General features: G+C 68.1%; 101 protein-coding genes and 1 tRNA gene (1 of these 102 running past the window's edge). 50 read left to right on the forward strand and 52 right to left on the reverse strand.

The features are described from left to right. Together ATO4_RS11425 and ATO4_RS11430 are read right to left on the reverse strand one after the other, a co-directional pair. Window positions 1–1,686, reverse strand: a 1,686-nt coding sequence (locus ATO4_RS11425; RefSeq protein WP_176222955.1) for a GumC family protein, incomplete at its 3' end; no start/stop codon positions are given. 166 nt (window positions 1,687–1,852) lie between these two features. After that, on the reverse strand, window positions 1,853–2,893 hold the full coding sequence (locus ATO4_RS11430) for an endo-1,4-beta-xylanase (RefSeq protein ID WP_245308701.1): 1,041 nt from the start codon (window positions 2,891–2,893) through the stop codon (window positions 1,853–1,855). A gap of 156 nt (window positions 2,894–3,049) precedes the next feature. Here ATO4_RS11430 and ATO4_RS11435 point away from each other — a divergent pair, with 156 nt between their 5' ends. After that, entirely contained in the window at window positions 3,050–4,360 is a 1,311-nt protein-coding gene (locus ATO4_RS11435) for a lipopolysaccharide biosynthesis protein (RefSeq protein ID WP_083591653.1), read from the forward strand. Here ATO4_RS11435 and ATO4_RS11440 read toward each other — a convergent pair. The 3 genes from ATO4_RS11440 to ATO4_RS11450 all read right to left on the reverse strand — a co-directional run bounded on the left by ATO4_RS11440 (window position 4,332) and on the right by ATO4_RS11450 (window position 7,332). Continuing rightward, complete coding sequence (locus ATO4_RS11440) at window positions 4,332–5,210, reverse strand: DUF6492 family protein (RefSeq protein ID WP_139802398.1); 879 nt, start codon at window positions 5,208–5,210, stop codon at window positions 4,332–4,334. The genes ATO4_RS11435 and ATO4_RS11440 overlap by 29 nt on opposite strands. Before the next feature lie 80 nt (window positions 5,211–5,290). Continuing rightward, window positions 5,291–6,094 (reverse strand): WecB/TagA/CpsF family glycosyltransferase, encoded by an 804-nt coding sequence (locus tag ATO4_RS11445; RefSeq protein WP_083591654.1) that lies wholly within the window; start codon window positions 6,092–6,094, stop codon window positions 5,291–5,293. Beyond that, complete coding sequence (locus ATO4_RS11450; RefSeq protein WP_083591655.1) at window positions 6,094–7,332, reverse strand: glycosyltransferase family 4 protein; 1,239 nt, start codon at window positions 7,330–7,332, stop codon at window positions 6,094–6,096. Before ATO4_RS11450 ends, ATO4_RS11445 begins: the two co-directional genes overlap by 1 nt. A gap of 228 nt (window positions 7,333–7,560) precedes the next feature. On the opposite strand from ATO4_RS11450, the gene ATO4_RS11455 reads away from it, so the two are divergent. Next, complete coding sequence (locus tag ATO4_RS11455) at window positions 7,561–8,541, forward strand: glycosyltransferase (protein WP_083591656.1); 981 nt, start codon at window positions 7,561–7,563, stop codon at window positions 8,539–8,541. Beyond that, entirely contained in the window at window positions 8,510–9,826 is a 1,317-nt protein-coding gene (locus ATO4_RS11460; RefSeq protein WP_083591657.1) for an O-antigen ligase, read from the forward strand. Before ATO4_RS11455 ends, ATO4_RS11460 begins: the two co-directional genes overlap by 32 nt. A 70-nt stretch (window positions 9,827–9,896) precedes the next feature. Here the strand turns inward: ATO4_RS11460 and ATO4_RS11465 are convergent, their stop codons facing one another. Continuing rightward, on the reverse strand, window positions 9,897–11,090 hold the full coding sequence (locus ATO4_RS11465) for an acyltransferase (RefSeq protein WP_083591658.1): 1,194 nt from the start codon (window positions 11,088–11,090) through the stop codon (window positions 9,897–9,899). A gap of 297 nt (window positions 11,091–11,387) precedes the next feature. Between ATO4_RS11465 and ATO4_RS11470 the strand changes: the two genes are divergently transcribed. The 5 genes from ATO4_RS11470 to ATO4_RS11490 all read left to right on the forward strand — a co-directional run bounded on the left by ATO4_RS11470 (window position 11,388) and on the right by ATO4_RS11490 (window position 15,789). Continuing rightward, window positions 11,388–11,840 (forward strand): DUF2948 family protein, encoded by a 453-nt coding sequence (locus ATO4_RS11470; protein WP_083591659.1) that lies wholly within the window; start codon window positions 11,388–11,390, stop codon window positions 11,838–11,840. Window positions 11,841–11,962: 122 nt separating this feature from the next. Then, window positions 11,963–13,255 carry a histidinol dehydrogenase gene (gene hisD, locus ATO4_RS11475; protein ID WP_083591660.1) on the forward strand — a complete coding sequence of 431 codons (1,293 nt, stop codon included), beginning with the start codon at window positions 11,963–11,965 and terminating at the stop codon, window positions 13,253–13,255. A gap of 32 nt (window positions 13,256–13,287) precedes the next feature. Next, window positions 13,288–13,761: a UPF0262 family protein gene (locus ATO4_RS11480; protein WP_083591755.1), complete on the forward strand. Its 474-nt coding sequence runs from the start codon at window positions 13,288–13,290 to the stop codon at window positions 13,759–13,761. Window positions 13,762–13,918: 157 nt separating this feature from the next. Further along, window positions 13,919–14,392: a low molecular weight phosphatase family protein gene (locus tag ATO4_RS11485; RefSeq protein WP_083591661.1), complete on the forward strand. Its 474-nt coding sequence runs from the start codon at window positions 13,919–13,921 to the stop codon at window positions 14,390–14,392. Between the two features lie 467 nt (window positions 14,393–14,859). Further along, window positions 14,860–15,789, forward strand: a complete 930-nt coding sequence (locus ATO4_RS11490; protein ID WP_083591662.1) for a Hint domain-containing protein — start codon at window positions 14,860–14,862, stop codon at window positions 15,787–15,789. 180 nt (window positions 15,790–15,969) lie between these two features. Here ATO4_RS11490 and ATO4_RS11495 read toward each other — a convergent pair whose 3' ends face one another. From ATO4_RS11495 to purM, 3 genes are all read right to left on the reverse strand, one after another. Then, entirely contained in the window at window positions 15,970–16,332 is a 363-nt protein-coding gene (locus tag ATO4_RS11495; protein WP_083591663.1) for an I78 family peptidase inhibitor, read from the reverse strand. 93 nt (window positions 16,333–16,425) lie between these two features. Then, on the reverse strand, window positions 16,426–17,136 hold the full coding sequence (gene purN / locus ATO4_RS11500) for a phosphoribosylglycinamide formyltransferase (RefSeq protein WP_083591664.1): 711 nt from the start codon (window positions 17,134–17,136) through the stop codon (window positions 16,426–16,428). Further along, window positions 17,133–18,200, reverse strand: coding sequence for a phosphoribosylformylglycinamidine cyclo-ligase (gene purM / locus ATO4_RS11505; protein WP_083591756.1), 1,068 nt, complete (start codon window positions 18,198–18,200; stop codon window positions 17,133–17,135). The genes purN and purM overlap by 4 nt, the downstream gene beginning before the upstream one ends. 183 nt (window positions 18,201–18,383) lie before the next feature. On the opposite strand from purM, the gene ATO4_RS11510 reads away from it, so the two are divergent. From ATO4_RS11510 to ATO4_RS11540, 7 genes are all read left to right on the forward strand, one after another. After that, entirely contained in the window at window positions 18,384–18,950 is a 567-nt protein-coding gene (locus ATO4_RS11510; RefSeq protein WP_083591757.1) for a CDP-alcohol phosphatidyltransferase family protein, read from the forward strand. Next, window positions 18,947–20,113 carry an AI-2E family transporter gene (locus ATO4_RS11515; protein ID WP_083591665.1) on the forward strand — a complete coding sequence of 389 codons (1,167 nt, stop codon included), beginning with the start codon at window positions 18,947–18,949 and terminating at the stop codon, window positions 20,111–20,113. Before ATO4_RS11510 ends, ATO4_RS11515 begins: the two co-directional genes overlap by 4 nt. A gap of 7 nt (window positions 20,114–20,120) precedes the next feature. Then, a complete protein-coding gene (locus ATO4_RS11520; RefSeq protein WP_083591666.1) occupies window positions 20,121–20,789 on the forward strand; it encodes a DnaA/Hda family protein in 669 nt (222 codons plus the stop codon). A gap of 64 nt (window positions 20,790–20,853) precedes the next feature. Next, window positions 20,854–23,346, forward strand: coding sequence for an RNA degradosome polyphosphate kinase (locus ATO4_RS11525; RefSeq protein WP_245308702.1), 2,493 nt, complete (start codon window positions 20,854–20,856; stop codon window positions 23,344–23,346). Beyond that, the gene (locus ATO4_RS11530) at window positions 23,339–24,856 is read left to right on the forward strand and encodes a Ppx/GppA phosphatase family protein (RefSeq protein ID WP_139802399.1); all 1,518 of its coding nucleotides are present in this window, start codon (window positions 23,339–23,341) and stop codon (window positions 24,854–24,856) included. Before ATO4_RS11525 ends, ATO4_RS11530 begins: the two co-directional genes overlap by 8 nt. 92 nt (window positions 24,857–24,948) lie before the next feature. Further along, window positions 24,949–25,467, forward strand: a complete 519-nt coding sequence (locus ATO4_RS11535; RefSeq protein ID WP_083591668.1) for a cupin domain-containing protein — start codon at window positions 24,949–24,951, stop codon at window positions 25,465–25,467. A gap of 363 nt (window positions 25,468–25,830) precedes the next feature. Further along, window positions 25,831–27,567: a chloride channel protein gene (locus tag ATO4_RS11540; protein WP_245308703.1), complete on the forward strand. Its 1,737-nt coding sequence runs from the start codon at window positions 25,831–25,833 to the stop codon at window positions 27,565–27,567. A gap of 96 nt (window positions 27,568–27,663) precedes the next feature. On the opposite strand, the gene ATO4_RS11545 is transcribed toward ATO4_RS11540, so the two are convergent. Together ATO4_RS11545 and ATO4_RS11550 are read right to left on the reverse strand one after the other, a co-directional pair. Next, window positions 27,664–29,571 (reverse strand): methyl-accepting chemotaxis protein, encoded by a 1,908-nt coding sequence (locus tag ATO4_RS11545; protein ID WP_083591670.1) that lies wholly within the window; start codon window positions 29,569–29,571, stop codon window positions 27,664–27,666. A gap of 549 nt (window positions 29,572–30,120) precedes the next feature. After that, window positions 30,121–30,195, reverse strand: a tRNA-Gly gene (locus tag ATO4_RS11550). 156 nt (window positions 30,196–30,351) lie between these two features. Between ATO4_RS11550 and ATO4_RS11555 the strand changes: the two genes are divergently transcribed. The 4 genes from ATO4_RS11555 to ATO4_RS11570 all read left to right on the forward strand — a co-directional run bounded on the left by ATO4_RS11555 (window position 30,352) and on the right by ATO4_RS11570 (window position 33,155). Beyond that, a complete protein-coding gene (locus ATO4_RS11555; RefSeq protein ID WP_083591671.1) occupies window positions 30,352–30,924 on the forward strand; it encodes a prolyl-tRNA synthetase associated domain-containing protein in 573 nt (190 codons plus the stop codon). Then, window positions 30,921–31,958 (forward strand): thioredoxin, encoded by a 1,038-nt coding sequence (trxA, locus tag ATO4_RS11560; protein ID WP_083591672.1) that lies wholly within the window; start codon window positions 30,921–30,923, stop codon window positions 31,956–31,958. The genes ATO4_RS11555 and trxA overlap by 4 nt, the downstream gene beginning before the upstream one ends. A gap of 259 nt (window positions 31,959–32,217) precedes the next feature. After that, window positions 32,218–32,895 (forward strand): LON peptidase substrate-binding domain-containing protein, encoded by a 678-nt coding sequence (locus ATO4_RS11565; protein WP_245308704.1) that lies wholly within the window; start codon window positions 32,218–32,220, stop codon window positions 32,893–32,895. 68 nt (window positions 32,896–32,963) lie between these two features. Beyond that, complete coding sequence (locus ATO4_RS11570) at window positions 32,964–33,155, forward strand: Trm112 family protein (protein ID WP_083591673.1); 192 nt, start codon at window positions 32,964–32,966, stop codon at window positions 33,153–33,155. A gap of 168 nt (window positions 33,156–33,323) precedes the next feature. On the opposite strand, the gene rpsA is transcribed toward ATO4_RS11570, so the two are convergent. The 4 genes from rpsA to aroA all read right to left on the reverse strand — a co-directional run bounded on the left by rpsA (window position 33,324) and on the right by aroA (window position 37,766). Beyond that, window positions 33,324–35,024: a 30S ribosomal protein S1 gene (rpsA, locus tag ATO4_RS11575; RefSeq protein WP_083591674.1), complete on the reverse strand. Its 1,701-nt coding sequence runs from the start codon at window positions 35,022–35,024 to the stop codon at window positions 33,324–33,326. Window positions 35,025–35,312: 288 nt separating this feature from the next. Then, window positions 35,313–35,966, reverse strand: a complete 654-nt coding sequence (gene cmk / locus ATO4_RS11580; RefSeq protein WP_083591675.1) for a (d)CMP kinase — start codon at window positions 35,964–35,966, stop codon at window positions 35,313–35,315. Further along, the gene (locus tag ATO4_RS11585) at window positions 35,963–36,385 is read right to left on the reverse strand and encodes a hypothetical protein (protein WP_083591676.1); all 423 of its coding nucleotides are present in this window, start codon (window positions 36,383–36,385) and stop codon (window positions 35,963–35,965) included. Before ATO4_RS11585 ends, cmk begins: the two co-directional genes overlap by 4 nt. 28 nt (window positions 36,386–36,413) lie before the next feature. After that, a complete protein-coding gene (aroA, locus tag ATO4_RS11590; RefSeq protein WP_083591677.1) occupies window positions 36,414–37,766 on the reverse strand; it encodes a 3-phosphoshikimate 1-carboxyvinyltransferase in 1,353 nt (450 codons plus the stop codon). Window positions 37,767–38,088: 322 nt separating this feature from the next. Between aroA and ATO4_RS11595 the strand changes: the two genes are divergently transcribed. Beyond that, the gene (locus tag ATO4_RS11595) at window positions 38,089–38,463 is read left to right on the forward strand and encodes a TIGR02300 family protein (protein WP_083591678.1); all 375 of its coding nucleotides are present in this window, start codon (window positions 38,089–38,091) and stop codon (window positions 38,461–38,463) included. 403 nt (window positions 38,464–38,866) lie between these two features. On the opposite strand, the gene ATO4_RS11600 is transcribed toward ATO4_RS11595, so the two are convergent. The 5 genes from ATO4_RS11600 to ATO4_RS11620 form a co-directional block, all read right to left on the reverse strand. After that, window positions 38,867–39,244: an HPr family phosphocarrier protein gene (locus ATO4_RS11600; protein WP_280940492.1), complete on the reverse strand. Its 378-nt coding sequence runs from the start codon at window positions 39,242–39,244 to the stop codon at window positions 38,867–38,869. A 20-nt stretch (window positions 39,245–39,264) separates the two neighbouring features. Next, window positions 39,265–39,666: a PTS sugar transporter subunit IIA gene (locus ATO4_RS11605; protein ID WP_083591679.1), complete on the reverse strand. Its 402-nt coding sequence runs from the start codon at window positions 39,664–39,666 to the stop codon at window positions 39,265–39,267. Window positions 39,667–39,916: 250 nt separating this feature from the next. After that, window positions 39,917–40,369: an HPr kinase/phosphatase C-terminal domain-containing protein gene (locus tag ATO4_RS11610; protein WP_176222956.1), complete on the reverse strand. Its 453-nt coding sequence runs from the start codon at window positions 40,367–40,369 to the stop codon at window positions 39,917–39,919. A 22-nt stretch (window positions 40,370–40,391) separates the two neighbouring features. After that, window positions 40,392–42,140, reverse strand: a complete 1,749-nt coding sequence (locus ATO4_RS11615) for a sensor histidine kinase (protein WP_210191066.1) — start codon at window positions 42,138–42,140, stop codon at window positions 40,392–40,394. A gap of 224 nt (window positions 42,141–42,364) precedes the next feature. Beyond that, the gene (locus tag ATO4_RS11620) at window positions 42,365–43,072 is read right to left on the reverse strand and encodes a response regulator transcription factor (RefSeq protein ID WP_083591682.1); all 708 of its coding nucleotides are present in this window, start codon (window positions 43,070–43,072) and stop codon (window positions 42,365–42,367) included. 660 nt (window positions 43,073–43,732) lie between these two features. Here ATO4_RS11620 and ATO4_RS11625 point away from each other — a divergent pair. From ATO4_RS11625 to ATO4_RS11650, 6 genes are all read left to right on the forward strand, one after another. Continuing rightward, window positions 43,733–45,343 carry a phosphoenolpyruvate carboxykinase gene (locus tag ATO4_RS11625; RefSeq protein ID WP_083591683.1) on the forward strand — a complete coding sequence of 537 codons (1,611 nt, stop codon included), beginning with the start codon at window positions 43,733–43,735 and terminating at the stop codon, window positions 45,341–45,343. Window positions 45,344–45,721: 378 nt separating this feature from the next. Further along, window positions 45,722–46,156: an alternative ribosome rescue aminoacyl-tRNA hydrolase ArfB gene (gene arfB / locus ATO4_RS11630; RefSeq protein ID WP_083591684.1), complete on the forward strand. Its 435-nt coding sequence runs from the start codon at window positions 45,722–45,724 to the stop codon at window positions 46,154–46,156. 476 nt (window positions 46,157–46,632) lie between these two features. Next, complete coding sequence (locus ATO4_RS11635) at window positions 46,633–47,223, forward strand: fasciclin domain-containing protein (RefSeq protein WP_083591685.1); 591 nt, start codon at window positions 46,633–46,635, stop codon at window positions 47,221–47,223. A 410-nt stretch (window positions 47,224–47,633) separates the two neighbouring features. Then, window positions 47,634–48,140 carry a peptide-methionine (R)-S-oxide reductase MsrB gene (msrB, locus tag ATO4_RS11640; protein ID WP_083591686.1) on the forward strand — a complete coding sequence of 169 codons (507 nt, stop codon included), beginning with the start codon at window positions 47,634–47,636 and terminating at the stop codon, window positions 48,138–48,140. 347 nt (window positions 48,141–48,487) lie between these two features. Then, window positions 48,488–48,931: an Hsp20 family protein gene (locus ATO4_RS11645; protein WP_083591761.1), complete on the forward strand. Its 444-nt coding sequence runs from the start codon at window positions 48,488–48,490 to the stop codon at window positions 48,929–48,931. A 36-nt stretch (window positions 48,932–48,967) separates the two neighbouring features. Then, on the forward strand, window positions 48,968–49,222 hold the full coding sequence (locus ATO4_RS11650) for a DUF1150 domain-containing protein (RefSeq protein ID WP_083591687.1): 255 nt from the start codon (window positions 48,968–48,970) through the stop codon (window positions 49,220–49,222). A gap of 329 nt (window positions 49,223–49,551) precedes the next feature. On the opposite strand, the gene ATO4_RS11655 is transcribed toward ATO4_RS11650, so the two are convergent. The 3 genes from ATO4_RS11655 to ATO4_RS11665 form a co-directional block, all read right to left on the reverse strand. Next, a complete protein-coding gene (locus tag ATO4_RS11655) occupies window positions 49,552–50,337 on the reverse strand; it encodes an ATP-binding cassette domain-containing protein (RefSeq protein WP_083591688.1) in 786 nt (261 codons plus the stop codon). Beyond that, window positions 50,334–51,419 (reverse strand): ABC transporter permease, encoded by a 1,086-nt coding sequence (locus tag ATO4_RS11660; RefSeq protein WP_083591689.1) that lies wholly within the window; start codon window positions 51,417–51,419, stop codon window positions 50,334–50,336. The genes ATO4_RS11655 and ATO4_RS11660 overlap by 4 nt, the downstream gene beginning before the upstream one ends. A gap of 87 nt (window positions 51,420–51,506) precedes the next feature. Further along, a complete protein-coding gene (locus ATO4_RS11665; RefSeq protein ID WP_083591762.1) occupies window positions 51,507–52,526 on the reverse strand; it encodes a sugar ABC transporter substrate-binding protein in 1,020 nt (339 codons plus the stop codon). Window positions 52,527–52,803: 277 nt separating this feature from the next. On the opposite strand from ATO4_RS11665, the gene ATO4_RS11670 reads away from it, so the two are divergent. The 3 genes from ATO4_RS11670 to ATO4_RS11680 all read left to right on the forward strand — a co-directional run bounded on the left by ATO4_RS11670 (window position 52,804) and on the right by ATO4_RS11680 (window position 56,389). Further along, the gene (locus ATO4_RS11670) at window positions 52,804–54,033 is read left to right on the forward strand and encodes an ROK family transcriptional regulator (protein WP_083591690.1); all 1,230 of its coding nucleotides are present in this window, start codon (window positions 52,804–52,806) and stop codon (window positions 54,031–54,033) included. A 237-nt stretch (window positions 54,034–54,270) separates the two neighbouring features. Beyond that, on the forward strand, window positions 54,271–54,702 hold the full coding sequence (locus ATO4_RS11675) for a universal stress protein (protein WP_083591691.1): 432 nt from the start codon (window positions 54,271–54,273) through the stop codon (window positions 54,700–54,702). A 70-nt stretch (window positions 54,703–54,772) separates the two neighbouring features. Continuing rightward, window positions 54,773–56,389, forward strand: a complete 1,617-nt coding sequence (locus tag ATO4_RS11680; protein ID WP_245308705.1) for an alanine/glycine:cation symporter family protein — start codon at window positions 54,773–54,775, stop codon at window positions 56,387–56,389. 25 nt (window positions 56,390–56,414) lie between these two features. Here ATO4_RS11680 and ATO4_RS11685 read toward each other — a convergent pair whose 3' ends face one another. Next, window positions 56,415–56,951, reverse strand: a complete 537-nt coding sequence (locus ATO4_RS11685) for a DUF2585 domain-containing protein (protein WP_245308713.1) — start codon at window positions 56,949–56,951, stop codon at window positions 56,415–56,417. A 206-nt stretch (window positions 56,952–57,157) separates the two neighbouring features. On the opposite strand from ATO4_RS11685, the gene betI reads away from it, so the two are divergent. Genes betI through nth form a run of 3 tightly spaced genes read left to right on the forward strand, consistent with a single transcriptional unit; the run spans window position 57,158 to window position 60,146 of the window. Further along, window positions 57,158–57,763, forward strand: coding sequence for a transcriptional regulator BetI (betI, locus tag ATO4_RS11690; RefSeq protein WP_245308706.1), 606 nt, complete (start codon window positions 57,158–57,160; stop codon window positions 57,761–57,763). Then, a complete protein-coding gene (betA, locus tag ATO4_RS11695) occupies window positions 57,760–59,448 on the forward strand; it encodes a choline dehydrogenase (protein WP_083591693.1) in 1,689 nt (562 codons plus the stop codon). Before betI ends, betA begins: the two co-directional genes overlap by 4 nt. After that, complete coding sequence (nth, locus tag ATO4_RS11700) at window positions 59,448–60,146, forward strand: endonuclease III (protein ID WP_083591694.1); 699 nt, start codon at window positions 59,448–59,450, stop codon at window positions 60,144–60,146. The genes betA and nth overlap by 1 nt, the downstream gene beginning before the upstream one ends. A 116-nt stretch (window positions 60,147–60,262) precedes the next feature. Here the strand turns inward: nth and ATO4_RS11705 are convergent, their stop codons facing one another. Continuing rightward, window positions 60,263–60,610, reverse strand: coding sequence for a response regulator (locus ATO4_RS11705; RefSeq protein WP_083591695.1), 348 nt, complete (start codon window positions 60,608–60,610; stop codon window positions 60,263–60,265). A 346-nt stretch (window positions 60,611–60,956) separates the two neighbouring features. Here ATO4_RS11705 and petA point away from each other — a divergent pair, with 346 nt between their 5' ends. The 5 genes from petA to ATO4_RS11730 all read left to right on the forward strand — a co-directional run bounded on the left by petA (window position 60,957) and on the right by ATO4_RS11730 (window position 64,953). After that, window positions 60,957–61,553: a ubiquinol-cytochrome c reductase iron-sulfur subunit gene (petA, locus tag ATO4_RS11710; RefSeq protein ID WP_083591765.1), complete on the forward strand. Its 597-nt coding sequence runs from the start codon at window positions 60,957–60,959 to the stop codon at window positions 61,551–61,553. A 20-nt stretch (window positions 61,554–61,573) separates the two neighbouring features. Beyond that, entirely contained in the window at window positions 61,574–62,875 is a 1,302-nt protein-coding gene (locus ATO4_RS11715; RefSeq protein WP_083591696.1) for a cytochrome b N-terminal domain-containing protein, read from the forward strand. Between the two features lie 26 nt (window positions 62,876–62,901). Next, window positions 62,902–63,837, forward strand: coding sequence for a cytochrome c1 (locus tag ATO4_RS11720; RefSeq protein ID WP_083591697.1), 936 nt, complete (start codon window positions 62,902–62,904; stop codon window positions 63,835–63,837). Window positions 63,838–64,067: 230 nt separating this feature from the next. Beyond that, window positions 64,068–64,388 (forward strand): antibiotic biosynthesis monooxygenase, encoded by a 321-nt coding sequence (locus ATO4_RS11725; protein WP_083591698.1) that lies wholly within the window; start codon window positions 64,068–64,070, stop codon window positions 64,386–64,388. Between the two features lie 7 nt (window positions 64,389–64,395). Continuing rightward, window positions 64,396–64,953 carry an adenine phosphoribosyltransferase gene (locus ATO4_RS11730; protein ID WP_083591699.1) on the forward strand — a complete coding sequence of 186 codons (558 nt, stop codon included), beginning with the start codon at window positions 64,396–64,398 and terminating at the stop codon, window positions 64,951–64,953. 213 nt (window positions 64,954–65,166) lie between these two features. On the opposite strand, the gene ATO4_RS27715 is transcribed toward ATO4_RS11730, so the two are convergent. The 4 genes from ATO4_RS27715 to minC all read right to left on the reverse strand — a co-directional run bounded on the left by ATO4_RS27715 (window position 65,167) and on the right by minC (window position 67,270). Beyond that, window positions 65,167–65,316, reverse strand: coding sequence for a hypothetical protein (locus ATO4_RS27715; protein WP_176222958.1), 150 nt, complete (start codon window positions 65,314–65,316; stop codon window positions 65,167–65,169). A gap of 73 nt (window positions 65,317–65,389) precedes the next feature. Beyond that, window positions 65,390–65,653: a cell division topological specificity factor MinE gene (minE, locus tag ATO4_RS11735; protein ID WP_083591700.1), complete on the reverse strand. Its 264-nt coding sequence runs from the start codon at window positions 65,651–65,653 to the stop codon at window positions 65,390–65,392. Then, window positions 65,650–66,465 (reverse strand): septum site-determining protein MinD, encoded by an 816-nt coding sequence (gene minD / locus ATO4_RS11740; protein ID WP_083591701.1) that lies wholly within the window; start codon window positions 66,463–66,465, stop codon window positions 65,650–65,652. Before minD ends, minE begins: the two co-directional genes overlap by 4 nt. Window positions 66,466–66,499: 34 nt before the next feature. Continuing rightward, complete coding sequence (minC, locus tag ATO4_RS11745) at window positions 66,500–67,270, reverse strand: septum site-determining protein MinC (protein ID WP_083591702.1); 771 nt, start codon at window positions 67,268–67,270, stop codon at window positions 66,500–66,502. Between the two features lie 282 nt (window positions 67,271–67,552). Here minC and ATO4_RS11750 point away from each other — a divergent pair, with 282 nt between their 5' ends. Together ATO4_RS11750 and ATO4_RS11755 are read left to right on the forward strand one after the other, a co-directional pair. After that, on the forward strand, window positions 67,553–68,470 hold the full coding sequence (locus ATO4_RS11750) for an aminotransferase class IV (RefSeq protein ID WP_083591703.1): 918 nt from the start codon (window positions 67,553–67,555) through the stop codon (window positions 68,468–68,470). 412 nt (window positions 68,471–68,882) lie between these two features. Next, window positions 68,883–72,197, forward strand: a complete 3,315-nt coding sequence (locus tag ATO4_RS11755) for an ELWxxDGT repeat protein (protein ID WP_176222959.1) — start codon at window positions 68,883–68,885, stop codon at window positions 72,195–72,197. Between the two features lie 177 nt (window positions 72,198–72,374). Here the strand turns inward: ATO4_RS11755 and ATO4_RS11760 are convergent, their stop codons facing one another. The 5 genes from ATO4_RS11760 to ATO4_RS11785 form a co-directional block, all read right to left on the reverse strand. Further along, on the reverse strand, window positions 72,375–72,551 hold the full coding sequence (locus ATO4_RS11760; RefSeq protein WP_245308707.1) for a hypothetical protein: 177 nt from the start codon (window positions 72,549–72,551) through the stop codon (window positions 72,375–72,377). A gap of 312 nt (window positions 72,552–72,863) precedes the next feature. Then, the gene (gene fae, locus ATO4_RS11765) at window positions 72,864–73,412 is read right to left on the reverse strand and encodes a formaldehyde-activating enzyme (protein WP_083591705.1); all 549 of its coding nucleotides are present in this window, start codon (window positions 73,410–73,412) and stop codon (window positions 72,864–72,866) included. 83 nt (window positions 73,413–73,495) lie between these two features. After that, window positions 73,496–74,116, reverse strand: coding sequence for a 2,3-bisphosphoglycerate-dependent phosphoglycerate mutase (locus tag ATO4_RS11770; RefSeq protein WP_083591706.1), 621 nt, complete (start codon window positions 74,114–74,116; stop codon window positions 73,496–73,498). A gap of 75 nt (window positions 74,117–74,191) precedes the next feature. Further along, a complete protein-coding gene (gene dapB / locus ATO4_RS11775; protein ID WP_083591707.1) occupies window positions 74,192–75,001 on the reverse strand; it encodes a 4-hydroxy-tetrahydrodipicolinate reductase in 810 nt (269 codons plus the stop codon). Window positions 75,002–75,302: 301 nt separating this feature from the next. Then, a complete protein-coding gene (locus ATO4_RS11785; RefSeq protein ID WP_139802401.1) occupies window positions 75,303–77,129 on the reverse strand; it encodes an ABC transporter ATP-binding protein in 1,827 nt (608 codons plus the stop codon). Window positions 77,130–77,435: 306 nt separating this feature from the next. Between ATO4_RS11785 and ATO4_RS11790 the strand changes: the two genes are divergently transcribed. Beyond that, window positions 77,436–78,014, forward strand: a complete 579-nt coding sequence (locus ATO4_RS11790; protein ID WP_245308708.1) for a GNAT family N-acetyltransferase — start codon at window positions 77,436–77,438, stop codon at window positions 78,012–78,014. A gap of 19 nt (window positions 78,015–78,033) precedes the next feature. Here the strand turns inward: ATO4_RS11790 and ATO4_RS11795 are convergent, their stop codons facing one another. Both ATO4_RS11795 and ATO4_RS11800 read right to left on the reverse strand, forming a co-directional pair. Then, window positions 78,034–79,203 (reverse strand): YihY/virulence factor BrkB family protein, encoded by a 1,170-nt coding sequence (locus ATO4_RS11795; protein WP_083591710.1) that lies wholly within the window; start codon window positions 79,201–79,203, stop codon window positions 78,034–78,036. Window positions 79,204–79,330: 127 nt separating this feature from the next. Further along, on the reverse strand, window positions 79,331–79,720 hold the full coding sequence (locus ATO4_RS11800; RefSeq protein ID WP_210191064.1) for a DUF2794 domain-containing protein: 390 nt from the start codon (window positions 79,718–79,720) through the stop codon (window positions 79,331–79,333). A 572-nt stretch (window positions 79,721–80,292) separates the two neighbouring features. On the opposite strand from ATO4_RS11800, the gene ATO4_RS11805 reads away from it, so the two are divergent. The 4 genes from ATO4_RS11805 (at window position 80,293) to ATO4_RS11825 (ending at window position 85,266) form a co-directional block, all read left to right on the forward strand. Next, a complete protein-coding gene (locus ATO4_RS11805) occupies window positions 80,293–81,501 on the forward strand; it encodes a prolyl oligopeptidase family serine peptidase (RefSeq protein WP_083591711.1) in 1,209 nt (402 codons plus the stop codon). An 840-nt stretch (window positions 81,502–82,341) separates the two neighbouring features. Beyond that, a complete protein-coding gene (locus ATO4_RS28365; RefSeq protein ID WP_245308709.1) occupies window positions 82,342–83,301 on the forward strand; it encodes a hypothetical protein in 960 nt (319 codons plus the stop codon). A gap of 79 nt (window positions 83,302–83,380) precedes the next feature. After that, window positions 83,381–84,607, forward strand: a complete 1,227-nt coding sequence (locus tag ATO4_RS11820) for a hypothetical protein (RefSeq protein WP_139802402.1) — start codon at window positions 83,381–83,383, stop codon at window positions 84,605–84,607. Between the two features lie 206 nt (window positions 84,608–84,813). Beyond that, on the forward strand, window positions 84,814–85,266 hold the full coding sequence (locus tag ATO4_RS11825; RefSeq protein ID WP_083591715.1) for a hypothetical protein: 453 nt from the start codon (window positions 84,814–84,816) through the stop codon (window positions 85,264–85,266). A gap of 177 nt (window positions 85,267–85,443) precedes the next feature. On the opposite strand, the gene guaA is transcribed toward ATO4_RS11825, so the two are convergent. Next, window positions 85,444–87,000, reverse strand: coding sequence for a glutamine-hydrolyzing GMP synthase (guaA, locus tag ATO4_RS11830; RefSeq protein WP_083591716.1), 1,557 nt, complete (start codon window positions 86,998–87,000; stop codon window positions 85,444–85,446). A gap of 171 nt (window positions 87,001–87,171) precedes the next feature. Between guaA and ATO4_RS11835 the strand changes: the two genes are divergently transcribed. Further along, complete coding sequence (locus ATO4_RS11835) at window positions 87,172–87,660, forward strand: ferritin-like domain-containing protein (protein WP_083591717.1); 489 nt, start codon at window positions 87,172–87,174, stop codon at window positions 87,658–87,660. A 99-nt stretch (window positions 87,661–87,759) separates the two neighbouring features. Here the strand turns inward: ATO4_RS11835 and ATO4_RS11840 are convergent, their stop codons facing one another. From ATO4_RS11840 to ATO4_RS11850, 3 genes are read right to left on the reverse strand one after another with little or no spacing between them, the layout of a single operon-like run. After that, complete coding sequence (locus ATO4_RS11840; protein WP_083591718.1) at window positions 87,760–88,431, reverse strand: 5'-methylthioadenosine/S-adenosylhomocysteine nucleosidase; 672 nt, start codon at window positions 88,429–88,431, stop codon at window positions 87,760–87,762. 29 nt (window positions 88,432–88,460) lie between these two features. Beyond that, on the reverse strand, window positions 88,461–88,910 hold the full coding sequence (locus ATO4_RS11845; protein ID WP_083591719.1) for a TspO/MBR family protein: 450 nt from the start codon (window positions 88,908–88,910) through the stop codon (window positions 88,461–88,463). Next, window positions 88,907–90,211 (reverse strand): RsmB/NOP family class I SAM-dependent RNA methyltransferase, encoded by a 1,305-nt coding sequence (locus ATO4_RS11850; protein WP_083591720.1) that lies wholly within the window; start codon window positions 90,209–90,211, stop codon window positions 88,907–88,909. Before ATO4_RS11850 ends, ATO4_RS11845 begins: the two co-directional genes overlap by 4 nt. Window positions 90,212–90,503: 292 nt before the next feature. Between ATO4_RS11850 and xth the strand changes: the two genes are divergently transcribed. Continuing rightward, entirely contained in the window at window positions 90,504–91,307 is an 804-nt protein-coding gene (gene xth, locus ATO4_RS11855) for an exodeoxyribonuclease III (protein WP_083591721.1), read from the forward strand. Between the two features lie 37 nt (window positions 91,308–91,344). On the opposite strand, the gene ATO4_RS11860 is transcribed toward xth, so the two are convergent. Together ATO4_RS11860 and ATO4_RS11865 are read right to left on the reverse strand one after the other, a co-directional pair. Beyond that, complete coding sequence (locus ATO4_RS11860; protein ID WP_083591722.1) at window positions 91,345–91,797, reverse strand: cyclic nucleotide-binding domain-containing protein; 453 nt, start codon at window positions 91,795–91,797, stop codon at window positions 91,345–91,347. A gap of 296 nt (window positions 91,798–92,093) precedes the next feature. After that, window positions 92,094–92,777 carry a response regulator transcription factor gene (locus ATO4_RS11865; RefSeq protein ID WP_083591723.1) on the reverse strand — a complete coding sequence of 228 codons (684 nt, stop codon included), beginning with the start codon at window positions 92,775–92,777 and terminating at the stop codon, window positions 92,094–92,096. 101 nt (window positions 92,778–92,878) lie between these two features. Here ATO4_RS11865 and ATO4_RS11870 point away from each other — a divergent pair, with 101 nt between their 5' ends. Then, window positions 92,879–93,451, forward strand: a complete 573-nt coding sequence (locus tag ATO4_RS11870) for a L,D-transpeptidase family protein (RefSeq protein ID WP_245308710.1) — start codon at window positions 92,879–92,881, stop codon at window positions 93,449–93,451. A 214-nt stretch (window positions 93,452–93,665) separates the two neighbouring features. Continuing rightward, window positions 93,666–95,981, forward strand: a complete 2,316-nt coding sequence (locus tag ATO4_RS11875) for an FdhF/YdeP family oxidoreductase (RefSeq protein WP_083591724.1) — start codon at window positions 93,666–93,668, stop codon at window positions 95,979–95,981. 102 nt (window positions 95,982–96,083) lie between these two features. Here ATO4_RS11875 and ATO4_RS11880 read toward each other — a convergent pair whose 3' ends face one another. Continuing rightward, window positions 96,084–96,353, reverse strand: coding sequence for a DUF6460 domain-containing protein (locus ATO4_RS11880; protein ID WP_083591725.1), 270 nt, complete (start codon window positions 96,351–96,353; stop codon window positions 96,084–96,086). 121 nt (window positions 96,354–96,474) lie between these two features. Next, window positions 96,475–97,134, reverse strand: coding sequence for an NAD(P)-binding domain-containing protein (locus ATO4_RS11885; protein WP_083591726.1), 660 nt, complete (start codon window positions 97,132–97,134; stop codon window positions 96,475–96,477). A 136-nt stretch (window positions 97,135–97,270) separates the two neighbouring features. On the opposite strand from ATO4_RS11885, the gene ATO4_RS11890 reads away from it, so the two are divergent. Next, window positions 97,271–98,167 carry a LysR family transcriptional regulator gene (locus ATO4_RS11890; RefSeq protein ID WP_348626461.1) on the forward strand — a complete coding sequence of 299 codons (897 nt, stop codon included), beginning with the start codon at window positions 97,271–97,273 and terminating at the stop codon, window positions 98,165–98,167. Between the two features lie 25 nt (window positions 98,168–98,192). On the opposite strand, the gene ATO4_RS11895 is transcribed toward ATO4_RS11890, so the two are convergent. From ATO4_RS11895 to ATO4_RS11930, 8 genes are all read right to left on the reverse strand, one after another. Continuing rightward, window positions 98,193–99,851 carry a cisplatin damage response ATP-dependent DNA ligase gene (locus ATO4_RS11895; protein ID WP_083591727.1) on the reverse strand — a complete coding sequence of 553 codons (1,659 nt, stop codon included), beginning with the start codon at window positions 99,849–99,851 and terminating at the stop codon, window positions 98,193–98,195. Window positions 99,852–99,991: 140 nt separating this feature from the next. Then, on the reverse strand, window positions 99,992–100,615 hold the full coding sequence (locus ATO4_RS11900; protein ID WP_083591728.1) for a TetR/AcrR family transcriptional regulator: 624 nt from the start codon (window positions 100,613–100,615) through the stop codon (window positions 99,992–99,994). Between the two features lie 130 nt (window positions 100,616–100,745). Continuing rightward, window positions 100,746–103,925 (reverse strand): multidrug efflux RND transporter permease subunit, encoded by a 3,180-nt coding sequence (locus ATO4_RS11905; protein ID WP_083591771.1) that lies wholly within the window; start codon window positions 103,923–103,925, stop codon window positions 100,746–100,748. A gap of 192 nt (window positions 103,926–104,117) precedes the next feature. Beyond that, window positions 104,118–105,317 carry an efflux RND transporter periplasmic adaptor subunit gene (locus ATO4_RS11910; RefSeq protein WP_083591729.1) on the reverse strand — a complete coding sequence of 400 codons (1,200 nt, stop codon included), beginning with the start codon at window positions 105,315–105,317 and terminating at the stop codon, window positions 104,118–104,120. A gap of 736 nt (window positions 105,318–106,053) precedes the next feature. Further along, window positions 106,054–108,138, reverse strand: a complete 2,085-nt coding sequence (locus tag ATO4_RS11915; RefSeq protein ID WP_083591730.1) for a hypothetical protein — start codon at window positions 108,136–108,138, stop codon at window positions 106,054–106,056. Beyond that, window positions 108,135–110,987, reverse strand: a complete 2,853-nt coding sequence (locus tag ATO4_RS11920; protein ID WP_176222961.1) for a DUF4159 domain-containing protein — start codon at window positions 110,985–110,987, stop codon at window positions 108,135–108,137. The genes ATO4_RS11915 and ATO4_RS11920 overlap by 4 nt, the downstream gene beginning before the upstream one ends. After that, entirely contained in the window at window positions 110,987–111,898 is a 912-nt protein-coding gene (locus ATO4_RS11925) for a DUF58 domain-containing protein (RefSeq protein ID WP_083591732.1), read from the reverse strand. Before ATO4_RS11925 ends, ATO4_RS11920 begins: the two co-directional genes overlap by 1 nt. Window positions 111,899–111,914: 16 nt before the next feature. Beyond that, entirely contained in the window at window positions 111,915–112,922 is a 1,008-nt protein-coding gene (locus tag ATO4_RS11930) for a MoxR family ATPase (RefSeq protein WP_083591733.1), read from the reverse strand. 211 nt (window positions 112,923–113,133) lie between these two features. Between ATO4_RS11930 and ATO4_RS11935 the strand changes: the two genes are divergently transcribed. Further along, on the forward strand, window positions 113,134–113,279 hold the beginning of the coding sequence (locus ATO4_RS11935) for a DUF1285 domain-containing protein (RefSeq protein WP_083591734.1). 424 nt of this gene lie beyond the right edge of the window; 146 of the gene's 570 nt are visible here — the first part of the coding sequence; the start codon lies at window positions 113,134–113,136; its stop codon lies beyond the right edge, outside the window.

Below are 113,279 nucleotides of genomic sequence, written 5' to 3' on the forward strand. Positions count from 1 at the left end.
GGGACGAGCCTGCGCCGCGACAGGCAGGCTCGCCGCCAGCACCGCCTCGGCGCGCGACACCCGGCCCGCCATCCGGTCCCGGGGCCTCGCGCCATCCATGTCACGCCTGCGCACCCGCTCGGGCGGCGTATGAACGGTGGGGCGGAAGGCCGCCGCAAGGTCGCCCTCGCCCGCCGCCCCCTGGGGCGGCCTTGACCGGTCCGGTGCGGGGACGTCGTCTTCACGATCATCCGTCCACAGATCGGCCTGGCGCGGCCGACGCGTGAAGTGCCTCAGCAGGCGCAGCAGCGCGATCGCGCCGGCAAGGCCGAGCCCGCCGACGAGCCCGACCAGCATGGAGGCGATGACGATCAGCTTGCGGCTGGTGCTGGAGGGGCTGAGCGGCGGTGTCGCGGCGGAAATCACGTGGACATTGGCCGTGCTCATCTGCTCCTGCTCGCCGGTTTCCCGGGCCCGCAGGAGAAACGCCTCGTAGACGGCTCTGGAGGCGTCGACCTCGCGTTCCAGCTCCCGCAGCCGCACGAAGGACGAGCTCGTCCGCAGCTGCTTGTCCTTGAGACTGTTCAGCTGTTCCGACAATTCGCGATCGGTGTCCTCGGCGCGGGCGAGTTCGGTCTGCGCCCCGGCGACGATGCGTGCCAGTTCCTGGCCGATCGCCTGGCGCACCGACGCCAGCGCGTCTTCGGCCGCGATCCGGCGGGGATGGCGCGGGCCGAGCGTGGCGGCGAGGGTGGCGGTCTGCTGGGAGAGTTCGGAATAGTTGTTGCGCAGCCGGGCGAGGGCGTCGGAGGTCAGCTCTTCGGGCAGCGTTCCGGTGACCACGTCGTCGACGTTCGCCGCCTTCATCTGGTCGGCCCGCACGCGCAGCGTCGTCATGTCGCCGCGTGCCTTGGCGAGCTGGTCGTTGATGCGCACGATGTAGTCGTCGTCGACCAGCCTGCCGCCGACGCCGACGAGGCGATTGTCGCTCTTGTACTTTTCGACCGCGCGCTCGGCATCGACGACGCTCTCGCGCAGCTCGGTCAGGCGCGAGGACAGCGCCTCGCTGGCCCGCTTGGCGGTGTCCGATTGCACCCGTGCGAGCTGGTCGATGAAGGAGTCGGCGACGAGATTGGCGAGCAGTGCCGACTTTTCCCCGTCGCGGGTGGTGACGGCGAGATTGATGACGAAGCTCTTGGCGTCGCGGCTGACGCTGAGGTCGTCGCGCAGGGCCGCGAGGGTCATCAGCTGCCGGCGCCGGGCGCTCTGGGCGTCTTCCTTGCCGGCGAAGAGGGCGAAGAGCGGGTCGAGCAGGCTCTTGGTCTTGCCGTTGAATTCGGGATCGTTGGCGAGATCGGCCTTGTCGATGACCCGCTGCAGGACGTCGTTGGAATAGATGACCGAGATCTGGCTCTGGATGAGCCCGAGCGTGGCGTCGCTCGGCAGGCCGTTGGGCGTCACCTCGTTCTGCACGAGCTTGATGTCGCGCGGGTCGACGAGGATCTCGGCGACGGCGGTGTAGCGATGCGGCGTGCTCAGCGCGAGGAACACGCCCGCGGCGATCCCGAGCAGCGTCAGGAGGACGACCAGCCACTTCAGCGACCAGATCTCGGCCAGGACCTGCAACGGATCGAACAGCGAGCCGCCCCGCTCCCCCGACGCGAAGGCGGGGCCGGCCAAAGCTTCACGCGCAGCGGGCTGCCTCACGTTCGTTTCGGACCCGGGTTTTGCAAACATGGACACCATCGCAGCAGGAAGGATCGCGGACGATCGACGACACTATCGAATTTTACGGTGAACGATCGGTTAATTCTTCACCCGCCTGCGGGAAATCTCCCCATGGGTCCTGGACGGACGGGCCGGGCAAGTCCGGTCAGGCCGCCGAGAGGCGCTTCTCGATGACCTCGAACCACGGCTTGGCGGCCAGCTGCCGGTCGAAGGGCAGCGGCCGGCTCGGCGCGCCGTCCGGCCGCGGCATGACGTCGTTGATCCAGCTGTAGCGATCGGTCAGGCCCCAGGCGATGACGAGTTCCGGCGGCTTGACGGCGAAGAGACTGTCCAGGAACCGCGACACCAGCGTCGCGGCCGTCTTGTCCTGCGACTGGGGGTCGGGCGGCGACTTCCAGTCGATGACGTCGAGCTCGGTGACGAGGAGCTTGATGCCGAGGGCGTCGAGGTCGCGGTGGAAGCGCTCCAGCGCGTCGACGTCGATCACCTTGTCGGCATAGAGATGCCCCTGCAGGCCGACGGCGTCGATCTTGACATTGGCATCCTGGAGCTGGCGGACGATCGACAGGATGATGGTCCGGCGCTCGTCGTAATGCGGCCCCTTGTATTCGAGGTCGTATTCGTTGATCGCGAGCTGCGCCTTCGGGTCGGCGTTGGCCGCCGCCTTGAAGGCGAGGGGGATGTGGCGGGGACCGAGCGTGCGCAGCCAGTAGGTGTCGCGCAGCGAGCGATTCTCGTAGAGCGGGTCGTTGGCGACGACCTCGTTGACCACGTCCCAGCCGAGCAGCTTGCCCTTGTAGCGGTCGCCCACCGTCTCGATGTGCTCGACCAGCACGCGTTCGGCCTCGGACGGGCTTTCGATCGCCTTCGCCCAGTCGGGCGTCGCGCCCCACCAGACATGGCAGGTGCCCCGGCTGGTCTTGCCGTTGGCGAGGGCGAAGTCGACGACCTTGTCGGCCGGCTCGAAGTTCCACACCTCGCGGGTCGGCCGCAGGAGGTTGAACTTCAGGGCGTTCATCGGCATGACGAGGTCGCAATGCTCGACGAAGAGCTGGCGATAGGCCGGGGCGCCGTCCATCAGGTTGAACTGGATCGCCGCGCCGAACGGCACCTTTCGCCTGGCCGCCCGGGCGGCGGAAGGCGCCAGCGCCGGAACGAGGGCGGCCGAGGCGGCACCGGCGAGCACGCAACGCCGCGTTAAGCCGGGCGTGCTACTGCGTGGGGATGCGGAAGGCGGGTCCATCGACGTCGGACCGGCCGTCTGCCGAAGCCGCGCGGCCCCGGCGTCGTCGAAATCGTCGGCTTTCGTCATCGATGGTCGTCTCTTCGCAGGAAATGGCGCATGCCGGCCCATTCATACCTCATCGGCCGACTGAAAGGTAACGTCGCCTTTCTGCGCGACTATGCGTCGCTTTTGTCGGGTTCGGCCGGCCGCCTGGTGCTGTCGCTCGCCTATTTCGTCGCGGTGGCGAACGGCCTGACCGTCGCCGACTTCGGCCTCTTCGCCACGGCTTCGGCAACCGGCATCGTCCTGTCGCGCATCGCCGGCTTCGGCTTCGTCTCGCCGCTCTATCGCACGGCGACCCGGCGACCCCGCCTGATCGGCGCCTACACCGCCGGCTTCCTCGCGGCCCTCATTGCCTCGCTGCCGCTGGTGGCGATCGCGGCGACCGGCTTCTTCCTGGTTTTCTTCGACGGCGAGATGAGCCCCGCAGCCTTCGTCGCCGTCGTCGTCGCCGAGGTCCTGTGCTGGCGCATGCTCGAAGTCGTCGTCATCGTCGCCAACGGCATGGGGCGCTTCTTCGTCGGCGCGGTGATCGTCATCGCAGGATCGGCGGTGCGGGCGCTCGCGGCTCTCCTCTTCGTCGGCCTCGCCGACGGCACGCTGTTCGCCTGGTCGCTGTTCTATCTCGGCGCCAACGCTCTTTCGATGCTGGGCGCCGTCGCCCTCTGCTATCCCCGCCGACGGCTCCGCTGGACGCCGCATCTCTACCTCGCGCGGCTTCGCGACAGCCTCTCGGTCGCCGGCGCCGAGATCGTCTTCTACCTGCAGTCCGAACTCGACAAGCTGCTCGTCCTCTCCATCGGCGGGCCGCAGACGGCCGGCATCTACGCGATCCTGATGCGGCTGGTCGATCTGACCGCCCTGCCGGTGCGCTCCTTCAACACGATGCTCGTCCAGAAGCTGATGCGAAGCCCGGACCTCTTGGCGACCTGGCGGATCCGCTGGGGCATCGAGGCGGGCATCGCGGCGGTCTCGGTCGCGGGTCTCGCCTTTCTCGGCGGGGTGCTGCACGTCTATCCCGGCGCCCTCGGCAAGAACGTCGCCGACGCGGCGCCGCTCGTCCTCCTCCCGCTCCTCGTCCCCGCCTTCCGCAACCTCGTCGAATACCAGAGCGAACTTCTCTATGCGCGCGGCAGGACCACCATCCGGGCCGCCATCATGGCGCTCGTCGGGCTGGTGAAGGCGGGGCTGCTGATCGCCCTTCTGCGGATCTATGCGGATGAGACGCAGTGGATCTTCGGGCTCAACGCCGTCTTCGCGCTGCTCTGGCTCGGCTCGGCGCTGGCGAGCTACACCGCCCTCGACTGGCGCGATCCGCGCCGATCGCCATCGGCAACCCTCAGAGCAGCCCCGCAGCCTGGCGAATGAGCCGCGGATCGGTGGCGGTGAAGGACTGGATGCCGGCGGCGACCTGGCCCTCCTCTAGGCTGTCGACGAAGCGGGCGAGAGTGTCCGCGTCCATCGGCGCGCCGGCCCAGTACATCCGGCAGAGGGATTCCGCCATCGGCACGTAGTCGCCGATCCGCCCTTCCACCTCGTCGACGAAGCGGCCGTAGATCGTGCATTCGGACAGGATGCGCGTTCCCGCCAGCGTCGCCTCCCAGCGGCGGCCGGACACCGCGGCGATGGTCTCGACCATCGCCCTCACGGCCTCGGTGCGCCAGGGGATGAGGGTCGCGACATAGCCGGTGTCGGTGGTCTCGGGTGCGGCGATGCCCAGCAGTCTTCCGGCCTTGCGCGACCATTCCAGATGCACGGCCTGCAGATCCGGCAGGACATGGGCGATGGCGTCCGGCCGGCGGAAGAACATCGTTCGCCCGTCCGGCGAAAAGCTCCCGACGTCGAAGTCCTTCAGGAAGACCACGTCGGAATCGATCGACACCATCACCTCTTCGTCGAGGCTGGCGGCGAGCGCGATCCGCCGCAGCTGCTGCACGTGCCAGCCGCGCAGCGGCAGGCCGAAGGGCGACAGCCAGATGCGGCGCCTGCCGAACGTCGTCGGATCGGGAAACGGCCGCAGCCAGAACGGCAGGAGGTCGCGCTCGTCGACGATCTCGCGCTTCGGCCCGGCGAGCTGCCGGAACAGCGGCACGTCGGCGGCCTCGACGAGGATCAGGTGGCGCGTGTGGCCGGTGACGCGGGCGTCCAGGCTCTCGCAGAGCAGGCGGCAGCGCTCGAAGTCGCCGCGATAGCTGGCAGTGGCGATGGCCGTGGGCACGTCGGATGCTCTTTCGCTGGTCTTGTGCCCCGCAGCATAACGCGGCTTTCCCGGCCCGTGTGTATCGAATTGTCGCGGCATCAGGACGCTCCGCCCCGGCCGCGCAGACGGTCCTGCAGGATGTCCTTCAGGAACAACGGATTGCCGACGACGTAGCGCCGGAACAGCCGTCGCGGCTCGAGCGCCAGGCGAAACGCCCATTCGAGCCGCAGCTTTCGGATGATGCGCGGCGCCCGCGCGACGTTGCCGGCGAGGAAGTCGAACAGCGCGCCGACGCCGAGGAACACCCGGCCGTGGCGCTCGTCGAGATGGCGGGCGATGAACATCTCCTGGGCAGGCACGCCCATGGCGACGAGGACGATGTCGGGGGACGCCGCCGCCAGCCGGGCGAGGACGTCCTCACGCTCGGTCTCCGGGAAATAGCCGTCGGCGAGGGCGAAGATCTCGTGCTGCGGCGCCTGCGCCGAAAGCGCCGCGGCGGCGCGCTCGGCGACGCCGGGTGCGGCGCCGAGGAGAGCGATCCGGCAGGGCCGCGACAGGCTCGTGGCGAGCCGGGGAATGAAGTCGGTGCCGTTGAGGTTTTCCGCAAAGCGCTTCCCGTGCAGGAGTTGCGCCCCGATGTCGACGCCGATCCCGTCGGGAAGCAGGAGAAACTCGGCGAGAGCCGTGCGATAGGCCGCGTCGTGCCGGGCGACGTTGACGCAGTGCGCGTTGACGAAGGCGAGCTTCAGCGCCGGCCCGCCGGACAGCGCCGCCTCGACGCGGGCGATCGCCTCGCTGCCGGACATGTCGGCGACCGCCAGTCCGCCGATCGCCATCCGCGTCGTCCCCGGCATCGCGTCCCGCCTTCCCGCCGAGCCGCTGCCGGCCGTTTCCACCAGCATCAGATACGCTCCGGCTCGTCGCGGGTTGCCTCCGAGGGGCTTCCATCTGTGGTTTTGGTTAACGCGGCCTCGCGTTGCTCCGCCTCGAACAGCGCCAGACCGCTGGCGATGCCCGCGTCGAGCGCCGCCTGCTGGCCCGCGGCGAAGCTTCGGCCGTCGAGGCGCAGCGACCGGCCGGCACGCTCGGCCACGACCCGTTCCACCAGCGCCGCGGCGAAGGCCTGCGGATCGTCGGCGACCCCGACATTATCGGGAAGGGCGCCGATGCCGCGCAGGGCGGCGGGCGTTGCCACCGCCGGCAGCCCTTCCTCGAAGGTCTCGATGGTCTTCAACTGCACGCCGGTGCCGCCCTTGGTCGCAAGGGCCACCACCCTCGAGCCGCGCACGAAGGCCTGGGCGTCCGGCACGCGGCCGAGGAAACGCACGGTCTGCGGCAGGCCCGGCGGCGGGCCGTCGATGCGCCCGGCGATCGCGATGGTGACGTCGCCCGGCAGCAGCGGCACGACCCTCTCGAGAAACCAGTCGAGGCCGACGCGGTTGGGCGCCCAGCTCCAGGTGCCGATGAGGCCGACGTCCTGCTGCCGCTCGCCGTCGTCGACGGCGGGTGTTCCCCGGCCGATCGACAGCGCCAGCGGGATGGCGCGCCGGTCGCCGGCAAGGCCGAGCCCGGTCCGGTCGTCCTCGCTCAGGGTGTGGATCACCGCGGCGCGCCGGCAGATCAGCTCCTCCCGGCGCTTCAGGATGCGCGCCTCGCGGGCATAGAGGAGGCGGCTCGCCCGGCTCCCGGCATTACGGGCGTTCTCCGCGGCCGAGTGATGCTCGACATTGTGGGCGATGAAGATCGACGGCTTGCCGAGGGCGAGAAACGGATAGGCGATCGGCATCTGCACCGAATTCAGCACATGGCCGTCGACCGGGCCTGCCTCGGCCAGCCGCTCCAGAAGGCCCCGGCGCGACAGGCGGGCGAGCTTCTCGGCGGCGATGGGACGGCCGGACAGCACCGCGCCGATCAGCCAGAGCGCCTTCTGGCGGGCCGATGCGGCGGCGTTCTCGATGACGATCGTGCCGAGGTCGATCTCGCCCGCCTCTGCCGGCCGGGCGCCCTCGCGGCGGAAGCCGGCGATCGTCAGCCGGACGCCCTGCCGCCGATAGGCCGCGGCGATCGCCGCATTGGCGATCTCGAAGCCGGTGGTGGCCACGCCGTCGGGGAGCAGCGATGAGAGGAACAAGAGGTGCATTCGCCACAGCCCGGTTGCCGGTCGATCGGGCCGATCCTAAGCCTGACAGGTTTCCGTCAAGCTAACTTCCGCTTGGGAAATCGCGGGCGCAGTTCTCCCGCCGCCGCGGCGCCGCGGCGTCTCCGGCACGCGACGCAGGCATGAGAATTCGCCAGGAGGCCAGACTTTCTTCACCAGGATCGGCTTATCGTCCGCCATGCCCCCGAACCTTGCGAGCGGAATGGACGCATGCGGCAGACGATCACCGTTGAATGCGTGTCCCCTGGACTGGACCCCGGGGCAATCGAGGCCGTCGTCACGTTGCCGACGTTCCGGCGGCCCGAGCATCTCCTCGCCACGCTCGCCAGCCTGACGGCCCAGCGCGGCGCGCCGAACTTCGCCGTCATCGTCATGGAGAACGACGCCGAGGGGCGAGCCGGCCTCGAGGCCGCGCGGCCGCTCTTTGCCGACGGGACGATCGCCGGCCTCCTCCTCGTCGCCCATGAGCGGGGCAACTGCTCGGCTTACAATGCCGGGTGGCAGACGGCGCTGGAGCGCTTTCCCGCAATGCGCCACCTCCTGGTCATCGACGACGACGAGATCGCCGGCGAGGACTGGATCGCCCGGATGGTCGAGACGGCAGCGAGGCTCGGGGTCGACATCGTCGGCGGCCCGCAGGTCCCCCGCTTCGAGCCGGGCGCCAGGATCTTCACCGAAAACCACCCGGTCTTCCGGCCGCACTATACCGCGAGCGGGGCCGTGCCGATCCTCTATTCCTCGGGCAACGTGCTTCTCGCCCGCCATGTCCTCGACACGATGGGCGCGCCCTTCCTCGACACGGCCTTCAACTTCATCGGCGGGGGCGATGCGGATTTCTACTCGCGCTGCCGCGAGCGCGGCTTTCGCTTCGGCTGGTGCGCCGAGGCGCCGGTCTTCGAGACGGTGCCGGCACGGCGCACCGAATTCTCCTGGCTGAACGCCCGGGCGTTGCGCAACGGCGCGATCTCCGCGATCATCGAGCGTCGGCGCCTCGGCGGCGCGCGCGGCGCGGCGCGGCGGATCGCCAAGAGCCTGGCGCTCCTCGCCGCCTCGCCCTGGCGATCGCTGCGGCTCGGCGTCGATACCGGTTCGGCCACGATCGGTCTCTATCACTGCCAGGTCGCCGTCGGGCGGCTGATGGCGGAGTTCGGACAAGTCAATGAGCAATACCGCCAGCCTGAGCGGAACTGACACCGGCCGTCTCGCCGCGGCCCCGGACTTCGTCGGCTTCGCCCGGTTCCTGATCGCGGCGGCGGTCTTCTCGACGCTCCTCGTCACCGTGACGCCCTTCGCCGTCACCTTCGAGGGGAGCATGGACAGCGGCGATCTCGCCAACCAGCTCGGCTACTCCTCCCTCGCCGCCATCGTCCTCGCCGGCCACCTGGTGTTTTCCGACCGCCACGTGCTGGCCGCGCTCATGCGCCCCGCCTGGATGCTCATGACGGTCTGGCTGCTGGCCAGCGCGATGTGGGCGGCCAGTGCGGAAAATGCCGTCCGCTCGGCGCTGTTCACGCTTCTCGCGATGACGGCGGTGACCGGCGTCTTCGCCTTTCCGCGGGATGCGCGGGCGTTTCGCTGGGTGGTGGTCGTCACCGCGCTGATGGTCCTCGGCCTGTCCTATTTCGGCGTCCTCTTCATGCCCCACCTGGCGATCAACGACGGGTCGGGATCCGAGCCCGACCATGCGGGCCTGTGGCGCGGCATCTTCTCGCACAAGAACGTCGCCGGCGCGGTGATCGGCTCGCTGTTCTTCCTCGGCGTCTATCTGATCCGCGCCCGCATGGTCTGGATCGGCCTGCTGATCGCCGGCCTGTCGGTCAACTTCGTGCTCCACACCGGCTCGAAGACCTCCACCGGCCTTCTGCCGCTGGTCATGCTGGTGGTGATCTTCGGCCGGCTGCTCGGCGGCCGCCGGCTGCTCGCCTTCGGCGTCTTCCTGGTCGTCGTCGCCATGGCGCTGCTGACGCTCGGCACGGTGCTGTCGCCGACGCTCGACGCCATCGTCCAGTGGATGGTGCCCGGCACCACCTATACCGGCCGCATGGACCTCTGGCGCTACGCGCTCGAGGTCTGGTACGGCCACGAATGGGCGGGCTTCGGGCTCAACGGCTTCTGGCAGTCCGAGGTGGTCGCGGGCACCGAGCGCAATTTCGAGCTCTCCTGGGATCCCCGCGGCAGCCCGAACGCCCACAACGGCTATCTCGACATCGCCATCTCCATGGGCATTCCGGGTCTCGTCCTGTCGGTGATCGTCCTCGTCATTCTGCCGCTGGTCGACTATGCGCGGATCGGGCGCGACCGCGAGAGCACCTGCCTCGGCGACACGCTGCTGATGATCCTGACCTATCTGCTGCTGAACTCGTTCCTCGAGAGCTATCTCTTCGAGCGGGCCAATCCGGTGTGGATGCTGGTGTGGTTCGCTGTCGTCGGGCTGCGGCTGTTGTCCCGTCACAGGGTCGAGCCCGGCGCGGGCTGACGCTGACCTGGAGGCGGCCGACCGTTTCCGTCGCAGGCCGACGCCTCCGGCGATCGCCGCGGCGAGGGCCTCAGGCGCCGGCGGGTTTGGGGGAGGCTGCCGCGGGAGCCTGGTCCCGCGCCTGCAGACGGCGTCCCAGCGCCATGCCCGGCTTTTCGACCAGCCGGTAGGTCACCGCGCTGACGAGGATCGTCGCGGCGAGGATGGCGGCGAGGGCGAGGCTGCCCTGCCAGCCTTGCGGGCCGATCAACTCGCGCCCGTCCGATCCTTCGACGAAGGGGTTCCAGCCGGTGACCTTGCCGAGGACGCTCGCGGCGTTGTGGACGCGGTCGATGACGAAGGCATGGGTCATGTAGATCGAGTAGGAAATGACGCCGAGAAAGGCGAGGGGGGGCGTCCTGAGGGCGCGGCTGAGAATGCCGCCCTCATGGGCGAAGACGTAGAGGGCGAGGCCGAAGACCAGGGGCGCTGCGACCGACAGGACGGTGCCGCCGAGCCGCGCGACGAAGACGGCGACGAGGATCACGGCAGCCGCTTCGGCAAGGCTCCAGCTCTTGGGGTGGCGCCTGGCCTCCACCTCGCTGCCCTCCCGCCACACCGCCCGGCGCAGGATGACGCCGAGGGCAAATCCGGCGAGGCAGCGCAGCCAGCCGAGCTGCGAGGAGGCATCCATGTTGCCGTTGACGATGGCGATCACCGGCAGGCCGACGACGATGGCGAGGGTGCAGAACGGCAGGATCAGCCGCGGCGCGAAGACGACGACGGCTGCAAAGGCCGCATAGGCGACGAGCTCGGCCGAGATCGACCAGCTCGGATAGTTCCAGCTCAGGCTGTCCATGAAGCCGAGCGACTGGACCATCAGGAGATTGTCGACGAGGCCCGCGATCGACGTGCCGCCCCGGAAGGCTTCGCCCGGTCCCTTGGCGAAGAGCATCGCGCATTCGAAGGCGACGTAGACCGCCAGCATGAAGAGATGCAGCGGATAGACCCGGAACAGTCGCGACAGGAAGAACCGGCCGTATTCCCGGCGCTCGCGCAGCGGCTCGAAGAAGGCGTGGGTGATGACGAAGCCGGAGAGCACGAAGAAGAAGTCGACGAACAGGAAGGCGTGGCGGATCACGCCGTTCGCCTCGCTGGCGCCGCTGACCGGCGCATGGAAGCAGACGACGAGAATGGCGCAGACGCCGCGCCAGCCGTCGAGCGCTGCAAACCTGGCGCCCTCGCCCTTGCCCTCCCGCTTGGTTGCCGCGCGGCCTTCGATCATCGACGGGAACCCTTCCTGCTTGGCTGTCCGTATCCGGCGCGCCGGTGCCGGCTCCCATCCTCGGCGAAAACGGGTAAGGAAGCGTTGAGAAACTGCCGCGAGGCTGCGAAATCCCGCGCGCTTGCCGTCGGCGATCTGCCGCCGGCCGGTCCGGCGACCGCAGTGGCGGGTGCCGTCTCCTGGCGGGGGCCTTCCTCCGATGCCGCCCGTGTCGCCTGTTTCCTTGCACCCCAGCGGCCGCAGCCTAAGTGACACGCCGCGAGAGAGATTTTCCCGGAACCGAGGTTACCAGTCAGTATGGACCAGTTGCGCCTGCTTGCCGTCGATGCGGAGGACCTTGCGATCGTCTCGGCGCATTGTCAGGACTCCGTGATCCGGGTGGAAGAGCTCCACTACGTTCCGGCCGAGCAGAAATTCGTCGTCGAGATGAACCGCTTCGTCTGGGAGAAGCTCGTCCCGCCGAAGCGCTTTTCCCTGTTTCGCCGGCCGGACTACGAGCGGCGTCGGGCGATCCTGCATTTCGACCGGGTGGTGAACGCCTCCCGCCTCGGCTTCGACAAGCTCGCGCCCGACGACGTCCTCGTGCTCCTCGCCATCCGGTTCGAGGAGGGCGACGCCCCCTCGGGCAGCGTCGAACTTGTCTTTGCCGGCGGCTCCGCGATAAGGCTGGACGTCGAGGTGATCGAGGCGCAGCTGGCCGATGTCGGCGGCGCCTGGGGAACCACGGCTCGGCCGAATCATCGCGCCTGACGGCGGCCGGCACCGCGTTCGGCGGCGGCTGGAAGCAGACGTCCGGCGCGCTGCCGGACGTGCGGGGAGCCGCCCGATGCGCATCGCGCTCCGACAGGGGCCAGACGAAGAGGACCTTCACATTGCCCTGCCGCCTCGTTTCGACGGATCCTGATTTCGAGACGCGCTTCGTGGCGCTCCTCGGTGCCAAGCGGGAACAGTCGGCCGACGTCGATGCGGCGGTGCGCGCCATCGTCGCCCGGGTCCGGGAGGAGGGCGACGCCGCCGTCATCGCGCTCACCCGGCAGTTCGACCAGCTCGAGCTGACCGCGGGCACCATGCGGGTGACCGAGGCCGAGATCGAGGCCGCCCATGCGGCGACCTCGCCGGATACGCTCGAAGCCCTCATGCTCGCCCATGACCGCATCGCGGCCCATCATCGCCGGCAGCTGCCGAAGGACGACCGCTACACCGATGCGATCGGCGTCGAGCTCGGCAGCCGCTGGACGGCCATCGAATCCGTCGGCCTCTATGTGCCGGGCGGCACGGCGAGCTATCCCTCCTCGGTCCTGATGAACGCGGTTCCGGCGAAGGTCGCCGGCGTCGAGCGGATCGCCATGGTGGTGCCGGCGATGCGCGGCGCCCTGAACCCGCTGGTGCTGGCCGCCGCCAGGATCGCCGGGGTGTCGGAGATCTACCGCATCGGCGGGGCGCAGGCCGTCGCCGCGCTCGCCTACGGCACCCGGACCATCGCCCCCGTCGCCAAGATCGTCGGGCCGGGCAATGCCTTCGTCGCCGCCGCCAAGCGGCAGGTCTTCGGCCATGTCGGCATCGACATGATCGCCGGCCCGTCGGAAATCCTGGTGATCGCCGACGGCGACAACGATCCCGACTGGATCGCCGCCGATCTCCTCAGCCAGGCCGAGCACGACACGGCGGCGCAGTCGATCCTGATCACCGACGATCAAGGCTTCGCCGACGCGGTGGAAGCGGCGGTGGAACGCCAGCTGGCGAGCCTGTCGCGGGCCGAGACGGCCGCCAAGAGCTGGGCCGAGCACGGGGCGATCATCGTCGTGCCGAGCCTCGACGACGCGGCACCCCTGTCCGATCGCATCGCGCCGGAGCATCTGGAACTCGCCGTCGAGGACCCCGAAGCGCTGTTTGCCAAATTGCGCAATGCAGGCGCGGTGTTCCTCGGCCGCCATACGCCGGAAGTCATCGGCGACTATGTCGGCGGCTCCAACCACGTCCTGCCGACGGCGCGCTCGGCGCGGTTCTCCTCCGGCCTCTCGGTGCTGGACTTCGTCAAGCGGACCTCGATCCTGAAGCTGTCGGCCGAACAGCTGCGCGAACTCGGCCCGGCCGCCATCGAGCTCGCCCGCGTCGAGGGTCTGGATGCCCATGGCCGCTCGGTCGCGGTCAGGCTCAATCTTTGAACGAAGGGGCCGGTGCCATGGGGGAGGAGGCGATGAGGGAAGGCGGCCGACTGATCGACGTCGAACTCGACGAGACGATCGGCCGCGCGGCGCCGGACGTCGAGCACGAGCGCAACGTCGCGATCTTCGATCTCGTCGAGGAGAACGTCTTCCATCCGGTCGGCGCGCCGGACGACGTGAAGTTCAAGCTGAAGCTGTCGCTCGTCGACAAGCGGCTGGTCTTCGACATCCGCGACGAGGCGGGGGCCACCCTCGTGACCCACATCCTCTCGCTGACGCCGTTTCGCCGGGTCATTCGCGACTACTACATGATCTGCGACAGCTATTACGAGGCGATCCGCTCGGCGACGCCGCAGCAGATCGAAGCGATCGACATGGGCCGGCGCGGCATCCACAATGACGGGTCGCAGACGCTGATGGAGCGCCTCAAGGGCAAGATCGAGGTCGATCTCGACACCGCCCGCCGCCTGTTCACGCTGATCTGCGTCCTCAACTGGCGGAGCTGATGGCGATGACCCGCCCCCGTTCTCCCGGTTCTCCCGACCGCCGGCCCCTCCGCGCGCCTGCAAAGACCAGGCTGTCGCAGGGGGCGCGGGCCCGGGGAGGGTGCATCGCCAGATCCGCCGGTGCCGGTGCGGGGGCCAGATCTTTCGGTGCCCGTGTATGAGCGCCGGGCGGGAGCGCGATCCGCATGAGACAGCGGGCTCGGACACCCGCCCCCCCGTATCGTCCGTCCTGTTCCTCTGCGGCATGAACGCCATCCGCTCGCCGATCGCCGAGATGCTGGCGCGCAAGATCCTGCCGCCGACGGTCTACGTCGCCTCCGCCGGGGTCCGTCAGGGCCAGCGCGATCCCTTCGTCGACGCGGTGCTCGCCGAGCGCGGCCTGTCGCTCGGCGAGCGCCAGCCCCAGCGCTACGAGGACATGGAGGACGGCTATTTCGACCTGATCGTCACCATGGCGCCCGAGGCCCACCACGCCGCCCTCGACGCGACCGGCACGGCGTCGGTGGAGGTCGAGTTCTGGCCGATGCCCGATCCCTCCGTCGTCACCGGCTCGCGCGAGCAGATCCTCGACGCCTATCGCGACGTGCTGCGAAGGATCGAGGAGCGGATCAAGGGCCGCTTCGGCGCGTGAGACGAGCGATGCTGCCGGCCGCAGACGATGCGATCGGGCCGGATGCATGATTGTCGGGCGTGCGCGACGGACGGGGCTCCCGATTTGTGCCGCCAGCGCGCTCGACACGCGCGCCTCTGCCGCCTGGTCCACCGCGCCGATTCGCCGGATCGTCGGCGCGACACCGGGAGCGGCGTCCGGCGGCGAACCAGGCTGGTCCGCCATCACCAGGTCGTTGACGCGGCGAAGTGATCCGTCAGGCACCCATATCATCTTGCCAATGATTGCAGATCGCGACGAAAGTGGCGGGCCTCGGGCGCCGCGCCCCGTCTCGTCACTATCCCAGGGCGAGGAGGGGATCGGCGTTCGCAGGGTGCTCGGATCCCGCTTCCCCACGTCTCGCGCAGCCCGGATGTGGCCGATGCGCCTGTCCGGTTCGTCAAACCCCGGCCGCCGGCCCGCGGCCTGAACCAGGAGGATGCACGCCGATGGCCACGACGGGGACACTCTTCGGTTACTCGGCCAGTGCCAATGGCGACGGGACCTATACCGTCGGCGGCTACTGGGGCACCTATACGCTGACGGACCTCTCGGATGAACCCGGCGACAATCCCGCGATCCTGGGCGATGTCGGGACCGATACCCTTCAGGTCGACCAGACCGGTTCGAGCGTGACCTATCAGGCGGCTCTCGCCAACGGCTTCATCGTCAACAATGGAGGCGGCCTGTATCTCTATTCGTACTCGACGTATGCGGACGGCGACATCGTGACCGGCGACCCGAACGCGACATTCACCATCCAGTGCTTCACCACCGGTGCCCGCATCGAGACACCCTGTGGGGCCGTTGCGATCGAGGCGCTCGCCGTCGGGGACACCGTGACGAGCGCGTCGGGCAGTGAGCGCGAGATCGTCTGGATCGGCCGGCGCACCGTGGATTGCTCCGGCAAGGACCAGCACATGGCTCCGGTCCGGGTCATGGCCAACGCCTTCGGCGCGGGCGTTCCGGAACGCGACATGTTCCTGTCGCCGGGCCATCCGGTGCTGGTCAGGCAGAACGACGTCGAGGTCCTCGTGCCGATCATGAACCTGATCAACGGCACGACGATCGAGCGGACTGCGATGCCGTCCGTCACCTACTGGCACATCGAACTCGACCAGCACGACATCCTGCTTGCCGACGGCCTGCCGGCCGAGAGCTTCTTCGACATGGGCTCGCGCGGCTGGTTCGACAACGACCTCGACGACGTCCTCGCCAATCCGGATCTCGTCCCCGCCGGCCGTCACGGCCGCTGCCGCGAGGTCGCGGTCGAGGGGCCGCTGGTCGAGGCCGAGCGCCGGCGCCTCGCCGAGCTGTTCTACGCCGACCTCTGCGCCCAGTGCGCCTGGCCGACGGCGGAGCAGTCCGCAGCGGTCTGAGACGGAAGCGTTTGCGGGCGTCGCGCCAGTTCGACGCCAGGCGCCGGGTATCCGGCCACCGCGCCGGGTGCCGTGATGCCCGGTGATGCGGGCGCCGTCACGGGCGCGTGCAGGCTCTGAAAATCCCGCAAGCGGGAGCCGGCGAAGTCGATGCTCCGCCGGCTCCCTCAGGGTCGTGCTTCAGCCGCAGCGCACGTTGGTGATGCGGTTGGCGTCGTCGGTCTCGAGGTTGAGCCGGCCCGCGACGAATTCCTGGGTGATCGGCTGGTTCGGGAAGAGGATGCGCACGCTCTCGGCTCCCGTCGCCTGCTGGGCCTGGTCGGCCGCGGCCGTCGTGCCGAGTTCGCCGACGAGGAAGCTGGCGGCGGCGGCGTTGCAGGTGCCGCCGGTGTTGCCAAGCGGCTGGCCGCCCGGCATGGCTCCCTGGGACGGCATGGGCGTCGTCGCGGCCGGCAGCGGTGTCGGCCGCTCCCGCGGGCTCGAGCAGGCGCCGGCCGCAAGGGCGAGCGCGATGGTGGCGGCGGTGGCAAGTCGTCTGGGCATCCTGTGCCTTTCCTGTCTCGTCGCTTCAAGTCGATGGCCGCGGGCGGCCGGTAATCTCTGTCTTGCGGCGCCGCTTTCGTCGAGGCTGCGGGCTCAGTGTCGCCTGGCGTCGGGGGAGACGAGGATCTGCGGCGGGCGCAACGCCTCGCTCTCCTCTCCGCCTTCGTCCTGCTGGAGCGGCGGGCGGCGGCGGAAGGCCGCCTGGCCGTTGACCATGCGGACCTCGCCGGACAGCACCAGGCGCAAGGCATGGGGGTAGAGCCGGTGCTCGGCCGCAAGCAGCCGGTCCGCCAGGATCTCGGCACTGTCCCCCGGCTCGATGGCGACCGCCGCCTGGGCGATGATCGGCCCCTCGTCCATGCGCTCGGTGACGTAGTGGACCGTACAGCCATGCACCCGCATGCCGGCGGCGATCGCCCGCGCATGGGTGTCGAGGCCGGGAAACAGCGGCAGCAGAGAGGGGTGGATGTTGATCATCCGGCCCTCGAAGCGGCGCACGAAGTCCGCCGTCAGGAGCCGCATGTAGCCGGCGAGGCAGAGGATCTCCGGCTGGGCCGCTTCGAGGGCGGCGAGGACGGCCGCCTCGTGCGCCTCGCGGCTCGCATAGGCCTTCTGGTCGATGGCATGGACTGCGATGCCGTGGCGCTGCGCCGTCTCCAGCCCCGCGGCGTCCGCGCGGTTGGAGATCACCGCCGCGACCTCGCCCGGAAAGGACGGGTCCATGCAGGCGGCGATGATGGCCCCCATGTTCGAGCCGCGCCCGGAGATGAGGATGGCGATGCGCTTTTTCGGCACGGCCTTCATCGGAACGACAACGCGCCGTCGAAGGTGACGGCAGCGCCGTCGCGGGGCGCCAGCCGGCCGAGCGGCATCACCGTCTCGCCGGCCTCGGCGAGGATGGCCGAGGCGATCGCCGCGTCGGCCTCGGCGACGACGACGATCATGCCGACGCCGCAGTTGAAGGTGCGCAGCATCTCGGCCTCCTCGATGCCCCCGACCGATTTCAGCCAGGAAAACACCGGCGGCACCGGGAAGGCGAGGTCGATCGCCGCGGCAAGATGGTCGGGCAGCACCCGGGGGATGTTCTCGGGGAAGCCGCCGCCGGTGATGTGGGCGAGCGCCTTGATGCCGGCGCCGCCACGGTGGGCGGCAAGCAGCGACTTCACGTAGATCCGGGTCGGCTCGAGCAGCGCCTCGCCGAGGCTGCGGCCGGGCTCGAAGGGGGCGGGGGCATCGTAGGTGAGGCCGGAGCGCTCGACGATGCGCCGCACCAGCGAATAGCCGTTCGAATGGACGCCGGAGGAGACGAGGCCGAGGATGACGTCGCCGGCGGCGAGGTCGTCGGTCCGGGGCAACAGACTGCCGCGCTCGGCGGCGCCGACGGCAAATCCGGCGAGATCGTAGTCGCCCTTGGCGTAGAGCCCCGGCATCTCCGCGGTCTCGCCGCCCAAGAGCGCGCAGCCGGCGATGCGGCAGCCGGCCGCAATGCCCTCGACGATGGCGGCGCCTTCCTCCGGCGCCAGGTGACCGGTGGCGTAGTAGTCGAGGAAGAGCAGCGGCTCGGCGCCCTGGACGATCAGGTCGTTGACGCACATGGCGACGAGATCGATGCCGATCGTATCGTGGCGGCCGGTCTCGATGGCGATCTTGACCTTGGTGCCGACGCCGTCGTTCGCCGCGACGAGAATCGGATCGGAAAAGCCCGCCGCCTTCAGGTCGAACAGGCCGCCGAAGCCGCCGATCTCGCCGTCGGCGCCCTTGCGTGCCGTCGAGCGAACGTGCGGCTTGATCCGCCGGACCATCTCGTTGCCCGCGTCGATGTCGACGCCGGCGTCACGGTAGGTCAATGAATCGCGCTTGTCTGCCATGTCGTCCCGCGCCCCGTTTCTGCCGGAGTTGACATGATCGGGGCCTGCGAGCAAGACCCGGAGCATGGTCGAGCGTTTCGCAAGCTGTTTCCTCAACGCTGCACGGGGCCCGCAACCGGCCGGTCGGGGCAGGACCGCCAGATCCGCACCGGCCAGCCGACCCCCTTGTTCGAGGAGGCGCGCGTGACGATCCCGAACCTCATCTCGATCGCCCGGCTCCTGGCCGTGCCGGTGATGATCTGGGCGCTGATCGGCGGCAACTGGCCGCTCGCCTTCGCGACCTTCGTCATCGCCGGGATCTCCGATGCCGTGGACGGCGCGATCGCCCGTCACTTCGACCAGCAGTCGACCCTCGGCCTCTATCTCGATCCGCTCGCCGACAAGGCCCTGCTCTCGACGGTGTTCATCGGCCTCGGCCTGCTCGGCCGGCTGCCGGACTGGCTGGTGATCGCCGTGGTCAGCCGCGACGTCCTGATCGTCGCCGCCTTCCTCCTCGCCTATGTGATGGGGCTGCCGATGACGGTACGCCCGCTTTTCGTCTCCAAGGCGACGACCGCGGCGCAGATCGTGCTTGCGGCGGTCGTCCTCGGCGAATCGGCGTTCGGCCTGTCGCTCGGCTACGGGACCGATCTCCTCGTCGGCGCGACGCTGATCTTGACCGTCGCCTCGGCCGCCGCCTATCTCACCGACTGGCTACGGCACATGGCCTCGCCCGATGAAGCCGAACCGAAAGACGACGGGACCCCATGACCGACCGCAGCGCGCTCATCCGGCGTCAGGTTCTCTTCTGGAGCGTCACCGCCCTGGTGGCGGTGCTCCTGCTGTGGCTGTTCTCCGGCATCCTCCTGCCCTTCGTCCTCGGCATGGTGATCGCCTATTTCCTCGATCCGGTGGCCGACTGGCTGGAGCGGCGCGGGCTGTCGCGCATGTGGGCGACGGTCCTGATCCTCGCCCTCTTCGTGGTGATCTTCACCGGTGTCATCGTCATTCTGGTGCCGGTCATCGCCAACCAGATCGGCGGCTTCGCCGCCCGCGTCCCCGAATATGTCGACCGGCTCCAGGTGATCCTCGAGAGCATCCGCACGAGCTCGATCGGCTGGCTGCTGCCGGAGGGCGAGGCGAACCTCAAGCAGGATCTCGGCAAGCTGGTCAGCGAGGGCTCGGGCATCATCTCGGCTTTCATCGCTTCGCTCTGGTCGTCGTCGCTGGCGGTGGTCAATTTCGTCTCGCTCTTCGTCGTCACGCCGGTCGTCGCCTTCTACATGCTGCTCGACTGGGACCGGATGGTCGACAAGATCGACGAATGGATTCCCCGCCAGCATGTCGACACGGTGCGCCGCCTCGCCCGCGACATCGACCGCTCGGTGGCCGGCTTCCTGCGCGGCCAGGGCAGCCTCTGCCTCATCCTCGGCACCTTTTACGGTGTCGGCCTGTCGCTGGTCGGGCTGAATTTCGGCCTCCTCATCGGGCTGTTCGCCGGGCTGGTCTCCTTCATCCCCTATGTCGGCTCGATCAGCGGGCTGGTGCTGTCGGTCGGCGTCGCCCTGGTGCAGTTCTGGCCGGAGTGGCCCTGGATCGTCGCCGTCGCCGCCGTGTTCTTCGTCGGCCAGTTCATCGAGGGCAACATCCTGCAGCCCAAGCTCGTCGGCGCCTCCGTCGGCCTGCATCCGGTGTGGCTGATGTTCGCGCTGCTCGCCTTCGGCGCGATGTTCGGCTTCGTCGGGCTGCTGATCGCCGTGCCCTCGGCGGCGGCCGTCGGCGTCCTCGTCCGCTTCGCTTTGACGCAATATCTCCAGAGCGAGATGTATTTCGGCCGCGAGCCGACGCGGCAGGAGGCCGGGATGATCGACAACGACAGGATGCCGCAGGCGCTTCCGGCGCGCTCGAGAGCCGGCATCGATCCGGCGGCGTGAGGCCCACGTGACCCGGCAGCTGCCGCTCGATCTGCCCCACCGGCCGTCGCTGGAGCGGGACGACCTCGTCGTCTCGGCCGCCAACCGGCTGGCCGTGGAGGCCGTCGACGCCTGGCCGGACTGGTCGCACCCGGTCCTCCTCGTCACCGGGCCGCCCGGCTCCGGCAAGAGCCATCTCGCCGAGGTCTGGAGCATGGAGGCCGGGGCGAGGGTCGCCGAGGCGAGCACCGTCGGCGACATTCTGAAGACGCCGGACTTCCGGGTGGTGGTGGACGACGTCGACCGCGGCGGCCTCGAGGAGGACGCGCTGTTCGCCCTCGTCAACGCGGCGAGGCTCGGCGGCGGCTGGCTGTTCCTGACCAGTCGCAGGCTGCCGGCGGCGATGGAGATCGCGACGCCCGACCTGCGCTCGCGGCTGTCCGCCGCAACCATCGTTCCCCTCGGCGCACCGGACGATGCCCTCCTGACCGGGGTTCTCGCCAAGCTCTTCGCCGACCGGCAGATCGAGGTCGAGGCGGGCGCGCTGCGCTATCTGGTCGAGCGGATGGAGCGCTCGCTCGACGCCGCCCGCCATGTCGTCGCGGCCGTGGATCGGGAAGCGCTGGCCGTCAAGGCGCGGGTCACGCGTCCGTTGCTGCGCCGCGTTCTGGAGGAGGGGGGCTGGCACACGGGCTGATCGCCGTGTCATGAAACCGTCTTGCCTGATGGTTAGGCGAAGCGCAGTTGAAGGGGATGAGACTATGAGCGACGAGGACGGCACCCGCACTCCGGAGACACCGGCAGAGACCCCGGCAGGTGGCGAGCCGGCGAGCCAATCCTCGCAGCCCGCGGCCCCCGCCAAGCGGGCCCCGCGGCGCCAGCGCTCGGCCCCCGCCGCCACCCGCACCCGGACGCGTGCCCGTAGCGCCGCCACGTCCCAGTCGAAGCAGGCCGAGCCCGACGCCGACAGGCGCTCCGCGGCCGTGGCCACGAACATCGAGCCGGCCATGCACGAGACGACGGATCCGAGCGCGGCGCTGGTCTCCGAAGCCGCGATGATCCTTGCCGACGTTCCCGCGGCGAATCAGCAGTCCGACAGGCCGGCCGGCGGCGACGCCGAGCTGCCGGCGGATCGCTACATCAACCGCGAACTGTCCTGGCTGCAGTTCAATCGCCGGGTTCTCGACGAATCCCAGAACGAATCCCATCCGCTGCTGGAGCGGGTGCGGTTCCTGTCGATCTCGGCGGACAATCTCGACGAGTTCTTCATGGTCCGCGTCGCCGGCCTCGCCGGGCAGGTGCGCGAGAAGGTGCCGGTGCGCTCGATCGACGGGCTGACGCCGCAGGAACAGCTCGACCGGATCCTCGAGGCGGTCAGCGAGCTGCAGGGCGAGCAGCAGGCCTCGCTCGCCGGGCTGATGAAGGCGCTGCGGGCCGAGAAGATCATGATCGTCGGCGCCGGCGACCTGAAGGGCGAGGACCGCGCCTGGCTCCAGCGCGTCTTCGAGGAGCGGATCTTCCCGATCCTGACGCCCCTGTCGATCGATCCGGCGCACCCGTTCCCGTTCATCCCCAATCTCGGCTTCTCCATCGCGCTCTCCTTGGTGCGCGAGCGTGATTCCAGCGGCATGAACGCGCTTCTGCGCCTGCCGGTGGCGCTGCAGCGTTTTGTCGAGATGCCGCTGACCGAGAGCGGCGCGGCGCGCTTCGTGCCGATCGAGAGCGTCGTCGCCCTGTTCATCGGCAAGCTCTTCCCGGGCTACCGGGTGAAGGGCTCCGGCACCTTCCGCATCATCCGTGACTCGGACATCGAGGTGGAGGAAGAGGCCGAGGATCTGGTCCGCCTGTTCGAGAGCGCGCTGAAGCGCCGCCGCCGGGGCTCGGTCATCCGCATCGAGTTCGATTCGGTGATGCCGGAGGCGTTGCGCAATTTCGTCGCCGCCGAGCTCGAAGTGCCGGATTCGCGGATCTCGGTCATGGACGGCATGCTCGCCCTCGATTCCATGTCGCAGCTGTGCAAGCTGCCGCGGGACGATCTGAAATTCCCGCCCTACATCCCGCGCTTTCCCGAGCGGATCCGCGAGCACAACGGCGATTGCTTCGCGGCGATCCGGGAGAAGGACATCATCGTCCATCACCCCTACGAATCCTTCGATGCCGTGGTCCAGTTCGTGCGCCAGGCGGCGCTCGATCCGAACGTCCTCGCCATCAAGCAGACGCTCTACCGGACCTCGAACGACTCGCCGATCGTGCGGGCGCTGATCGACGCCGCCGAGGCGGGCAAATCGGTGACGGCGCTGATCGAACTGAAGGCGCGCTTCGACGAGGAAGCGAACATCCGCTGGGCCCGCGACATGGAGCGGGCGGGCGTGCAGGTGGTCTTCGGCTTCATCGAGAAGAAGACCCACGCCAAGCTTTCGCTGGTGATCCGGCGCGAAGAGGGGCGGCTCGTCACCTTCTGCCACATCGGCACCGGCAACTATCACCCGATCACCGCCAAGATCTATACGGACCTCTCCTACTTCACGGCCGATCCCGACATCGCCCACGACGTCGGCCTCGTCTTCAACTACATCACCGGTTACGCCGAGCCCTCCGAGGTGAAGCTGCTTGCCGTCTCGCCGGTGACGATGCGATCGACGATCATCGGCCATATCGAGGCGGAGATCGCCCATGTGAAGGCCGGACGGCCGGGCCAGATCTGGATGAAGATGAACTCGCTCGTCGACGCGGCGGTGATCGACGCGCTCTACCGGGCGAGCCGGGCCGGGGTCGAGATCGATCTCGTGGTGCGCGGCATCTGCTGCCTGAAGCCGCGGGTGCCGAACCTGTCCGAGAACATCCGCGTCAAGTCCATCGTCGGCCGCTTCCTCGAGCACAGCCGGGTCTTCTGCTACGGCAACGGCCACGGCCTGCCATCGGACAAGGCGATCATCTACCTCGGCTCCGCCGACATGATGCCGCGCAACCTCGACAGACGGGTCGAGGTGCTGGTGCCGATCACCAATCCCACCGTCCACAGCCAGGTGCTGTCCCAGATCATGCTGGGCAACATTCTTGACAACCAGCAGAGCTGGTCGGTAGCTGCGGACGGGTCGTCACGGCGAATCGTCCCGTCGCCTGGGGAACAGCCCTTCAACGCCCAACGTTACTTCATGACCAACCCGAGCTTGTCGGGACGCGGCAAGGCGCTGAAGACGGATGCTCCAAGACTTATCGCAAGGCAGAAGGCCGAGCACGGCCGCTTTGACTGACGAACGCGCTCCAGGCCGCCTTCCCGGGCGCACGCCTATTGGCGTGATCGACATCGGCTCCAATTCGGTGCGCCTGGTCATCTACGAAGGCATGGCGCGCTCGCTGACGGTGCTGTTCAACGAGAAGGTGCTCAGCGGCCTCGGCAAGGGGCTCGCCCAGACCAACCGGCTCGACGGCCAGGCGGTGGAGAGCGCGCTGGCGGCGCTACGCCGCTTCGCGCTGCTGGCGCGGCAGGCCGGTGTCGTGGATCTCTATCCGATCGCCACCGCTGCGGCCCGCGAGGCGCAGAACGGACCGGACTTCATCGCCGCGGCCGAGGCCGTGCTCGGGCGCCAGATCATCATTCTCTCCGGCGCTGACGAGGCGCGGGGAGCCGCCCATGGCGTTCTGGCCGGCTTTTTTCGGCCGGACGGCATCGTCGGCGATCTCGGCGGCGGCAGCCTGGAACTCATCGACGTGACGCCGGATGGCGGGCTCGGCGAGGGGATCACCACGCCGCTCGGCGGGTTGCGGCTGCGCGACCTGTCCGGCGGCGACCTGGCCAAGGCCCAGGCGATCGCCGACAGCCACATCTCGGCATCGAGCCTTGCCGGGCTCGGCGAGGGCCGGGCCTTCTTCGCGGTCGGCGGCACCTGGCGCAACCTCGCCAAGCTCCACATGGAGCAGGCCAACTATCCGCTCCACGTCATGCATGCCTATGAGGTGCCGACCGCCGGGCTCGACGGCTTCCTCGACGCCGTCATCAGGTCCGATCCCGAGAAGCTGCCGGGCATCGCCGCCGTCTCGAAATCCCGGCGCTCGCTGCTCGCCTATGGGGCCGTGGCGCTGAAGAGCGTCCTGCGCTTCGTCAAGCCGCAGAAGATCGTGATGTCGGCCCTCGGCGTGCGCGAAGGCTATCTTTACGCCCGCCTGTCGCCGGAGATGCAGGCCAAGGACCCGCTGATCGACGCCGCCTGGGAGCTGGCGGTGCTGCGGTCGCGCTCGCCGGAGCATGCGCGCGAGCTCGTCGACTGGTCGCGGCGCAGCTTCGAGGCGCTGTCGATCGACGAGACCCCGGAGGAGGAGCGCCTGCGCGTCGCCGCCTGCCTTCTCGCCGACATTGGCTGGCGCGCCCATCCCGACTATCGCGGCAAGCAGGCGCTGTCGATCATCGCCCATGCCGCGATGCCGGCGGTGGATCACCGGGGCCGGGCGTTTCTCGGACTCACCAACTTCTACCGTCACGAGGGGAGCCTGGAACAGCAGCACATCCCCGAGCTCGAAAGCCTCGTCGACGAACGGCTCCTGAAGCGGGCGCAGATCCTGGCGTCCCTGTTCCGCGTGACCTATCTCCTGACCGCGTCGATGCCGGGAATCCTCGACCAGTTCAAATGGGCGCAGGACCCGCGCGGCGGCTTCACCCTCGTCATGCCGGCCCAGTTCGCCGACATCATCGGCGAGCGTCCGGACGGCCGGCTGCAGCAATTTGCCCGGATCGTCGAGAAGACCCTGCGCATGGAAGCGCGGTGAGGGCCTCGGCCTGATCCGCCCCGGTTGGAGCGGACAAGGCGAAGCGGCCCAGTCGAAGGCCCCGTGGCGACGGGCCCGACGCCGAGAGGCCGATGCCGAGAGGGAAGGATTTCACGATTGAGACGTTCCGGTTCGCCCCGACCGATGCCATACCCAACAGCCCGTTGCCGCTGATCGTTCTCGCCGGGGCGATCGAGGCCGCCGAAGGGCGGCCGGAACAGGTGATGGCACGCTTCGAGGCGAATGGCTGGCAGGGCAGCTGGGTCTACACCGTCTTCGACTACTGGCACTACCATGTGGAGGGCCACGAGGTGCTGGCCTGCGTGGCGGGCCGGGCGAGCGTCGGCTTCGGCGGCGATGGCGGGGCCGAGGTGGCGATGCAGCCCGGCGACGTCGTGATCATTCCGGCCGGCGTCGGCCACAAGCGTCTGTCGGGCGACAGCGGCTTTCAGGTCGTCGGCGCCTATCCGCCCGGACAGAACGGCGCGATCACCAAGGCGGGCGGCCTCGCGATCGACGAGGCCGAGCGAAGGATCGCCGCTTTGCCGCTGCCGGAGCGCGACCCCGTCACCGGCGAGGCGCCCGGGGCGATCGCCGCCTGGCGCGGCTGAAGGCCGGATCGGCGGCGCCTCGTGCCGCTCTGCCGGCACGTGTCGCGCGGCGAGGCGCCCTGCCGCATTCACACATCTTGTCCGGTGCTTCGTCGGCAGTCTCGTGCTGGCGGCGTGGATGCCCGAGGCAGGTCCTGACCCGATGGCGCCGAAGCGCCGTACCCACCCAATTGCGGAAAAAACATGTCGAGGCGGGGCAGATTTTGCCGCTTCACCCTTCCGCTCGGCCGTGAAGGATGAAATAGAGAAGGCCTCCTCCAAGCTTCCAGCCGCAAGTCAGTTCAGTCCATGTCCGTCGTCAATCCTCCCGTCCCTTCCGCTGCGACCGCCGCATCGGAGGCGGAGGCGCCGCCGGAACGGGAAGTGACGCTGAAGGTCATGCTGGTGCTGGCCCTCGTCGTCGGCATCGTCGCCGGCGTCGGCGCGATCTTCTTCAAGTATCTGATCGCCGTCATCTACAATCTTGCCTTCTACGGCGTCTTCACCCTGCATCTCGATCCGAACGCCTATGGCCCTCCGAGCCCCTGGGGCGCCGGGATCATCCTCGTGCCGGTGATCGGCGGCCTCGTCGTCGTCTGGCTGGTGCGCAGCTTCGCGCCGGAGGCCAAGGGACACGGGGTGCCGGAGGTGATGTTCGCGATCTACCACCAGAACGGCAATGTCCGCGGCGTCGTCGCCCTGGTGAAGTCGCTGGCCTCGGCGATATCCATCGGCACCGGTGCCTCGGTCGGCCGCGAGGGGCCGATCATCCAGATCGGCTCGTCCTTCGGCTCGACCTTCGCCCGGGCACTGAACCTCGTGCAGCACCAGAAGATCACGCTTCTGTCGGCCGGTGCCGGCGCCGGCATCGCGGCGACCTTCAACACCCCGCTCGGCGGCGTGCTCTTCGCCTCGGAGGTGCTGCTGCCGGAGGTTTCCACTCGCACCTTCCTGCCGGTGGTCGTTGCCACCGCGACCTCCACCTATGTCTACCGGGCGGTGATGGGGGTCGAATCGGCCTTTGTCGTGCCCTTCGACGGGCTGGCACAGGGCCATGTCGTCAACGGTGCCGAGCTGCTTCTCGCTGCCCTTCTCGGCGTCCTCATGGGGCTTGCGGCCTGGGCCTTCGTCAAGCTGCTCGCCAAGGCCGAGGACGTGTTCGAGGAATCGGGCATCAATCCCTATCTGCAGAACGTCATCGGCATGTTCGCGGTCGGACTTCTCGGCTACGGCTTCCTGCAGTTCACCGGCCACTACCACATCTACAGCGTCGGCTATTCGACCATCCAGGACGTCCTCAGCGGCGGCATGACCACCGCCTGGCTGCTCCTGCTGCTGTTCGTCGGCAAGCTCGTCGCGACCTGCCTGAGTCTGGGTTCGGGTGCCTCCGGCGGCATCTTCTCGCCGAGCCTGTTCATGGGCGCGACGCTCGGCGGCGCCGTCGGGGTGGTCGGCGAGGCGCTCCTGCCGGGAGCGGGCATCACGCCCATCACCTTCGCCATCATCGGCATGGGCGCCATGGTCGGCGGCGCCACCTCGGCGGCGATGACCGCGATCGTGATGATCTTCGAGATGACCCGCGACTACGAGATCATCCTGCCGCTGGTCCTGTCCGTCGCGCTGGCGATCGGGGTGAGGCGGTCGCTCACCACCGCCGACATCTACACGATCAAGCTGCGCAACCGCGGCAAGCCGATCCCGACCGACCGCACCACCAACATGTTCCTGGTGCGCTCGGCGAGCGAGGTGATGTACCGGGATTTCGTCGTCCTGCCGGGCTCGATGACCGTCGCCGAGGCGCTGAAGCAGGTGCAGGTCCACAAGACCCGGGTGGTCACCACGGACGGCACCCGCATCACCGGCTTCGTGCGCTTCGGAACGGTGCCCTACGAGGCCGACCGCTTCGCCAGGCAGACCCTCGGCGACATCGCCTCCTCGGAGTTCATCATCGCCTCGACCGGCAACAACCTCAATACTGTCGTCACCCGGATGAACCGGCGCAACCGGACCTATGCCATCGTCGTGCGCGACACCCGCGGCCTGCCGCGTCCGGAGGACATCGCCGGCATCATCGGCCGCGAGGAGATCGCCAACGCGCTGGTGCGCAACCACTACGGCTGACGGGGCTGCGGGATCTGCCGCGGACGGGGAAGGCCCCCGTCCGCGGCTGTCGTTTCGGCGATCCGGTGCCTTCTGGGGGCGCCGGTCGATCGGGGATCAGAACTCCTCCCAGTCCTTGGCGTCGTTGGCGGGCCGCGGCGCCGTCTGAGCCTGCGAGCCGGTGCGAAGCTGGGGAACCGCCCGGGGTTTCTGGGCCGGGGCCCTCGCAGCCGACGTGCGGCCCCCGGTCGCCACTTCGCGCATCTGGAACTTCGCGACGATCCCGGCGAGCCGCTCGGTGTCGCTGCCGAGGGCCTGGCAGGCGGCGGTCGCCTGCTCGACCATGGCGGCGTTCTGCTGAGTGACCTTGTCCATCTGGTCGGCCGCGGTCGAGACTTCCTTGAGGCTCGTCGCCTGTTCCTTGGCGCTGGAGGCGATCGCCGAAATGATCTCCGCCATGGAGGCGACCTCGGCGACGATCTCCTGAAGGCTCTTGCCGGAGGCCGTGACGAGCTCGACGCCGCGCTCGACCTGCTCCGACGAGGTCGTGATCAGGCCCTTGATCTCCTTGGCCGCTTCCGCCGAGCGCTGGGCCAGCGCCCGCACTTCCTGGGCGACCACCGCAAAGCCCTTGCCCGCTTCGCCGGCCCGCGCCGCCTCGACCCCGGCATTCAGCGCCAGGAGATTGGTCTGGAAGGCGATTTCGTCGATCACCGAGATGATCTGGGTGATCTTCTGGGACGAGCCCTCGATCGCGTTCATCGCGGTGACCGCCTCGGCGACCACCTCGCCGCCCCGCGTCGCCTTGCGGCGTGCCGCCTCGGCCGTGTTGCGGGCCTGGCCCGCCCCGTCCGCGGTCTGGTCGACCGCCGCGGTGACCTCGCCGATCGCGGCGACCGTCTCTTCGAGGCTCGCGGCCTGCTGCTCGGTGCGCTGGGCGATGTCGTTGGTCGCGACGATCATCTCGGAGATGCCGGTGCGGTTGGACGAGATCAGCGACATGACCTCGCCGAAAGCCCGTTCGAGGGTGGCGACGCTGTCGTTGAAGAGCGAGCGGACGCCCTCGTAGTCGGCGGAGAACGGCTGGTCGAGGCGCACCGTCAGGTCGCCGCCGGCCAGCTTTCCGAAGCCGCCCTCGACCTCGGCCATGAAGAACTGGTGGGCCCGGACGTATCCCTCGCCGATCTCGTCGTTGCGGAGGCGCTCGACCTCCGCCTGCGCGGCCGCCTCGATCTGCTCCTGCTTGAGAGCTTGCTGCTCGATGACGGCGTGGCGCAGGCTCTCCACCGAGCGGGCCATCTGGCCGATCTCGTCGCGCCGGTCGAGCCCGTCCACGGTCCCGTCGGTGCGGCCCTCGGCGACCTTGCCGATCGTCAAGGCCAGGCCCTGAAGCGGGCGGAACATGCGCTGGGAGACCAGCAGCGCCAGCGCGCCGATCGTCGCGGCGACGACGAGCGCGATCAGGCCGAACCGGACCTGCAGGGCTTCCACGGACGACAGGAACTCGGCCTTGGGCACGCCGACATAAAGGATGCCGACGGTCTGGCCGCTCTTGTCCTTGATCGGATCGTAGGCCGTGAAGAAGGACGTGCCCAGGATGTCGGCTTCGCCGCGATAGGACTTTCCTTCCTTCAGGACGGCGTCGTAGACGGGGCCGGCCGCCAGCGTGGTGCCGATGGCACGGCTGCCGTCCGGCTTCTTCACGTTGGTCGCGACGCGGGTGTCGCCCATGAAGATGGTCGCGGTCCCCCCGACCAGTTCCTTGATCCGGTCGACGGGCGTGTTGAAGTCGTTGAGCGGCTGGAAACCGGCATAGAGCGTATCGCCGTCACGCTTGAACCACTCGCCATAGCGTCCGATGACGTCCCAGGCGACGCGCATGTTGGCTTCCTGGCGCTCGCGCGCGCGGGCCATGCTGTCGCTGCGAACCTCGATCAGCGCGACGACGGAGAGAAGGACGGCAACGATCGCGATCGCGCCGAGAACCATGGCGGAGACTTTCGCCGAAAGGCTGGATTTGAACATCACGCGACCTGCCAACCAATGTTGTCGTATGAATTTGTGGGATTTGCCGACGGCTGGAGCCATCTCGGCCTCCCGCAGGAATTCCTCCCAATTATCCATGCAAGACTAAACAATTCGTTGCCGGAAGGTCGCTGGTCATTACAGCCAATGCTATGCGGGAAGGTATCTTTCCCAACTATCATTGAGGGGAACTGCTCCGAAGCTGGCGAGGCTTTCTTTGCTTGACCCGAGCGCAATGGCGGCCGGCCGGTCTCGCGGTGCGAACAGACGCGCGCAGACGGCGAGATATACGCGCGCAAGTGCTACCGCCTGCGAGCGGTTCCGGCCCGCAGGCGGGCGGGCAGAGCGCCTCATGAAGCGTTCGACCGGCTCCGGACGATCGCGAGGCGCTGAGGGACCATGGGCGGGCTGAAAAGCCGATCCCGCTCGGGGCGCAGCGCGGGCACCATGCATGACGCACAAGGTGTGCCAGGCACATCACCGAACGCCCCGTGTCCGGGCGAACCGCCTGCTTGTGACGTCGGAAGAGAATTGTCTGGAAAGAAGAATTGGAGCGGGCGAAGGGATTCGAACCCTCGACCCCAACCTTGGCAAGGTTGTGCTCTACCCCTGAGCTACACCCGCCCGCTCCTCGGCGGCGATCCGTTTCCGGTGCCGCGGACGGGCGCTATATCGCTCAAAGAATCGGACAATGCAACAGCGAAATCGCGCTCGTCGCAAAATCGTCTTCGGCGAGGGGGCGGATCGCTGCCAGCCTTCACCCCGGGCGCCCCATGGGCTATGGCTGAGGCCGTTCAATTGCAGGCAAGAGCGACGGGGCAGGCGGTGCCGGCGACACGTGACGAACTGATGACATATTTGGCCGAGCGCTCGATCGAAGCGACGACCATCGAACACCCGGCCCTCTTCACGGTGGCCGAATCGCAGGGCCTGCGGGGCGAGATCGCCGGCGGCCATACGAAGAATCTCTTCGTGAAGGACAAAAAGGGCCGCCACTTCCTCGTCGTGGCCGAGGAGAGTCGCGCGGTGGACCTGAAGTCGCTGCACCGGCTGATCGGCGCGCAGGGCCGGCTGTCGTTTGCCAGCGCCGAGGCAATGATGGCGCTGCTCGGCGTCGAGCCGGGATCGGTGACCGCCTTCGGCGTCCTCAACGATCGCGCGGGTCAGGTCACGGTGGTGCTTGATGAAGGTTTGCTTGCGCACGATATGGTGAACTGCCATCCGCTGACGAACACGGCGACCACCACGGTCGCAACAGACGGATTGATGACATTCTTCAGGTCGACCGGACACGAGCCTCTCGTGGTCCGGCTCGACGGCGAAACGGATCAGGGCAACGGGCGGGACGGATGAGCGACAATCCCTACGGCAATCCCTATGGCGGCTCCCAAGGGGGCTTCGGCCAGCAGACGGTGGGCCTCGGCGAGGCCGGCGGACCCGGCGCGCGGCCGCAGCAGCCGGCCGCGCCGGCGAACCCCGGCCTGTCGGGCTTCGGCCAGCCGGCCGCCGCGCCGCAAGGGCTGATCAAGGACACGACGACGGCGACGTTTGCGGCCGACGTCATCCAGGAATCGCGCCGCCAGCCGGTGATCGTCGACTTCTGGGCCCCCTGGTGCGGGCCCTGCAAGCAATTGACGCCGATCCTTGAAAAGGCCGTCCAGGCCGCCGGTGGCAAGGTCAAGCTGGTCAAGATGAATATCGACCAGCATCCCTCCATCGCCGGCCAGCTGGGCGTGCAGTCGATCCCCGCGGTCTTCGCCTTCGCCAACGGCCAGCCGGTGGATGGCTTCATGGGCGCGCTGCCGGAAAGCGAGGTCAAGGCCTTCATCGCGCGGCTGACGGCCGGCCAGCCGGGGGGCGATCCGATCGCCGAGGCGCTGGAAGAGGCGAACACGCTGCTTGCCGGCGGCGACGCCGCCAGCGCCGCCCAGCTCTTCGGGGCGATCCTCCAGCACGAGCCCGGCCATGCCGGCGCAACGGCTGGGCTTGCCGAGTGCTATCTGGCATCCGGCGACACCGAGCGCGCCAAGACGATGATCGAACAGCTTCCCGCCGACAAGGCCGAGGATCCGGCCGTGGCGGCGGTTCGGGCCAAGGTGAAGCTGAAGGAAGAGATCGCCAGGCTCGGCGACCCGGTCCAGCTGCAGGCGCGGATCGAGGGGGACGCCGACGATCACCAGGCGCGCTTCGACCTCGCTCTCATCGCCAATGCCACGGGCGACCGGCAGACGGCGGCCGGCCATCTCCTCGAACTGATGCGGCGCGATCGCAGCTTCGGCGACGACGCGGCGCGGCTGAAGCTCCTGGAGTTCTTCGCCGCCTGGGGGCCGACCGACCCCGCCACCAAGGAGGCGCGGCGCCGGCTCTCCTCGCTGCTGTTCTCCTAGGGGCCGCAGACGAGCCGCAGCCCCAGGGGCGGTGTTCCGGCCGGAGCGCATCGGCCCGGCGCGGGACGGGGCGCGTGGCGGCCGGCTCCGGCCCGTCACGGCGCGGCTGATGGGAGGCCCGGGCCCGTGCCGACGCGGGGTGTGGCAAATTGCGCCTTGCGCCCCGCTCGGCGCCAGGCAGGCTGTGGAGGCGTGGCGACGGGCCTTGAGATCGGCGGTCGTCGTTCCACCTTTGCGAGAAGGGCGACGGAGGCAATTCTTGGTTCAGGCGGGAAATACCACATACACGGACGAATCTGATCTCCCGGCGACGGTGCCGGTGTTTCCGCTGACGGGGGCGCTGCTGCTCCCGGGCGGCCAGCTGCCGCTCAACATCTTCGAGCCGCGCTACATCCAGATGATCGATGACGCCCTGGCCGGCTCGCGGATCATCGGCATGATCCAGCCGAGCCTCGACGGCGATCACAACGACGCCGGCGAGCCGGAGCTCTGCGAGGTCGGCTGCATGGGCCGGATCGCCTCCTATGCCGAATCCGGCGACGGCCGCTACGTCATCAGCCTGCAGGGCATCGCCCGCTTCCGCATCGTCGAGGAGTTATCCAGGCGCGCGCCCTACCGGACCTGCCGGATCACCGCCTTCCTCGCCGATCTCGAGACCGGCCGGGGCGACGAGACGGTCGACCGGGACGGCCTTTTGCGGGCGTTCCGAAAGTTCTTTGAGGCCAACCAGATGGAAGCCGACTGGGATTCGATCGCCCGGGCCTCCAACGAGACCCTGGTCAACGCCCTGTCGATGATGTCGCCCTATGGTGCGGCGGAAAAACAGGCGCTGCTCGAGGCGAGCGATCTGAAGATGCGGGCCGAGACGCTGATCGCCATCACCGAGATCGCGCTCGCCCGCGATGGCGGCGAGGACGGCTCGACCACCCTGCAGTGACACCGCGCGCCGGCGCTCGCATTCACGCGATCCGCAGCGTACAGGCCCCGATCCGGACGAAAGAACCCATGAGCGAACGCAACCGGGACGGCCAGCCGGACCCGAAACTCCTCGAATTGCTGGTCTGCCCGCTGACCAAATCGCAGCTGGTCTACGACCGCGAGAACAACGAGCTGATCTCCAAGGCGGCCAAGCTCGCCTTCCCGATTCGCGAGGGCATCCCGATCATGCTGCCCTCGGAGGCCCGCGAGATCGACTGACGTCAAGCCCGAAGGGATCTCTTGATTCCTCCGCGCCGCGCCGCGCCCGTCCGCATGGCGTTGCTCCATCCCCGCGAACGACAAGAGCCCGCGGCGATCGCTCGCCGCGGGCTCTTGTCGTTCTGCCGGAGCTGCCGGCGACGCGAGCGCCGCCGGCATGGTCCCGGATCAGTCTTCGTCGCGGTTCTTCAGGGCCGCGCCGAGGATGTCGCCGAGCGAGGCGCCCGAGTCTTGCGACCCGTACTGCGCCACGGCTTCCTTCTCCTCGGCGATCTGCAGCGCCTTGATCGACACGCCGACCTTGCGGGCCTTCTTGTCGAACTGGGTGATGCGGGCATCGACCTTCTGACCGACCTGGTAGCGCTCGGGGCGCTGCTCGTCGCGGTCACGGGCAAGGTCGGAGCGGCGGATGAAGGAGGTCAGATCGGTATCGACGATCTTCACCTCGAGGCCGCCTTCCTTGACCTCGGTCACTTCGCAGGTGACCACCGAGCCACGGCGGATTTCGCCGGCCTCGGCCGCGTCGACGAACGGATCGCCGGCGACCTGCTTCATGCCGAGGGAGATGCGCTCCTTGTCGACATCGACGTCGAGGACCTGGGCCTTGACCATGTCGCCCTTGTTGAACTCCTCGATGACCTGCTCGCCGGGACGGTTCCAGTCGAGGTCGGAGAGATGGACCATGCCGTCCACGTCGCCTTCGAGGCCGATGAACAGGCCGAACTCGGTCTTGTTCTTGACCTCGCCCTCGACCTGGGTGCCGACCGGGAACTTGTCGCGGAAGGCTTCCCACGGGTTCTGCAGGGTCTGCTTGAGGCCGAGCGAGATGCGGCGCTTGTTCGGGTCGACCTCGAGAACGACGACTTCCACTTCCTGGGAGGTGGAGAGGATCTTGCCCGGATGGACGTTCTTCTTCGTCCAGGACATCTCGGAGACGTGGATGAGGCCCTCGATGCCGGGCTCGAGCTCCACGAACGCACCGTAGTCGGTGATGTTGGTGACGCGGCCGGTGACCTTGACGCCCATCGGGTACTTGACGCCGATGCCGTCCCAGGGATCCGCCTCGAGCTGCTTCATGCCCAGCGAGATGCGGTGGGTTTCCTGGTTGATCCGGATGATCTGGACCTTGACGGTCTGGCCGATCTGCAGGATCTCGGTCGGATGGTTGACGCGGCGCCAGGCCATGTCGGTGACGTGCAGCAGGCCGTCGATGCCACCGAGGTCGACGAAGGCGCCGTAGTCGGTGATGTTCTTGACGATGCCGTCGACGGTCTGACCCTCTTCGAGGTTCTGGACGATCTCCGAACGCTGCTCGGCCCGCGACTCCTCGAGGACGGTCCGGCGCGAAACGACGATGTTGCCGCGGCGCTTGTCCATCTTGAGGATCTGGAAGGGCTGAGGCGTGTTCATCAGCGGTGTGACGTCGCGGATCGGACGGATGTCGACCTGCGAACGCGGCAGGAAGGCGACGGCGCCGTCGAGGTCGACGGTGAAGCCGCCCTTGACCTGGTTGAAGATCTGGCCTTCGACCTTCTCGTTGGCGTTGAACTTCTCTTCGAGGCGAACCCAGCTCTCCTCGCGGCGAGCCTTGTCACGCGACAGCACGGCTTCGCCGAGGGCGTTCTCGATGCGCTCGACATAGATCTCGACGGTGTCGCCGATCTTCAGCTCGCCGTCCTTGCCCTTGGCGCCGAACTCCTTGAGCGGCACCCGGCCTTCGACCTTCAGGCCGGCGTCGATGACGGCCATGTCCTTTTCGATCGCGACGACGGTGCCCTTGACCACCATGCCTTCGGCGACGTCCTGCTCGTGAAAGGAAGCTTCGAGCAGCGAAGCGAAGTCTTCGCGCGAGGGGTTGAGGTTAGACATTCTTTCTCCTTGGGAACCCTTCCCACCAATCGTTCGAAAGGAAGGGCATGCGCCTCGGGGTGTCCGCCCCGCGCGGGTTGAGCGTTGTCGGATCGTCCGTTCCCGGCTCTTGGGTCCCGCGATCGATCGGCGGAAACCTCCAGGGCGCCCGGCAACGCGTGCGGCGGGCGAAATTGGTCGGCGCTCGAAAAGCCTGGACCGGACGCGATTGGCGGCACGGCAGGGCGAGGCGAAAGGACGCCGCCGCTCATAGCCGAAAAGGGCTCGCCTCCCTTCGGATGCGGCCCCTCAATGCCTGTCCGGTTCCGCCAGAGCGCGATCGACGACCTCGCAGGCGGCCCGGAATGCCGCATCTATATCCAATTCGCTGGTATCCAGCAAGTGCGCGTCGTCGGCCGGCCGGAGCGGCGCCACGGCCCGGCCGGAGTCGCGCTCGTCGCGTGCCTTCACCTCGGCGAGGATGCGGGCGTAGTCGACGTCGTCGCGGCCGTGGGAGAGCAGCTCGTCGGTGCGCCGCCGGGCCCGGACCTCCGCCGAGGCGGTGACGTAGATCTTCACCCGCGCCTGCGGACAGATCACCGTGCCGATGTCGCGGCCGTCGAGGACGGCTCCTTCGGCGCGCGCGGCGAAGCCGCGCTGGAAGGCGACGAGCGCTTCGCGGACGGCGGCATGGACGGCCACCCGCGAGGCCAGTTCGCCGGCTTCGTGACCTCTGAGGGTCGGATCGTCCAGATGCGCGAGATCGAGGGCGCGGGCGTAGTCGGCCGCCTGGTCCGGATCGTCGGGATCGGCACCGGCCGCCGCGATCTGGCGCCCCACGGCGCGGTAGAGCAGGCCGGTGTCGAGATAGGGGAGGCGGTAGTGGTCGGCGACGCGCTTGGCGAGCGTCCCCTTGCCCGCGGCCGCCGGTCCGTCGATGGCGATGGTCAGCGGGGATGTCATGATGCGGGCTCTTCGGGTTCGGCAGCGAGCGGTCGAAGGGTAATCTCGCCGCAGGAATGGAGAATCAGAAGCGCTGCGGCGATCAGGCTTCCGATGACATAGGGTATGGCGAGGAAGAACAGGATGAGGGAGAATTCCCCGATCCAGCCGGCCATGGTCACCAACAGGCCGACGATCCCGTCCTGGGCGCTCAGGGTCGCCGCGGCGCCGCCGGTCGGCGACGCGAACGGCGCGCCGGCCTGTTCGCGTCGCACCAGCAGCGCGACGGTCAGCGAGACGAGGACCACCATCGGGACCGTCAGCAGGCGCAAGAGCTGCCGTCCCACTCCGGCCGACGTTTCCACGAGGGCGCGGGCCCTGCGGCGGCCATGGATCGCCGCCAGTGGCGCGAAGAACAGGAGGAGGAGGATACCCGCCATCAGCCTTCCGTCTCGACCGTGTCCCGTCTCAGCGCGCCGGCTCCAGCATCGCTCCGAGGCCCGTCATCATCGTCTCGAACTCCGGAAAGCTCGTGGCGATCATCCGCGCGTCGTCGACGGTCACCGGCTTTTCGCTCGCCATGCCGAGCACCAGGAAACTCATGGCGATCCTGTGGTCGAGATGGGTCTCGACCTGCCCGCCGCCAAGGCCCCTGCCGTCAGGCCGTCCCGTCACGGTGAGGCTGTCCTCGCCTTCGACATGGGAAATCCCGTTGACTTCCAGTCCCTTGGCGACGGCCGAGAGGCGATCGCTCTCTTTTACGCGAAGCTCGTCCAGCCCCTGCATCACCGTCGTTCCCTCAGCGAAGGCGGCGGCGATGGCAAGGACGGGATATTCGTCGATCATCGAGGGCGCCCGCTCCGGCGGCACGGTGACGCCGGTGAGGCGGGAGTGCCGCACATGCAGGTCGGCGACGTCCTCGCCGCCCTCCTGGCGCCGGTTGGCAACGTCGATCGAGGCACCCATCTCGAGCAGCGTCTCGATGAGGCCCGTGCGGGTCGGGTTCATCAGGACGTTCTCGATGACCACGTCGGATCCCGGCACGATCAGCGCCGCGACCAGCGGGAAGGCGGCCGAGGAGGGGTCGCCGGGAACGGTCAGCTCCTCGACGGCCCGCAAGGGACCCTGGCCCTCCAGCGCGATGTGACGGGCGCCCTCGGCATCGATCGTCACCTCCAGCGAGGCTCCGAAACCCTGGAGCATCTTCTCGGTGTGATCGCGCGTCGCCACCGGTTCGATCACCGTCGTCGTGCCCGGCGCGTTGAGGCCGGCGAGCAGCACCGCCGACTTCACCTGCGCCGAGGCCATCGGCACCCGGTAGACGATCGGGGCGGCGACCCGGGGCCCGCGGATCGACAGCGGCAGCCGGTCTCCGGTCCGCGCCACCACCTGGACACCCATCAGCCGCAGCGGATCGAGCACCCGGCCCATCGGGCGCCGGGAGAGCGAGGCGTCGCCGACGAAGGTCGCGCCGAAGTCGTAGGGGCCGACGAGGCCCATGGTCAGCCGGGCGCCGGTGCCGGCATTGCCGAAGTCGAGGACGCCGGGCGGCTCGAGCAGCGCGCCGTTGCCGACGCCGCCGACGATCCAGACGTCGCCGTCCTTCCTCATGCGGGCGCCCATCGCCGCCATGGCCCGGCCCGTCGCCAGCACGTCCTCGCCCTCGAGCAGCCCGCGGATGCGCGTCGTTCCGGCGGCGAGGCCGCCGAACAGGAAGGCGCGATGCGAGATCGACTTGTCGCCCGGCACGCGCGCCCGGCCCGCCAGCGCGCCTTCGCGCCTCGCGGCGAGAGGCCGCGGCGCGTGGTCGTTTGACTGCATGGTTCTCACCCTTCGTCTGGGCCGCGCATCCAAGGCGTGCCGGCCGAGGCGGAAAGGTGCGAAAAACCGCTTGATCGCACCCCCGACCATGTGCCCTTTCTGTCGTCCCATAAGGGCTTTGACAAGGGCTGGACGAGGCCGTATGGACCAGCCGATTTTGCCGGACCATGGGTCGGCCGCAATGTTCGCGCCGCTCCCGCGTGAGGGATGGCGCCTCTCGGGGGGGAAAGCCTCGGCGATCGTCGCTTCGCATGGACGAATGTGACGCCCGCCGGCTCGGCCCGCGACGTTGGAAATTCAGACAGGAAGTGATGAGGCAGGAATGGCGAAGCCAGAACTCGGAACCAAGCGCGTCGATCCCGAAACCGGACGCAAGTTCTACGATCTGAACAAGGATCCGATCGTGTCGCCCTTCACGGGCAAGTCCTATCCCCGGTCCTACTTCGAAGGCGACAGCATCAAGGAAGAGGAAGAGGTCGAGGAAGTCGAGACCGTCGAGGTCGAGAGCGCGCCCGACACCGTTTCGCTGGAGGAAGCCGCCGAGGAGGAAAGCGATTCCGACGTCGGCAACCTGCCCGATGTCGACGATGATTCCGACGACGACAGCGACGACGACGACACCTTCCTTGAGGACGAGGAAGACGACGACGACGTGTCCGACATCATCGGCGGCGGGCGCGAAGACGACGACGACTGACGGGACGGCGACCGACAGGGGCTCGGGAGTTCGACCGATCCCGTAAAAGTCGCCGGACGCCGGCGCCGGAAGGGATGGATCCCGGCGCCTGCCGGCCGGTTTCCCCGGCATCCCCTGAGCCGGTTTGGTGCAGCGTGCCCCGGCAGGCGAGCCATTCGCCGCAGTGTCCGCCCGAAGTGGGGGCCGGCCACGGCATCAAGTCGGCAAGCCGGTGCGGCGGAAGCTGCGCCGGCTTCTCGCGTTTCGAGGGGGGCGGGATACTCCGCCCGTCCGGCGACCGGCAGGCGAGCGGGCGTTCCTGCTTTCAGACGAACGATCCGCGGCGGAGAGCCGCACCGGCAGCGCGGCAGGCTCGCGGGGCGGTGGAGGCGCTTGGCGAGGCGGTTCTGCGACCGCGCCTCCCTCAGCCGTCCTCACCGAAGCGGTTGGCGATAAGTTCCTGCAGCGCGTCGAGCACCGCTTCCGCCTCTGGCCCGGTGGCGCTGACGGCGATCGTCGTGCCCTGGCTCGCGGCGAGCATCAGGAGCCCCATGATCGACAGCCCGCCGACGGTCATGCCGTCGCGGGTGATCGTCACATCGGCGTCGAAGTTCTCGACGGTTTCCACGAAGCGGGCGGAGGCCCGGGCATGCAGGCCGCGCTTGTTGACGATCGCGAAGTGCCGGTGGAGCGGACCGCGATCCTGCGCCGTTTCCGCCTTGCCGGCAGCCGGATCGTCGGAGGCGTCCGCTTCGATCGGCTGTGCCGCGGAAGGTCCGTTGCAGCGCCCTTTGTGTTCCAAGCTTGGCACGATACCTGTCTCTAGTTGCCGCTGAGGACGCGGCTTGCAACATTGATGTATTTCCGGCCCGCCTCCTGGGCGGCCAGCAGCGCCTCGGCCATCGGCTTTTCCTCGCGCACGCTGGCGAGCTTGATCAGCATCGGCAGGTTGACGCCGGCGAGCACGTCGACGCGGCTGCCCTCCATGACCGAGATGGCGAGGTTCGACGGCGTGCCCCCGAACATGTCGGTGAGGATGATGACGCCGGATCCGCGGTCGGCCCTGGCGACCGCCTCGACGATGTCGATGCGCCGCTGCTCCATGTCGTCCTCGGGGCCGATCGAGATGGTCTCGAAGGCGTCCTGCGGTCCGACGACATGCTCGACGGCGTTGAGAAACTCGTCGGCGAGCCGGCCGTGAGTGACGAGAACCAGCCCGATCATGCCGAAAGCGCCCCGTGAACCCGTTCGATGGTGCAGCTTTCCATGCCCGCTCTCTCCGTCACCCTGTACCCCGCTCGGCTGTCGACGTTCGTCACCTCCGGAAGGAGGCGCCCGCGGGCTGACCCTGACCGGCGAGCGGCATCTTGGCAGCCCTTTCCGAATCCGCAAGTCAAATGATCGCAGGATGGGCTTGCGTGATGCTTTTCAATGCAGGCCTTCCGATCCGCCGGCCCTCGGCGAGCCTCGGGGCTCATTCGGGCAGGCGGCCGGACAAAGCGAGGGTGAAGAGGATGTCGGCCGACAATGCGGCCTCGCGTTGCGGCAGCCTCACCAGTGGGACCGTCAGCCCTGCGATCTCGGCACTCAATGCACCCGGATGCCTCAGGATGGTCGCCGGCGGGACGAGGTCGGCGACGAGCCAGAGATCGACGCTCTGCCGCGCCGTCTCCGCGACGATGCCGACGCCGGAGATCTCGATCAGGCCGGCCAGGCTCGCCGGCGCCGACAGCCGCAGGGTTTCGCCGTGCCGCTCGGCGATCACCCGGTCGTCGGCGACGAATTGCGCGGCAACACCCAGCGAGGGGCCGCGCCGCAGGAGGGCGAGGACGAGGGTCGACTTGCCGCTGCGGGCCGCGCCGCGGATCAGGATGCCCCGCCCATCGAGGGCGACGGCGGAGGCGTGGAGATTTTCGGCCCCCATCATGCTTCCGTCGCCATCGCCGCCGTCATGCCGCAGGCAGCGAGACGACGAAGCGGGCGCCGCCGATGCCGTTCGGCGCCTCGTCGTCCTCGATGTTCTCGGCCCGGATCGAGCCGTCATGGGCCTCGACGATCTGCCGCGAGATCGACAGGCCGAGACCGGAATTCTGGCCGAAGGCCTCGCCGGCCGGCCGGTCGGTGTAGAAGCGCTCGAAGATCCGGTCGATGATCTCGGCCTGGATGCCCGGGCCGTTGTCCTCGATGGTGACGATCACCCGCTGGCCTCGCCGCCGGATGAAGACGTCGATGCGCCCGTCTTCCGCCGGCACGAAGGAGCGAGCGTTCTCGATCAGGTTGGTGAAGACCTGGCTGAGGCGAAGGTCGTGGCCGGAGACGACGTAGCCGAGCCGCTGGGTGGCGGGCAGCTTCTGCGCCTCGAAGTTGATCGCCAGCCGGCGCCCGGCCTGGGTGTGGCTGCGCGCGCCGTCGACGACCGAGCGCAGCAGGGCGGCGAGATCGACCTTCGCCGCGATGTGGCGGGCGAGCTCGGCGTCGAGCCGGGAGGCATCGGAAATGTCGGTGATCAGCCGGTCGAGGCGCCGGACGTCATGCTGGATGATCTCCATCAGCCGGCTCTTCGAGGTCTCGTTCTTGGCCAGCGGCAGCGTCTCGACGGCGCTGCGCAGCGAGGTCAGGGGGTTCTTGAGTTCGTGGCTGACATCGGCCGCGAAGGATTCGATCGCGTCGATGCGCGCATAGAGCGACCGGGTCATGTCGCTGATGGCGCGGGCGAGATTGCCGATCTCGTCGGTCCGGTCGCCGAAGTCGGGAATCAGGGCCCGGTCCTTGGCGCCGCGGCGCACCCGGATGGCGGCGGCCGACAGCCGCCGCAACGGCGTCGCGATGGTCGAGGCAAGCAGCGTCGACAGGACGATGACCACCAGCGCCGCGACGCCGAAGACGCGCACGATCGCCATCCGCTCGGCCTGGACGATCTTGTCGATGTCGCCGCCCTGGGTGGACAGCAAAAGGACGCCGAGCACGGCCCGGAACCGCTGGATCGGCACGGCGACGGAGACGATCAATTCGCCGTTCTCGGTCGCCCGCACGACCGTCGCCGGGCCGCCGGTGAGGGCGTTCATCACTTCGGGATAGGCCGTGCCGGAGCCGCCCGGCGCCTCCCGATAGATCGGCAGGTCGCTGCCGGTGAGAATGCCGCGCAGCGTATCGAGGATCCGGTTCATCAGGTTCGGCGTGTCGGGCGAGACCGGCGGCAGGTCGTAGCGCAGGATCTGGCCACGCGAATAGAGATGGCGCGAATCGAGGATCAGGTTGGCGTCGCGGTCATAGAGGCGGGCCCGGGTGCGGGTCGGCGAGATCAGCCGTCTGAGCAGCGGCGCGACGCGCTCGGGATTGATCGGAAAGTCGAGGCTGTCGGTCGCCTCCGCCGTCGGCGCCAGCGTGTCGCCGGCCTGCAGCTCGAGCAGCCGTTCCGGATCCAGCGTGATCGAATTGGTCTCGACCGTTGCCGAGGAGGCGATCGCCGCCGCGATGATCTCGCCCTGCGTGAGGAGGCTTTCCACCCGCGCGTCGATCAACCCCGCCCGGAACTGGTTGAGATAGAGGATGCCGGAGACCAGCACGATCAGGGCAACGAGGTTCAGAAAGACGATGCGCCGCGTCAGCGACGAGAAGATCGAGTGGCCGAGCAGCCAGCGCAGCCGGTAGAGCACGCGGCGCACGAAGGGCACGCGGCGCAGCCGCCGACGCACCATGGCATCGCGGCGCCGACGGCGGTCTGCCGCGGCATCGTCCTGGTGCTGCCTGTCGTCGCTGGAGGAAACCGAAACCATGGACCTTCTAGTCTGGGCAAACGTCCCGGCGAACGGGACTGCGCTTCACCGGGCAGCTCGCGGCGGCCAACCCTGCGGCGCCGGCCGCGCCGCGAGGCCGCGCCTGGCGGGAGCGGCGAGGGCGGCGGGAGGGCGGTGGCCGTCCTCTACGCCTCGCGGAAGCGATAGCCCACCCCGTAGAGGGTTTCGATCATGTCGAAATCGTCGTCGATCGCCTTGAACTTCTTGCGCAGTCGCTTGATGTGGCTGTCGATGGTGCGGTCGTCGACATAGACCTGCTCGTCATAGGCCGCATCCATCAGCGCATCGCGGCTCTTCACCACGCCGGGCCGCATCGCCAGAGCGTGCAGGATGAGGAACTCGGTGACCGTCAGCGTCACCGGCTTGGTCTTCCAGGTGCAGGTATGGCGTTCCTGGTCCATGACCAGGAGGCCCCGCTCGAGCGAGGATTCCGGCGAGGCGGCGACACCCGGCTTGGCGCCGGCCTCGCGCGGCGCGCCCCGCCTGAGGATCGCCCGCACCCGCTCCACCAGCAGCCGCTGGGAGAAGGGTTTGCGGATATAGTCGTCGGCGCCCATCTTCAGGCCGAAGAGCTCGTCGATCTCCTCGTCCTTGGAGGTCAGGAAGATCACCGGCAGGTCGGATTTCTGGCGCAGCCGTCGCAACAGCTCCATGCCGTCCATGCGCGGCATCTTGATGTCGAAGATTGCCAGATGCGGGGGGCTCGACTGGAGCCCTTCGAGGGCCGAGGCTCCATCGGTATAGGTTTCGACCCGGTAACCCTCGTTCTCCAGTGCAATCGAGACGGACGTCAGAATGTTTCGGTCGTCATCCACGAGGGCGATTGTCGGCATGTCATGTCTCTCCAGTCTTCGATCCGGCCGCGGGCCGCTGCGCGTGTCGAGCGGTGTCGGCCGCCGGATCAGGCGTGACGCGGATGCGGCGGGTTCGGGAGGCGGGTGCCTCTTGGTCCGATCTCGCCGAGCCGTGCCATCGCATGGAAGGGCCCCTTCGCTGTCATCAATCCGCGTAAAATGTGGCGGAATGCAAATCTTGCAACGTCGCAGGCCCCGTCCTGGCGCCTCAGACGATGAAAGCCGAGAGCCGTCGTCCCGGCTCGTGTCTCGTATCCGCGGCGCCGCCACCCGCCCCGAGCCACCGGGAGCGGCGGCCCGCAGGGAGGATCTGCGGGCGAGTATAGCAGAAGATCGCCGGAATACAGCCCGTTCCCCGCATCGCCGCCGGCACCCCGGCCCCGGCGCCCGCCGGGCCGCCACAATGTCGAGACGGCCCGGCTTCCCGCTGGTGATGCCGCCGCCCGGTGTCCGGCGCATGCAAGCAGCGGGCGGAATCCAAGCATCGAAACGATTAGATCATGCCGAAGCTCGCCTAAATCGATTAAATTACTGATATATATAAGTTTTCTAGAGATGATTGCTTGCTTGCGACTGCGCTGTCCTCTATCTGTCACAAAGTTCGTCGGCGGTTCGGCCGGGTATTGGAGGAAGCAAGTGGTGGATCAGATCGGGACGCGCAATCCGCAGAGCGGGATCGAAACGACGGGGCTCGAGGGGCTGTCCTCCATCCGCTGGAACCTGCCGGAGGCCGAGCTCGTCGAGATCGCCATCCGCCGTGGTGAGGCGCGCCTCACCGCCGAGGGCGCTCTCGTCGCCACCACCGGCAAGCACACCGGCCGCTCTCCCAAGGACAAGTTCGTCGTGCGCGACGAAATGACCGAGGGCGTCGTGTGGTGGGACAACAACGCCGCGATGGAGCCGGAGACCTTCGAGCGCCTCTACGACGACTTCAAGGCGGCGGCGAAGGGGCGCGATCTCTTCGTCCAGGACCTGACCGGCGGCGCCGATCCCGAATATGCGATCAACGTGCGGGTCGTCACCGAATATGCCTGGCACTCGCTGTTCATCCGCAACCTGCTCATCCGCCCCTCGGCCGACGCGCTGTCGAGCTTCGTGCCCGAAATGACGATCATCGACCTGCCGTCCTTCCGGGCCGATCCCGAGCGCCACGGCTGCCGCTCCGAGACGGTGATCGCGGTCGACCTTTCCCGCAACATCGTGCTCATCGGCGGCACCGCCTATGCCGGCGAGATGAAGAAGTCGGTGTTCACCGCCCTCAACTACCGCCTGCCGGCGCGCGGCGTCATGCCGATGCACTGTTCGGCCAATGTCGGGCCGCAGGGCGACGCGGCGGTGTTCTTCGGCCTGTCCGGCACCGGCAAGACCACGCTCTCGGCCGACCACAGCCGCACGCTCATCGGCGACGACGAGCATGGCTGGGGCGAGAACGGCATCTTCAATTTCGAGGGCGGCTGCTACGCCAAGACCATCCGCCTGTCGGCGGAGGCCGAGCCGGAAATCTTCGCCACCACCCGCAGATTCGGCACGGTGCTCGAGAACGTCGTCCTCGACGACCGGCGCATGCCGGACTTCAACGACGGCTCTTTGACCGAAAACACCCGCGCGGCCTATCCGCTGCACTTCATTCCCAACGCGTCCGCGACCGGGCGCGACACCCATCCCCGCAACGTCATCATGCTGACGGCCGACGCCTTCGGCGTCATGCCGCCGATCGCCCGGCTCACCCCGGCCGAGGCGATGTACCACTTCCTGTCCGGCTACACCGCCAAGGTGGCCGGCACCGAGCGCGGCGTCACCGAGCCGGAGGCGACCTTCTCGACCTGCTTCGGCGCGCCCTTCATGCCGCGCCACCCGACCGAATACGGCAACCTCCTGCGCGATCTGATCGCCCGCCACGGCACCAGCTGCTGGCTGGTCAATACCGGCTGGACCGGCGGCGCCTACGGCACCGGCCGGCGCATGCCGATCAAGGTGACGCGCACGCTTCTGAACGCCGCCCTCGACGGCAGCCTGAACGACGCCGAATTCCGCACCGACGGCAATTTCGGCTTCCAGGTTCCGGTCGCGGTGGAGGGCGTCGATGCGGCGATCCTCGATCCCCGCTCGACCTGGAGCGACCCCGCCGCCTACGATCGCCAGGCGCAGAAGCTCGTCGCGATGTTCACCAAGAACTTCGAGAAATTCGCCGGCCATGTGGACGAGACGGTGGCGCAGGCCGCGCCCGTCCTGCCGATGGCCGCCGAATAGCAACCGCTTCCTGGGAGGGAGCACGGCACCGGCCGGCACTGCGTCAAGCAGCCGCCGCCGGTGCCGAAGTGCGTTCGGACCCCGGCGATCTCGGCCCGCGTTCGATCCCTTCGAACTCCTGCTGCCGAATCATCTCCCGAGCAGCTCCGGCTTGGCCTCGGATCGTTGTTGGTCCAGATCGGGCGGATCGCCGGATCGCTCGCCCCGATAGCCCTGATCACGTCCTGAAGGCACGAAGCCGCGCGATCCCTGCGTCGCGGCGGCTGGGCCGGCGCGCGCTTGTCCTATAGAATGGCGGTGCCCGAACGGTGTTTCGCCGGGCGCGGGCGGCTCGGACCGGCGAGAGCCGGCATCAAAGCGGTTGGACGGAAGGACGAGATGGCCGAGACGCGGGACTTGCGGGTGACGAGATCGGTCGTCCTGCCCGAGGCGGAACTCGAGGAGCAGTTCATCCGCGCCTCGGGGCCGGGCGGCCAGAACGTCAACAAGGTCTCCTCAGCCGTTCAGCTGCGCTTCCTCGCCGGCCAGTCCGAGGTGCTGTCCCCGGAGGTGAAGCTCCGGCTCGCCCGGCTGGCCGGGCAGCGGGGAACCAAGGACGGCGACGTCCTGATCGAGGCCTCGCGCTTCCGCAGCCAGGACCGCAACCGGGAAGATGCGCGCGAACGGCTGGCGGAGCTGGTCCGCGAGGCACTGAAGCCGCCGCCGCCGCCGCGCAAGAAGACGCGGCCGTCCAAGGGGGCGGTGGAGCGCCGGATCAAGGAGAAGAAGGGCCGCTCGAAGATCAAGGCGATGCGCCGCTCCACCGGCGACTGATCCGCCAGCCGCGAGGTCAGATCGGGCCCCTCGCGACGAAGGGAGCGGGCGGCGAAGGGAAAGCAGTGCGGGTCGGTGTCATCGGGAAGACCATCGGACGTTGCCGAGCCACCGCGCCGATCGACCGAAATGAACGATACGATCAGCCATCCGATCCGGATGCATGCAGCTGGTGGCGACAAGATGACGCATGAATAGATCAGGCAATAAAGGTGCTGATCATCGAATTTCCAGTGAATCTTCGAAATTTCCCGCGAGGTCCAAATTCATCCAGTGAATTGACGGCTTTGGCGTGACACAAGAAATTCAAGAGGATTTCGATTTCCCGAACTGGGCGTGAAGATATTTTATCGCCGTCGAGATATAAAGAATGCGTGAAAGTAACGTCACGCAACCGAACAGGCTTCCGGCTCGTATCTCCCACATCCTCCGCACCGGAGGTTCGAAACCATGTTTCAAACCGGGAGATTGTTCACATGCTGAAAATGATGATCCGCGCCGCGGCGCTCACCTCGATCCTCGCCGCCGGCTCGCTTGCCGCCGTGCCGTCCGCCTTGGCGCAGGCTGCCATGTCGAGCGGTGACATGCCGATGGTCGGCGGGGCCGCGATGGATCCGCAGAAGACGATCGTCGAGAACGCCTCGCAGGCCAGCAACCTCACCACCCTGGTCGCCGCCGTGAAGGCCGCCGGCCTGGCCGAGACGCTGGGCGGCGAGGGCCCCTTCACCGTTTTCGCCCCGACCAACGAAGCCTTCGCGAAGCTGCCCGCCGGCACGGTGGACGATCTCCTGAAGCCGGAGAACAAGGACCAGCTCGCCAAGATCCTGACCTATCATGTGGTCCCGGCCAAGGCGACGTCGGAAGCCGCCATGAAGATGATCGAGGATGACGGCGGCAAGCATCCGGCCAAGACCGTCGAGGGCGGCGAGATCACCCTCGGCATGGAGGGCGAGAGCATCGTCGTCATGGACGCCTCCGGCAACACGGCCACCGTCACCCAGGCCGATGTCATGCAGTCGAACGGCGTCGTCCACGTCATCGACACGGTGCTGATGCCGAAGAAGTAAAAGGCGGCGCTCCGGCCGCCATGCGCTCGCAGGGCGGTCGGACGCGCGACATCGTGAATTTGCCGGGGGCGGGGAGGGGTGTAACAACCACCACTCCGCCCCCGAACAGTCTTGTGACCGGGGAGGGTCGTGACGGATATGCGAGGCTTCCCCGTGCTGACGGCGCCAGCGCTAGACACCATCTGGTGGGCGTGGTCGCCGTTCGGAGTGGGGCGCCGGAGGGCCGGTGCAGTCACGCCCATAGCGGCACGAATCGGCTGGTGCTCCGGAAATCGGCGCGACGGCAGCCCGGGCGAGATGGTGGTTCGGCTGGATCACGGCGCCGCAAGACGATTGGGTCCCACGGGGCAAGGTTCGACGGGATAAGGCCCCGGGACAAGGCTCCCGTTACAAGGATGGAGTGACTGGCAATGATCAGACGCAATTTTCTGAAGGCGGGACTGGCTGCCGGTGTCGCCGCGATCGGTGGCATGGCCTTCCTGCGACAGGGCGCGGATGCGGCCGAAGGAGCGTTTCCCGTCAGCCGGAGCGAGGCCGAGTGGAAGAAGCTGCTGACGCCGGACCAGTTCGCCGTGCTGCGCCAGGAGGCGACGGAGCGGCCCTTCTCCAGTGCGCTCAACGACAACAAGAAGTCCGGCCTCTACGTCTGCGCCGGCTGCGACACGCCGGTCTATTCGTCGAAGGCGAAGTTCGATTCCGGCACCGGCTGGCCGAGCTTCTGGGAGCCCGTCTCGGCGACGGCGGTGGGCACGACGACGGACTACAAGCTGATCTATCCCCGCACCGAAGTCCATTGCGCGACTTGTGGCGGCCATCTCGGCCACGTCTTCAACGACGGGCCGAAGCCGACCGGCAAGCGCCATTGCATCAACGGCGTCGCGATGAACTTCAAGCCGGGTTCGACCGAGGCCTCGTGATCGCGGCGAGAGGCGCCAGCATCGCGCCTCGACCGTTCTGCTGGCCCGCCCGACCGGTGCGATCGGGCGGGCGCCCGCGTGCGTTCTGCCGGGCCGGGCGGCGTCGCGGCTGCCGGGATCGCCTTGCGGCCGGCAGGCAGCCTCCCGCCGGGTCTTCAACTGTCCCGTCGGCTCCCCTGCCGGCTCTTCAACTCTTGAGAACGATTTCAGCGCAGGATGTCTTCAAGCGCCTCCACTGACGTGGGAGCATTGAAGCGGCGCCCGCCCGACGCCATATCAGTGGTCGGACGGGGACGCCGGTTTCGGGCCCCGATCAGAGAAGTCGCTTGATCAAGGGCTTTCCACCGATGAGTCGCATGACGCCTTTTTCCAGCCCGTTGCTGCTTGGCTTCGACAGCGTCGAGAAGACGCTGGAGCGCATCGCCAAGGGCGGTGACGGTTACCCTCCCTACAATATCGAGCGTGTCCGCGCCCGCGACGGTGGGACGGATGGCTGTGACGCCGGCGGTCTCATCCGCATAACGCTCGCCGTCGCCGGCTTCCTGCCGGAGGACCTCGAGGTGACCGTCGAGGAGAACCAGCTTCTCATCAAGGGCCGCCAGAGCGACGAGGGCGAGCGCGAATACCTGCATCGCGGAATCGCCGCGCGGCAGTTCCAGAAATGCTTTCTGCTTGCCGATGGCATGCGGGTGATCGGCGCCGAGCTGAAGAACGGCCTCTTGCTGATCGATCTGGCCAAGCCCGAACCCGAACGCATCGTCAGGAGAATCGAGATCGCGGTCAACGATTGACCGGGTTTCGCGTTTGCCTTCACAAAGGAGACGATCATGAACGATCCTGTGACCACCCATACCGCCCCGTTCGACCTCGCGTCGCTGGGCGAAGGCCAGATCGCCTACATGCGCCAGATGAGCTCCGACGAGATGCGGGCCCGCTTTCCGGCCGCCAAGTCGATCCAGCCGGGCCTGAAGCTGTGGGCCCTGTTCGGCGCCGACGGCACGCCGCTGGCGGTGTCCGACGACCGCTCGAGCATTCTCGCCAGCGCCACGCAGAACGAGCTCCTGACCGTCAGCCTGCACTGACGGGCCCGAGTGTCGGCCCGCGCTGACGGGCCGTTCAAGGCGTCACGCCTCAAGCTGCGGGATGCGATCTTCACGACCGCATCCCCGCTGCGATCGATTTGTTTCGCGCGGCTTTGCGCTATCCCGACATCGCCATCACGACATCGCCCGCGACGGGAAGCCCACAGGGCTCTCCGCGCGGCGATGCCGTGTCTGGAGGCAGGGCCGAAACCGCGACGGTGCCGGGATCTGCACGCTGCGGCGAAATCGGGAAAACGCCGCCGACCTGACTGCCCGGCCCATTCGCCAGCGATCGGAGACGCCCGCCGGGCGACTCCGCCGCCCGCGTGTCAGGCCGCCATCATCGACGCCTCGGGCGTCTTCGCGCCGGTCATCAGCGCCACGGCGTCGTTCATTGAGGCGAGCTTCGGATCGATGACGCAGAGCCGCTTGCCGAGCCGGTGGACATGGATCCGGTCGGCGATCTCGAAGACATGCGGCATGTTGTGGGAGATCAGCACGATCGGCAGGCCGCGCGAGCGGACGTCCTGGATGAGTTCCAGCACCTTGCGCGATTCCTTCACCCCCAGTGCCGCCGTGGGCTCGTCGAGGATGATCACCTTCGAGCCGAAGGCCGCCGCCCGCGCCACCGCGACGCCCTGGCGCTGGCCGCCCGACAGCGTCTCCACCGCCTGGCCGATGTTCTGGATGGTCATCAGGCCGAGATCCGACAGCTTCTCCCGCGCGATCCGCTCCATCGCCTTGCGGTCGAGCATCCTCAGATACTTGCCGGCAAAGCCAGGCTTGCGGATCTCGCGGCCGAGGAACATGTTGTCGCCGATCGACAGCGCCGGGGAGAGCGCGAGGTTCTGGTAGACGGTCTCGATGCCGGCTTCCTTCGCCTCGATCGGCGAGGTGAAGCGCACCACCTCGCCATTCAGCCGGATCTCGCCCTCGTCGGGCACCACGGCGCCCGACAGCGTCTTGATCAGCGTCGACTTGCCGGCACCGTTGTCGCCGATGACCGCCAGGATCTCGCCCGGATAGAGGTCGAAATCCGCATGATCGATGGCGGTGACGCGGCCGTAGTGCTTGACGATGTTGCGGCCTGAGAGAATGGGCTGTCTGCCACTCATGCCGATATCCTCCGGATCCATTGGTCGAGGGCGACCGCCAGGATGATCAGGCAGCCCGAGGCGAACAGCACCCATTGCGGGTCGGCGCCGGCCAGCTTCAGTCCGGTCGCGAAGGTGCCGACGGTGAGGGCGCCGAAGAGCGAGCCGAGGATCGTTCCCCGGCCGCCGAACAGCGAGGTGCCGCCGATCACCACCGCGGCGATGGAATCGAGATTGGCCTCGGCGAAGGAGGACGGCGAGATCGATCCGACCCGGCCGATCGCGGCCCAGGCGGCGACGGCGGCGATCAGGCCGGCGACGACATAGACCGAGAACACCACCTTGTCGGATCGCACGCCCGCCAGATCGGCCGCCTGCTTGTCGTCGCCCACCGCGTAGACGTGGCGGCCCCACGCCGTCTGCCGCATGATGTAGGAGAACAGGGCGAAGATCGCGATCATCAGGACGACGGCGTAGATGATCGGCGCGCCGAGGATCGTCGGCTGCCAGCCGAAGATCGAGACCCGCTCGCCGAACAGCTTGAGCAGCGGGGCGGCGGCATCGATGTCCTGGCTGCGGATCGATTGCGACCCGGTATAGAGATAGACGGTGGCGAGCACGATCTGCCACATGCCGAGGGTGACGATGAAGGGTGGCAGCTTCACCCGCGTCACCAAAAGGCCGGAAATGCCGCCGAGGCCCATGCCGACGAAGAAGCCGCCGATGAGCGCCACCGGGGCCGGCAGCCCGTAGGTGACGGCGAGATGTCCCATGGCGACGTAGCTCAGCACCATCACCGCGCCGATCGACAGGTCGATGCCGGCCGTCAGGATCACCAGCGTCTGGGCGCAGGCGAGAATCCCGACGATCGAGACCTGCTCGAGCGTGATCTTGATGGCAAGGCCGTTGATCAGCCGCCCGTCGGTGGCGATGGCGAAGACCACGACCGATGCCAGGAGGATGAGCACCGGCACGAGGGTCGGGTTGTTGTGGAGCAGGTGCTGGATCTGGCCGAGCAGGGACCGCTTCGATCGCTCGAAGACCGGCGTGCTCGTGTCCGCCCCACGGGCGACATGCTCGTGATCGGTTTGTTCGCTGACCATCCTCGCCTCTTTCGCTGGTCGGGCAGGCGCGCGGGAACGTCGCCGCGCACCTGCCGTCTCGACTTAAGGTTCAGTCTTGCGGGGCGATCAGCCCCAGCAGCGGTCGAGGCCTTCCTGGACCGAGATCGACGGGACGCCGTCGACCGGCTTGTCGGTGACGAGGTTGACGCCGGTGTTGGTGAAGTCGAGGCCTTCCGAGGCCTTCGGCTTCTCCCCGGTCTCGGCGAACTTGGCGATCGCCTGGATGCCGAGGCGGGCCATGTCGAGCGGATACTGCTGGGAGGTCGCGCCGATGATGCCCTCCTGGACGTTCTTGACGCCGGGGCAGCCGCCATCGACCGAGACGATCAGCACCTCGCCGGCGCGGCCCGCCGACTGCAGGGCCTCGTAGGCGCCGGCCGCGGCCGGCTCGTTGATCGTGTAGACGACGTTGATCTCGGGATCCTTCAGGAGAAGGTTCTCCATCGCCCGCAAGCCGCCTTCCTCGTTGCCCTGGGTGACCTCGTGGCCGACGACGCGCGGGTCGGTCTCGTCGCCCCAGCGCTTCTTGTCGCCGGTGTCGATGCCGAAGCCCTCGAGGAAGCCCTGGTCGCGCAGGACGCCGACGGTGGGCTGGCTCTCGTTGAGATCGAGCATGGCGATCTTGGCGTTGGCGGGATCTTCGACGCTGGCCTTCGCCCAGGCGCCGATCAGGCGGCCGGCCTCGAAGTTGTCGGTGGCGAAGGTCGCATCGGCAGCATCGACGGGGTCGAGCGGGGTATCCAGCGCGATCACCAGGATGCCGCGCTCGCGGGCGCGCTTCACCACGTCGGTGATCGCCGCCGTATCCGATGCGGTGATCAGGATGCCCTTGGCGCCGTCGGCGATGCAGGTCTCGACGGCGTTGACCTGGCTCTCATGGTCGCCATCGACCTTGCCGGCATAGGCCGACAGCTTGATCCCGAGCTTCTCCGCCTCGGCGCTGGCGCCCTCTTTCATCTTGACGAAGAAGGGGTTGATGTCAGTCTTGGTGATCAGGCAGGCGCTGATATCGCCGCTCTGGGCGAGGGCCGGCGCTGCGAAGGCGCAGGCGGACGACAGGATCGAACCTGCAATCAGGGTGCGGATGTTCACGTGATTTCCTCCCGAAACCGTTGATGGCGCCAGATTGCTCCAGCGTCGGACGATCGACCTCCAATCGATCGGTGGCAGGCAGGGAACACCAGAGCCAGGCAGATGTCAACAATTATAATTCAGATGGATTTATTTATCCGGACATGTAAGCTCGGCCCACGGGTGGTTGTGCTTTCGATGCGATGATAGCCTTGCTTCGGCGATTCCTGCGCGCTCCCCGTTCCACATGGCCGGAGCGGCGAGGGCGCCGGGCGGCGCCGGGAGGATCGCGATGGACACACCGGAGACAGGCATGGCGGGGCGTGGGGCAGACGCTGCCGAAAGCCGCATGCGCGGCTCCAACCAGTCCGGCCTCAGGGCCCACAACAAGCGGGCCGTGCTGTCGCTGATTCGCCGCAACGGCCGCCTCGCCAAGGCCGAGATCGCCCGGCGAACCGGGCTTTCGCCGCAGACCGCCTCGGTGATCATGCGCGCGCTGGAGGCCGAGGAGCTGGTGCTTCGGGACCAGCCGCAGCGCGGCCGCGTCGGCCAGCCGTCGATCCCGATGCGGCTCAATCCCGACGGCGCCTTCGCGCTCGGGCTGAAGATCGGCCGGCGGTCGGTCGACCTCGTTCTGATGGACTTCATCGGGCGAATCAGAGGGCACGAACGGGTCGCCTACAGCGTTCCGCGGCTGCGCCAGGTGCTCGATTTCGTCGCCGTCGCCGAACCCAAGCTCCGGGCGCTGCTGCCGGCGAAGCTCGCCGGCCGGGTCACCGGTCTCGGCGTGGCGCTGCCGTACGAACTCTGGTCCTGGGCCGACGAGATCGGCGCGCCTGCCGGCACGATGGAGGAATGGCGCGACCTCGACGTGCCGGCGGCGCTCGCCTCCGTGACCGATCTCACCGTCAACGTCGCCAACGACGCGACGGCGGCCTGCGCCGCCGAGAACGTCTTCGGCTCCACCCGCTCGGCCGACTTCGTCTATTTCTTCGTCGGCGCCTTCGTCGGCGGCGGCATCGTGATGAACGGCGATCTCGTCTCCGGCCGGCTCGGCAATGCCGGGGCGGTCGGCTCGATGCCGGTGCCGCGCGAGGACGGCGGCCATGCCCAGCTGATCAACTTCGCCTCGCTGCATCTCCTCGAGAAGATGTACGAGGCGGAAGGCGGCAACCCGCTCGCTTTGTGGCGCGGGGAGGTGTCGTGGGAGAGCTTCGGCCCGCTGCTCGACCGCTGGCTCGAGACGGCGGCCTACGGTCTCGCCCATGCGATCGTCTCGGCCTGCTCGATCTACGATTTCGAATCCGCCGTCATCGACGGGCGCTTTCCCGCCGGCGTGCGCAGCCGCCTGGTCGAGGCCACCGCGACGGCCATCACGCGGATCAACCGCCAGGGGCTCTCGCCGGTGGCGATCCGGGCCGGCACGATGGGCATCGACGCCCGTGAGATCGGCTCGGCGAGCCTGCCCTTCTTCGCCCATTACCTGCTCGACCATCAGGTCTTCCTGACCGAAGCGGACTAGCCGGAGAGGCTGTTCGCGCGGCCAGCCGGGACGTTGCACCGGGGAAGGACCGAGAACCGTCTCCGGGAGGCCGCGCGGTCGGCGGTTCCTTCCGCACGGCCCGCGGCGCCGCTCGCTGCCCGTCTTTTCGGCACTCCTCTGCCCTGCCCAGTCGTGTTGCCATTTGCGAAATTGATGGTACCGTAACCAGAATTGATGGAGGGACAGAGGCTTCGGCCCGATTGTGACAGGTGGCACATGGCCAGCGAGACTTTCGTCGTCGCCTATGACGGCACCGACCGGACCGTCGTCGACTATGCCGCCAGGCGCGCCGAAGCGAGCGGCGCGGCCCTCTGCCTGATCCACGTGCTGCAGTGGTCCCCTTACAGCTTTCTCACCCCCCAGGAACTGGACGAGCGCCGGATGCGCCGGCGCCAGGAGCTCGAGCGGGCGAAGACCGCCCTGGTCGATCCGATCGTCGCCGAGCTGCAGGCGGCGGGGCTGACGGTCGAGGGCGAGATCCGCTTCGGCTCCCCCACCGCCGTCATTCTCGAGGTCGCCCGCGACCGGGGCGCCTGCCAGATCTTCGTCGGACGCACCGGCAAGTCGGGCCTCGAGAACAAGATCTTCGGCAGCGTCACGCTGGGCCTCGCCCAGGCCGCGACGATCCCGACGGTCATCGTTCCGTGACACCGCAGGGCGACGCCGCCCCGCTCCGGACGGCCGCGTGGCGGTCGCCGTGTTCCTGAGGATACCGCCCATGCGCCTCGTCAGCCGCTGCCTGAGCCCGTTCGTCTTCATGGCCCTTGGCGTCGGCACGGCCAGGGCGCAGGAGGAGGCCGCGGCCGGCAACACGGCGACGATTGACGCGATGGTCGACGGCATCGTCGGGCCTGTGACCAAGCCCTTCGTCGACTTCATCTTCGCCGCGATCCCGGGCACCGACCTTCCCTGGATCGTGCTCTGGCTGATCACCGCGGCGGCGATCTTCACCGTCTATTTCGGCTTCGTGCAGTTCCGCATGGTGCCCCATGCGATCCAGCTGGTGCGCGGCCACTACACCTCGCCAGAGGCGGCCGGCGAAGTGACGCATTTCCAGGCGCTGGCGACGGCGGTCTCCGGCACGGTCGGCCTCGGCAACATCGCCGGCGTCGCCGTCGCGGTCTCGATCGGCGGGCCGGGCGCGACCTTCTGGATGATCCTGTCGGGCCTCCTCGGCATGGCGTCGAAATTCACCGAATGCACCCTCGGCGTGAAGTACCGCACCGAATATGACGACGGCCGCGTCTCGGGCGGCCCGATGCACTACCTGAAGAAGGGCATGGCGGAGATCGGCCACACCACCCTCGGCAAGGTGCTCGCCGTCTGCTTCGCGGTCTGCTGCGTCCTCGCCTCCTGGGGCGGCGGCAACATGTTCCAGGCCAACCAGGCCCATGCGCAGCTTGTGGTGATCACCGGCGGCGAGGCGAGCTTCCTTGCCGATCGCGGCTGGATCACCGGCCTCGTCATGGCGGTGGTTGTCTTCCTCGTCATCGTCGGCGGCATCAAGTCGATCGCAAGGGTGACGGAGAAGCTCGTGCCCTTCATGGGCATCCTCTATCTCGGCGCCGCCCTGATCGTCATCCTTGCCAATGTCGACCAGCTGGGCACCGCCTTCGCGGAGATCTTCGAGGGCGCCTTCACCGGGCTCGGCGTCGCCGGCGGGCTGGTCGGCGCGCTGATCCAGGGGCTGCGGCGGGCGACGTTTTCCAATGAAGCCGGCATCGGTTCGGCGGCGATCGCCCATTCGGCGGTGCAGACCAAGCACCCGGTGACCGAGGGCTTCGTCTCGATGCTGGAGCCGTTCATCGACACGGTGATCATCTGCACGGCGACGGCGCTGGTCATCACCATCTCCGGCGTCCTGCAGCAGGACCCGGCGACGGGGCTGTATGTCTGGGACGAGGCGGCGGGGCAGATCGCCACCGCCAACAACCTGTCCGGCGTCGAGCTGACCTCGGCCGCCTTCGGCACGCGGATCGGCTGGTTCCCCTATGTGCTGGCGGTGGCGGTCGTGCTCTTCGCCTTCTCGACGATGATTTCCTGGTCCTATTACGGCGTGAAGGCCTGGTGCTTCCTGTTCGGCGACACCTACGCCTCCGAGTTGGTCTACAAGGTGCTGTTCTGCCTGTTCGTCGTCCTGGGGGCCGCGGTCAGCCTCGGCGCGGTGCTCGACTTCTCCGACGCCTCGCTCTTTGCCATGGGCATCTTCAACATCGTCGGCCTCTACTTCCTGATGCCGATCGTGAAGCGGGAGATGACGACCTACATGGCCAAGCTGCGCGGCGGCGAGATCCCCAAATATGCCGGAACGTCCGCCGCGGCCGGAAAGGCGTGAAGCCGCCGTCTTCCACTGGCAGGCTTCAGGCGCCGCCCTGCCAGGTCTTCACGGCCTCGATCGGCCAGAGCAGCATCAGGACGTTGAGCGTCAGGTTGTCGCGGATCATGAAGCCGACGAAGAGCTCGAGCCCGATGGCGATCAGGACGGTCAGCCACACCGGCAGCCTGCTCGCCAGAAAGAAGCCGAGCGCCATGAAGCCGATGTCGGACACCGAGTTGAGGATCGAATCGCCGGCATAGTCCAGCGAGATCGTCGTCTCGCGATAATGCTGGATCACCGCATCGGTGTTCTCCGCGATCTCCCAGGCGCATTCGACGACGAGCGCCAGGATGAGCCGGGGCGCAAAGCTAAAGCGGCGCATCGCCAGCCAGGTCGCGCCGAAGAACAGGAAGCCGTGGATCAGATGCGAGGCCGAATACCAGTCCGACAGGTGCTGCGAGTTCTCCTCGCTGTTCACCGCGCCCCACCACAGCTTGACCTCGCCGCAGGGGCAGATCGGGTTGCGGCCCATGGCGTAGAGGATGGCCGCCGTCGCGGCGACGACGGCGAGCGCGATCAGGAGATGGGCGAGGAGCGGGCCGGGCCGGGCGGACGATGCGGTGGACGAATGGGGCAAGGAGCACACCTTCAAGCGGGATGACGGCTCGGCTCGGGGCGGGCCATCGGGCTCCATAGCCGGCTTTCAATCCCAGGCAAACATCGCCGTGCCGTTGCTTCGGCCAGAAATTGATTGACTGATCAATCAATCCCCCTATCTTGGGGCCCATGTCCAGTTCCGATCGCCGCATCCCCGGCCGCCCTTCCGTCGAGGCGGCGCGCCGCGAAGCCGTCGTCGCCGCCGCCATCGCGGCGATCGACGAAGCTGGTTCGCTCGACGTGACGGTGGCCGGCATCGCCGCCCGCGCCGGCATCTCGCCGGCCCTCATCCACCATTACTTCGGCACCAAGGACGACGTGCTGATCGCGGCGATGCGCACCCTCCTGCGCCGCTACCGCCTCGAGGTGACGCGGCGGCTGACCGAGGCGCAGAGCCCGCGCGAGCGGGTCGCCGCGGTGATCACGGCGAGTTTCGCCCCCAGCCAGTTCAGCCAGGAGTCGATCTCGGCCTGGCTGGTCTTCTATCTCTATGCCCGCCGCTCAGGGGAAGCTGCGCGGCTCCTGCGGGTCTATTTCCGAAGGCTCGAGACCAATCTCGTCTCGGCGCTGAAGCCGCTGGTCGGCCAGCCCCGCGCTTCCCGCATCGCCGCCGGGGCCGGCGCGATGATCGACGGCGTCTGGCTGCGCCAGGCCCTCACCCCCCTCACGCAACCCGATCCCTCCAGCGCCGCCGCAATGGTCGGGCGCTTCATCGACGCGGAGCTCGACGCATGAAGACCATCGACGAAGCCGACTACGTCATCGTCGGATCCGGCTCGGCCGGCTCGGCCATGGCCAACCGCCTGTCCGAGGACGGCCGCTATCAGGTACTGGTGCTGGAGGCCGGTGGCACCGACGCCGGCCCGTTCATCCAGATGCCGGGCGCCCTGTCGTTTCCGATGAACATGCGCCGCTACGACTGGGGCTTCGTCGCCGAGCCGGAGAAGACGCTGGCCGGCCGCCGTCTCGTCACCCCGCGCGGCCGGGTCATCGGCGGTTCCTCCTCGATCAACGGCATGGTCTATGTGCGCGGCCACGCCCTCGACTATGAGCACTGGGCGGCGAGTGGGGCGACCGGCTGGGCCTATGCCGACGTGCTTCCCTATTTCAAGCGCATGGAAAACTTCCATGGCGGCGCCGGGCGCGGCGTCGACCCGGCCTGGCGGGGCACCTCCGGACCGCTGCACGTCAAGAACGGCGACATGCAGAACCCGCTCTATGAGGCCTTCATCGAGGCGGGGCGCCAGGCCGGCTATCCCGTCACCGAGGACTACAACGCCGAGAAGCAGGAGGGCTTCGGCCCGATGCAGCAGACGATCTGGCAGGGGCGCCGCTGGTCGGCCGCCAACGCCTATCTGCGCGATGCCCTGAAGCGCGACAACTGCCGGCTCGTCCATGGTCACGCGCTGCGGGTCGAGATCGACCGCAGGACGGGGCGCGCCAGCGGCGTCGTCGTCGGCTCGGGCAGGCGCGTTTCGGGCCTCATCAAGGCGCGGCGCGAGGTGGTGCTGGCGGCGGGCTCGATCAACTCGCCGATGCTCCTCATGCATTCGGGCATCGGCGATCCGGCCGAACTCTCCCGCCACGGCATCGACGTCGTCGCGCCGCGCTCCGGCGTCGGCCGGAACCTGCAGGATCACCTGGAACTCTACATCCAGGAGACCTGCATCCAGCAGATCACCCTCAACGGCTATCTCGGCCTCTTCACCAAGGGGCGGGTCGGCCTCGAATGGATGATGCTCCACACCGGCTACGGCGCCACCAATCACTTCGAGGCCGCCGCCTTCATCCGCTCGGACGCCGGCATCGAGTATCCCGACATCCAGTACCACTTCCTGCCCGGCGCCATCCGCTATGACGGCAAGGCGGCGGCGCCCGGCCACGGCTACCAGTCCCATGTCGGACCGATGCGCTCGAAATCGCGGGGCGAGCTGCGCCTGAAGAGCTCCGATCCGACCGCCGCGCCGTCGATCCGCTTCAACTACATGTCCCATCCGGACGATTGGGCCGAGTTCCGCAAGGCGATCCGCCTGACCCGCGAGATCTACGCGCAGGAGGCCTTTTCTCCCTATCGCGGGCCTGAGATCCAGCCGGGCGCCGATGCGACCAGCGACGAGGATCTCGACCGGTTCGTCTCCGAGCACGCCGAGAGCGCCTATCACCCCTGCGGGACGGCGCGAATCGGCGCGGCCGACGATCCCCTGGCAGTGGTCGATCCGCAATGCCGGGTGATCGGCGTCGAGAACCTGCGGGTGGCGGATTCCTCGATCTTCCCGCGCATCACCAACGGCAATCTCAACGGCCCGTCGATCATGGTGGGCGAGAAGGCCGCCGACCACATCCTCGGCGATGGCATGCTGACGCCCGAGCCGCAGCTGAAGCCCTGGATCCATCCCGACTGGCAGGCCCGGCAGCGCTGATGGCGGCACGGGCGGCGGGACGCGGAGCGGCGGCCGGCCCGGGCGCCGGCGCACTCAGTGCCGGCGAGATCGACGCCGTCTTCCGCCGCCTCGCGGGTCACATGCCCGGCCGCACATCCACGGCGAAAGGCCCCAAGGACCAGCCGGACCCGTTCCGCTCGCTGGTCTCCTGCCTTCTGTCGGCCCAGAGCCGCGACGCGAATACCGCAGCGGCAACCGCCGCCCTGTTCGCCTTAGCGACGACGCCGGAAGCGATGCTGCGCCTGACCGAGGCGGAAATTGCCACCGCGATCAGGCCCTGCGGCCTCTACAACACCAAGGCGCGGAACATCCGGCGGCTCTGCCGCACGCTCGTCGAGGATCTGGCGGGGACGGTGCCACGCAGCCGGGAAGGCCTGATGGCGCTTCCCGGGATCGGCCGCAAATGCGCCGACATCGTCCTCAGCTTCACCTTCGACGAAGACGTCATCGCCGTCGACACCCATGTCCACCGGGTGGCCAACCGCATCGGCCTGACGGCGGCCAGGGGTGCCGACGAGACGGCGCGCCAGTTGGCCGTGGCGGCGCCTGCATGGGCGCTCCGCGACGGGCATTTCTGGCTGATCCAATTCGGCAAGGCGGTGTGCGTGGCGCGGCGGCCGAAATGCGAGACCTGCTTCCTCAACGACCTCTGCCGCTACGATCGCCTGACGCAGTGAGGCGCAAGCGGCGTTCGAACAGCCGTCATCATTGGACCGCCGGCGCGAGAGGCGTGCCGGTGGTCCAATGATGACCCTGCGCAACAGATGTCGATGTCGGGATGCGCGACGCTCGTTCAGGCGGCAAGCGGCAGCACGGCCTCGATCTCGTCCGGCTGGAACGGCTTGTTCACCTGCGGGCAGTCCTGCAGATCGCCGGGAATCGCTTCGGTCGTCGCCGAGACGAAGCAGAACGGCACCTTCGCGGCCATCAGCAGCCGGGCGACGGGGATCGAGGTCGATCCGTCGCGTCCGAGTTGCAGATCGAGCAGCGCGAAGTCGATGTCGTGGCCGGCCTTCTTCACGTAGTCCAGCGCGTCGGCCAGCGTTCCGGTAACGAAGACGCTGCCGTGCAAGTGCTCGCTGACGATTGCCTCGAGATCCACGGCAATGATCGGTTCGTCTTCCAGAATGAGTATGGTCATGTCTTTGTCCTTCCTTCCCGGGCAAATGACCCGGCCAGGATTTGGTTGCGCTGCGATAGATGAACGCGTTCAATTCGGCGCGATTTCGCCAGAGCCGGTTAACGACGACCTTTTCCCACCCGTCCGGACCTGCAATCGCCGGGAAGCGGTGCAGCGACACGTTGCCCCGCGCTGCGGGTCGGCACTGGACAAGGGGGAAGGTTCGCGCATAGAAACGCTCCAATCATCGCGGTGGGGGGCCGTCGAGAATGTTCGTCCGACGGACATCCCCGCATCGCAGCAAGGTTGATGTCGACAAAGGACCACCCGGCGAACCCGGTTGGTCCTCGAGGGAGTGCTAGCGACCGTGAGCGTCCACGATACCGCCGAACCGAATCGCCGGGATTTTCTCTACATCGCGACGGGTGCCGTCGCGGCCGTGGGGGCAGCGGCTGCCGTCTGGCCGTTCATCGACCAGATGAACCCGGACGCCGCGACGCTGGCCCTGGCCGAAATCGAGGTCGACGTCAGCCAGGTTGCCGAAGGCCAGTCGATCACCGCCAAATGGCGCGGCAAGCCGGTCTTCATCCGCCAGCGCACGGCGCAGGAGGTCGAGGAGGCCAAGGGCGTCGCATTGTCGGATCTCAAGGACCCGATCGCCCGCAACGCCAATCTCCCGGCCGACGCACCGGCGACCGACATCAACCGCGTGATGGGCGCCGGCTCTCCGGGCGGTGGCGCCGACCTGCCGGCCGGCCGCGAACAGTGGCTCGTGATGATCGGCGTCTGCACCCATCTCGGCTGCATTCCGAACGGCCAGGCCGGCGACTACGGCGGCTGGTTCTGCCCGTGCCATGGCTCGCACTACGACACGGCCGGCCGCATCCGGTTCGGCCCGGCGCCGGAGAACATGGCGATCCCGCCATTCGAATTCACCAGCGACACTGTCATTCGTATCGGCTGACTGGGGGGCAGCACAGCAAAATGAGTGGTCATTCTTCCTACGTACCCTCCAAGGGCTTCATGCAATGGCTGGACGCGCGGCTTCCGCTGCCCCGGCTGGCATATGATGCCTTCGTCGTCTATCCGGTGCCGCGCAACCTGAATTACGCCTATACCTTCGGCGGAATCCTGGCGCTGTTCCTCGGCGTGCAGATTCTGACCGGCGTCGTGCTGGCCATGCACTACGCGGCCAACTCGGCGATCGCCTTCGATTCGGTCGAGAAGATCATGCGCGACGTCAACTGGGGCTGGATGCTGCGCTACATGCATGCCAACGGCGCCTCGTTCTTCTTCATCGCCGTCTATCTCCACATCTTCCGTGGCCTCTATTACGGCTCCTACAAGGCGCCGCGCGAGGTGCTGTGGATCCTCGGCGTGATCATCTTCCTTCTGATGATGGCGACGGCGTTCATGGGCTACGTCTTGCCCTGGGGCCAGATGTCCTTCTGGGGCGCGACGGTCATCACCGGCTTCTTCACCGCCTTTCCGCTGATCGGCGATCCGATCCAGCAGCTTCTGCTCGGCGGTTTCGCGGTCGACAACGCGACGTTGAACCGGTTCTTCTCGCTGCACTATCTCCTGCCGTTCATGATTGCCGGCGTGGTCATCCTGCATGTCTGGGCGCTGCATGTGACCGGCCAGACCAACCCGACGGGCGTCGAGGTGAAGTCGTCGAAGGACACCGTGCCCTTCACGCCGCACGCGACGATCAAGGACGGCTTCGCCATGGTCGTCTTCCTGGCGATCTTCGCCTACATGCTGTTCTACATGCCGAACTATCTCGGCCATCCGGACAACTACATCGAGGCGAACCCGCTGAAGACGCCGGCGCACATCGTTCCGGAATGGTACTTCCTGCCGTTCTACGCGATGCTGCGGGCGATCACCTTCAACATCGGGCCGATCGATTCCAAGCTCGGCGGCGTCCTCGTGATGTTCGGCTCGATCATCGTCCTGTTCTTCCTGCCGTGGCTCGACACCTCGCGGATCCGCTCGACCGCCTACCGGCCGATGTACAAGATCTTCTTCTGGATCTTCGTGGCGAACGCCATCATGCTCGGCTGGCTCGGCTCCAAACCTGCGGAAGCGCCTTACACCTGGCTTTCGCTGGTCGGCACGATCTACTATTTCGGCCACTTCCTGATCGTTATGCCGGTGCTCGGTCTCGTCGAGACACCGAAGCGGTTGCCGGGCTCCATCACCGAGGCGGTCCTCGCCAAGTCGGGCGGGGGCGGCGGCGGAAGGCCGGCCGGGGCGGCCGCCGCACCGGACACCAAGGGCTGACCGAAAGAGCGTTGGGGGAACGATCCATGAAGAAACTCCTGCCAGCTCTGCTGGCCGCGGGCCTCGCCTTTGCTCCGATCGGGCTGGCTTTCGCCCAGGACGGCCAGGGACCGACGGAGAACACGGCTGCCGAAGAGGCCGCCGTCGGCACCGATGCCAGCGTCGAGGCGGCCGAGGAAGGCCATGCCGAGACGCCGCATTATCCGCTGCGCCATCCCGAGCAGATGAACTGGTCCTTCGCCGGACCGTTCGGCCACTGGGACGTCGGCCAGCTGCAGCGCGGCCTGAAGGTCTATAAGGAAGTCTGCGCGGCCTGCCACGGCATGCGCCTCGTCGCCTTCCGCAACCTCGCGGATCTCGGCTACAACGAGGACCAGGTGAAGGCGTTCGCGGCCGAATACACGGTCCAGGACGGCCCGAACGGCGATGGCGAGATGTTCGAGCGTCCGGGCATCCCGTCGGACTATTTCCCGTCGCCCTACCCGAACAGCGCGGCGGCCGCCGCCGCCAACAACGGCGCGGCGCCGCCGGACTTTTCCCTCCTCGCCAAGGCGCGGGCGGTGGAGCGTGGCTTCCCGACCTTCGTCTTCGACCTGTTCAGCCAGTATCAGGAGGCCGGGCCGGACTACATCCACGCTCTCCTGACCGGCTATGACGAGCAGCCGTCGCCGCAGATCGAGGAATCGCTGCAGCCGGGGACCTACTACAATCCCTACTTCATCTCTGGGCCGGCCCTCGCCATGCCGCCGCCGATCAGCGACGACCAGGTGGAGTATGCCGACGGGGCGCCGCAGACGGTCGATCAGTATTCCCGCGACGTCTCCGCCTTCATGATGTGGGCCGCCGAGCCGCATCTCGTCGAGCGCAAGGCGACGGGCTTCGTGGTGATGCTCTTCCTCGTCGTCTTCGCCGGACTGCTCTTCGTCGTGAAGCGCCGGGTCTGGGCTGGCACGCCGCACTGACGGCGGAACAGGATCGGCCGGACCGAAGCGATGGAAAGGGGAGAGCGCCGCAGCGCTCTCCCCTTTTCTCGTTCGGGCGGGCCTTTTCTCGTTCGGGCGGGCGGCTCGCGACGGCGTTCCACACCCATCCCTCGCAGGGCGCGCTTGCATTCGGCCGGGCGACGGCGGAAAACCCCCTGATGCTCCGGCCCCCTTCGGCCGGCGGCCGTTTCGTGAGAGAGGATCGCCCCATGTTTATCGCGATGAACCGCTTCAAGGTCCTGCCCGGCGCCGAGGAGGAGTTCGAGACGATGTGGCTGAACCGGGATTCCAAGCTGAGAGAGGTCCCCGGCTTCGTCGAGTTTCACATGCTGAAGGGGCCGGAGGGCGAGGGGCATCGCCTCTATTCGTCCCACACGGTGTGGGAGAGCGAGGAGGCCTTCGTCGCCTGGACCCGCTCGGAGGCGTTCCGCGCGGCCCATGGCAGCGCCGGCGGCACGCGGCCGCTCTATGACGGCCATCCCAACTTCGAGGGTTTCGAGGTGATCCAGACGATCGCCAGGGACGCCTGAGGCCGGCATGACCACCAGCGCGCCCCCCGTGGCCGGAAACCGGTTCGCCGACGCCATCCGGAGCATTCCGGACTATCCCAAGCCCGGCATCATGTTCCGGGACATCACGACGCTGCTCGCCAGCCCGGTGTCCTTCCGGGAGGCCGTCGACGCGATGGTGGCGCCCTACAAGGACGCGGGCGTCGCCCTCGTCGCCGGCATCGAGGCGCGGGGCTTCATCCTCGGCGGGGCCATGTCGCATCAGCTCGCCGCCGGCTTCGTGCCGATCCGCAAGAAGGGCAAGCTGCCCCACGAGACGATCCGCGTCGCCTACAGCCTCGAATACGGCGTCGACGAGATGGAGGTGCACCGCGACGCGGTGGCGCCGGGGACTCGCGTTCTCCTCACTGACGACCTGATCGCGACGGGCGGCACCGCCGAGGGCGCCGTGAAGCTCCTGCGCGAACTCGGCGCCGAGATCGTCGGCGCCTGCTTCGTCATCGACCTGCCGGAACTCGGCGGCCGCAAGCGCCTTGAGGCCATGGGCGTCTCGGTGCAGACCCTCGTCGCCTTCGACGGTCACTGACGGACCGACCGGCCCATCGCCGCGTCCCGCAAAACCGTCGTGGCGACGGCGCGCCGGAGAACGGAAGCCCCGAGCGTTTCGCAGCCGCCGCCCCGGATCGCGGCGGGACGGCGCTCTGCAAACGAAAAGAAGGGCGCCCGCCGCTTCATGCGGGGGACGCCCTCGATCATCTCGCGGGGAGCCTGGCGATCCGCCGGCTCCGGGGTTCATCCGTCAGCGCGCGGCGGCTTCCTCGCAGGCCTGGACGTGCTTGGCCAGCGCCTCGTTCGGCAGGAAGCCGGCGATCGACTTGATGTCGCGCTTTTCGAACTTCGGCATCTTCTGCAGTTCCTGCAGTCGCGTGATCAGCTGTGCTCGGCTCATCGACTTCTCCTTGTCTGTGCCGTCACCGGTCAGGGCATCATGCCTTCGGGGCGGCTTTGCGGCGGACGTTCTCTCAGGCCGCTCGCATGCTTGCGGTCACGGGGATCTCGATGTCGACTTCGAGGGTCGAGACGTGCTCGCCCCGCTCCATCGTGACGTTCACCTTGTCGGCGTCGAGCTGGATGTGCTTGGCGATGACGGCGAGGATTTCCTCCCTGAGGAGGCCGACGAGATCGGAGTGACCCACCGTGGCCCGTTCATGGGCCAGGAGGACCTGCAGGCGCTCGCGCGCCATCGGCGCGGAGCTGCGCCTGTTCAGGAAGCTGAAGAGGCTCATGCAGCCCTCCGTCCGAACAGCTTGTTCATGAAGCCGCGGCGCTCGCCGGGAATGGTCATCGGTACCTGCTCGCCGGCGAGGCGGCGGGCCGCATCACGATAGGCGAGGGCGGGGGCGCAGTTGACGTCGTTGAGGGTGACCGGCGCGCCGAGGTTCGAGGCGCGCAGGACATCCATGGACTCGGGGATGATGCCGAGCAGCGGGATCGACAGGATCTCGAGCACGTCCTCGACCTTCAGCATGTCGCCACGCTCGGCACGGTTCGAATCGTAGCGGGTCAGGAGCAGGTGCTTCTCCATCCGCTCGCCGTTTTCGGCCTTCTTGGTCTTGGCGTCGAGGAGGCCGATGATGCGGTCGGAATCGCGCACCGAGGAGACTTCCGGATTGGTCACGACGACGGCCGTGTCGGCATGGCGCATGGCGAGCGTCGCGCCGCGCTCGATGCCGGCCGGCGAATCGCAGATGATCCAGTCGAAGCTCTTGCGCAACTCGTCGATCACCCGCTCGACGCCCTCGGCGGTCAGGTTGTCCTTGTCGCGGGTCTGGGAGGCCGGCAGGAGAAACAGCGTCTCCAGCCGCTTGTCGCGGATCAGCGCCTGGGTGAGCTTGGCATCGCCCTGCACGACGTTGATCAGATCGTAGACCACCCGGCGCTCGGCGCCCATGACGAGGTCGAGGTTGCGCAGGCCGACGTCGAAATCGACGACCACGGTCTTCTCGCCCCTCTGCGCGAGCGCCGCGCCGAGAGCGGCCGTCGACGTGGTCTTGCCGACGCCGCCCTTGCCCGATGTCACCACGATCACTTTCGCCATGTCATTCTCCTGCTATTGCCCGGCCGATCATGGCTCAGGCCAGCCTTTCAGCCTTGATGGTGTCGCCTTCGAGCCAGACCACGACGGGCTGGCCGAGATGTTTGGGGTCCATGTCGTCGGGCATCTTGTAGAGCCCGTCGATCGCCAGAAGCTCGGCTTCCAGCTTGCGGCAGAAGATCCGCGCCGAGGCATTGCCGACCGAGCCGGCCAGCGCCCGGCCGCGCAGCGTGCCGTAGATGTGGATGGAGCCGCCGGCGACGATTTCGGCTCCCGAAGCGACCGAGCCGAGGATGGTGACGTCGCCTTCGGGAAAGATGATCGACTGGCCGGAGCGCACCGGCTCGGTGATGACGATCGAGGAGGCCGCGCGCTGCGCATGCATCTCGATGGCCGGCTCGGCGTGCTTTGCCGGCTGGCTCGCCGGGCTGTCCGCCGCCGTGGCGGCCGGTGCCGGGGCGGCCTCGGGCTCGATGTCGCCGGCCGGGCGGCCGCCCTTCATCAGCGGCGGCATGTTGGGGCCGATCACCGAGCCGCGCACGCCCTCGATGCCCATCACGCGCACGCCGCGCTCGCCGAGTTCGCCGAGAAGCTCCTTCAGGTCGGCCTGCGTGATGTCGAGGCCGTCGAGATCGAGGACGATCGGCCGGCCGAGGAAGAAGCCGGTCGAGCGCGCGGCGAGATCGTCGAGGCGTTCCAGCCAGTTGGAGAACGGCAGCTCGGGCGACAGCACCAGCGCCAGGAAGGAGCGTCCCTTCAGGCGGATCGGGCGGGTGTCGGTCAGCGTCTTGGCAGCGGTCTTGGTCATCTCGGGCAGTCGCGGTCCAGCGGATGGGTTGCGGGTCGGGTGAGCCGGTTAACGAGAATTAACCACCGGAGTTTGCGCCGGGCTGACTCGCGCGCCGAGGTGGCCGTCGTCGGGGAGGAGGGCCACGGAGACTGGCCAGCGAAGCCGGCCCGGGAGGCGGAAACGGCGGCCGTGCCGGCGCCCGGAACCCACCATGCCTTCGTGGCGACAGGAGGGCTTTGCGCGGCGGCGGCTTTCCTGCCAGATCGTGGCAGACGCGCCAACTATCCGAAGGACCACCCCATGGCATCCCCCTCTAGCGCCCAATCCTATGACGGCGACCCGAAGAACGACGACGCGCTGGTCTATCTCAACGGCGAGTTCGTCCACCGCGACAAGGCCTCCGTCTCGGTCTTCGACGCCGGCTTCGTCCTCGGCGACGGCATCTGGGAAGGGCTGCGGCTGGTCAATGGCAAGCTCTTGTCGCTGGATCTTCATCTCGACCGCCTGTTCGAGGGGGCGAAGGCGATCAGCCTGGATATCGGCATGAGCCGGCAGGCGATCACCGAGGCGATCCTCAAGACTTGCGAGATCAACGGCTTTGCCACCGACACCCATATCCGGATGATGATCTCGCGGGGCAGGAAGACGACGCCCAACCAGGACCCGCGCTTCATGGCCTCCGGGGCGACGGTGGTCATCGTCGCCGAGATCAAGCGCCCGCGGGCGAGCTTCGCCGACACCGGCCTGACGCTCTTCACCTCGACCTTCCGCTGCTCGACGCCGGATGTCTTCGACCTCCACCTCAATTCCCACAGCCGGCTGAACCTCATCCAGGCGCTGATCCAGGCGATCGCGGCGGGCGCCGACGAAGCCCTGATGCTGGACCATCGCGGTTTCGTCGCGAGCTGCAACTCGACCAACTTCTTCATCGTCAGGAAGGGTGAACTCTGGACCTCGCCGGGGCTCACCAGCTTCAACGGCATCACCCGGGGTCATGTCAGCCGGCTCTACGGCGAGACGATCGGCCCTTCCTTCGAGAAGGACTTCACCCTCGCGCAGGCCTATTCGGCCGACGAGGCCTTCGTCACCGGAACCCTCGGCGGCATCACGCCGGTGACGAAGATCGACGGCCATGTCATCGGCGACGGCAGGCCAGGCCCGCTCACCCGGCAGGCCGCCAGGACCTATTGGGACTACGTCGCCGAGGTCTCGGCGTGAAGCGACGCCGCCTCGCCCCGGGCGGCGCCTCGTCGCCGACCGGTCGCCAGGGGGCGAGCCGTTCGGCACCGTCACTCGTCATTTGAACCGACAAGACCCTGTCCCTTGACGCGTGTCCCGTGCCGGATGCGATGACGATGGCAATTCTTCCGTCTTCCGGTGCTGCCCAAGCAATGCCGTTGCTGCCGATAAACTAAGCCGAGAAATCATTTTTTTACGAAGCGACGTTTAGGCAGGTGGGGCGATGCCGGGACAATCCGAATCAGGCCGGTTCCGCCAAGCTTGAAGCCCGCAACCTTGCCGGGTGGGGCCGGGCGAGATCCATCCGTTCATCCCTTGCCTCGCGATGACACCCGGCCGCCGATCCCCTCCGCGGCCGTCCCACCAGATGTCTATCGAGCGAGATGAACCCATGGCTACAGACAACGCGCCGACCACGATCGATTTCGGTAACAGGAGCGATGCCGTCTTCTTCGAGGCGGACGACGGCACCCATGGCACCGAGCTCTGGGTGACTGACGGCACCGAGGCCGGCACGCATCTCGTCAGGGACATAGCGGAGGGATCCGTTTCGGGACGCGGCGCCCGATCGGCGGCATTCGGTGAAAGCGGCGTCGTGTTCATTGCTGACGACGGCTCGGGATCCGGCTTCGAGTTGTGGTTAAGCGACGGGACGGAAGCCGGCACCCGCCTCGTCAAGGAACTCACCGTCGATTTGAACTCGGGGATTCCGAACTACCTGACGAGCATGCCGGACGGCCGCGTCATCTTCCAAACCTCCGATACCGATCACGGCTATGAGCTTTGGGTGACGGACGGGACCGAGGCGGGCACGGTGCTCGTGAAGGATATCTACACGGGCACGAGTGGTTCATCGCCGTACGGCTTCGTGGCGCTCGGCGATGGTCGCATGGTCTTCCGGGCAAGTGACGGAACGAATGGCTCCGAGCTTTGGGTGACGGATGGCACCGAGGCAGGGACGGTGCTCCTGAAGGACATCCGATCAGGCTCGGGCAGTTCATCGCCGATCGAGCTCACAGCGCTCGCCGATGGCCGCCTCGTCTTCCGGGCAAATGACGGCACGAATGGCGCCGAGGTTTGGGTGACGGATGGCACCGCGACGGGCACGGTTCTCCTGAAGGACATCGCTGCAGGCTCGAGCAGTTCGACGCCGTCTGGCTTCACGGCGCTCGGCGATGGCCGTCTCGTCTTCCAAAGCTACGACTCCGCGAACGGCTACGAGCTTTGGGTGACGGACGGCACCGAGGCGGGCACGGTTCTCGTGAAGGACATCAGATCAGGCTCGGGCAGTTCATCTCCGTATGGCTTTGAGCCGCTTGCCGATGGCCGTCTGGTCTTTTCGGCGAATGATGGCACCAATGGCTCGGAGCTTTGGGTGACGGACGGCACCGAGGCGGGCACGGTTCTCCTGAAGGATATCTACACAGGCTATAACGGTTCAGCACCGTCCGGCTTCACGGCGCTCGGCAATGGCCGTCTCGTCTTTCTGGCGAATGACGGCACGAACGGCACAGAGCTCTGGGTGACGGATGGCACCGAGGCCGGCACGGTGCTTCTGAAGGATATCTACTCAGGCTCGAGCGCTTCGTCGCTGAACAATTTCACGACCCTCGGTGATGGCCGAATGATCTTTTCGGCGAACGACGGAACGCACGGCGTAGAACTCTGGGTGACGGACGGCACCGCGGCCGGCACGGTCCTGCTCGACGACATCTACAGCGGCGCCAGCAATTCTTCTCTCGATTTCTTCACCTCCGCCGTGCTCTCCTCCGAACCGGTCTTCGTCGAAGATGCCGGTGCCGTGACGCTGCTGCCGCAGGCAGTGCTCTCGGACGCCGACAGCGCGACGCTGCAATCCGTCACGCTGACATTGTCGGCGGCGCCGGACGGTGCGGCGGAAAGCCTTGCCGCAAGCGGCCTGCCGGCCGGGATCACCGCCGGCGCCTACGATCCCGACAGCCGCAGCATCACCCTGTCGGGAAGTGCCAGCGTCGCCGACTACCAGGCGGCCCTGCGCCTCGTCACCTATCTGAACGGCTCGCAGAACCCGGACGAAACCGATCGCACGGTGACGGTGACGGTCACCGACGACGGCGGCCAGACCTCGACCGACAGCTTCGGGCTCGGCGTCACAGCCACCGACGACGCGGGCGTCGCCGTCGACGATGCCTTCACCACCGACGAGGCGACCGCCATCGGCTCCGGACTCAGCCTCTTCGACGCCAATGGCGGCTCCGCCGACGAGGACGTCGATTCCGTGCTGGCGATCGGCGCGGTGAACGGCAGCGGCGCCAATGTCGGGCAGGCGATCACGCTCGCCTCCGGCGCCCTCCTCACCGTCAATGCCGACGGCACCTTCGCCTACGATCCGAACGGCGCCTTCGACAGCCTCGCCGCCGAGGGATCGGGCGCGGCCAATATCAGCGCCACCGACAGCTTTACCTACACCCTCGTCGGCGGCGGCACGGCCACCGTCACCCTCACCATCGACGGTCTCGACACCAACGACACGCTGGAAGGCACCGCAGGCGGCGACGCCTTCGTCGGCGGCCCGGGCTACGACACCGTCAGCTACGCCACTTCCTCGGCCGGCGTGACGATCGACCTCGCGGCGGGCACGGCCAGCGGCGGCGACGCCGAGGGCGACAGCTTCACCTCGATCGAGTTCCTCATCGGCTCGAGCCATGCCGACACCCTGAGCGGCACCGACGGGACGAACAATTTCGACGCCGGCGCCGGGTTGGACATCGTCGTGGCCCGCGGCGGCGACGACGTCGTCACCGGCTCGATCGACGCCGCGAACGACACCTATGACGGCGGCGATGGCGTCGATCTCCTCGACTATTCGGCCGTCACCGACGCGGTCACCGTCGATCTCGATGCAGGCCTGGCGTCGAGCAGCAGCATCGGCAACGACACGCTGGTCTCGTTCGAGCGGCTTCTCACCGGGTCGGGCAACGACGTCATCACCGGGTCGGCGACGACGACCCTGATCGGCTCGGGGCTCGGCGACGACACCATCACCGGCAGCGACGGCGACACCACCATCTATGCCGGCGGCGGCGACGACACGGTCAATGCCGGGGCGGGTAGCGACACCATCTTCGGCGGCCATGGCGCCGACACGCTGAATGGCGATGCCGGCGACGATCTCATCTCCGCCGGACCCGGCCTGTTCTGGGACACGCTCGACGGCGGCGAGGGCTTCGACACCCTGGACATGTCGGATGCCACCGTCGCCGTGAAGGTCAACCTCGCGGCCGGCTACAGCCTGGGGCTCGGCGTCGATACGCTCTCGAACTTCGAGCGGGTGGTGTCCGGCTCGGGTAACGACGTCATTATCGCAAGCACCGGCAGCGAGACGCTCGAGGGCGGTGCCGGCAACGACACGATCCTCGGCGGGGCCGGCTTCGACACCCTCGTCGGCGGCGCCGGGGACGACGTGCTGACCGGCGGCTTCAACGCCGACACCTTCGTCTTCGCCGACGGATTCGGCACCGACACGATCACCGACTTCGCGGCCACCAACGACTTCGAGCGGATCGATCTGTCGGCGGTCACGGCGATCGTCGACTTCGCCGACCTTGCGGCGAACCACATGATGCAGTCGGGCGCCGACGTCGTCATCGCCGACGGCACCGGGGCCACGATCACCCTCCTCAACGTCACTCTCGCCGATCTCGGGACGGCCGACTTCATCTTCTGACCCACCGATCCTGCCGAACGATGCGCCCCGTCGCCGGACCCCGGCGGCGGGGCGCCGTCGTTTCGGCTGGACGGGTCCGTGCCTGCCACGCCCGGGAGCAAGGGCGCATGTCGTCGGGCGAGGCGCAGGGCGCAGGGCAGCGAAGCCGGCGCTCGCCAATCCATGCGCCGCGCAAGATCACTTGCGCCGTCTGGTCGGGGCGTGGAAGTCCGGCGGCTTGTCGGCGATCCAGCGCAGGAACGGCGCAAGCTCGGCTCGCCCGGCGAGGGCTTCGCCGTCGCCGGCCATGCGGCCGAGTTCATGATTGGTGAAGGTGGCGTGCAGGGTCCGGTGGCAGATCGGGTGGACCGGCACCGTCTCTCTGCCGCCGCGGCTCTTCGGCAGGGGATGGTGCCATTCGACCCGGTGCCCGAGCCGGCGGCCGCAGAGCCAGCAGGTCGCGGCGTCGGGGGAGGGCGCCCTGTCGCCGGATCCGGGGCGCGGTTCGGAACCGTGACCGGAAGGGAGCTGCGAGGCCGGCCCTCGCTTGCGTCGTCGTGTCATGGCCGGCGAAGATGGGGCGGCGCGCGCCTCGCGTCACCCGCGATGCTTCGCCTCATCCGCCGCGTTCGCCGCAAGGGCGGCCCGGGCGCCTCGGCCCGAACGCGCCTTTGCGTGCTCGATGGCTCAGATTTTGCCGTCGAGGCCCATCTGGTAGTATTTGTGGACGATCTGGTCCTGGTTCTCGAGCAGCCAGTCGATCGACGGCTCGTTGCGCATGGCCTTGGCGATGGCCTTTTTCATCCCCTCGCGGTGGATGTCGAAGAGCACCTTGTGGTCGAGATTCTCGACGTCGACGATGGTCGGGGCGAGCCAGACCGAGCAGATGATGCCGAGATCGTTGACCTGGTCCTTCGGCAGGATGCCCTCGCGCACCGCGTCGAGGACGCCGTTGGCGATGGCGAACTGCACCGTGCCCATCAGGATGTTGGTGTAGCGCGGATCCTCGACCGTCACCTTGGAGACGCAGAGCGTCGCCGGGCGGACCATGATGTCGGTGTTGAGCAGCGCGAAGACGCGGCTGTGGCCCTTCACCTGGTCGCCGGTGAGGGTCGCCAGCGCGGTGCCGACGGGGCCGTCCAGCGCGCCGATGACGACTTCCGGCTCGGCCGCCGTTCCCGGAGGGCCGCCGACGACCAGCGCCTCGCCGGTCCGCATGATGATCTTTTCGCTCATGAGAAGTCACTCCTTGTCCCACCGTCAACGGGGGTATCAGACAGAGGCGGAGGCCTCAAATATCCAGGGCGCGCAGGTCGCCGTCAGTCCTTGAGGACCCGCTTTTCCGCCACCGTCGTATCCGCGTTCAGCCGGTAGACGATCGGCACGCCCGTCGCGATCTCCTCGCCGACGATCTGGTCGGGCGTCAGCCCGTCCAGCGCCATGACGAGGGAGCGCAGCGAATTGCCGTGGGCGGCGACGACGACGGTGCCGCCGGCCATCACCTTCGGCAGGATGTCGTGGATGAAATAGGGCCAGACCCGCGCCCCGGTGTCCTTCAGGCTCTCGCCGCCCGGAGGGGGCGTGTCGTAGGAGCGGCGCCAGATATGCACCTGTTCCTCGCCCCATTTCTCCCGCGCATCGTCCTTGTTGAGGCCGGAGAGGTCGCCATAGTCGCGCTCGTTGAGGGCGACGTCGCGGGTGATCGCAAGGCCGGTCTGGCCGAGCTCCTCCAGCATCAGCTCGAGGGTGCGCTGGGCTCTTGAAAGCTCGCTGGTGAAGGCGGTGTCGAAGGTAAAACCCTCGGCCTTCAGCTTGCGCCCGGCCGACTTGGCCTCTTCGACGCCCTTCTCGGTCAGGTCGGGGTCCTTCCAGCCGGTGAAGAGGTTCTTCAGGTTCCACTCGCTCTGGCCGTGGCGGACGAGGACGAGACTACGCGACATTTCAGGCTGCCTTTCCAAGGAATTCGTCAGGAGGGGGTTGTAGCGCGGCCGGGCCGGAAAGTCGCGGGGGTCGGTTCAGCCGGAAAGGCCGAGAACGTCGCGCATGGAATAGAGGCCCGCGGGCTTCTCCTTCGCCCAGAGCGCCGCCTTGATGGCGCCTCTGGCAAAGATCGTCCGGTCGCCGGCGGCGTGGGAGAGCTCGATCCGTTCGCCTTCGCCGGCGAGGATCACCGAATGCTCGCCCACCACCGAGCCGCCGCGCAGCGTCGCGAAGCCGATCGTGCCCGCTTCGCGCGGTCCGGTGATGCCGTCGCGCACCCGCACGGAATGGTCGGCGAGGGCGACGCCCCGGCCCGTCGCTGCCGCTTCACCCAGCAGGAGCGCGGCGCCCGACGGCGCGTCGACCTTGTGCTTGTGGTGCATCTCCAGCACCTCGATGTCGAAGGCGTCGGGGCCGAGCGCTCTCGCCGCCTGCTCGACGAGGACGGCGAGGAGATTGACGCCGAGGCTCATGTTGCCGGACTTGACGATGGTCGCGCCGGCCTCGGCCGCCGCGCGGATCGCCGCATCCGCATCCGCCTCGAAGCCGGTGGTGCCGATGACGTGGACGAGGCCCTTTCCGGCGGCCCGCCTGGCGATGTCGACGGATACCGCCGGGGCGGTGAAGTCGACGATCCCCTCGGCGCCGTCCAGCGCCGCGTCGATGTCGCCCGTGACCGCGACGCCGAGTTCGCCGATCCCGGCGAGCAGCCCGGCATCGCTGCCGAGCGCCGGCGAGCCGCCCCGCTCCAGCGCAGCATGCAGCGAGGCGCCCTCGCTCTCGGATATCACCTTGACGAGCGTGCGGCCCATCCGGCCGGCGGCTCCCAGAACGACGAGCTTCATGGGGGTGGCTCCCTTTCAGGCGGCGGGGCGCGGGTCATGGCGATCGGCCACGAAACACCGCACCGCCGTCATCCTCGGGCTTGTCCCGAGGATCGACTGCACTGTCAGCGATGAAATCCGTGCCGGATCGCCGCTCGTCGAGGCTCGGGAGTCTCCGGCCACGGCAAGGGACCCTCGGGACAAGCCCGAGGATGACGACCCGTCGGGTTTCTGACGCTCAAATCTTCGACCGCCTGAATACTCCATTCGCAAACGCCGTCAAAGCATCGATGTCTCGGCAAGAATGCCGGAAATCACCTCATCACTTGGCAGCGGCGAGATCGGCCGATCGCCGGTTGCCGCCGGCCTGCAGGCCGTAGAAGCGCGCATAGAGCCCGCCCTCCCGGTCGACGAGGTCCTGGTGGGAGCCGCGCTCGGCGATCTGGCCGCTGTCGACGACGAGGATCTGGTCGGCATTGGTGATGGTCGACAGCCGGTGGGCGACGACCAGCACCGTGCGATCCTTCATCGCCGCGTCGAGCGCCGCCTGGACCAGCGTCTCCGAGCGCGTGTCGAGCGCCGAGGTCGCCTCGTCGAGGAGGAGGATCGGCGCGTTGCGCACGAGGGCGCGGGCGATCGACAGGCGCTGGCGCTGGCCCCCCGACAGCGTCATGCCGTTCTCGCCGACGGGCGTGTCGTAGCCCTGCGGCGCGGCGAGGATGAACTCCTCGGCCTGGGCCTGCCGGGCTGCGTCCTCGATCTCGGCGTCGGTGGCGTCCGGCCGCCCCAGCCGGATGTTCTCGCGGATGGTGCCCTCGAAGAGATACGGCGCCTGGGGGACATAGGCGATCTTCGAGCGCAGCGACCGCTTGGTGACCTCGCGGATGTCCTCGCCGTCGACGGTGATCGAGCCCTCGTGGACGTCGTAGAAGCGCTGGAGCAGAGCGACGATGGTCGACTTGCCGCCGCCCGACGCGCCGATCAGCGCCGTGGTCTTGCCGGCGGGCGCCACGAAGGACAATTCGCGCAGCACCTTCTCGCCCGGATAATAGCCGAAGGTGACGGCGTTGAAGGCGATCTCGCCGCGCTCGACCTTCAGCTCGCGGGCGTTCGGCGCGTCCGCCTGGCGCGGCTTCATGTCGAGAATCTCGTAGATCATCGAGGCGTTGACCAGGGCCCGCTCCAGCTGCACCTGCAGCTTGGCGAGGCGCCGCGCCGGATCGTAGGCGAGCAGCAGCGCGGTGATGAAGGCGAACATCGAGCCGGGCGAATAGCCGTAGACCACCGCCCGGTAGCCGGAATAGCCGATGACGCCGGCGATCGCGAGGCCGGCGATCATCTCGGTGACGGGGCTCGTGCGCTCGGTGATGCCGGCGATCCTGTTGGAGCGCTCCTCCGCCTTCAGGATCAGCCGCTCGATGCGCTCGCGCAGCGGCGCCTCCATGGTGAAGGCCTTGACCACGGTGATGCCCTGCGCCGCCTCCTGCATGGAGGCGAGCACCCGGGCATTGATGTCGATCGCCTGGCGGGTGGCGGCCCTCAGCTTCCTGGCGAGCTTGCCGATCATCAGGACGATGGGCGGGCCGGCGAGCAGCGCGATGCCCGACAGCACCGGATCCTGCCAGATCATCACGAAGACGAGGAAGACGAGGGTGAGGGCGTCGCGGGCGAGCGAGGTGATCGTCAGGTTCAGCGTGTCGCGGATGCCGGAGACGTTCTGGTTGATCCGGGCGGCGAGATGGGCCGAGCGGTTCTCGGCGAAGAAGTCCACCGACAGCTCGGTGATGTGGGCGAACAGCCGCCGCTGGTAGCGGGCGACGATGTTGTTGCCGATGCGCGCCAGGATCACCGCCTGGCCGTAATTGGCGAGGCCGCGAATGGCGAAGGTGAGGAAGACGATGGCCGGCAGCGTGTAGATCGCCGCGCGGTTCTGCTGCACGAAGATCTTGTCGATCACGTCGCGCATGATCCAGGCGAGAAAGGCGGTGCAGGCCGCGGCGGCGACCAGGCAGACGATGGCGAGCGCGTATTGGCGCACGAAGAGGTGGCCGTTCTCGCGCAGGATCCGCCGGATCAGCCCGATCACCAGCCCGCGCTTTTCCGGGGCGGTGATGGAGAGCGTCTTCTTTTTCGTCGCCGTCTTGGTCAATCTCTCGTCCGGTCGCCGGTGGCGGATTGGTGCGCCTTCGCTTGCGCAAGGGCTGTGACGGCTTATGCCCAACCATGCCGGCCCCGCAATGGGCGAAGGGGCGAAATGCGCCTGCGGCAGGGCCAGAACACAGCCGCGCCGTTGCAGGTTTGCACTGGTCGCCGGGAATTTCGTGTTGCGCCGGTCGCGATCGCCCGCGCCCCAAATGGACGCCGGATCGGCGGTTCGGTAGGTTGCGTCGGGCAGCGGACCGACGCGCAGGGCCCCTGCCGGCGTCGTCTGCCGACTGGAAGGAAAGGGTGTGCCGTGTCCGGCGCTTACATATTGCGTCCCGCCGAGCGGGACGATCTGCCGTCGATCACCGCGATCTACGTGGAAGAAGTCCGCACCGGCACGGCGACCTACGAGCTGACCCCGCCGGACGAAGCGGAGATGGGGCGGCGCTTCGACGCGCTCGCGGAAAGGCACTTTCCCTATCTCGTCGCGCAGGATCACGATGGCGCGGTCCTCGGCTATGCCTATGCCGGCACGTTCCGGGCTCGCCCCGCCTACAACTGGTTCGTCGAGAACTCGATCTATCTGGCGCCGCAGGCCCGCGGCAGGGGCGTCGGAACGGCGCTCCTGACGCGGCTCATCGAGGAATGCGAGCGGCTCGGCTTCCGGCAGATGCTGGCGGTGATCGGCGGCGCGGACAATCACGGCTCGATCCGCCTGCATGCCAGGCTCGGCTTCCAGATGATCGGCACCATGCCGGCGACGGGCCTGAAGTTCGGCCGCTGGATCGACACGGTGCTGATGCAGCGCCCGCTCGGGGAGGGGGCCGGCACCATTCCCGACAAGAGCGCCTATCCGGGCGACTTCGCGGCCCCTCCCGTGCCGCGCTGAGCCGTCGCGAGAAATCCCGTCAGCCGCGGCGGCCGCTGCGCGAAAGGCCGGCGATGGCGACGAGGGCGATGACGGCGGGAATGCCTGCCGCGAGCCACTGGTCGCGCTGCGCCCGTTGCCTGCGGCGCCGGCCGGCGTCGCCGTAGAGCGCGTCGATTTCCCGCTTCAGCGACGGGTCCTTCTCGACGAAGACCCGGTCCCCGGCGACCACCGCGTCGGCGACCTGGTCGGCCATGGTCGCGCCGCGCTCGCCCAGCGGCGCTTCCGCTCCGGTGGTGGTGTCGCGGGCGGTCTGATGCTCCATCTCGGAGTTCAATTCGCCACCGACGATGAGGATGATCATCGTCAGCCACATCCAGGTCATCATGCCGATCAGCGCGCCGAGGGAGCCGTAGGTGGCGTCGTAGGAGCCGAAATTCGCCGTGTACCAGGAGAACAGCAGCGACACGATCGCGATCACCACGACGGCGAGAACGGCGCCGGGGGTGATCCAGCGCCACCTGGCGTCGGCGCGGCAGGGCCCCCAGCGATAGAGCGCCGAAATGCCGAGGGAGACGAGGACGAGCATCGCAAGAAAGCTCGCCGCCGTGATCGCCCACTCGGTGCCCTCGCCGAGGCCGACGAGGCCCAGCACCAGCGGCAGGACGACAGTGAGGGCGACCATCGACAGGGCCGCGGCGAGGAGGCAGAGGGTGAAGGCGAAGGAGACCAGCGTCAGCTTGACGAAGGAGCGTTCCTCCTTCTGCTCGTAGGCGACGTTCATCGCCTCGAACAGCGCCTTGACCCCCGCATTGGCGCTCCAGAGCGAGATGGCGAGGGAGACGGCCAGCGACAGCCCGAGCGTGCCGCTCGCCGCGCTCGCCAGTCGCTGCAGCTGTTCGTCGACGATCTGGACGGCGCCGGCGGGCAACAGCGCCGACAGCGTCCCGACATGTTCCCGCACCGTCGCGGGATCGGCGACGAGGCCGTAGAGCGAGACGATCGCCGCCATGGTCGGAACCATGGCGAGCAGCAGGTAGTAGGTGACGCCGGCCGCCACCAGCAGCACCCGGTCGTCCGAGATTTCCGAGTAGACGCGCGACAGGATGTGCTTCCAGCCGGAGGCCGGGATGGCGGCGGGGCCTTCTGCCTCCAGTCCGAGCTCGGCGGCGCGGGGGTGGCTGGAAGTCTTCGCGGTCGGCTGCGCCATCGTGTCGTCCTGGTCCGTTGCTCAGCCGGGACATGTACCGCGCCCGCGGGCCGGCACAGCTGCGGCACTCCGCCGGATTTGCTTGGGCGGGCAACGATCGGCGCGAGCGGCCTTGCGGCCTGGCCGATCAGCCGTTGTCGGCGGCGCGCAGGTTGCGCTCGAACACCTTCAGGACGGTGGCGAGTTCGTGGCCGCGCTTCAAAACGAGGCCGCCGGCGGCGACCACCTGGTAGGCGCCCTGGCGGCGGGCGAGCTTGGGATCCTTGACGATGCGGTAGAGCGGCATCTCGCTGGTCCGCCGGAACACCGAGAAGACGGCGCGGTCCTTCAGCATGTCGATGGCATAGTCCCGCCACTCGCCGCTGGCGACCATCTGGCCGTAGACCCTGAGGATCGCCGAAAGCTCCCGCCTGTCGAAGGAGACGATGGCGGCGCGCTGGTTGGCGCCCGGAAATGCGACGAGATCGGCAGAGCCGCCACTCGCCGAGTTCGCGCCATTCAGAAGAGATTGCGTCAAGACTGCCCCTGTCCCTCCGGATCGCGAGCCGGCCGTCGCGGCGACCGACCATGACGATATGGTGACACGAAACGCCCTGTCGAGCAAAAACCCGTGGAGCCGCGGAGAGATCGGGCTTTGTGCCGGCGGAGCCGGATTCCTGCCTCTCCGGTCCGACCACGATCACCCGGCGAACCTGCGGGCCGCGCATCTTACGCGGGAGGGGGCCGTCTTTACGCGGGAGGGGCTATCTTGCGCCGGAGGGGAAGGGCCATCGCCGCCGGCGATGCGGGCAAGGAATGGGACGCCGCCCGCGCCGGCGCAACAATCGCGCATGCGAAGACGCCCACCGTCCCTGATCGAGCCCGCTGATCGAGCCCGCCGGCCTCTCCGGACGACCGACGCAGCCGCAGCGATCCTGTCCGTTCGACGCGCTGGCCGCCCCCCCACGACAGATCGTCCCGGATGCCATCCGACCGAAGGGCAGCCGCTTCCGCCACTTATCTTTAATGAGAATCTGCCAGAATTGCGTCGGACCGGTCGCATGAACATGACTTCAGTCGAACAACGCACTTCCGCAGTGAGGAATTGGAATGATACCATTTTTGCGCGCAGCCTTCCTGGCTCTGCTCTATCTTCTTGGACTGTCGCCTGCGCTCGCGGCGGAGCAAGAACCGGTGCAGTTGAGCCCGGGTATCAAGTATGAATTTCTGGCGCTGTGGGACGGCGACCGACTGAACAAGATCCTGAAGACGGACACCCCGGCGTTTTCCGGGATCGACGTCGCCTACACGCCGGCGCGCAACGGAGTGCGACTGTACCGGATCACCTACGACTCGGTGATTCCGGAAATGGGCAACAAGCCGACCGTGACCTCGGGCCTGCTCGCCGTGCCGGACACGGGCGGCACGTCGTTTCCGACGGTCTCCTACCAGCACGGCACCGTCTATGGCCGCCAGGAAGTCCCGTCCTTCGCCGACCAGTCGCCCGAGACCCAGCTGATGATCGCGCAGTTCGCGGGCCAGGGCTACATGGTGATCGGCGCCGACTATTTCGGCCTCGGCATCTCGACCGAGCCTGAGGGCTACATGGTCAAGGGGAGCCATCAGCAGGCGACCTACGACCTCTTGATGGCGAGCCGGGCCGTCATGGCCGACATGAAACTGTCGAGCGACAAGCTGTTTCTCGCCGGCTGGTCCCAGGGCGGTTTCGTGACCATGGCCATGCTCGAGAAGCTCGAGGCCGTCGGCATCAAGGTCGATGCTGCGGCGACGGCGAGCGCTCCCCTCGACGTCTATGCGCTGATGGAAGGCTTCCTCGTCTTTCCGCGCAAGTTCGATGCCGTCTGGCTCAACAGCATCATGATCCTCTCGTCCTTTGCCTATGAGAACTATTACGGCGTGCCGGGCCTCGCCCGCTCGCTGTTGACGGACGAGTATTACGACATCGCCAAGAAGGCCTACGACCGGCAGCCGTTCAATCCCGCCGACATCACGAGCGACCTGCACAAGCTGATCCGGCCGGAATATTTCGATCCTCTGTATTTCGCCAATTCCGCCTTCGGCAAGCTGATCATCGGCGCGCAGTCCTATCGCTGGCTGATCAAGTCGCCGGTGCGCAACTACTACGGCGAAACCGACGAGGCGATCACCACCGGCGTCGGCCGCATGGCCATGACCTACGCCCAGTCGATGGGATCGGGGAACACCAATGTCGAAGCCGTCTCGACGGGGCCGACCACCCATCGCGGCACCTTCGCAACGGCCGTGCCGCAGTGGAAGATCTGGTTCGACAGCAAATGACCCTGGCTCTGCCGAGGACCAGGAACGGCAGAGGCACCTGAGACACTGACCAGGAAGTCACCGAGCGATATCGTCAGCTTGCAGGTCTCTCCCGTCGCGGCGGCAGAGGGGCGACGCAGCCAGGACGGTATCGCTCGACTTGCGTTCGGTCTGATGGCCGGCACCTGAAACGCCATGCCATAGGTGAACGAGCGGCGCGGGTGGGCAGGGGGCTCGGCCGACACGGGCAAACATCGCGCCCCAAGCCGAGGGGAAGCTGGAAACCCGGCTGCGTCACGAGCCGGCACCGATGGCCGGACCGCCACCGTCCGTCCGTCCGCCCTGAAGGGGCGATCCCGCCTGTCTGTGAAGGGCGGAGGGCCGAGGTGATGGACCCTGTCTACCCGATGAAGACCCCCATCGGCGGCAAGACCAGGAACGACCGCATCCATCTCCGCGCGGCCTCAATGGGCTCGGGCGCGAACTTGCCGTCGGACCTTCGCTGAACATTCGGCGCTGCCGCCAGGCGATCGTCATGGGCAGGAGTGGCGACCGGTGATCCGACCGTTCAAGTCCGTGTCCGCCCGATATCCCCTCGCGCCCGAGGCGCCGACGCAGCCGACTTCGCGCGGATGTGAACGCGGCGAAACGGATTTTGCTCGCGGCGATGCTGCGGCCGGCTGCTCGCAGTGCCCTTTGTGGTTTGCGGCAAGCGCCTGAGAGCAAAGTCGAATCGTCGCCAGGGGGACGGCTCGCCTGGGCCGACCGGAGGCTGCGAATCATCGAGGAACCGCAACGTAATAAAAGCCGCACTCACTTCGAAGTACGAGGAAGAAATCGACTAGTACAGGTGAGGGCGCCATGCGTGGCACCGCTTTCGACGACACCCCCGATCAAGTATCCGACATCGCAGAGAACCATCCGCAGATCGAGGGAGCAGGACTCTTCGGGATCGAGGAACGCTGGAGCATGCCGGTCGGAATCTGGCGTGCTCGGCGGGGCTTCGATGTCCGCTACCGCCCGCATGACCACGCGACATTGAGCTTCGTGCGGTCCGGAGGTCCCGTGGAGCGCCTCGACGGCCGCTTCGCTGGACGACGCGGCGGTGCCCATCCGGACAGTTTCATGCTTTATCCCGGCGGCGAGACGCGGCGATACAAGGCCGAAGGATCGGTCTCGATCTGCCAGATATACTTCAAGGCAGAGTTCGTCGCGGCGATCTTCGAAGAAAATACTGACGTCTCGTCGGCGGGACTGGAACTGCGCGACGACCGGATCCTGACACAGGATGCCCAGCTCCGCAGGATGGTCGACTTCTATGTCGACCGCGCACGAGACGGGACGGAACCACCGTCTCTGCTGGAGGCGCAGAGCCACAGCACGCTGCTGACGATCCATCTTCTGCGTCACCATTCCAACCGGACGGTTGCTTCCCGATCGGCTCGCATGGGGCTGGCGCCGAAGGCCTTGCAACGTGTCCTGGAGTTCATCGAGGCCCATCTTGCCGAGGACGTGTCGCTCGCGCGTCTGGCCGGCATCGCGGGCCTCTCGCCCCGCTATTTTTTGCACGGCCTTCCGCCAGTCCACGGGGCTTCCACCGCATCGATACGTCATGAGGCTCCGCATCGAGAGGTCGAAGACGCTCCTGCTCCGCGGCGAGCGGCTGGCGGACGTGGCCCTGATGTGTGGCTTCAGCTCCCAGCAGCATTTCACGTCGAGCTTCCGCCAGGCGACGCACCTGTCTCCCGGCGCCTGGTTGAAAATCTCGAAGAGCTGATCTGCGACGGCCCGTCGAACGAAACTGTAAAGGACCGGAACTAATCGGAATACCGGGATGGTGGAACGGCTTACCCAGTGGGCGCGCAAAGTGGCGCGTCATCCTAACCTGGGTAAGACCGACATGACGTTCAAACGAGACGGTAGACAGAGCAGCGGCCTCCTCGCCCTCGCAATGGTTGGAGCGAGTTTCCTGGTTCACGATGCAGCGGCTGAGGTGATCAATCGCGGCGTTGAAGGCAAGCCGCTGCACGAGGCGCGGCCCGCGCCCCAATCGATCTTTCCGGACCATCACATCGTCGTCGCGCAGCCATCGCCCTCGGAGGTCAATCCCTCGTTCCTCGGTCCGGTGCTTCTGATGAAGTCGGCGATCGTCGATCTCGAAGCGGGAACCGTGACCTTGCCGCTCCGCCAGGGCAAGCTCGCCTCGGGCGAGGCGGTCTGGTCGATCCTCACCGATGTGACGGACGAGAACCTCGCCAATCTCCACGGCATCAACTACTCGGCCAAGCTCGCCTATGGGGTCACCGGCAAGGCGTCGCGCAAGGGCCGGTTCGAGAAAGACGGCACCTTCACCTTCGAGACCGGCAAGATCGACTTCTCGCCCGTCCACAGCGTGACGCCGGGCGAGGCGCCGAACTTCTTTCCGCCGACGGCGTTCCAGCCGGGTTCGGTCGGCGACGCCGACTACTCGCCGCTGGTGGCGCTCGACAATGCCAAGAACGCCGTCTTCAACATGCCGATGGTGGCCTTCGACGTCTCCGCCGAAGAACTCGACGCGATGTGCGACGGCAATCCCGACTACACCAAGGTCCATGACAAGGTGCTGAAGATCTGTCCGCGCGACGGGACCGTGACGCTGCAGATGACGCTCGGCTACACCTTCGGCAAGCCGATCTTCTACATCTCGACCGAGGCGAACCACCCGCTCATCGCCACTCTCGAGGCGGCGACGCTGGCGCCGGCGACGAGCGACCTGCCTTTCGCGCTGGAGGACGCAGCGCCCGGCGAGTCGGCCGAACGCATCTATGCCATCGCCAACGGTCCGACCGGCATCGACAACCCGTTCCGCCAGGGCGTCAACAGCGCGCTGTCGGACGAGGGGAGCCACGGGCCGCTGAACGTTCTCGGCGGGATTCCGACGATCAATCTCGACTACAGCCCGATGTGGCGACTGTTTCCGGTGAAATGGACCGACGCCGCCATCGAGAAGGGCTATCGGACGAAGATGACCGATGCGATCGCCATCGAGGATGCCGGCGCCAAGGGCATCATCGAGAGCCTCGAGGGCGGGCCGCCGAAGGCCGTGGGCTTCCTCGTCAACTGCCCCGTCGTCTACCGGGTGAATTGATCCATCGGCAGGAGCGCGGCGTAACGCCTTGCGCATCCTGCCGCCGCCAGAGCTCGGTTCACGGCCGCCCGGGCGGCCGTGACATCGTCGGCGATCGTCCGGCGTCAGCGCCGTTCCTCATCCCTGCGGGAAAGAGGCGCACCGCCGGTGGAGGATCGACACGGCCCCATTCCCGTCATCCGAACGAACTTCAGAGGACTTGCCCGATGTTGAAACGACTCCGCACCCTTGTTCTTCTGGGCGCCGGCCTTGCGACAGCGCTTCCGTCAACCGCCGGGGCGGAAAGCGTCGATCTGATGGTCGGTGATCCGTCCGGCCGGAACGTGACATTCACGTTCGAGCGAGATGCGAAGCGAAAGCCGGTGTCGCTCACCATCACGACGAACCGGCTCGGCAACCCCGGCGCCAAACTCTCCATATGGATCGACAGCAACCCGGCCCCTCTCCTGTCCCACATCCTGACAGCGCAGGATTGCAAATACTCGGACGCGGGCTCGGCCTGCCGGCTTTCGATCGACGGGAAGAGCGACGCCTATCGCGAGTTCCGGTTGTCGTTCGAGCGCGGACTGACGGCCCATGTGGAAGTTCAGAACGCCAATGTGATGGAGATGCGGGAGGATGTTTCGCTGGTCGGCTTCCGCAAAAGGTATCGCCCCTGACGATTGACCTCCTGACACCTCCAGTCGCCGGTGCGTCGAAAGCCCCGCCGAAGAGGGGCTGCGCTCCGGCGTGCTTCATGCTTCAGGCAAGGTGAACGGCACCGGGTTTCCTGAAGGCGCAGCGTGGCGCATCTCCGGGTACCCGCGGGTGGGCATGAACCACCGGATGGGTCTGAATCATTCCCACTCGATCGTCCCCGGGGGCTTGCTCGTCACGTCGTAGACGACGCGGTTGATGCCCTTGACCTCGTTGATGATCCGCGTCGCGGTGGTGCCGAGGAATTCCATGTCGAAGGAGTAGAAGTCGGCCGTCATGCCGTCGACGGACGTCACGGCCCGGAGCGCGCAGACGAACTCGTAGGTCCGCCCGTCGCCCATCACGCCGACGGTCTGGACGGGGAGGAGCACGGCGAAGGCCTGCCAGATGGCGTCGTAGAGGCCGGCCTTGCGGATCTCGTCGAGATAGATCGCGTCGGCCTCGCGCAGGATCCGCAGCTTCTCGCGGGTCACGCCGCCGGGGCAGCGGATGGCAAGGCCCGGGCCGGGGAAGGGCTGGCGGCCGATGAAATGCTCCGGCAGGCCGAGTTCCTTGCCGAGGATGCGCACCTCGTCCTTGAACAATTCGCGCAGCGGCTCGACGAGCTGCATGTTCATGCGCTCGGGCAGCCCGCCGACATTGTGGTGCGACTTGATCGTCACCGACGGTCCGCCGGTGAACGACACCGATTCGATGACGTCGGGATAGAGCGTTCCCTGGGCGAGGAAGTCCGCCCCGCCCAGCTTCTTCGCCTCGGCCTCGAAGGTCTCGACGAACAGCCGGCCGATGGTCTTGCGCTTGACCTCGGGGTCGAGCTCGCCCTCCAGCGCGTTGAGGAACAGGTCCTGCGCCTGAACATGGACGAGGGGGATGTTGTAGTGGTCGCGGAACATCGTCACCACCTCCTCGGCCTCGTTCATCCTGAGAAGGCCGTGGTCGACGAAGATGCAGGTGAGCTGGTCGCCGATCGCCTCGTGGATGAGGACCGCCGCGACGGAGGAATCGACGCCGCCGGAGAGGCCGCAGATCACCTTGCCGTCGCCGACCTTCCTGCGGATCTCCTCGACCGCCTGCTCGCGGAAGGCGGCCATGGTCCAGTCGCCGGTCAGGCCGGCGACGCGGTGGACGAAGTTCGACAGGAGCCTGCCGCCATCCGGCGTGTGGACGACTTCGGGATGGAACATGATGCCGTACATGCGCCGGTCCTCGTCGCCGAAGACGGCATAGGGCGCACCGGGCGAGCGGGCGAAGATCTCGAAGCCCTCGGGCATGTCGATCACCCGGTCGCCATGGCTCATCCAGACCTGGTGGCGCGTGCCCTCGGGCCAGATTCCGTCGAACAGCGCGCAGTTCTTCTCGATCTCGAGGAAGGCGCGGCCGTATTCGCGATGGGTCGAGGGCTCGGCCTTGCCGCCGAGCTGCACGCACATGGTCATCTGGCCGTAGCAGATGCCGAGGACGGGGATGCCGGCCTCGAAGATCGCCTGCGGCGCCCGCGGCGCGCCGATGTCGCCGGTGGAGGCCGGCGAGCCGGAGAGGATCACCGCCTTCGGCTTCAGGCGGTGGAAGCCTTCTTCGGCCGACTGGAACGGCACGATCTCGGAATAGACGCCGGCTTCGCGCACACGTCGCGCAATCAACTGCGTGACCTGTGAGCCGAAGTCGATGATGAGGACGGTGTCGGGGTGCGCTGTCATGGCGAGGCTTTAGGCAAGGCGGACGCGATTGTCCAGAAGGCGGACGGAGCATTCGTCGCCAACCGGCCGCCATCGCTAGCCGGCTGGTGAATCTTGCGCCGGACCGGCGGGAACGCGCCGCGTCGGATCTCATTGAACCGCCGCGGCATTCAGCCGCCACGGAGCGAAGACATGAGCGTCAAGAGTCTCGACGATCTCTTTCTGCACACGCTGAAAGACGTCTACTATGCCGAAAAGCAGATCGTCAAAGCCCTGCCGAAGATGGCCAAGAAGGCCGGCTCGCCGGATCTGAAGGCGGCCTTCGAGCAGCATCTCGAGGAAACCAAGGGCCACGTGACCAGCCTCGAGAGCGTCTTCGAGGCGATCGGCAAGAAGCCCTCGACGGTGAAGTGCGACGCCATCGTCGGCATCCTGCACGAGGCGACCGAGCTGATGGACGAGGTCGAGGACCCCGACACCCTCGACGCGGCGATGCTGGCCGCGGCCCAGGCCGTCGAGCATTACGAGATCGCCCGTTACGGCACCCTCATCGCCTGGGCCGGCACGCTCGGCCACAAGGACGCGGTGAAGACGCTGGAGGCGACCCTCGCCGAGGAGAAGTCCACCGACGAGAAGCTGTCGAAGCTCGGCAGCAGCAAGGTCAACAAGAAGGCGGCGTAAGGCCTTCGGGCAGGGCGGCGACGCATCCTTCCGCGTCGGCCGCCCGGGTTCGGTCCATCGCGAGGATCGGACCGGGTGCCCTCTGCCACGCCCCCGGCGTCAGCGGTCCGGGGCGGCGAGGAGGCCCGCGCCGATGGCGACTTCCAGTCGGTCGATGGCATCGGCCAGCTTCGCGTCGATCACATGCAGCAGCGTCGCCCAGTCGTCGTAGTGGTGGAGCTCGGCGGCGCCGTCGGAGATCCCCCGCAGGCCGACCAGCGGCACGGCGAAGCGCTGGCAGGCCCTCAGCACCGCGAAGGTCTCCATGTCGACCATGTCGGCGTCGATCCGGTCGTAGCCCGCGCCCGTCACGATGTCGGAGCCGGTGGACAGTCGGGCCGCCGGCACGCTCGGGACCGGCGTCGGCAGCGGCGTTTCCACCGGATGGTCGAGGAAGGGCGTGACGCCCCTGGCAAAGCCGAGCGGCGAGGCGTCGATGTCGCGCCAGGAGACCGAGGCGACCTGATAGACCTCGCCCTGTTCCAGGAGCCGCGATCCCGCCGAGCCCAGCGAGACGACGAGGTCGGGGAAGTGCCCGGCCAGCTGCAGCGCATGCAGCGCGACGCCGGTTCCGAGCGCCGCCTCGATCGGGCCGACGCCGGTCATCAGCGGCCGGATCCGGGCCTTGAGCTTCTCGCCATATTCGGCCCTCGCCGCCATGACGAAGAGGACGCGCCGGCCCGAAAGGGTTTCCAGCGAGCAGTCGAGCTTTGCGGGGTCGAAGTCGGTCATCGCGGATCCAGACGGGACGGGTTCACCCGTCAGTTCAACCACCAGAGCGCCGCGTTGAGAAGAGCCGCATAGGCGACCCAGGCGAGATAGGGCAGAAACAAGAGCGCCGCGGTGCGCTCCGCCCGCCACGTCGCGGCGATGAAGGCCCCGATCGCAGCGGCCAGGGCGAGGATGACCAAAAGGCCGAGCCCCAGGAGATGCGCCGTGAAGAAGATCGGCGGCCAGACGAAGTTCAGCGCCAGCTGCCCCCACCAGAGCTTCTGGGGAGCGCCGAGCCCGGCCCGCCAGACGCGCCAGCCGGCGATGCCGATCAGCACGTAGAGGGTTCCCCAGACCGGGCCGAACACCCAGTCCGGCGGGTTGAAGACGGGCTTGGCGAGATCGGCATACCAGCCGCCGGTCTCGACGGAGAGACCGATCAGCGCCCCGCCGCCGACGGTGAGGAGCAGGAACAGCGGCAGGGCCACGTAGCGCGTCATTTGGCCCGCTCCAGAAGCGCGAAGAAGAATCCGTCGGTGCCGGTGAGGCGAGGCGTCATGGTGAGGACGGTCCCACCCGCCAGCGTCTCGATCCGGCAGCGCCCGGCGCCGCCCGGCACCATGGCGTCCCACCGTGCGCCGGCGTCGGCGACCACGAACCCCTTGTCCGGGTGGCGCTCGAGGCAGGCGGCGATGCGGGCGGCGTTCTCTTCTGCGAGGAGCGAGCAGGTGACATAGGCGAGCCGGCCGCCGGGCCGCACGAAGCGGACGGCGCGGTCGAGCACCGCGTCCTGCTCTTCCAGTCGCTTGGAAAGCGCGGTCTCGGACAGGCGCCACTTGGCGTCCGGCCGGCGCCGCCAGGTGCCCGAGCCGGTGCAGGGCGCATCGACGAGGACGAGGTCCATGCGGCCGAACAGGCCCGCCATGTCCTCACGCGGATCGTGGACCTGGACGTTGCGGGCGCCGGCGCGCGACAGCCGCTCGTGGATCGGCGCGAGCCGGTGGCGGTCGCTGTCGGCGGCATGCACCTGGCCGCTGTTCTCCATCATCGCCGCGAGCGCCAGGGACTTGCCGCCGGCCCCGGCGCAGAGGTCGAGCACCTGTTCGCCGGGGGCGGCCCCCGCGAGAAGCGCCGCGAGCTGCGAGCCCTCGTCCTGGATCTCGAACCAGCCCTTCTGGAAGCCCGCCTCGATCTGGACGTTGGGGTGGCGGCCGGAGCCGGCGATGGCGGCGATCCGCACGGCTTGCGGCGGGAGGTCGCCCGGCCGGGCGTCGAAGGGCGCCAGCGCCTTCACCACCTTGTCGCGGTCGGCCTTCAGCGTGTTGACCCTGAGGTCCAGCGGCGGGCGCTCGCCGAGCGCCGCCGCCTCGCCCGCCCAGCCCTCGCCGAGGGAGGCCGCAAGGCGCTCGCCCAGCCAGTCCGGCACGTCGGCGGCGACGGCCGCGGGAGCCTCGGAGAGATCGGCCGCGAGAAAGCGCTGGAGCTGACCCTGCGTCGGCATCGCAGGCGCGAACCGGTCGCCCTCGAGGGCTGCGGCGAGCGCGTCCGGCGTCATGCCGAGACCCTCGATCGCCGCCGAAAACACCAGCGCGGCGGCGCCGTCGTCGCCCATGCGAAAGCCGAAGGAGCGCTTTCTGCGCAGGGCGTCGTAGACGAGATTGCCGATCGCCGCCCGGTCGCCGGAGCCGGCGAAGCGGTGGGAAAGGCCCCAGTCCTTCAAGGCATCGGCGACCGGCCGGCGGCGCGCCTCCATGTCCTCCAGCACCTCGATCGCGGCGGCGAGACGGCCTCCTAGGCGCATCGCCCCGACCTCGCCTCAATTTCCGTTCGTGCCGTCATCCTGTCGCCCTGCCGCTGTCTGCCCGGCGCCATCCGGCGCGGGTCGAAGGGGCAGGCTGTATCACCGCAGGGGAGGGCCGGGCAAATCCGGTGCGGCCGCCTCGGTCGACCGAGCCTGCCGCAGGGCTTCGCCCGACCGCGTCGATGGCCACTCCCATGGGGATAGACGCGTCCCGGCGCTTGCCCGCGCGGACCCTGCGACCTAAGCCGGACCGACAGCCCGCTCCTTCCCGCCCCCGAACGCGCCGAGCCCCATGGATTTTTCCCTCGCCACCTGGAACATCAACTCCGTGCGCCTGAGGATCGGGCTCGTCGAGCGGTTCCTGAAGGAGCACCAGCCGGACGTCCTGTGCCTGCAGGAGACCAAGTGCCCGAACGACCAGTTCCCCGAGAAGGCGTTCCGGGCGATGGGCTACGGCCACGTCGCGATCCATGGCCAGAAGGGCTATCACGGCGTTGCGACGATCTCGAAGCTGCCCTTCGAGGACATCGTCCGGCAGGATTTCTGTGCCGTCGGCGATGCGCGGCACCTGTCGACGCGGATCGCGGTGGCGGGCCGGAAGGTCCGTGTCCACAATCTCTACGTTCCGGCCGGCGGCGACGAGCCCGACCCGGAGATCAATCCGAAGTTCCGCCACAAGCTCGATTTCGTCGAGGAGCTGCGGCGCACGGATGCCAATGGCGAGGAGGGCGTCTCGGCGCTCCTGTGCGGCGACCTCAACATCGCGCCGCTGGAGACCGACGTGTGGTCCCACAAGCAGCTCCTGAAGATCGTCTCCCACACGCCCGTCGAGACCGAAGGGCTCGTCACCGCCCAGGAAGAGGGCAACTGGACCGACCTGATGCGGGTGCATTTCCCGCCCGAGGAGGTGCTGTTCACCTGGTGGAGCTACCGGGCCAAGGACTGGGCCACCTCCAACCGGGGTCGCCGCCTCGACCATGTGTGGGGCTCGGCCGACATGGCGCCGGCGCTGTCGAAGGTGGAGATCCTCGCCGAGGCGCGGGGCTGGGAGAAGCCCTCCGACCACGTGCCGGTGATCGCCCGGTTCGTGCTGTAGGTCGCTCGCCGGGACCTGCCGCCCGTCGGCGTCCGCCTCAGCTGAAGCGCCCCTCCAGCCGCTCGATGTCGGCGAGCATCGCTTCGAGCTCGTCGCGGATGCGCTGGTGCAGGGCGGCGGTGAATTCCGGATACTCTTCCAGCATGCGCCGGAACAGCGGGCGCGAGATGCGAATCATCTCGCAGTCGGTCTCGGTGCGGGCGCTGGCCGGCCGCGTCGTCTCGGTGATCAGGCAGAGTTCGCCGAGCAGCGTGCCGGGCCCGTGGCGCGACAGCACCCTGGCATCCTCGCCGCGCCCGTGGATCAGCGCCACCTCGCCGCTGGCGATGACGAAGCCGGCATCGGCGCGGGCGCTCTCACGGAACACGAATTCGCCCGCCCGCAGCCGCCGGTGCTCGGCGCCGAAGGCCAGGAGCCGCAGCTGGTCGGTCTGAAGCTCGTCGAAGAGCCGGACCTTGCGGAGGATGGCGATGTCGCTCTCGAGGCTCATGGTTGCGGCGTACCGATCTTCTCCTGCCCCGAGGTGCAGCGTCGTGTTGCGGGTCCGCGGCCCCGCCCGCATTAACCATCACGATGGCTGCAAGCGGCGAATGACAGGCGGTGGCCGCAGCGGCGCGGCGACGTTATCGTGAACGGGATTGGTAGAGGAAGGGTGAACGTCGAGGCAAGCATCATGTGACGTAACGTCAGAAATGCACCGAAGGTCCGGCGGCAGCGGCGCACGCAGCCACCTCCCGCAGGGAGGCGCCGCCGCGCACGGGCCGACCTTGCCAGTGGGCGGCAGCGTCAGGGCATCAGCTTGTAGCCGCCCGATTCGGTCACCAGCAGCCGCGCATTGGAGGGATCGGGCTCGATCTTCTGGCGCAGCCGGTAGACGTGGGTCTCCAGCGTATGGGTGGTGACGCCGGAATTGTAGCCCCACACCTCTTCCAGGAGCACGTCGCGGGTGATCACCTTGCGGTCCGCCCGGTAGAGATAGCGGATGATCGCCGTCTCCTTCTCCGTCAGCCGGATCTTGCCGCCCTTCTCGTCGACCAGCACCTTCTGGCTCGGCTTGAAGACGTAGGGCCCGACCTGGAAGGTCGCGTCCTCGCTCTGCTCGTGCTGGCGCAGCTGCGCCCTGATCCGGGCGAGCAGCACCGCGAAGCGGAACGGCTTGGTGACGTAGTCGTTGGCCCCGGCCTCGAGGCCGAGGATCGTGTCGGAATCGGCGTCCTGTGCCGTCAGGATGATGATCGGCGCCTTGAAGCCGCCCTTGCGCAGGACCTTCACGGCCTCGCGCCCGTCCATGTCCGGCAGGCCGACATCCATCACGACGAGGTCGATCAGGCCGCCGCGTGCCGCGGCAACGCCCTTGGCAGCCGTATTCTCCTGCAGGACATTGAATTCCTCATGCAGGGACAGCTGCTCGGCCAGCGTCTCTCTCAGGTCATCGTCGTCATCGACGATCAATATGCTTCTCGCGCTCATCCCCAACCGCAGTTCGCGTGACACCAATATTGCGGGCTCGCCCGCCCCGATCGTCGGCGGATTGATTGTAACATAGGGACTTCGTGGCTAGGACAACACTGTTGCAGAATCGCAATGTCGAAGTGGCGCCACCCGTGACGATCGATCGCATCATCATTCGCCGCAAGCCGGGCGAGGAAAGGCGCGGCATTCTCGCCGCCGGATCGTTCCGCATCCCCTGCGCGCTGGGGCGTTCCGGCACGACGATCGTCAAGCGCGAGGGCGATGGCGCGACGCCGGTCGCCGCCATGGCCGCCACCGAAATCTGGTTCCGCGGCGGGACCCGCGGTGATCGCATGGCCCGGCCGAAGAGCGCTCTTCCCGTCCGCCGCGTGCGCCCCGGCGTCGACGGCTGGTGCGACGCGCCGGCCCACGCCGCCTACAACCGCCACGTCCGCCTGCCGTTTCCCGCCAGCGCCGAGAGCCTTGCGCGCGACGACCGGCTCTACGACGTCGTCGTCGTCCTCGACTGGAACTACCGCCGCCGCGCCCGCGGCCGCGGCAGCGCCATCTTCTTCCATGTCGCCAAACCCGGCCATCCCCCGACCGAGGGCTGCATCGCCATCGCGCCCTGCGACATGGCGAAGCTCGCACCCTTCCTCACCCGCAGGACGCGGCTCGTCGTCCAGCGTTGACCGGCGTTGGCGGGAGAGGTCCGCAGGGGCGCTGAGGCGCTCTCCCAGGCGGCGGCTCCGCCGGTTGCTGCAGAGGGAGTGCGTTCAGGCCTAAGCGTTAAATCTCGCCCTGCCGGGCCGTCTCCTGCAACCCGAACCCGATCGACGAGTTCCGTCCTCTGGAACAGTTACAATCCAGCCGCGCCCTGCGCCGGCCGAATTGCGAGGACGGACCATGGATCGCTCAGAAAACACCGACAAGCCGATCATCGAGCCCTATGACGAGCCGTCCGGCGGCTGGGGTTCCGTGAAGTCGCTGGTGTCCAAGGCCAACCAGGAGGGGCTGCTCGCCTCGACCGTCTGGGCGACGCTGCAGAACCAGAACAAGCCCGACGGCTACCAGTGCGTCTCCTGCTCCTGGGCCAAGCCCGCCGACCCCAAAGCGTTCGAATATTGCGAGAACGGCGCCAAGGCGACGATGTGGGAGATCACCGCCAAGCGCTGCGACCGGGACTTCTTCGCCAGGCACCGGGTGTCGGAACTCCTCGAATGGACCGACCACGACCTCGAGAAGCAGGGTCGCCTGACCACCCCGATGAAATACGACAAGACGCTCGACCAGTATGTCCCGATCAAGTGGACCGACGCGTTCCGCGAGATCGGCGAGGAGCTGAAGGCTCTCGATCCGAAGTCGGTGGTCTTCTACGTCTCCGGCCGCGCCGCGCTGGAGACGTCGCACATGTGGCAGCTCTTCGCCCGGATCTACGGCTCGAACAACCTGCCGGATTCCTCCAACATGTGCCACGAGTCGACCTCGGTCGGCCTGCCGGAATCGATCGGCTCTCCCGTCGGCACGGTGACGCTGGCCGACTTCGACGTCTGCGACATGATGTTCTTCTTCGGCCACAACACCGGCACCAACGCCCCGCGCCTGCTCCACTGGGTCCAGCAGGCGAGGAAGCGCGGCGCCCCGGTCATCACCTTCAATCCGGTGCTCGAGCGCGGGCTGATGCGCTTCAAGAACCCGCAGAGCCCGGTCGAGATGCTCTCCCCCGGCGAGGGCACGAAAATGTCCAGCGACTACTATCAGGTGAAGGGCGGCGGCGACGTCGCCGCCATGACCGGTATCGCCAAGGCCGTCTTCGCCCTCGACGACGCGGCGAAGGTGTCCGGCGGCAAGCGAGTGCTCGACGTCGGCTTCATCGAGGAGCACTGCCACGGCTTCGACGAGTTCGAATCCTTCGTGCGGGCCGCCGACTGGGACGAGATCGTCCGCTGCTCGGGCCTGCCGCGGGCCGAGCTCGAACATGTCGGCCGGGTCTATTCCAAGGCCGACAAGGTCATCGGCAATTACGGCATGGGCCTCACCCAGCACCGGCACGGCATCGAGAACGTCCAGATGCTGGTGAATCTCCTCCTGATGCGGGGCATGATGGGCAAGACGGGCGCCGGCATCTCGCCGATCCGCGGCCATTCCAACGTGCAGGGGCAGCGCACCGTCGGCATCACCGAGAAGCTCGAGCTGATCCCGGTCGAGAAGTTCGAGGAGTTCTACGGCTTCACGGTGCCCAAGGAGAAGGGTCTCGACACGGTCGAGGCCTGCGAGGGGATGCTCGACGGCTCGGTGAAGGGCTTCGTCTGCCTCGGCGGCAATTTCTCGCGGGCAGTCCCCGATACGGCGCGCATCGAGGAGGCCTGGCGCAAGATGCGCCTCAATGTCCAGATCTCCACGAAGCTCAACCGCAACCATCTCCTCACCTGCGAGAAGACCTACATCCTGCCCTGCATCAGCCGGCTGGAGCGCGATGCCCAGGGCGGCGTCGACCAGGTCGTGTCGATGGAGGATTCGACCGCCTGCATCCACGCCTCCTATGGCAAGACCGAGCCGGCCTCACGCGAGCTCCTGTCGGAGCCGAAGATCACCGCCGAACTCGCCAAGGCGACCGTCGCCGGCAAGTCGACGGTGCCGTGGGACGAATGGGTCGCCGACTACAGCCTCGTGCGCGACGCGATCGAGCGGGCCTATCCGGACGACTTCAAGAACTTCAACGCCCGGATGGGGACCCCCGGCGGCTTCCACCGCGACATCGGCGCCACGAAACGCGAATGGCGCACCGAGACGAAGAAGGCGAACTTCCTCGTCCCCGAGAGCTTCGACGTCGATCCGGACATCGACACGACGCGGCCCGACGTCCTGAAGCTCATCACCATCCGCTCCAACGACCAGTTCAACACCACCGTCTACGGCTATGACGACCGCCTGCGCGGCATCAAGGGCACGCGGATGGTGATCCTGATGAACGAGGCGGACATGCGCCGGCTCGGCCTGACGGACGCGGACCGGGTGGACATCGAGACCCACTGCGACGACGACGTGCCGCGGCGGGTGGAGAACTACCGCGTCCATGCCTGGCCGCTGCCGAAGGGCAACTGCGCGGGCTACTATCCCGAGCTGAACGCGCTCGTGCCGCTCTGGCACCACTCCCGCCGGGCCCATGTGCCGGCGGCGAAATCCGTCCCGGTGCGGATCCTGAAGCGGGCGGCTGGGTGAGCCTGGGCTTCGCGATCTGAGATTAGGGGCGGCTAATCCGTCGAGGGCAGAGGGGGGTAACTCGGCGCTACCCTCAAGAAGCGACAGAACTCGGTCCGGCCCCTACCGACGCCCCATCTTCAACAGCCGCGAGATGATGAACACCGGCACGACGATCGCGGCGCCGAGGAGGAAGTAGTAGACCGCCCGCTCGACCGAGCCGAACAGCGAGCGCCACGCCCATTCGACCGAGCGGATGACCCAGTCGATGATGTCGTGGGGGTTCCAGTTCAGCCATGAGAGGATGAACCCGACGAGGATCGAGATCAGGATCAGCCGGATGGCGACGCCGATCGGCGAGCCTCCGAGGATCTGGTTGATGCGCTCGGACATGGGCGGCGGTGTTCTCCGGGTGGTCGTCGTCCTTCGGCACCGCAGGTAGGCGGGATGCCGGCGGACTGCAAGTTCCCGCCCGCATCCCTTGTCCTCCCCCGAAGCAGGAAGGCGCTGCGCCTCACGGCCGCCAGGAGCCGTCCGGCACCTCGACGTCGCGCTCCGCCGCCGCCAGTGCCACTTTCAGGCCGTCCCGATCGAGCGCCGCGCAATAGGCGGGCTTTGCCCGTTCGAACCGCCAGCTTTCCGCCAGACCGCCCGCATCGAACGGCTCGTAGCCGAGCTCGTCGGTGAGTTCCATGACGACCCGCTTGGCCTCGGCGTCGTCGCCGGCGATCGGCAGCGCCCGGCGCCCCGCCTCGCCGGCAGCCTTCGCGTCGCGGGGCAGCTCGACCGCCCGGATGGCATTGAAGGCCTTGACGATGCGGGCACCCGGCAGGTGCCGGGCGAGGCGCTCGCTGGTCGTCTCTGTATGGTCATCGAGTTCGCCGATCTGGCCGTCGCGCTGGGGGTAGTAGTTGTTGGCGTCCATGACGACCTTCCCCGCGAGCGCTGGCGCCGGCAGCGCGTCGAAGGCCGTCAGCGGCACGGCGACGAGGACGACGTCGCCGAAGGCCGCCGCCTCCTCGGCCGTGCCGGTCCGGCAGCCGAGGGTCGCCCCGGCGCTGAACAGCGTCTTCGGGTCGCGCGAGTTGCTGAGCATCACCTCATGGCCTCTCGCGATGGCGAGGGCCGCAAGATTCTGGCTGACGAAGCCGGCTCCGATCATTCCGATCCGCATCGGTTGTCTCCTTGGCTTTGCGGGGCAGGGCAGGGTCGCCCATCGGCGTTCCCTGACGCCTCGTCGCCCATTTGATTGCGATCACCCCCATGATAAAGCTGCGCCTCATGCGCAAACTCGAAACCAGTGGTTTGGAATGATCGACCGCCTCGCCAGCATGTCGGTCTTCGTGAAGGTCGCCGACAAGGGCTCCTTCGCCGCCGCTGCCGCAGAGCTCGACATGTCGGCGCAGATGGTCGGCAAGCACGTCGCGGCCCTCGAGGCGCGCCTCGGCGCCCGGCTGATCGCCCGCACGACCCGGCGCCAGAGCCTCACCGAACTCGGCCGCGCCTATCGCGACCAGTGCCGCGTCGTCCTCGCCGAGGCGGAAGCGGCCGACGCGCTGGCCGAGGATGTCGCCGCCGAGCCGCGTGGCCGGCTCCGGATCAACGCCTCCGTCACCTTCGGCAGCGCGTTCCTGGCGCCGCTCGTCCTCAGCTATGCCGAGCGCCATCCCAAGGTGGACGTCGATCTCGTCCTCGGCGACCGCCGGGTCGACCTGATCGAGGAGGGGTTCGACGCCGTCGTCCGAATCGGCGAGCTTGCCGATTCCTCGCTGATCGCCCGGCCGCTCGGGCCGTACCGTCTGGTCCTCGCCGCCGCGCCCGCCTATCTGGCCCAGAACGGCCGGCCGTCCCATCCGCGCGACCTTGCCGGACACGAGTGCCTCGTCTTCCTCGGATCGAGCGAGACCCGCAGCCACACATGGCGTTTCCGGCAAGAGGGCGAGGCGGAAGACGTGCGCGTCGCCGGCCGCCTGCGGATGAACGACACCCGCGCCATGCTCCACGCCGCCGAGGCGGGCGCCGGCATCGTCATGGGACCGGAAATGCTGATCGCGCCGCTCGTCGCCGCAGGCCGGCTGGAACGGCTGCTGCCGGGTTGGGACGCGCCGTCCTGGCCGATGCATGTCCTCTACGCCCCGGACCGCCGGCCGACGGCGAAGCTGCGCGCCTTCCTGGACATGCTGGTCGAAGCGTTTCCCCGGCGGTGACCCGCCGCGCTCCCGCTTGCCACTTTCAGTCCCGCAACATCGCCTCGAGGGTCTCGATCCGGTCGGCCTCGAAGGCCGGTTTGTCCCATCTCAGCCGTGAGACGCGCGGGAAGCGCATCGCGACGCCGGACTTGTGCCGGCTCGATCGCGCCAGCCCCTCGAAGGCGACCTCGATGACGAGGCCGTGGCCCGGCTCGGCCCGGACCGAGCGCACCGGCCCGAAGCGCTGCACCGTGTTGTCGCGAATGTACTTGTCGAGCTGCTTCAGCTCCTCGTCGGTGAAGCCGAAATAGGCCTTTCCCACCGGCACGAGTTCGGGATCGTCCGCCGGCCCGCTCCAGACCCCGAAGGTGTAGTCGGAATAGTAGCTCGACCGCTTGCCGTGGCCGCGCTGGGCGTACATCAGCACGGCGTCGACGAGATGCGGGTCCTTCTTCCACTTGAACCAGGGGCCTTTCGGGCGGCCCGGCACATAGGCCGAATCCCGCCGCTTCAGCATCAGCCCCTCGATCACCGGATGGGGCGGCGCGGCGCGCAGCCGGGCGAGATCGTCGAAGCTTCGGAAGCCGACCAGCGGCGAGAGGTCGAAGCGGGTCGGCTCCAGCCGCTCGACGAAGCGCGCCAGGCGCTCCCGCCGCTCGGCGAAGCTGAGGGCGCGCAGGTCCGCGCCGTCCTCGATCAGAAGGTCGTAGCAGCGCAGGAACACCGGATGCTTCTTCAGGATCGCCCCGGAGACGGTCTTGCGGTTCAACCGCTGCTGCAGGTCCGAGAAGGTCGCCGCGAAGATGTCGTCCGGCCTCGCCCCACGCTCCGCGACGCGCGGCGCGCCGCTTTTCTCGGCGGTCTCGGCAACGAGGAGCTCGCCGTCGAGGGTGCCCTCGAAGGTCATGAAGTCGGTCAGATCGGGAAAGGCGGCGGAAATGTCGTCGCCGGTGCGCGAATAGAGCCGGCGGACGCCGCCCTCGGCGCTCGCCTGGACGCGGATGCCGTCCCACTTCCATTCGGCGGCATAGGTTTCGGGATCGATCAGGCCGTGGTCCGGCTCTTCCAGCGGCTGCGACAGCATCACCGGCCGGAACGGCGCCAGCGCCGCGGAGACGGGCTTGTCGGCGCGCCCCTCCAGCCAGGCGAACAGCGCCTCGTAGGGCGGGGCGAGCCCGTGCCAGAGCTCCTCGATCTCGGCAATGTCCTTCTCGCCGAAATCGGCCAGTGCCTGCTTGGCGAGCCGCGCCGAAACGCCGATCCTGAGGCCGCCGGTGACGAGCTTCAGGAGCGCGTAGCGGCCGGAGGCGTCGAGGCGGTCGAGCCAGGCCTCGACGAGCCTTGGCCCCTCCTGCCGGGTGGCGGCGTCGAGGCGGGTGACGATCTCGTCGAGGCTCGGCGGCGGAGGGCTCGCATCGCTCTTTTCGCGCGCCTCGGGCCAGACCAGGGAGATGGTTTCGGCGAGGTCGCCGACATAGTCGTAGGAATAGCGGAACAGCACCTCGTCCATGCGGTCCGCCACGAGGCCGCGCAGCATCGCCGGCTTGACGCTCCGGATGTCGAGGTCGCCGGTGATCGCGGCCAGCGCCAGGCCCCGCTCGGGATCGGCCACCGCGCCGAAATGATCGACGAGCAGCTTCAGCTTGCCATTGCGCGAGGGCTGCAGGACGAGGGCGTCGAGGAGATCGGCGAAGGGTTTCATCGCCGGTGAAGATGCATCGCCCCGGAGCCAAGGCAAGCGGGGCGATCGGCCTCAGGCCCGCCGGGCCGCCCCTCCGCAAAGCCGGCCGCGCGGCACGGCCGTGCAGCGGGCAGCCGGCTGCCGCGAGCGCGGCGATCGGCCTATGCGGCGCAGGTGCCCGCGCCGGCCCCGTGGTCCTTGCCGGGCCAGAACTGCATGAACTGGCGGACGACCTCCTGGAGCTCTTCGGGCTTCGCGCCGCCATTCGCCTGCACCACCAGCCCGTTGCCGACGGTGTTGACGTAGCGGCCGAGGCTTTCGGTGTCGGTGTCGGCGGGCAGGTCTCCCTCGGCCTTCCAGCGCTCCAGCCGCTCGCACAGCCGCTTCAGGTTCGACATGCGCCGCGACATGAGGTCGTCCTTGATGGCGTCTCCCTCAGGGCTGCAGACCAGCGCGCCCTGGACCATCAGGCAGCCGCAGGGCGTGCCGTCGGGGGCCTCGGCGCCGGTAAACATCATCAGGAAGCGCTCGATGGCGCGCCGGGAGGAGGGCTGGCTCAGGATCTCGTCGAGGAAGGCGCCGCGCTTGTCGGCATAGCGGTCGACGGCCTTTTTGAACAGCTGTTCCTTGTTGCCGAAGGCGGCGTAGAGGCTCGGCTTGGTGATGCCCATGGCGGCGATCAGGTCGGCCAGCGAGGTGCCTTCGTAGCCCTGTCGCCAGAACAACAGCACCGCCTTGTCGAGAGCCTCGTCGACGTCGAATTCCCTCGGCCGTCCCTTGGCCATGTCGATTCCTCCCGGGTGTTCGCTTCTTAGTCTGTGTCGGCCGTTGTCATGTAGGAATTCTCCTGCGATTTCAAAGAGTCCCGCCGGCCCGGCGACGATGTTCGAGCGCTGCCGGGCGAATGGCGAGGCCTCACGGGTGGACGGCCGGGGCTTCCTCCATAGGCTCTTGCGCGATCCGTGTCAGCGGCCGGTTGCCGGCCAGCCTGCGCACCAGAACATAGAACACCGGCGTCAGGAAGATGCCGAAGATCGTCACCCCGAGCATGCCGGAGAACACCGCGACGCCCATCGCCGCCCGCATCTCGGCACCCGGGCCGGTGGACAGCACCAGCGGCACGACGCCCGCGATGAAGGCGATCGACGTCATCAGGATCGGGCGCAGGCGCAGCCGACTCGCCTCCACCGCCGCCTTGCGGGTCTCCATTCCGGAGATTTCCAGGTCGCGGGCGAATTCGACGATCAGGATGGCGTTCTTCGCCGACAGGCCGACCAGGACGATGAAGCCGATCTGGGTGAAGATGTTGTTGTCGCCGTGGTCGAGCCAGACGCCGACCAGCGCGGCCAGAATCCCCGTCGGCACGATCATGATGATGGCGAAGGGCAGCGTCAGGCTCTCATATTGCGCTGCGAGCACCAGGAAGACCAGCAGCACCGCCAGCGGGAAGATGATCAGGCCGGAATTGCCGGCGATGATCTGCTGGTAGGTGAGGTCGGTCCATTCGAAGCCGATGCCCTTCGGCAGCGTCTCGGCCGCGACGCGCTCCACCGCCGCCTGGGCCTCGCCGGACGAATAGCCGGGCGCCGGCCCGCCATTGACGTCGGCGGCGAGAAAGCCGTTGTAGCGGCTCGCCAGTTCCGGCCCGGAGGAAGGCCTCACCGTCATCAGCGCCGACAGCGGCACCATCGCGCCATTGGCCGAGCGCACCTTCAGCCGGGCGATGTCGTCGGGCTGGCTGCGATCGCCGGCATCGGCCTGGACGCGCACCGAATAGGTGCGGCCGAAGGCGTTGAAGTCGTTGACATACAGGGAGCCGAGGTAAATCTGCAGCGTGTCGAAGACGTCGGTCACCGAGACGCCGAGCTGGTGCGCCTTGGTGCGGTCGAGATCGGCAAAGAGCTGCGGCACCGAGATCCGGTAGCTGGAGAACATGCCGGCGAGCTCCGGCGCCTGCCGGGCCTTGGCCAGGAAGGCGTTGGTGGCACTGCTGAGGGCCTCGTAGCCGAGGCCGGCACGGTCTTCGAGCTGCAGCTTGAAGCCGCCGATGGTGCCGAGGCCCTGGACGGGCGGCGGCGGGAACATGGCGATGGTCGCCTCGCGGATCCCGGCATATTGCTGGTTCAGCGCCCCGGCGATGGCACCGCCGGGCAGGTTTTCGCGCTCCTCGAACGGGGCCTCGGTGACGAAGACGACGCCGGCGCTGGAGGAGTTGGTGAAGCCGTTGATCGACAGGCCGGGGAAGGACACGGTGTCGGTGGCGCCCGGCTGCTTCAGGGCGATCGCGTCCATCCGCCGGATGACATCCTCGGTGCGGTCGAGGCTGGCCCCGTCGGGAAGCTGGGCGAAGCCGACGAGATAGCCCTTGTCCTGGGCCGGCACAAAGCCGCCCGGCACCTGGTTGAACATGAACACCGTGGCGCCGACGAGCACGAGATAGACGCCCATGACGATCGTCTTGCGGGAGAACAGCCGCCCGACGGAGTTGCCATAGGCCCTCGACCCGGAGCCGAAGGCCCGGTTGAAGCCGCGGAAGAACCAGCCGAAGACGAAGTCCATCGCCCGGGTGAGAAAGTCCTTCTCGGCGCCGTGGCCCTGCAGCAGGAGGGCGGCCAGCGCCGGCGAAAGGGTCAGCGAATTGATCGCCGAGATCACCGTGGAGATCGCGATGGTCACGGCGAACTGCTTGTAGAACTGCCCGGTCAGGCCGGAGATGAAGGCGAGCGGCACGAAGACGGCGACGAGCACGAGGGCGATGGCGATGATCGGCCCGGAGACCTCGCGCATCGCCTTGTAGGTCGCCTCGCGGGGAGCAAGCCCCTCCTCGATGTTGCGCTCGACATTCTCGACGACGACGATGGCGTCGTCGACGACGATGCCGATCGCCAGCACCAGGCCGAAGAGGCTCAAAGCGTTGATCGAGAAGCCGAGCACGTAGAGCGCGCCGAAGGTGCCGACGATCGAGACCGGCACCGCGATCAGCGGGATGATCGAGGCGCGCCAGGTCTGCAGGAAGACGATGACGACGATGACGACGAGCACGATCGCTTCCAGGAGCGTGTGGACGACGGCCTCGATCGAGGCGCGCACGAACTGCGTCGTGTCGTAGACGATCTCGTATTTCACGCCCTGGGGCATGTTCGCCTGCAGCTCGTCCATCGTCGCGTGGATGGCGTCGGAGACGGCGATGGCGTTGGAGCCGGGGGACTGGAAGATCGGCAGGGCGACGGCCGGCTTGCCGCTGAGGAGCGAGCGCAGGGAATAGCCCGACACGCCGAGCTCGACGCGGGCAATGTCACGCAGCCGCACGACGGCGCCGTTCGGGGCGGTCTTCACGATGATGTCGCCGAAGGCCTCCGGCGTGTTCAGACGGCCTTCCGCATTCACCGAAAGCTGCAGCTCCACGTCGCCCCGCGTCGGCGGCGCGCCGATCTGGCCGGCGGCGGCCTGGACGTTCTGCTCGCGGATCGCCGCGACGACGTCGCTCGCCGCAAGCCCCTGCTCGGCGACCTTCTGCGGATCGAGCCAGACCCGCATGGAATAGTCGCCGGAGCCGAACACCTGGACGTCGCCGACGCCGGCGATCTGGGCGAGGCGGTCCTTGACGTTGATGACGGCGTAGTTGCGTAAGTACTTGATGTCGTAGCGCCCGTCCGGCGAGACGAGGTGGACCACCATCATCAGGTCGGGCGAGCTCTTGCGGGTGGTGATGCCGAGGGCGCGCACCTCTTCCGGCAGGCGCGGCTCGGCCTGGCTCACCCGGTTCTGCACGAGCTGCTGGGCCTTGTCCGGATCGGTGCCGAGGGCGAAGGTGACGGTGAGGGTCAGCGCGCCGTCGGCGGTCGCCTGGCTGGACATGTAGAGCATGCCCTCGACGCCGTTGATCTCCTCCTCGATGGGGGTCGCGACGGTCTCGGCGATGACCTTGGGATTGGCGCCCGGATATTGCGCCCGCACCACGACCGAGGGCGGCACGACTTCCGGATATTCGGAGATCGGCAGGGCCTGCATGCCGAGAAGGCCGCAGATCAGGATGAGCACCGACAGGACGCCCGCAAAGACCGGGCGATCGATGAAGAACTTCGAGATGTTCACGGCAGGTGTCTCCGGATCGCCGGTGATGGGGCGGCAGCAGGCGTCGGCCACAGCCCGGCCATCGGCCGGGCGGGCGCTGCGACACGGGGCCGGCCCCGCGGGACGCTGGCCTGGGGGAGGCTTTCGGGTATCGGATAGGCGAGACGGCCCGGCCTCGGGGGGCGGGCCGGGCCGTCTCAGACCGTCGCGGGCTTACTTGGCGGAGGCCAGCGCGACGGGTTCGGGGTCGACGAGAGTGCCAGGGGTCAGGGCCTGGATCCCGTCCACCACGATCTGCTCGCCGGGCTTCAGCCCGTCGGCGACGACCCTGAGGCCGTCGATCGAGGCGCCGAGCTGGACGGTGCGGTACTCGACCTTGTGGTCGTCGCCGACGACGAGGACGAATTTGCGGTCCTGATCGGTGCCGACGGCGCGCTCGCTGATCAGCAGCCTGTCCTGCGGCTTCGGCTGGCCGAGGCGGATGCGGACGAACTCGCCGGGGACGAGAGATCCCTTGGGATTGTCGATCGCGGCCCGGATGCGCAGGGTGCCGCTCAGCGGGTCGACCTCGTTGCCGATCAATTGCACATGCCCGCGCAGCGCCGGCTTGCCGCCATCGGCGTCGAAGCGCTGTACCTCGACCGGGATGTCGCCATAGGCCGGCAGCGGGCCGTCCTGATCGGGAAGGGCGGAGAGGATGCCGGCGACCTCGCCCGCATCGACGTCGAAGCCGGCATAGATCGGATCGACCGAGACCATGGTCGCCAGCACCGGCGACGACAGCCCCGCCGCGACGAGATTGCCCGCGCTGACCTCGATCTGGCCGATCCGCCCGTCGATCGGCGCGCGGACCTCGGTATAGCCGAGATCCAACTCAGCAGTCCGCAGCGCCGCCTTGGCCGCATCGGCGCTGGCGACCGCCTGGTCATAGGCGCTGGAGCGCTGGTCGAGGGTGCTCTGGGAAACGGTGCGCGAGGTGACGAGGGATTTTGCGCGCTCCACTTCCAGCGCCGCCAGATGCACCTGCGCCTCGGCGGCCTCGACGTCGGCGCGGGCCCGCGCGACCGTCGCCTCGTAGGGAGCTGGATCGATGGTCGCGACGCGGTCTCCCTTCTTCACGAGAGCCCCCTCGCGAAAGTGGAACGCCTCGATCGCGCCGCCGACGCGGGGCCGGATCTCGACCCGGTCGACGGCCTCGAGGCGCCCGGAATACTCCTTCCAGAGGGTGATGGAGCGCGGCGTCACCGCCGTGACCGGCACCTGCAGCGCGGCCGGCTGCGTCGGCTGCTGCGGCGAGGCTTCGCTCGCCACCGCGCGCTCCGGCTCGTTGACGGCCACCGTGGCCGCGCCTGCGGCCATCACCAGGGCAAGGCTCGAACTCCACAGGAGCCGACGAAAGACTGTCGTTTTCATATGCGTCACTCGTGAAGGGGAAGGGGATTGCGGCGCGAACCGGCGATGTCGCAGCGGATGGGCGCGCGATGAAGTGTCGGGATGCGAGGTGGGGGCGCCGGAGAGCGGCGTCAGGCAGGATCGCCGGGAAGCTCCGTCGTCAGCGGATGTGGAGACCCGGGGCAGGGGCAAATCGTCATGCCGTCACCGGATCGCGTCTGCTGGCGCCGCGGCAGGCCCGGCGCAGGTGGCGCGGACATCGGCGGCAAGGGCACTGGAACCATGCATCGGCCGTCTCCATATCCTCTCGGCGCAATGCCGGCAGGAACCCGCGAACGGTGACGGAAACTTCTGTACCGCTCGGTATGGATTAGTTAGGCCGGCCGCGGCTCCCGGTCAAGTGGATAATTACCGATTGGTATGAAAATAGACCGGCGCCTCGATCGTGGCCTTTCGGCGCGGTGATTCCTGAGGACTGGGAGGGGTCTGTCGGCGACGGCCGGCCATCAGCCATGACGGCCGGGCGCGCCCACGACGGGGCGATTGCTCTTGTCGAAAGACGAGGCAGGCGAAGCATCGCTCCCGCACGGCGAAGGAATGGGCCCGAAGTCAGGGACCCGAACTCAGGGGCCTAAAGTGAGGGACCCCAAGCCAGGGCCCGAAGTCGTCGGCCCGAAGTCATGGATCCCGCGCCGACCGGATCGCCGACACCCGCCGGTGCTGGCCGCCTCCACGACGCCGCGCCTCCCGGCGAGGGTCAGCGACCCTCGCGATACCAGGTCGCCGACAGCGCCAGCAGCAGCACGGCGAGGCCGAGGAAGCCGGCGAAGAGCGGCGTCCGGTCGACGCCGCGCAGGATCGTCTCGTCGGTGGTCTTGAGGCCGATCCAGTCCCGCCCGTCGCCATCGGCCCGGCCGCTGATCGGGACGATGCGCGGCACCGTCACCTCGCTCGATCCCTCGGTCCCGATGCGGCGCACGCTGCCGCGGGTCGCCTCGGTGATCGGATCCAGCTTCTGCGTCGTCGAGATCGCCTCGCGATATTCCCGTGGATTGACCGGGCCGACCGTGCCGAGGGCGCGCAGATCGCCGTTCGCCGCCTGGAAGAGCCCCATCTCGTCGGTCTTCAGGACGCCTTCCCAAAGTCCGGGACTGACATTGGCCAGCGGCAGGTTCTCGGCCCGGCCCGACGGGGTGATCACCGTCGCCGGTCCCGGATCGTCGCCGATGGTCTGGCGGGTGACGACCAGGTCGGAACCCCGCGCCTCGGCCTCGAGGGACTCCTCCTCGAGCTCGGGCTCCTTCATCAGCCAGTGGGCGACGCGCCGGAACAGGGCGACATGCGGCCCGCCGCCCTCGAAGCCGCGTGACCACAGCCATTCCTGATCCGACAGGAGAAGCGCGATGCGGCCCTCGCCGGCACGGTCGAGTACCAGCAGCGGCTTGTCGTCCGGCCCTGTCATCACCGTCTCGCCCTTCGTCTCGCCGACGTCGATCGAGCGGAACCACGGGCTCCAGTCCGGCGGCTCGGCGTTGGAGCCGGGCAGGTTGCGGGTGACGGGGTGCTTCTGGCCGAGCTCCGACACCTGCGGATAGAACGCCTTGTCCTCGATCTGCCCGGTCGGCAGCGCCGGCAGGATCCATTGCAGCGGGGTCTGGGCGATCGACTCGTTGCCGGCATATTCCGGCCCCGACGCGATCAGCATCGCCCCACCGTTCTCCACATACTGGGCGATATAGTCGAAATACAGAGACGGAAGGACGCCGCGCTCCTGGTAGCGGTCGAAGATGATCAGGTCGAAATCGTTGATCTTCTCGACGAACAGCTCCCGTGTCGGAAAGGCGATCAGCGACAGCTCGTCGATGGGCGTCCCGTCCTGCTTTTCCGGCGGCCTGAGGATGGTGAAGTGCACGAGGTCCACGGTGGCGTCCGACTTCAACAGGTTGCGCCAGGTGCGCTCGCCGGCATGGGGCTCGCCCGAGACGAGAAGGACGCGGAGGTTCTCGCGGATGCCGTCGACGACGGCGATCGCCTTGTTGTTGACGCCGGTGATCTCGCGCTCGGCGCGGGCGACGGAGAGTTCGATGATGTTCTTGCCGGCGCGGTTCAGGCTGAAGTTCACCGTCTCGTCCGCGCCGGGCGTCGCCTGCTCGCGCGAGACGAGGTCGCCGTTCAGGAACACCTGCACCGGCACCGGCGTCGTGCCGGCGCCCGATCCCTCCTCGATCACCCGGTAGGTCAGCCGCTGCTCCTCGTCGACGAGGCCGAAGCGCGGGCTGTTGGTGATCTCGATCCGCCGGTCGAACTCGTCCTCGTGGCCGGTGACGAGGGCATGGACCGGGGCGTCGAAGCCGAGCCTCGCGGCGGCGTCGGGAATGTCGTGGACCTGCCCGTCGGTGACCATGATGGCGCCGGCGACCCGGCCGGGCGCGACGTCCTCGAGGGAGGTCGCCAGCGCCCCGAACAGCGCCGTCGTCGCGTCGTCCGAGGGGGTGCCGGAGGATTTCGCCTCGACGGTCCGCACCTCGAACTGCGGGAACCGCGCCAGACTCTCCTTCAGGGCGGCCTCGGCCGCGTCGGCCTGCGCCGTGCGGTCGCCGATCGACTGGCTCTGGCTGCGGTCGACGACGAGGGAGACGACGCTCTTCATCGGGTCGCGCTCCTCCTGCAGCATCACCGGGTTGGCGAGCGCGAGGATCAGCGCCGCGATCGCCAGGATGCGGACGAGCGCGCCATGGGTGCGGGCGACGAGGAGCACCAGCGCCAGGATCGCCGCCGGAATGCCGAGGGCGGCGAGGACCGGCCAGGAGAAGAACGGGTCGAACGCGATGGACCAGGTCATTGTCCGAGCCTTTCGAGCAGCGCCGGGACGTGGACCTGATCGGCCTTGTAGTTGCCGGTGAGGACGTACATCACGATGTTGACGCCCGACCGATAGGCCATCTCGCGCTGGGAGGGATCGGAGGAGTCGGTCGGGTAGAGGAAGAGGCCCTTGTCGTCCACGGCCCAGGCCCCGGCGAAATCGTTCGAGGTGATCATGATCGAGGAGACGCCGTCGCCGCCGCGGGCGGGGCGGGCCGTGCCCTCGGCATCCGGCACCAGCGATTCGACCCAGAGCGGCGAATCCGAATGCAGGCCGGGAAACGACGCCAGGATGTAGAACGCCTTGGTCAGGACGTGGTCCGGCGGCACCGGCTCGAGCGGCGGAATGTCGAGGTCGCCGAGGATGTCGCGCAGCCGCCGCTGGCCGGCCGAAACGGTGCCGGACAAGGATGACAGCGTGTCGTCGGAGACGTCGAACAGTACCGTGCCGCCCTGTTTCATATAGGCGTCGATGCGGCTGATGGCGTCCTGCGAGGGCATCGGGGCGTCGGCGCTGATCGGCCAGTAGAGCAGCGGGTAGAAGGAGAGCTCGTCGGTGGCGATGTCGACGCCCATGGGATCGCCCGGCTCGAGCGCGGTCTTCGCGCCGATATATTGCGACAGGCCGCGCAGCCCGTCCCGTGACCGGTCGTCGATGGCGCCGTCGCCGGTCTCGACATAGGCGAGATGGGTCTGGGACGTCGCCTCGATGGCCTTCTGGACGTCGAAGCTGTCGGATTGCTCGATCGTCTGGGCGACGGCCGCATGGGGCGAGGCGAGGAGCGCCGCGCCGGCAAGGCCGAGGCCGCAGGCGAGCGCGATCGACACCGCCGCCCCCGAGGAACGGCCGGAGAGCCGGCCCGCGAAGCGGCCGATGCCGCCGCTCAGCCACAGCATGGCGAAGGCATCCAGCGCGAACAGCACCAGCGCCGCGGCGAACAGCCAGGGTCGCAGGTCGAGGCTGTCGGCGTCGGCATAGGGCCGCGCGTCGGTGGCCGCGCCGAGGTCGAGGTCGGGCAGCGGCGCCAGCCGCGCCGAGGGCCCGAGGAGATTGTGCGCCACATAGCCCTCTTCGCTGCCATAGAGTCCCGGCGGGTGCTGCAGGCCGACCGGTGAGGGCGCATCGGCGGCCAGCGACAGCGGCTGCGCCTCCGGGCCGGGCGAGACCAGCCGGCCGGTGCCGTCGAGGACACGGTAGGGCGGCAGGCTGTCGGCCGCCGTCTGGCCGTCCGGCGCGCCGGCATTGGCCCGCGACAGGCTGACGATCCGGCGCAGCATCGAGACGAAGGCGCCGGAGATCGGCAGGTTCGACCAAGTCGCCTCCGCGGTCACGTGAAACAGCACGATGGTGCCGGCCCCCTGGCTGCGCGCGGTGACGAGGGGCGTACCGTCGGTGAGGCTCGCCCAGGTGTGGTCGGCGAGATCGGCCGAGGGTTCGGCGAGGATCTGCCGCGAGACGGTGACGTCCTCGGGAACCGCGATCCCGGCAAAGGGACTGGCTTCGGGAATCGGCGCGAGCTTCTGCGGCTCGGACCAGGACATGGCGCCGCCGAGCTGGCGTTCGCCGGCCCGCAGCCGGACCGGGACGAGGGCATCCTCGCCGGTGGTCCCGGCGAGCCGCGGCCCGGCGAAGCGGACCAGATAGCCCCCATTCTCGACGAAGGCCTGGAGCGCGGTCTGCGCCTCCTCCGGCAACACGCCGATGTCGGCGAGCACCACCACGGACGGCCTGCGCTCCAGAAGCTCGGGAATCGCCTTGCCGAGATCGGCGGTCGAGGGCCGGACCACGTCGGCGAAGGGCCCGAGCGCCCGCGAGATGTAGTAGAGCGGCGACAGCAGCGGCTGCGCCTCGTCGGACGACTCGCCCGAGATCAGCGCGACGCGGCGGCGGCGGAAGGAATCGTCGAGCAGCCGCACGGCGCCCGCCGTGGCGGCGCCCTGGACCTCGATGCGGGCGATGTCGTTGCGCATCTCCACCGGAATCTGGAAGCGCGCCTCGCCGATGCCGTCGCTGCCGGAGAAGGCGACCGGCGCGGTTCCGACCTCGCGCGACTGGGCGTCCCTAGCAATGAGCGTGAAGGCGCCCACCGGAACGCCGGACGGGCGGACCGCCGAGACGACCAGTGCTTCAGTGGAGTTGTCGGCGTTGGTGAGGCCGATCACCCCGTCGAGCGAGGGTTCGTAGACGATCGACTGGCCCGGTGTGAGCGCTGCGAGGGCCTGTGCGGCCTCCTGCGCATCCGGCGTGTCGAGGCCGTCGGAGAGGAAGACCAGCGAGCCCGGCCGTTCGCCGGCGAGCGCCGTCGCGATCCGCCGTGCCGCGGCGAGGCGCTCGGTCGGCACGGGCCGCGGTTCGGCGGCGGCGAGCCGTTCCAGCGCCGCGGCTGCCTCGACGGGCGAGGCGGCGTCGTCGGGCCCCTCGGCGGAGAACGCCATCACCACCGGCCGGCCGGTGTCGCCCGCCTGGCGGATCAGCTCCTCGGCGGCGCGCCGGCGCTGGTCGAAGTCGCCGCCGGAGGACCAGCCGTTGTCGACGAGGATCGCCAGCGGCCCGGTGCCGGAGATCAGCGTCTCGCGCGGATTGAGGGTGGGGGCGGCCAGCGCGAAGATCACCAGCGCCGCCAGAAGCAGGCGCAGGAGCGTCAGCCACCACGGGCTCTTCGACGGGGTCTCCTCGCTCTTCAGGACGCGCTGGAGGATGCGCAGCGGCGGAAACGCCTCGACCTGCGGACGCGGCGGCGTCAGCTTCAAGAGCCACCAGATCACCGGCAAGGCGAGGAGGCCGGCGAGAACGAAGGGCGCGCCGAAGCTGAGTGCGAGACCGCCGATCACGAGCGCGGCCCCGCGGCCTGCGGAACGCCCGACAGGCGCGTGTGCAGCGCCCCCAGCGCCTCCGAGGCCAGCCGGTCGGTGCGGTGGAAGATGAAGCTCCAGCCGAGCCGGCGGCAATGGTCGGAAAGGATGTCGCGCCGGGCGCGGTAGAGTTCGGTATATTCGCTCTTCAGGGTCTCCGCCCTTCCGGCGGTCAGACGCCCGCCGGTCTCCGGATCGCGGAATTCGGTGCGGCCGGCATAGGGGAACGTCTCCTCCGCGGGATCGGCCACCATCACCAGATGGCCGCGGATGCCGCGCTTGGCCACCTTGTCGACGTAGGCGAGGATTTCGTCGAGGGGATCGAGGCAGTCGCTGACCATGACGATCTCCGAGAAGCGGCGCAGCCTGTCATCGGGGGGAAACCGGTGCTGCGGGCGGTCGTTCATCAAGGTCGCGGCGAGGCGCTCGGCGGCGTTGCGGGCGGCGATCGGCTCGATCACGCCCGGATAGCCGATCCGCTCGCCGGAGCGCGACAGGAGCTCGGCAAGGGCCAGAACCAGGACGAGCGCGCGGGACTCCTTGGAGACCTCGGAAGCCGTCGAGCGAAAGCCCATCGACGAGGACGGGTCGGCCCAGACCCAGACCGTGTGGGCGGCTTCCCATTCGCGGTCGCGCAGATAGACATGGTCGTCCCGCGCCGAGCGGCGCCAGTCGATGCGCGACACCTGCTCGCCGTCGACGAAGGGACGGAACTGCCAGAAATTCTCGCCGATACCCCGGCGGCGGCGGCCATGCCAGCCGGCGATCACCGTCGAGACGATGCGGCGCGCCTCGACCAGGAGGTCGGGCAGGAGCACCGCGCGCTGGCGGGCGCGGACCAGCGCGTCGGAAGCATGGGTGAGTTCGACGGTGGAGCCGATCGGCATCAGGCCCGTCCCTTCGTCAAGCGACGTCTCGCTTCAGGGCGGCGATCACGTCGCGCACGCTCATGCCCTCCGCCCGCGCGGCGAAGTTGAGCGCCATGCGGTGCTGGAGGATCGGCTCGGCGAGCGCCATCACATCGTCGATCGAGGGCGCCAGCCGGCCTTCGTAGAGGGCGCGCGCCCTGACGCAGGTCATCAGCGACTGCGAGGCGCGCGGGCCGGGACCCCAGGCGATGTGCGTGTCGGCCTCCTTGTGGCCGCTGCCGGGCCGGGCCGAGCGCACCAGGTTGAGGATCGCGTCGACGACGCTGTCCGGCACCGGCATGCGCCGCACCAGCATCTGGATCTCGCGCAGGCGCTCGGCGCCCAGCACCGGCTCGGCGTGGTCCTCCGAACCGCCGGTCTCCAAGAGGATGCGGCGCTCGGAGGCGAGGTCGGGATAATGCACGTCCACCTGCATCAGGAAGCGGTCGAGCTGCGCCTCGGGCAGCGGATAGGTGCCTTCCTGCTCCAGCGGGTTCTGGGTCGCGAGCACGTGGAAGGGGGCCGGCAGGTCGTAGCGCTCGCCGGCGACGGTGACGTGATATTCCTGCATCGCCTGGAGCAGGGCGGACTGGGTGCGCGGCGAGGCGCGGTTGATCTCGTCGGCCATCAGCAGCTGGGCGAAGACCGGGCCCTTCACATAGCGGAACGACCGGCGGCCGGTCTCGTCCTGGTCCATCACCTCGGTGCCGATGATGTCGGACGGCATCAGGTCCGGCGTGAACTGGATGCGCCGGGCGTCGAGGCCCATGGCGACGCCGAGCGTGTCGACGAGCTTGGTCTTGGCCAAGCCCGGCACGCCGACGAGCAGCGCATGGCCGCCGCCGAGAATGGCGATCACCGTCTGCTCGACGACGCTCTCCTGGCCGAAGATCACCCGGCCGACGGATTCGCGCACCCTCGCGATGTCGGCGAGCGCGGCTTCGGCAAGGCCGACGATGGCGGAGTCGCTGAGGGTCGATTCCTGCGGCGTGAGTATCGTCATGGGTGTCTCTCCATTGCCGGAACCGAAGTGCTCGCTGCGCGCCGACCGCGGGTCCAAGAGGCCAGGGTACGGGATGGAGCGGGTCGATCAATCAATACGATGGGGAATCTTGCTGGCAAGCGCCGGTCGGCCAACTATTTCGTGAGGACGAAGCCGGGCGAAAATGAGACCGGCCCCATCGCGGCGGCTCGGCCGGGACGAAGTGGATCTTATGACGAATCAGCCACCTGACGAATCCGGGAGCCTCGCGGCCCTGATTTCGCGCGCCGAGCGGGCCGGGCGGGGGGCGCCGCCGGTGGAGCAATGGAATCCGGTTTTCTGCGGCGACATCGACATGGTGATCAAGGCGGACGGCAC

It is taken from the genome of Aurantimonas sp. 22II-16-19i, from assembly GCF_002088275.1.
In the GTDB taxonomy this organism is placed as follows: Bacteria; Pseudomonadota; Alphaproteobacteria; order Rhizobiales; family Rhizobiaceae; genus Jiella.

Bases quoted from the DNA above. Each gene is read 5' to 3' on its own strand.
- ATO4_RS11840 (WP_083591718.1), bottom strand. From the start codon at position 88,431: ATGACCGACTTCGACCCCGCAAAGCTCGACTGCTCGCTGGAAACCCTT.
- ATO4_RS11850 (WP_083591720.1), bottom strand. From the start codon at position 90,211: ATGCGCCTAGGAGGCCGTCTCGCCGCCGCGATCGAGGTGCTGGAGGAC.
- ATO4_RS11895 (WP_083591727.1), bottom strand. From the start codon at position 99,851: ATGAAACCCTTCGCCGATCTCCTCGACGCCCTCGTCCTGCAGCCCTCG.
- ATO4_RS11620 (WP_083591682.1), bottom strand. From the start codon at position 43,072: ATGCCGACAATCGCCCTCGTGGATGACGACCGAAACATTCTGACGTCC.
- ATO4_RS11720 (WP_083591697.1), top strand. From the start codon at position 62,902: ATGAAGAAACTCCTGCCAGCTCTGCTGGCCGCGGGCCTCGCCTTTGCT.
- ATO4_RS11635 (WP_083591685.1), top strand. From the start codon at position 46,633: ATGCTGAAAATGATGATCCGCGCCGCGGCGCTCACCTCGATCCTCGCC.
- ATO4_RS11470 (WP_083591659.1), top strand. From the start codon at position 11,388: ATGGACCAGTTGCGCCTGCTTGCCGTCGATGCGGAGGACCTTGCGATC.
- arfB (WP_083591684.1), top strand. From the start codon at position 45,722: ATGGCCGAGACGCGGGACTTGCGGGTGACGAGATCGGTCGTCCTGCCC.
- purN (WP_083591664.1), bottom strand. From the start codon at position 17,136: ATGAAGGCCGTGCCGAAAAAGCGCATCGCCATCCTCATCTCCGGGCGC.
- ATO4_RS11925 (WP_083591732.1), bottom strand. From the start codon at position 111,898: ATGCCGATCGGCTCCACCGTCGAACTCACCCATGCTTCCGACGCGCTG.
- ATO4_RS11820 (WP_139802402.1), top strand. From the start codon at position 83,381: ATGACGTTCAAACGAGACGGTAGACAGAGCAGCGGCCTCCTCGCCCTC.
- ATO4_RS27715 (WP_176222958.1), bottom strand. From the start codon at position 65,316: ATGAGCCGAGCACAGCTGATCACGCGACTGCAGGAACTGCAGAAGATG.
- ATO4_RS11610 (WP_176222956.1), bottom strand. From the start codon at position 40,369: ATGATGGGGGCCGAAAATCTCCACGCCTCCGCCGTCGCCCTCGATGGG.
- minC (WP_083591702.1), bottom strand. From the start codon at position 67,270: ATGACCAAGACCGCTGCCAAGACGCTGACCGACACCCGCCCGATCCGC.
- ATO4_RS11515 (WP_083591665.1), top strand. From the start codon at position 18,947: ATGACCGACCGCAGCGCGCTCATCCGGCGTCAGGTTCTCTTCTGGAGC.
- ATO4_RS28365 (WP_245308709.1), top strand. From the start codon at position 82,342: ATGCGTGGCACCGCTTTCGACGACACCCCCGATCAAGTATCCGACATC.
- ATO4_RS11525 (WP_245308702.1), top strand. From the start codon at position 20,854: ATGAGCGACGAGGACGGCACCCGCACTCCGGAGACACCGGCAGAGACC.
- ATO4_RS11570 (WP_083591673.1), top strand. From the start codon at position 32,964: ATGAGCGAACGCAACCGGGACGGCCAGCCGGACCCGAAACTCCTCGAA.
- ATO4_RS11705 (WP_083591695.1), bottom strand. From the start codon at position 60,610: ATGACCATACTCATTCTGGAAGACGAACCGATCATTGCCGTGGATCTC.
- ATO4_RS11435 (WP_083591653.1), top strand. From the start codon at position 3,050: ATGCCGGCCCATTCATACCTCATCGGCCGACTGAAAGGTAACGTCGCC.
- ATO4_RS11715 (WP_083591696.1), top strand. From the start codon at position 61,574: ATGAGTGGTCATTCTTCCTACGTACCCTCCAAGGGCTTCATGCAATGG.
- cmk (WP_083591675.1), bottom strand. From the start codon at position 35,966: ATGACATCCCCGCTGACCATCGCCATCGACGGACCGGCGGCCGCGGGC.
- ATO4_RS11495 (WP_083591663.1), bottom strand. From the start codon at position 16,332: ATGCCCAGACGACTTGCCACCGCCGCCACCATCGCGCTCGCCCTTGCG.
- fae (WP_083591705.1), bottom strand. From the start codon at position 73,412: ATGAGCGAAAAGATCATCATGCGGACCGGCGAGGCGCTGGTCGTCGGC.
- ATO4_RS11825 (WP_083591715.1), top strand. From the start codon at position 84,814: ATGTTGAAACGACTCCGCACCCTTGTTCTTCTGGGCGCCGGCCTTGCG.
- ATO4_RS11655 (WP_083591688.1), bottom strand. From the start codon at position 50,337: ATGAGTGGCAGACAGCCCATTCTCTCAGGCCGCAACATCGTCAAGCAC.
- ATO4_RS11445 (WP_083591654.1), bottom strand. From the start codon at position 6,094: ATGCTGGTGGAAACGGCCGGCAGCGGCTCGGCGGGAAGGCGGGACGCG.
- ATO4_RS11835 (WP_083591717.1), top strand. From the start codon at position 87,172: ATGAGCGTCAAGAGTCTCGACGATCTCTTTCTGCACACGCTGAAAGAC.
- ATO4_RS11450 (WP_083591655.1), bottom strand. From the start codon at position 7,332: ATGCACCTCTTGTTCCTCTCATCGCTGCTCCCCGACGGCGTGGCCACC.
- ATO4_RS11885 (WP_083591726.1), bottom strand. From the start codon at position 97,134: ATGCGGATCGGAATGATCGGAGCCGGCTTCGTCAGCCAGAATCTTGCG.
- ATO4_RS11910 (WP_083591729.1), bottom strand. From the start codon at position 105,317: ATGAAAACGACAGTCTTTCGTCGGCTCCTGTGGAGTTCGAGCCTTGCC.
- ATO4_RS11660 (WP_083591689.1), bottom strand. From the start codon at position 51,419: ATGGTCAGCGAACAAACCGATCACGAGCATGTCGCCCGTGGGGCGGAC.
- ATO4_RS11930 (WP_083591733.1), bottom strand. From the start codon at position 112,922: ATGACGATACTCACGCCGCAGGAATCGACCCTCAGCGACTCCGCCATC.
- ATO4_RS11675 (WP_083591691.1), top strand. From the start codon at position 54,271: ATGGCCAGCGAGACTTTCGTCGTCGCCTATGACGGCACCGACCGGACC.
- ATO4_RS11755 (WP_176222959.1), top strand. From the start codon at position 68,883: ATGGCTACAGACAACGCGCCGACCACGATCGATTTCGGTAACAGGAGC.
- betA (WP_083591693.1), top strand. From the start codon at position 57,760: ATGAAGACCATCGACGAAGCCGACTACGTCATCGTCGGATCCGGCTCG.
- ATO4_RS11865 (WP_083591723.1), bottom strand. From the start codon at position 92,777: ATGAGCGCGAGAAGCATATTGATCGTCGATGACGACGATGACCTGAGA.
- betI (WP_245308706.1), top strand. From the start codon at position 57,158: ATGTCCAGTTCCGATCGCCGCATCCCCGGCCGCCCTTCCGTCGAGGCG.
- ATO4_RS11480 (WP_083591755.1), top strand. From the start codon at position 13,288: ATGAGGGAAGGCGGCCGACTGATCGACGTCGAACTCGACGAGACGATC.
- ATO4_RS11460 (WP_083591657.1), top strand. From the start codon at position 8,510: ATGAGCAATACCGCCAGCCTGAGCGGAACTGACACCGGCCGTCTCGCC.
- ATO4_RS11770 (WP_083591706.1), bottom strand. From the start codon at position 74,116: ATGTCGCGTAGTCTCGTCCTCGTCCGCCACGGCCAGAGCGAGTGGAAC.
- ATO4_RS11680 (WP_245308705.1), top strand. From the start codon at position 54,773: ATGCGCCTCGTCAGCCGCTGCCTGAGCCCGTTCGTCTTCATGGCCCTT.
- ATO4_RS11860 (WP_083591722.1), bottom strand. From the start codon at position 91,797: ATGAGCCTCGAGAGCGACATCGCCATCCTCCGCAAGGTCCGGCTCTTC.
- msrB (WP_083591686.1), top strand. From the start codon at position 47,634: ATGATCAGACGCAATTTTCTGAAGGCGGGACTGGCTGCCGGTGTCGCC.
- ATO4_RS11535 (WP_083591668.1), top strand. From the start codon at position 24,949: ATGCCGAGAGGGAAGGATTTCACGATTGAGACGTTCCGGTTCGCCCCG.
- ATO4_RS11595 (WP_083591678.1), top strand. From the start codon at position 38,089: ATGGCGAAGCCAGAACTCGGAACCAAGCGCGTCGATCCCGAAACCGGA.
- ATO4_RS11875 (WP_083591724.1), top strand. From the start codon at position 93,666: ATGGATCGCTCAGAAAACACCGACAAGCCGATCATCGAGCCCTATGAC.
- ATO4_RS11730 (WP_083591699.1), top strand. From the start codon at position 64,396: ATGACCACCAGCGCGCCCCCCGTGGCCGGAAACCGGTTCGCCGACGCC.
- ATO4_RS11490 (WP_083591662.1), top strand. From the start codon at position 14,860: ATGGCCACGACGGGGACACTCTTCGGTTACTCGGCCAGTGCCAATGGC.
- ATO4_RS11645 (WP_083591761.1), top strand. From the start codon at position 48,488: ATGAGTCGCATGACGCCTTTTTCCAGCCCGTTGCTGCTTGGCTTCGAC.
- guaA (WP_083591716.1), bottom strand. From the start codon at position 87,000: ATGACAGCGCACCCCGACACCGTCCTCATCATCGACTTCGGCTCACAG.
- aroA (WP_083591677.1), bottom strand. From the start codon at position 37,766: ATGCAGTCAAACGACCACGCGCCGCGGCCTCTCGCCGCGAGGCGCGAA.
- rpsA (WP_083591674.1), bottom strand. From the start codon at position 35,024: ATGTCTAACCTCAACCCCTCGCGCGAAGACTTCGCTTCGCTGCTCGAA.
- nth (WP_083591694.1), top strand. From the start codon at position 59,448: ATGGCGGCACGGGCGGCGGGACGCGGAGCGGCGGCCGGCCCGGGCGCC.
- ATO4_RS11915 (WP_083591730.1), bottom strand. From the start codon at position 108,138: ATGACCTGGTCCATCGCGTTCGACCCGTTCTTCTCCTGGCCGGTCCTC.
- ATO4_RS11615 (WP_210191066.1), bottom strand. From the start codon at position 42,140: ATGGTGCGTCGGCGGCTGCGCCGCGTGCCCTTCGTGCGCCGCGTGCTC.
- ATO4_RS11900 (WP_083591728.1), bottom strand. From the start codon at position 100,615: ATGGCCAAGGGACGGCCGAGGGAATTCGACGTCGACGAGGCTCTCGAC.
- trxA (WP_083591672.1), top strand. From the start codon at position 30,921: ATGAGCGACAATCCCTACGGCAATCCCTATGGCGGCTCCCAAGGGGGC.
- ATO4_RS11485 (WP_083591661.1), top strand. From the start codon at position 13,919: ATGAGCGCCGGGCGGGAGCGCGATCCGCATGAGACAGCGGGCTCGGAC.
- ATO4_RS11555 (WP_083591671.1), top strand. From the start codon at position 30,352: ATGGCTGAGGCCGTTCAATTGCAGGCAAGAGCGACGGGGCAGGCGGTG.
- ATO4_RS11455 (WP_083591656.1), top strand. From the start codon at position 7,561: ATGCGGCAGACGATCACCGTTGAATGCGTGTCCCCTGGACTGGACCCC.
- minD (WP_083591701.1), bottom strand. From the start codon at position 66,465: ATGGCGAAAGTGATCGTGGTGACATCGGGCAAGGGCGGCGTCGGCAAG.
- ATO4_RS11545 (WP_083591670.1), bottom strand. From the start codon at position 29,571: ATGTTCAAATCCAGCCTTTCGGCGAAAGTCTCCGCCATGGTTCTCGGC.
- ATO4_RS11650 (WP_083591687.1), top strand. From the start codon at position 48,968: ATGAACGATCCTGTGACCACCCATACCGCCCCGTTCGACCTCGCGTCG.
- ATO4_RS11890 (WP_348626461.1), top strand. From the start codon at position 97,271: ATGATCGACCGCCTCGCCAGCATGTCGGTCTTCGTGAAGGTCGCCGAC.
- ATO4_RS11465 (WP_083591658.1), bottom strand. From the start codon at position 11,090: ATGATCGAAGGCCGCGCGGCAACCAAGCGGGAGGGCAAGGGCGAGGGC.
- ATO4_RS11605 (WP_083591679.1), bottom strand. From the start codon at position 39,666: ATGATCGGGCTGGTTCTCGTCACTCACGGCCGGCTCGCCGACGAGTTT.
- ATO4_RS11585 (WP_083591676.1), bottom strand. From the start codon at position 36,385: ATGGCGGGTATCCTCCTCCTCCTGTTCTTCGCGCCACTGGCGGCGATC.
- ATO4_RS11795 (WP_083591710.1), bottom strand. From the start codon at position 79,203: ATGGCGCAGCCGACCGCGAAGACTTCCAGCCACCCCCGCGCCGCCGAG.
- ATO4_RS11670 (WP_083591690.1), top strand. From the start codon at position 52,804: ATGGACACACCGGAGACAGGCATGGCGGGGCGTGGGGCAGACGCTGCC.
- purM (WP_083591756.1), bottom strand. From the start codon at position 18,200: ATGGCAGACAAGCGCGATTCATTGACCTACCGTGACGCCGGCGTCGAC.
- ATO4_RS11880 (WP_083591725.1), bottom strand. From the start codon at position 96,353: ATGTCCGAGCGCATCAACCAGATCCTCGGAGGCTCGCCGATCGGCGTC.
- ATO4_RS11750 (WP_083591703.1), top strand. From the start codon at position 67,553: ATGGCATCCCCCTCTAGCGCCCAATCCTATGACGGCGACCCGAAGAAC.
- ATO4_RS11725 (WP_083591698.1), top strand. From the start codon at position 64,068: ATGTTTATCGCGATGAACCGCTTCAAGGTCCTGCCCGGCGCCGAGGAG.
- ATO4_RS11805 (WP_083591711.1), top strand. From the start codon at position 80,293: ATGATACCATTTTTGCGCGCAGCCTTCCTGGCTCTGCTCTATCTTCTT.
- minE (WP_083591700.1), bottom strand. From the start codon at position 65,653: ATGAGCCTCTTCAGCTTCCTGAACAGGCGCAGCTCCGCGCCGATGGCG.
- ATO4_RS11845 (WP_083591719.1), bottom strand. From the start codon at position 88,910: ATGACGCGCTACGTGGCCCTGCCGCTGTTCCTGCTCCTCACCGTCGGC.
- xth (WP_083591721.1), top strand. From the start codon at position 90,504: ATGGATTTTTCCCTCGCCACCTGGAACATCAACTCCGTGCGCCTGAGG.
- dapB (WP_083591707.1), bottom strand. From the start codon at position 75,001: ATGAAGCTCGTCGTTCTGGGAGCCGCCGGCCGGATGGGCCGCACGCTC.